The sequence below is a fragment of the Paractinoplanes globisporus DSM 43857 genome (genome assembly GCF_000379645.1).
Classification (GTDB): Bacteria; Actinomycetota; Actinomycetes; order Mycobacteriales; family Micromonosporaceae; genus Actinoplanes; species Actinoplanes globisporus.
This window is the reverse complement of record NZ_KB903305.1, coordinates 57,458-169,494: the sequence shown is the minus strand read 5'-3', so window position 1 is coordinate 169,494 and position 112,037 is coordinate 57,458. Positions and strand designations below refer to the sequence as shown.

The following is a 112,037-nucleotide window of genomic DNA, read 5'->3' as shown; positions in this document are numbered from 1 at the left end:
CGTGGCCGCGACGCTCGACCATCTCGGCGGCCATCGTCAGGTAGCGCCGCTCGCCGGTCACCCGGCCCAGCTCCACCAGCGCCATCTCGATGCCCGGATGCCCGTCGACGAGCGCGGACGGCAGGTGGTCGGCGGCGCGGACCGCGATGGTGAGCAGCCGGTCGTCATCCAGCGCCCGATGCCAGGCCACCGCCGCCTGGATCAGGTGGTGGAGGCAGTACAGCTCGTGTCCCCAGGACAGGTCGCGGTACGGCACTCCCCCGCCGACAACCTGGACGTAGCTGTTCAGGTAGCCGTCGGGCCGCTGCGCCGCGCCGACCAGGCCGATCACGTCGTCCGCGGCCGACGCCAGACCCGGGTCGCGCGCCCGGGCCAGCTCCCACCCGACCGCCTCGAGCCACTTGTAGACGTCGGAGTCGAGGAACGGGAAGACGGCGCCCACCGAGTCGGCGAAGCCGTGATAGTCGCCCCCCGCCCCCGCCGCGAGCCGCAGATTGTTCAGGTTTCCGGCCTTCCGGAGCTGGTCGAGGCCGTGCGGAATGGTCCGCTCCCGGTTGATCTGGATCCGGTCGCCCCAGAACCCGCCGTCGAGGGAGACCTGCCGGGCATCGAACGGAAAGAAGCGGGTCCGGGAGGGCTGGACGACTACGACGCTCATTTCACGGCTCCGCTCATCAGGCCGGCCATGTAGTACCGCTGAAGCAACAGGTAGACGAGCACGCACGGAATGACCGAGATGGTGACGCCGGCCTGGAGCATGCCCCAGTCCGTGCCGCCGAGGCTGGTCTCGGTGCGCGCGGTCGCCAGGATCACGGGCAGGGTGAACTTCTCGCTCGAGCTCATCATCACCAGCGCGCCGAGGAACTCGTTCCAGGACGTGATGAAGGCGAACAGGGTGACGGTGACTATGGCCGGCACCGTGGGCGGGATGAAGACCCGCACCAGGGTCTGCAGCGATCCGGCGCCGTCCACGACCGCCGCCTCCTCGAGCTCGCGCGGCACGGCGGCGAAGCTGTTGCGCAGGATGTAGAGGCTGAACGGCAGCTGGATCGCGGTGTGCAGGACGGCCAGGCCGATCAGCGAGTTGGTCAGGTGGATCGTCGCGAACATCAGGAACATCGGGGTCAGCAGCGCCTGGTACGGGACGATCAGCGAGAGCAGGAGCACCACGAAGATCAGCTCCTTGCCCGGGATCGGGAAGCGCGCGAGCGCGTACCCGGCCGGCACCGTGAGCAGCAGCGTGAAGACGATCGTCAGGAGCGCCGTGCCGAAGCTGTTGCCGAGGTAGGTGAGCAGACCCTCCTGGTAGTCCCAGAGCCGCCGGTAGCTGTCCAGGCTGAAGCCGTGCGGAAAGTAGGTCGGCGGGGTGGCGGCCGCCTCGGCCGTCGGCTTGACCGAGGCCAGCACGGAGTAGAGCAGCGGCAGCAGCGTGACCGTGCAGATCGCGATGCAGCCGGCCGCCACCAGGTATCGCATCCGTCCGGTGTGGACCGGCCTCGGGACGGCCCGGATCGTCGTCCGCTCCAGCGTCGCGGTCACGACTCGCTCCGGCGGGTCAGCACGAGCTGCACGATCGTGAACGCCAGGATCGTCACCGCGAGGACCAGCGACAGGGCGGCCCCGTACCCCAGCTTCAGGTACGGGAACGAGTTCAGGTAGACGAAGAAGACCGAGGTCGCGGTCTCGTTCTGCGGCTGGCCGGCGGTCATGATGTAGAACTGGTCGAACGCGAGCAGCGAGCCGATGACGCTGACCAGGGTGACCAGCAGGACGGTGCGCATCGTGAGCGGCAGGATCACGCGGCCGATCCGCTGCCAGTAACCGGCGCCGTCGACCAGGCTCGCCTCGGTGATCTCGGTGGGGACGGCCTGGATCGCGCCGACGAACAGGATCATCCCGAAGCCGATGACCTTCCACACGACCGACGTGCTGATCGCGAAGTTCGACGTGTCGGCGTCCACCCCGAGCCACAGCACCGGATGGTCGATGACGTGGAGGTCGAGCAGGATCCGGTTGATGACCCCGAAGTTGGTGCTGAACAGCCAGTACCAGAGGAGGCTCGAAACCCCCAAACCAATAACAACAGGAACAAATATTATCGTACGGGTTATAGCGCGCGTTCTTGACGCCGGGGCGGTCAGCAGCGCCAGCAGGTAGCCCCCGACGATGAGCACCGGGGTGATGAGGACCGTGTACTTGAGAGTGAACAGGAACGACACCCAGAACTGGCGGTCGCCGAACGCCTGCTTGTAGTTGTCGAGCCCGATGAAACGCGGCGGAGTGATCAGCGACCAGTCGTGCAGCGACATCCAGATCATCCGGCCGAGCGGGTACACGGTGAACGCCAGCACGAACACGAGCGCCGGTGTCACGTAGGCCAGCCCGATGTACCGATTTCGCCGGGTGCGCTGCACGACTGTCCCCCTCACTCAGGATTTCGCCGCGATCTCCTTCATGGACTTCTTCGCGTCGGCGATGACCGTGTCGAGGTCGTCGCCGGTGTAGTAGGCGCGCTGCAGCATCTTGAGCCACGGCCCCTGCGGCGAGTTGATCTGCTCGAAGAAGGTCAGCGTGTACGGCGTGCGGCCGACGGTCAGCGCCTTGGCGACGTCCTGGACCAGCGGCTCGGCCTTGAAGTACTTGTTGTCGGCCATGTCGCTGCGCGTGGTCAGGTTGAGCGCCTTCGCGTACACCTCGACCTGCACCTCGTCGGAGAGCAGGAACTTCATGAAGTTGACCGAGTCGCTGACGCGCTTGCTGCCCTTCGGCACCACGACGAGGTCGCCGCCGATGAACGACGCGTTCGTATTCGGCGTCATGCCCGGCAGGAGGGCGATGCCGAACTTCATCGACGGGTTCTGCTGGCGGGCCAGCGTGATGTTGAAGTTGCCGGTGCCCATCATGCCGACCTTGCCCGAGCCGAACTGGAGGTGGAACGTCTCGCCGTTCTCCGTGCGGTCGCCGTCGTGGACGTTGCCGGCCTTGACCATGTCCCGCTCGAACTGCAGCACCTGCTTGACGCCGTCGCCGACCAGCGGCTCGTCGCCGGGACCGGCCGCCTCGATCTTGGCGCCCGAGGCCCACATCAGCGGGCCGACCGTGAAGATGTTGCAGCCCGCGCAGTTGCCGGGCAGGTAGTAGCCCTTGATGTCGCCGCCCAGCGCCGTGATCTTGTCGGCGTCGGCCCGCAACTCGGGCAGGCTGGTCGGCGGCTTGTCCGGGTCGAGCCCGGCCTTCTTGAAGAGATCCTTGTTGTAGAACAGCGCGGAGACGTCGGCGTAGAGCGGAACGCCGTACAGGTGATCCTCGTAGGTCGCGACCGTCATGTGCCCCTTGCTGGCGGTCGCCAGCTCGGGCCAGCTCTTGATGCGGTCGGTCAGATCGACGAGCTGATTCGCCTTCTCGAACTGCGGTGCGTAGATCAGGTCCATCCCCATCAGATCGGGGACCTGGCCGGACGCGATGCCCTGGGCAATCTTGCCGACCATCTCGGTGTGCGGAATGTAGGTCAGCTTGACCTTGCAGTCCGGATTCTTCGCGTTCCACGCCGCGACGAGCATGTCCACCATCTCCTTGTTGCCGCCGGAGCGCTCCCACATGGTGAGCTCGCCCTTGCTGGCGCAACTGGTCGTGGCGACCACGTTCTGACCGGCGGTGGAATCCGGTGACTCAGCACCCTGGGAGCAGCCCGCGACCCCGATCATGGCCGCGACCGTCAGGAGGGACATCCGCTTGTGAGCCTTCAGTCCGGTCAAGGGTGGCGGTGGGGCGGTCGGAAGGGGGGTCCTCATCCCACGTGCCTCCTGTCGAGTGAGCCCGACCCGAATGCCGGGGTAAGTCGGGACCGTACTCGTACCGCATACGTTTGCGTACATACGTTTGCAGCACTCGCCACGCTTCGATACTCCCGACAATGCCGAAAAACCGGGGGGTTTTACCCCAAGCGCCGGACGGCGCTCATCAGCAGGCGCCAGAAGGCGTCCACGTCCAGCCCGACCGCGACGTCGGCGTCCGGGGCCCGCCCGGTGCGGTGATGGAGATCCACGACGGTCGCGCCGCGGGTGTGCGTGCCGGCCAGCTCGACGGCGACCGGGGCGGCGACGGTGCGGACGATCGACGGCTCGAGGACGGCGGCCACGGCGATCGGGTCGTGCACCGGCGGGTGCTCGAAGCCGAACACCTGGCGGTAGGTACTCGCGAAGAACGTCATCAGCTCCGCGCAGATGACGCCCAGGCGGGTGCCCATCCCCCGGAACTCGGCGATGATCTCGTCGGTCGCCAGCGCCTGGTGAGTGACGTTCAGTCCGATCATCGTGGTCGGCAGGCCCGACCGCAGCACGATGTCGGCCGCCTCGGGATCGGTGACGATGTTGAACTCGCCGTACGGCGTCGTGTTGCCCCGATCGGTCGAGCCGCCCATGAAGACGACGCGGCGCAGGCGCGGAACGACCTCGGGGTGACCGCGCAGGAGCAGCGCCACGTTGGTCAGCGGCCCGGTGGCGACCAGCGTGACCGGCTCGGCCGAGCCCACGATCAGCCGCCGCATCAGCTCGACCGCGTGCACCCCCGCGAGCTCGACGACCGGCCCGTCGAGGTCGGGCCCGTCGAGCCCGGAGGAGCCGTGGATGTCTTCGGCGACGGTGAGGTCAGCGACCAGCGGCCGGGCGCTGCCGGCCGCGACCGGGACGTCGGTGACGCCGGCGAGAGCGAGGATCCGCAGCGCGTTCCGTGTCGTCTTCTCGACTGTCTGGTTGCCGGCCACCGTGGTGACGCCGAGCAGGCGCAGCCGGGAATCGCCCGCTGCCAGCAACAACGCCAGCGCGTCGTCGTGCCCCGGGTCGCAGTCGATGAGCACGGGATAACTCACTGGACAACGATAGGCCCGGATGGCATATGTATAGTCTGCATATACAGAGCCGAATGGGGGAAGATCGATGTTCGACAGATGGGGGAGGTTCGTCGTCCGGCGGGCCTGGTGGGTCATCGGCGGCTGGCTCGTGGGGGCGTTCGCGATCATCGGGCTTCTGCCCAGCCTCTCCGACATCACCAGCGGCGACCAGGGCAGCTTCCTGCCCAGCAAGTACGAATCGGTACAGGCGATCGATCTCGCCACGAAAGCCTTCCCGGAGCAGGCCACCTCCACCGCCATCGTGGTGGTGAAACGCACCGACGGCGGCCCGCTGACCGAGGCCGACCAGACCCGCGTCGGCCAGCTGGCGACCGCGATCGGCGACGCGCACGTCCCCGGGACCGGCCAGCCGGTGACCGGTCCACAGGCCGTCGCGCCGAACAAGCTCGTCCAGCTGATCAGCGTGCCGGTCACCGCGGCCGTCACCGACAATCAGGGCCAGATGGACGCGGTGACCAAGACCCGCGACGCCATCAAGGCCAACGACCTGGCCGCCGCCGGGCTGAGCGCCGGTGTCACCGGGCAGGTGGCCCAGTTCGTCGACAACAACGACACGTTCAACACCGCGTTCGCCGTGGTGGGCGCCGCTACTTTCGTACTCATCATTGTCTTGATCTTGATTATTTTCCGCAGCCCGATCGCGGCGTTGCTGCCGATCCTCGTGATCGGCGTGGTCCTGCAGGTCTCGTCGAACCTGATCGCGGCGGCCGGCGAGGCGTTCGGCTTCAACGTGGACCAGAGCCTGCAGACGTTGCTGCTGATCGTGCTCTACGGCATCGGCACGGACTACATACTCTTCCTGCTCTTCCGCTATCGGGAACGGTTGCGGGCCGGGGCCGACAAGAAGGCCGCGATGGTGTACGCCGTGGCCCGCGTCGGCGAGGTCATCACGTCGGCCGCCGCCGCGGTCATCGTCGCCTTCCTGGTGCTGCTGCTGGCCAGCTTCGGCGGGTTCGGCTCGCTCGGGCCGGCGCTCGCCATCGCCGTCTTCGTCATGCTGATCACCGGGTTGACCCTGATCCCGGCGCTGGTCAGCCTGATCGGGCCGGCGACGTTCTGGCCCTCGAAATCGTGGACGCGCGAGCCGAAGGGCACCGCGTTCGTCCGGATCGGCGCGGCGCTCGGCCGGCGCCCGGCGGTGGCGGCGATCTCCTCCGGGCTGGTGCTGATCGCGCTGGCCAGCGGGGTGCTGATGTTCAAGGCCGACTACGACTTCGCGGCCGGCTTCCCGACCACGACCGAGTCCGCCAAGGCGGCGGCCGACCTCGAGCGCGGCTTCCCGCAGGGCGCGCTCGACCCCACCGAGGCGTACCTGACCACCACCGACGGCGGTCAGCTGACGGCGACCCAGCTCGACCAGTTCGCCGCGGCCGCCGCGAAGGTGAACGGGGTCGGCGGCGTCCAGCCTCCGGTCAAGTCGGCCGACGGCACGGTCGCCCGATTCGCCATCCTGCTCAACGTCAACCCGGCGTCCAACGAGGCGATCACGCTGGTCCACGACCATCTGCGAGCCGACCTGCACGCCGTCGTCCCACCGGGCACGAGGGTGCTGGTCGGCGGCACGACCGCCATCTACGCGGACATCAACTCGGCCAACAACCGCGACCTGTCGGTGATCCTGCCCGTCGCCGCGCTCCTCATCGCGATCATCCTCGGCCTGTTGCTGCGCAGCATCGTCGCGCCGATCTACCTGGTCGCGGCGGTACTGCTCAACTTCGCCGCCACCCTCGGCGCCGCGATCTACCTGTTCCAGGGCGTGGCCGGCCAGCCCGGGGTGACCTTCCAACTGCCGATCGTGCTGTACCTGTTCGTCCTGGCGATCGGCACCGACTACAACATCCTGATGATCGCCCGCCTCCGCGAGGAGGCGAGGGAGGGCAACGAGCCCCGCCAGGCGGCCGCGCTCGCCGTGCAGCACGGCGGCCCGTCCGTCGCCGCGGCCGGTCTGATCCTCGCCGGCACGTTCGCCGTGCTGGCCCTGGCTCCCGTCTCGTTCCTGCGCCAGATCGGCTTCTCGGTCGCCACCGGCATCCTGCTCTCGGCCTTCGTGATGTCGATGTTCCTGGTCCCGTCCCTGACCGCGCTCATCGGCCACGCCGCCTGGTGGCCGGGCCACGGCGACGTCGACCGCCACCGCTCCGACCCCGAGCCGCTCCCCTCCCCCGTTCCCGCCGAGTCCAGCTGATCCACCGGCGCCCGCCCTGGTTGCCAGCCGGGCGGGCGCCGTTTGGCCCATTTTGCGGTCGTCAGTCCGTGGGATGCGCCGATGTGGATCAGCCTGGCAGGGTGGTTCCATGTCGGACGACGCCGGATACCTGTCGGGATTGAATCCGGGCCAGGCGCAAGAACTCGCCCGAGTGAACCGCCCCGGACTGGAGGCGCTGCGGGGGTACCTCGCCGACCGCAGCGCGGTGGCGTTCCTGGGCGCGGGAGCGTCGGCCCCGTTGTATCCACTGTGGGCCGGACTGATCGGCGACCTGGTGGATGCCGCGTCCCATCGGCTGAGCGAGGCGCAGGCGGCCACGTGCCGGCGTCTGGCCGGCCAGACGCCGGAAGAGGTCGTCGAGATCCTGCGCCGCCAGCTGGGCCCGCCCGAGTTCCGCGAGGCGCTGCGGGAGGCGTTCCGGGTCCGCCGCGACCCGGAGTCCGGCCGGACGTGGACGCCGGTGCACGAGCTGGTGTGCCGGTGCGCGTTCAAAGCGGTCGTCACCACCAACTACGACCCCGGGATCGTCGACGCCCGCGGGCGCGTACGCCCCGACGCGGTGGGAACGGGCTTCGCCTCGTGGACGGATGAGGACGCCCTCGACCGCTGGCGCACAGGCGACGTCTTCGCCGACGGCGAGCTGCCCGTGCTCTTCGCCCACGGGCGGCACACCCAGCCGGAGGCGATGGTCCTGGCCAGCACCGAGTACCGCCGCGCGTACTCGGGCAAGCTGTCACGGGTGCTCGGCACGATGATCGACGGCGGGCATCTCGTCTGGATCGGGTTCAGCTTCGCCGATCAGCGGATCGCGGCCATCCTGCGCGAGGTCGCCCAGGCCTCCGGCACGCGAGTCGACCCGGGCGCGGCGCCCCGGCACGTGGCGATCCTGCCGTGGGATCCGGACGAGGTGGACAACGATCCGAGCGTGCTGGCACAGCAGGCGGAGATCGGTTATGGCGCCCACGCGCTGTTCTACCCGGCGGCCGGCAAGGACCACTCCGCCTTGGCCGCGTTGCTGGCCGAGCTGGCCGACCCGCGCTTTCCGCCGGTCGGAGCGCCGCCGCGTGATGCGGCCGCGCGGGTGTCGGTCAGCAGCGGCGTTCCCGAGTCTTGGACACCATCCGCCGAACCCGTGCCGCATTTCACCGGTCGCGCCGAGGAACTGGCCCGGCTCTCCCGATGGGCCGGCGATCCGGCGGTCCGGCTGATCGGTGTCACCGCCTGGGGCGGAGCGGGCAAGACGGCGCTGGTTACCGAGTGGCTCCACCGGGGCGGGGCGGCGACCCGGCCCGATGTGGGCGGAGTGTTCGCGTGGAGCTTCTACGCCGACGCCTCCGCCGAGCACTGGGCCGAGGCCCTGCTCAGCTGGGCGGCCCGAGTGCTCGGCGTGCGGATGGTCGGCCGAGGGCGGCTCGGGCTTCTGGTCCTGACCCTGCTGAAGGCGGTACCGGTGATCCTGGTGCTGGACGGACTGGAGGTCGCCCAGGAAGGTCCACAAGGCGGCGAGTTCGGCCGGCTGCTCGACGGCACGTTGCGGGAGGTGCTCACAGGCACCTGCCGAATCCGGCATCGCGGGCTGGTGGTACTCACGTCCCGCTTCCCGTTCGCCGACGTGGAGGGCTTCGACGGCGGAGCCGCCCGCATGCTGGACGTTCCACCCTTCACTCCGGGCGACGGTGCCGCACTGCTCGCCGCGACCGGCAGCGACTGGCTGCCCGAGAGGGAAAGACGGGAGCTGGTGGCCGAGGTGGACGGACACGCGCTGGCCGTTGTTGCCCTCGGCGCGGTCCTCGCCGACCGGCCAACCACCGCCGATCTGGCCGGCCTGCGTGCGACGCTGGCCGCCGCGGCGAGCACCAACGTCCGCGTCGCGAAGGTGTTGACCTTCTATGCCACCCGGCTGACCGACGCCGACCGTTACCTGGTCGCCGCGATAGCTTTGTTCGCGCGCCCGGTAACCCCGGCCGCGGTCCTGAGCCTTGCGGAGCACGAGGTGTTCGGTGGCCGGCTCGACGGCTGGACCGAACGCGAGGTGGAGGCCGCGGCCCGCGACCGGCTGGCCGGGTTGCTCTCCTGGCACCCCGCCGGCACCCTCTCCGCGCACCCGCTGGTCCGCGGCACGTTCCGCCCACTGGCACTGGGCGCGGCCGAGGTCGCCGCGGACACCACCCTCACCGGCGTGCCCGAAGGAAAGATCACCAACCGCGAGGACGGCCTCCGCCTGGTCGAAGCTGTCGAACTGCTGATCGCCGCTGATGAATGGGTGGCCGCCGATAACCTCATCCGCGACCGCACCGACGGTGGGCACGCGTGGTCGTCCCTGCCCGATGCCCGGCTCGGGTTGCGGGCCGAGTCGGCGTTCGTGGCCACCCCGCAGCGCCGCGACGCCTGCGCCGGCCGACTGAGCCGGAAGAAGCTCGGCTGGCACCTGAACACGGCCGGCATGATGGCAATGAGCATCGGGGATCTGGTGACCGCCCGGGAATGTCTGGATGCCACGATCGCGATCGATCGAGCCGCCGGCGACCAGCAGGGACTCGAGATCTCGCTTCGGAATCTGGCCGATTGTCTGCGCGTGCTCGGCGACATCGACGGCGCGATGCGGGCGGCCGAGGAAGCGACGGCCGCGAACGCCCAGGCGGGGAGCGGAAGAGGCGCGAGGAACGCGGCGGTGTTCAGAGGGCAGACACTGATGCTGTTCGGCGAGACCGTGGCCGCGGACGAACGATTCCTGGCCGCCGACCGCATCGAGATCACCAATGGCCCCGAAAGCAATCATCTGCACTCGCGTCGCGGGGTGTGGTGGGCCGAATTCCTGGCTCGGACCGGCCGAGCCGGCCCCGCCCGCACTCTTACTGACCGCAATCGAGCCATCTGTGTACAACACGGTTGGAACGCGAGCGTGGCGCGGTGCGACCGACTGCTCGGTTCGCTGGACCTGAACGGCGGAGATCACGCCGCCGCGCTCGAGCGTACCGCCGCCGCGGTGAACACCTTCCGGGACGGGGACTACCTGACCGAACTGGCCGAGGCCCTGTCATTACTCGCCGACTGCGTTCGTGCCGCCGGAGACCTCGATGCCGCCGATGAGCACGTCGGCGAGGCACTCATCATCGCCGCGCCGCGTGGGCTCGTCCCGGCGCAGGCGGCGGCGCTGACCGTGCGCGCTCGCATCCACGCCGATCGTGCCGCGGCCGGTGCGGGCGACTCCCTCGAAGCCGGCCGGGATGCCGCCGACACCGCGCACCGGCTCGCGGTGCGGCATCGGCTGGCGTGGTGTGAGCTCGACGCACTCGAGGCACACGCACGGCTCGACGGCGTCGCGGGCGGTAAAGGCGACTGGGCCGCCCAGGCCGCCGCAATGCGGGCACGGCTCGTTCCGGATGGGCTTGACCCCGACCCTCTGGGCACTGTCGAGCGTCAGGCCGCGGCCGAGAATGCCGAGTCGGACGACGACGAGTGGTGACGACTGGTAATCCGTGGGATGCGGTGGGTGCGGCGGGCTGGGAGGGTGGGTCCATGTCAGACGACGCCGGGGCCGCGTATCTGTCGGGGCTGGAGCCGGAGCGGGGCAGGGAGCTCGCCCGGATCAACCGGCCGGGGCTGGAGGCGTTGCGGGGATACCTGGCCGACGGGGAGGCGGTGGCGTTTCTCGGCGCGGGGGCGTCGGCCCCGCTGTATCCGTTGTGGGCCGGGTTGATCGGCGATCTGGTGGACGCGGCGGCCGGTGCGCTGACGCCGGCCGAGGCCGAGACCTGCCGGGACCTGGCCGGGCAGGCGCCCGGGGAAGTGGTCGAGATCCTCCGCCGGAAGCTGGGGCCCGGGGACTACCGGGAGGCGTTGCGGTCGGCGTTCCGGGTTCGCCGGGACCCGGACACCGGGCGGACCTGGACGCCGGTGCAGGAGCTGGTCTGCCGGTGCGACTTCAAGGCGATCGTCACCACCAACTACGACCCGGGGATCGTCGACGCGCGGAACCGGGTGCGGCCGACCGCGGTCGGCACCGGGTTCGCGTCCTGGACCGACGAGGATGCGCTCGATCGGTGGCGTACGGAGGACATCTTCGGCGACGGCGAGCTGCCGGTGTTGTTCGCGCATGGGCGGCACACCCAGCCGGAGGCGATGGTGCTGGCCACGACCGAGTATCGGCGGGCCTACACGGCCAAGCTCGCCCGGGTGCTCGCCCGCATGATCGATTCGGGTCACCTGGTGTGGATCGGGTTCAGCTTCGCGGACCAGCGCATCGCCGCCATTCTGCGCGAGGTGTCCCAGACATCCGGTACGACGGTCGACCCAGGCGCGGCGACCCGGCACGTGGCGGTCCTGCCGTGGGATCCGGAGGCCCCGGGGCGCGACCCCGGGGTGCTCGCCCAGCGGGCGGAGATCGGGTATGGCGCCAAGGTGGTGCTCTACCCGGCCCCAGGCGGGGATCACTCGGCTCTGGCGGTGTTGCTCGGCGACCTGGCCGACCCACGTTTCCCGCCCATCGCGGCGTTACCGAATCCGCCCGCGCCGCCCACGGACCTGCCGGTGGCCGAGCCGGGGATGCCCGCGTCGTGGACGCCGCCGGCCGAGCCGGTGCCGCACTTCACCGGCCGGGCCGAGGAGTTGGCGCGACTGTCGCGATGGGCCGCCGATCCGGTCGTGCGGCTGATCGGGGTCACCGCCTGGGGCGGGGCCGGCAAGACCGCGCTGGTCACCGAGTGGCTCGACCGGCGGGACGGAGCGTCCGCGCGACCGGGGGTGCAGGGCGTGTTCGGGTGGAGTTTCTACGCCGACGCCTCCGCCGAGCACTGGGCCGCGGCGCTGCTCGACTGGGCCGGCCGCGAGTTCGGGATGCGGGTGGTCGGGCGCGGGCGGCTGGGTGCGGCGGTGCTGACCTTGCTGGAGGCCGTGCCGCTGGTGCTGGTGCTGGACGGCCTCGAGGTGGTCCAGGAGGGGCCGGAGCAGGGCGAGTTCGGTCGGCTGCTGGACGGCACGCTGCGCGAGGTGCTGACCGGCGGCTGCCAGATGAGGCACGGTGGCCTGGTCGTGCTGACCTCGCGGTTCCCGTTCGCGGACGTCGAGGGCTTCGACGGCAGTGCCGCCCGGATGCTGGACGTGCCGCCGTTCACCCCGGCCGAGGGCGCCGACCTGCTCGCCGCGTCGGGTGGCGGGCGGCTGACCGAGATGGAGCGGCAGGACCTGGTGGCCCGGGTCGACGGGCACGCCCTGGCCGTGGCCGCCCTCGGCGCGGTCCTGGCCGACGAGCCGCCCACCGCCGACCTGACCCGCCTGCGCGCCGAGCTGACCGCGGCGGCCGGAACCAACGCCCGGGTCGCCAAGGTGCTCAACTTCTACGCCACCCGGCTGTCGGACGCCGACCGGTACCTGGTCGCGGCGGTGGCGCTGTTCGCCCGCCCGGTCACCCCGGGCGCGGTGCTGACCGTGGCCGGCCACGAGGCGTTCCGCCGCAAGCTCGACGGGTGGACCGAGCGCCGGGTCGCGGCCGCGGCCCGCGACCGGCTGGCCGGGCTGTTGTCCTGGCATCCCGACGGCACTCTCTCCGCGCATCCGCTGGTTCGCGACACGTTCCGGCCGCTCGCGCTGGGCGCCGCCGAGGTCGCGGCCGACGCCACCCTCACCGGCCTGCCGACCGGCACGATCGCCAGCCGGGACGACGGGCTGAAGGTGGTCGAGGCGATCGAGCTGCTGATCGCCGCCGGCCAGTGGCAGGCGGCCGACGACCTCTACGGCAACCGCACCGACAACGGGCAGATGTGGCGGTCGCTGCCGGCCGCGCGGCTCGGCCGGCGGGCCGCGACCGCGTTCGTGGCCACCCCGGCCCGCCGCGACGCCTGCGCCGGCAGCCTCGTGCGCGGGCGGCTGGGCTGGTACCTGAACTCCGCGGGCCTGTACGCGTCCTACGGCGGGGAGCTGGACACCGCCAAGGATTTCCTGAACGCGGCCGCGACCCACGTACGGAAGGATCGGGAACCGGCGGGCCTGGCCGGGGTGCTGCGGAATCTGACCGAGTGCCTGTGTCATCTCGGTGACGTCGACGCCGCCGTGCAGGCGGCCGAGCAAGCCGCGGCCGCGGCGGCCCGGGCGAGCAACCGGGTGGAGATCAAGCAGACCGGCGCGTACCGGGCGTGGGTGCTGACGCTGGCCGGGGACACACCGGCCGCCGAGGCGCAGTTCCTGGCGAGCGACCGCATCGAGTACGCGGACGAGCGCCAGCACCTGTACTCGATCCGGGGCGTGTGGCGGGCCGAGATGCTGGCCCGCACCGGCCGGCCCGGGCCGGCCCGGACGGTCACCCAGCTCAACCGGGCCATCAGCGTGCGCAACGGCTGGAACGCCGACGTGGCCCGGTGCGACCGGGTGCTCGGCGCGCTCGATCTGGCCGCGGGCGACGCGGTCGCCGCTTCCGAGCAGGTCACGGCCGCGGTCGCCGTCTTCCGCGACGGGGACTACCTGGTCGACCTGGCCGAGACCCTGCCGACGCTGGCCGACTGCGTGCGCGCCACCGGCGACCTCGACGCCGCCGACCGGCACCTCACCGAGGCGCTGAACCTCGCCGCGCCCCGCGGGCTCGCGGTGGCGCAGGCCGCGGCGCTGACCGTCCGCGCCCGGGTCCACGCCGACCGGATCGCCGACGGCGACCGCACCCACCTCGAGCGAGGCCGGGACGACGCCGGCACCGCCCTGCGGATCGCCGTCCGGCACCGGCTGGCCTGGCACGAGCTCGACGCCCTCGACGCGCACGCCTGGCTGGACGAGGTCGAGGACGTCGATCAAGGCTGGGCCGGCCAGGCCGCCGACCTTCGCGGCCGGCTCGTCCCCGCCACCCTCGATCCGGACCCGCTGGCCACGGTCGAACGGGCGAAAACGGGCTCCTGATCTCGGGTGCCGGTTCAGCAGTGCGTGGGATGCGGCGGACGGATCCGGCTGGCAGGGTGGGTCCATGTCGGACGACTCCGCGGCGTACCTGTCGCACCTGGAACCCGAGCAGGCGCGCGAGCTGGCCCGGATCAACCGCCCCGGGCTGAGCAGACTGCGCGACTACCTCGCCGCCGGTGAGGCCGTCGCGTTCCTGGGTGCGGGGGCGTCGGCGCCGCTCTATCCACTGTGGTCGGGGCTGATCGCCGAGCTGGTCGACGCCGCGGCGCACCGGCTGAGCGAGGCCCAGGCCAACACCTGCCGGACGCTGGCCGAGCAGGCGCCGGAGGAGGTCGTCGAGATCCTGCGCCGGCAGCTCGGCGCGCCCGAGTTCCGCGAGGCATTGCGCGAGGCCTTCCGGGTTCGCCGAGACCCACAATCCGGCCGTACGTGGACCGAGGTGCAGGAACTGGTGTGCCGGTGCGACTTCAAGGCGGTCGTCACCACCAACTACGACCCGGGAATCGTCGACGCCCGCAACCGGGTCCGCAAGAACGCGACCGGCACCGGGTTCATGTCGTGGACCGACGAGGACTCCCTGGACCGATGGCGTACGGGGGATGTCTTCGGCGACGGCGAGCTGCCGGTGCTGTTCGCGCACGGCCGGCACACCCAGCCGGAGGCGATGGTCCTGGCCAGCACCGAGTACCGCCGAGCTTACTCGGGAAAGCTGTCGCGGGTGCTGGCGACGATGGTGGACACGGGCCATCTGGTGTGGATCGGCTTCAGCTTCGCCGACCAGCGCATCGCCGCCATCCTGCGCGAGGTCGCCCAGGCCTCCGGCACTCGAGTCGACCCCGGCGCCGCGTCCCGGCACGTGGCGATCCTCCCGTGGGACCCGGACGCGGCCGACAACGACCTGAGCGTCCTCGCCCAGCGGGCCGAGATCGGGTACGGCGCTCAGGTCGTGTTCTATCCCGCTCCCGGCAACGACCACTCGGCGTTGGCCGCGCTGCTGGCCGATCTGGTCGACGACCGCTTTCCGCCCGTTCCGGTCCAGCCCGACCCGGCGCCGCCCTCGGCCCCGTCGACGACCGGCGCCGCCGACCCCACCGGCCTGCCCACGCTGTGGATGCCGCCGGCCGAGCCCGTGCCGCATTTCACCGGCCGGGTCGAGGAGCTCTCCCTGCTCTCCCGGTGGGCGGCCGATCCGGTCGTCCGCCTGATCGGGGTCACCGCCTGGGGCGGCGCGGGAAAGACGGCCCTGGTCACCGAGTGGCTCGCGCGGCGGAACGGCGCCGCGGCCCGGCCGGGGGTGCGCGGCGTGTTCGGGTGGAGCTTCTACGCCGACGCCTCGGCCGAGCACTGGGCGAAGGCCCTGATCGACTGGGCGGCCCAGGAGGCGGGCGTTCGCGTGGTCGGGCGCGGCCGGCTCGGCGCCGCCGTGCTGACCCTGCTCAAGGCCGTACCGCTGATCCTGGTCCTGGATGGTTTGGAAGTTGCCCAGGAGGGACCCGAGGGCGGCGAGTTCGGGCGGCTGCTGGACGGCACCCTGCGCGAGGTGCTCACCGGCGTCTGCCAGATCGAGCATGCCGGCCTGGTCGTGCTGACCTCGCGGTTCCCGTTCGCCGACGTCGAGGGCTTCGACGGCAGCGCGGCCCGGATGCTGGACGTGCCGCCGTTCACCCCGGCCGAGGGCGCCGAGCTGCTGGCCGAGGCCGGCGGCGACTGGCTGCCCGAGAACGAGCGACGCGAGCTGGTCGCCGGGGTGGACGGACACGCCCTGGCCGTGGCGGCCCTGGGCGCCGTGCTCGCCGACCGTCCGCTCACCGCCGACCTGGCCGGGCTCCACTCGCAGCTGACCGCCGCGGCCGGCACGAACGCGCGGGTGGCGAAGGTGCTGAACTTCTACGCGACCCGGCTGGCCGACGACGACCGGTACCTGGTCGCCGCGGTCGCTCTGTTCGCCCGCCCGGTCGCGCCGGCGGCGGTGCTGAGCCTGGCCGGGCACGAGGCGTTCGGCGGGCGGCTGAACGGCTGGACCGACAGCCGGGTTGAGGCGGCGGCCCGCGATCGCCTGGCCGGGCTGCTCTCGTGGCACCCGGACGGCACTCTCGCCGCGCATCCGCTGGTGCGCGAGGCGTTCCGGCCCATCGCCCTGGGCGCCGCCGAGGTCGCCGCCGAGGCCACGCTCACCGGCATGCCCGCCGGCGACATCACCACCCGCGAGGACGGCCTGCGCGTGGTCGAGGCCATCGAGCTGCTCATCGCGGCCGGGCAGTGGCAGGCCGCCGACGACCTGCACCACAACCGCACCAACAACGGCAACGTGTGGAAGTACCTGCCGGCGGCCCGGCTCGGGCAGCGCGCGGCGTCGGCGTTCGTGGCCACCCAGCAGCGCCGCCACGAGTGCGAGCGCCATCTCGGCCGCGACCGGCTCGGCTGGCACCTGAACGCGGTCGGGCTGTTCGCCTCGTACGGCGGCGACCTGGTGACCGCGCGGGAGTACCTCAACGCCGCCGTCGGCTACTACCGGGAGGCCGGCGACCAGGCCTATCTCGCGATCGAGCTGCGGAATCTGTCCGAGTGCCTGGGCCGGCTCGGCGACATCGACGCGGCGCTGCAGGCGGCGGCGCAGGCGGCCCAGGCGGCCGACCGCGCCGACAACAGCGAGGAGGTCATGCAGGCGGCCTCCTATCGCGGCCGGATGCTCATGCTCTCCGGCGACATCCCGGGCACCGAGGAACAGTTCCTGATCGCCGACCGCATCGAGTACGCCGGCGACACCGACGGCGACCACCTGTACTCGATCCGCGGCGTCTGGTGGGCGGAGTTCCTGGCCCGCACCGGCCGGACCGCACCGGCCCGGCGACTGACCGACCGGAACCGGACCGTCGCCGACCGGTACGGATGGAAGGCGGACGTGGCCCGCTGCGACCGGATGCTCGGCCACCTCGACCTGCTCGCCGGGGACCCGGCCGCCGCGCTGCAGCGGGTGGGCGCCGCGGCCGCGACCTTCCGCGACGGCGACTACCTGGTCGACCTGGCCGAGACGCTGCCCATGTTCGCCGACTGCGCCCGCGCCGCCGGCGATCTCGACACCGCCGATCAGCACGTCACCGAGGCGCTGACCCTGGCCGCGCCGCGCGGGCTCGCCCCGGCCCAGTCGGCGGCGCTGACCGCCCGCGCCCGCATCCACGCCGAGCAGGCGGACGGCGGGGACCGGACCCACCTCGAGAAGGGCCGGGACGCCGCCTCCACCGCGCAGCGTCTCGCCGTACGGCATCGGCTGGCCTGGCACGAGCTCGACGCCCTCGACGCGCATGCCCGGCTCGACGCCGCCGTCGGCCGCAAGGGCGACTGGGCGGCACTGGCCGACGCGATGCGGGCCCGATTGACACCGGCCGGTCTCGACCCCGATCCCCTGGCCACCGTCGAGCAGCTGACCGTCGCCAAGCGGGCGGAGAAGACGGACGGCCCCGATTAGGGGGATGCCCTTGCGTGGGATGCGGCGCGACCGCCCGGCCTGGCAGGGTGGGTCCATGTCGGACGACGCCGAGGCGGCATATCTGTCAGGGTTGCGGGCGGACCAGGCCGAGACGCTGACCCGCGTCAACCGCCCCGGTCTCCAGGCGCTCCGGGAGTACCTCTCCGACGGCGACGCGGTGGCCTTCCTCGGCGCGGGGGCGTCGGCGCCGCTCTATCCGCTGTGGTCCGGGCTCATCGGCGAGCTGGTGGACGCCGCCGCGCATCGGTTGACCCCCACCCAGGCGGCGACGTGCCGCACCCTCGCCGACCAGGCGCCGGAGGAGGTCGTCGAGATCCTGCGCCGGCAGCTGGGTCCGCCGGAGTTCCGGGAGGCGTTGCGCGAGGCCTTTCGCGTGCGCCGAGACCCACAATCCGGCCGTACGTGGACCGAGGTGCAGGAGCTGGTGTGCCGGTGCGACTTCAAGGCGGTCGTCACCACCAACTACGACCCGGGAATCGTCGACGCCCGCAGCCGGGTGCGGCCGCAGGCGCTCGGCACCGGGTTCATGTCGTGGACCGACGAGGACTCCCTGGACCGATGGCGCAGCGGCGACGTCTACGGCGACGGGGAATTGCCGGTGCTGTTCGCGCACGGCCGGCACACCCAGCCGGAGGCGATGGTGCTGGCCAGCACCGAGTACCGCCGGGCGTACTCGGGAAAGCTGTCACGGGTCCTGGCCGCCATGGTGGACACGGGCCATCTGGTGTGGATCGGGTTCAGCTTCGCCGACCAGCGGATCGCGGCGATTCTGCGCGAGGTCGCCCAGGCCTCCGGTACGCGGGTGGACCCGGGCTCGGCGCCGCGGCACGTGGCGATCCTGCCGTGGGACCCATCGGCGCCCGACAACGACGCCAGTTTCCTGGCCCAGCGCGCGGAGATCGGGTACGGCGCCCACGTGGTGTTCTATCCCGCTCCCGGCAACGACCACTCGGCGCTGGCGGCGTTGCTGGCCGATGTGGTCGACCCCCGCTTTCCCGCCCCGGCGGTGACGGAGCCGCCCCGGACCGAGCCGGCCGACGCCGACCTGCCCGCGGCGTGGACACCGCCGGCCGAGCCGGTGCCGCATTTCACCGGCCGCGCCGAGGAATTGGCCCGGCTGGCCCGGTGGGCCTCCGATCCGGCCGTACGCCTGATCGGGGTGACCGCCTGGGGCGGGGCCGGCAAGACCGCGCTGGTCACCGAGTGGCTCGACCGGCGGAAGGGCGCGGCCGACCGGCCCGGCGTCGGCGGGGTGTTCGGGTGGAGCTTCTACACCGACGCCTCCGCCGAGCACTGGGCGACGGCCCTGCTCGACTGGGCGGCCGCCGAGTTCGACGCGCGGGTGGTCGGGCGCGGCCGGTTGGGCGCGGCGGTGCTGACGCTGCTGGAGGCCGTGCCGCTGGTGCTCGTGCTGGACGGTCTCGAGGTGATCCAGGAGGGGCCGGAACAGGGCGAGTTCGGCCGGCTGCTGGACGGCACGCTGCGCGAGGTGCTCACCGGCGTCTGCCAGATGAAGCACGGCGGCCTGGTCGTGCTGACCTCGCGCTTCCCCTTCGCCGATGTGGAGAGTTTCGACGGCGGCGCGGCGCGGATGCTCGACGTGCCGCCGTTCACCCCGGCCGAGGGCGCCGAGCTGCTCGCCGCCTCGGGCGGTGGCTGGCTGCCCGAGCAGGAGCGGCACGACCTGGTGGCCCGGGTCGACGGGCACGCGCTCGCGGTCGCCGTCCTCGGCGCGATCCTCGCCGACCGGCCGCCCACCGCCGACCTGGCCGACCTGCGGGCGGGTCTGACCGCGGCGGCCGGCACCAACGTCCGCGTCGCCAAGGTGCTCAACTTCTACGCCACCCGGCTCACCGACGCCGACCGATATCTCGTCGCGGCGGTCGCGTTGTTCGCTCGCCCGGTCACCCCGGCCGCCGTGCTGAGTCTCGCCGGTCACGAGGCGTTCGGCGGCCGCCTGGACGGCTGGACCGACCGCAAGGTGGAGCTGGCCGCCCGCGACCGGCTCGCCGGGCTGCTGTCCTGGCACCCGGACGGCACGCTGGCCGCGCATCCGCTGGTCCGCGAGGCGTTCCGGCCGCTGGCGCTGGGCGCGGCCGAGGTGGCCGCCGACGCCACGCTCACCGGCATGCCCGCCGGGCGGATAGTCAACCGGGAGGACGGTCTCCGGGTCGTGGAGGCGATCGAGCTGCTGATCACCGCCGGCCAGTGGCACGCGGCCGACGACCTGCACCGCAACCGCACCGAGGGCGGGTACGTGTGGATGTACCTGCCGGCGGCCCGGCTCGGCCAGCGGGCGGCGTCGGCGTTCGTGGCCACCCGGGAACGCCGGGCGATCTGCGCCGAGCGCCTGGACAAGGCGAGCGTCGCGCGGTACCTGAACGAGGCCGGCCTGTACGCCTCGTACGTCGGGGATCTGGTGACGGCCAACGAGTACCTGAGCGCTGCCATCACCTTCGACCGCAGCTCGGACGTACCGTCGAATCTCTCGGTCGATCTGCGCAACCTGGCCGAGTGCCTGGGCCATCTCGGCGACATCGAGGCGGCGCTGCAGGCGGCCGAGCAGGCCGGCGCGGCGGCCGTACGCGCCGGCGACCGCAACGGGCTGATGAAGACGGCCGTCTACCGCGGCTGGCTGCTGCGGGTGGCCGGGGACACGGTGGCCGCCGAGGAGCAGTTCCTGATCGGCGACCGGATCGAGCACGCCGACGACTCGAACGGCGATCACCTCTACTCGGTGCGCGGGGTCTGGTGGGCGGAGTTGTTGGCCCGCACCGGCCGGACCGGGCCGGCCCGGGCACTGACCGAGAGCAACCGCCTCATCTGCGTCGAGTACGGCTGGACCGACGACGTGGTGCGGTGCGAGCGGTTCCTCGGCGCCCTCGACCTGGCCGAGGGTGACTCGGCGGCGGCGCTGGAGAAGGTGGCGGCGGTGGCGCTCACCTTCCGGGAGGGCGACTACCTGGTGGAGCTGGCCGAGACGTTGCCGCTGCTGGCCGACTGCGCCCGCGCCGACGGGGACCTCGACGCCGCCGAGCGGTACGTGGCGGAGGCGCTCACGCTGGCCGGGCCGCGGCGGCTCATTCCGGCGCAGACGGCGGCGCTGATCGCGAGCGCGCTGATCCACGCGGATCGGGCGGCCGGCGATCCGGTCCACGTCGAGAAGGGCCGGGACGCCGCCAACACGGCGCATCGGCTGGCCGTGCGGCATCGGCTGGCCTGGCACGAGCTCGACGCGCTCGAGGCACACGCCCGGCTGGACGCCGTCGCGGGGATCCGCAGCGTCCGGGCCGAGCAGGCGAACGCGCTGCGGGCCCGGCTCATCCCGGCCGGGCTCGACCCCGATCCGCTGAGCGCCGTCGAACGGCAGGTCGCGGCCGAGCGGGCTCGGGAATCCGGCACTAGGAATGGCTGAGCGGTGTTCCGGGCGTACGGGCGAAATGGCTTTTAATTGTCGGCGGCCTTGAGTATCTCGGGGATCGCGTCCCGGTTGACCGCGTCGTAGAGGGCCTTGTCCTTGGTCTTGTCGGCGAAGACCACGCTCTCCGAGCCGACGGTTCCGGTGCCATTCGACGGGTTTGTCAGGAAGGTGAGGTTGCCGCCGCGCAGGTGCCGCAGCTGGGTCGCCATGTCGACGATCGACATGGTGTTGTCGACGGAGACGGCGTTCGCGGTGGAGCGCAGGAAGTCGTTGAGGTCGCCCGGGTTGGTCAGCAGGCCGCCGGTGGACGCCTTGTCGAGGATCGCCCTGATCACCTGCTGTTGATGCCGGATGCGCGCGAAGTCACCGTCGGCGAACTGCTTGCGTTGCCGCGAGTAGTCGAGCGCCGTCGCGCCGTCCATGTGCTGCCGCCCCTCGGCGAAGTGGCGGTAGGGCGGGTGGATCGAGGTGAAGCTCTCCTCGACGGTGATGTCGACGCCGCCGACCGCGTCGACGATCTGCTGAAAGCCGGCGAAGTCGATGATCGCGACGTGGTCGACGCGCACTCCGGTGAAGCTCTCCACGGTCTGCACGACCAGCGGAATCCCACCCCAGGCGTAGGCCGCGTTGATCTTCGCGTCCCGGTTGCCCTGCCCGCCCTTGGCCGCCGGCACGTGCACCCAGGTGTCCCGCGGTATCGAGATCAGCTGCGCGCTCGACCGGTCCTTGGCCAGGTGCGCCAGGATGATCGTGTCGCTGCGCGAACCCTGCGTGTTGTCCGGGTCGCGGGAGTCACTACCCAGTAACAGAATGTTCTGCGCGTCGGCTACCGCCTTGACGGGCCGCGACTGCTCGGGCACCTCCTGAAAAGCGTCGACCCGCACGATGCTCTTCTCGATCGAGTGCAGGTAAAGGCCACCGGCCAGCGCACCGGCCCCGCCCAGCACGACGAGCACCACCAGCACGATGAGCGAGATCCGCAGATAACGGCGACGCTTACGCACCGGCGCGGGCGGTTCCTCCGTGGGCATCTGCTCGTTCGGCGCAAGGTCCGGCTGGCTCGACATGGCGGGCATCCTACGGGAGCGGAAGAAATCGAAACATTTCCATAAATGCGTTACGTGACGGGCCGATGCGCAGGTCACGGGCCATTTATGGTCCACAGCCAAACCGGAGACTCGCGAGAAACCCTCTGTTCGGCGGGCCCGCGCAACGTCTTCGGCGAAGGCACATGACCTACAAGTACGATTCCGCCGCCTTCCGCCCTGCACTAATTCGGCCACGCATTCATAGACATCGCTTGTTAGCTTCGCAGGGTATGACGGGACGGCCTCGCAGACCCGACAGCGGCGGGACCGGTGACGACGGTCCGCCGCCGGGACAAAGCGTGTCACGCGACGCCGGGATCCCGCCGCGGCCGCACGTCCCGAGGAGTGTCGCCAGGGCCGAAGAGACACTCTCCGGCCAATTCCGGTCGGGGCGTCCGGGCTCGGGTGCGTCACGGACCGGCCAAGCCGACGGCGGACCGCCACCGACGACCGCGACCCATCCCGATGACGTGGCGCTGGCCGAGATCATGGATCGGCACGCGAAGCTCGGTGACCAACCACCGGCGTTCAACATCGCGGACAATGACGACACCTACCAAGCCCATCGGGCCCACACGACCAATCGGCACGGTCCGGACATCGCTTTGCCGCGGGATCTGAGCCGGAAGACCATCGAAGGCCGCATCCACGGCGACGCCGGCTGGGAGAAGTCCGCGAGCGCCTCGCACCGCTGGATCAACTACACGACGATGAACCGCGAAGTCAATCGGTACGTCCGGGAGAACTGGCCGAAGATCCGCGACGATCTCGCGATCGACGGATTCCACGAGAACCTGTTCGACGCCGGGCATCGCGTCGGGGAGGGGTACTACAACAAGGGTATGTACGGAGCGGGCCCTCGTGAGGCGGTGTACAGCGAAACCAGCCTCGTGCGGATCCGCATCAAGATCGCCCCTGGTACGGATCCGCCGGAACCATTCATCGTGTCCGCTTTCCCCGCGGCGCTAGGGTAAGGCGATGGACACGTCCGGCCTTCCCGAATCGGTTCGGGCTCGGATCGCGGAGCGCACGGCGCTTCCGGCGATCGACAAGGTTCGCTCGTTCCTGCACGGATACGTCGCGGACGCGGAGACGCTGGACGAGGTCCAGCTGGAAATCCAGGACACGGCGAACGTCAACACGCTCTTTCTCCGTCAGTACCTGGAGGCGCTGGAGACGATCCTGTCGGAGCCAACGCCGCCGGGAACGTTGCTGCGGCTGGTCGAAGGCGACGCCAACTGGGGAATCGACCACGACCAGACCGACGCCGGGGCCGCCGCGTTTCTTGCCGGCCTTGCGCGGATGCTTCGCTCGGTGATTGAGGCGGCGGGTTAGCGGGGACGCAGAGACCGGGAGGAGGCCGCCCTGGCGGGGGCGGCCTCCTCAATGCAGATAGCCGTTGTTGTCGCAGGTACGGCGCTGGGCAATGCAGTCCTTGGTTCGCTTGTTCATGGCGTCCGAGTCCCACATCAGGAACGCGTCCCCGTGCATGGAGGAGGCGCTCCGGCCGGTCGTGTCCGAGGACAGGTAGTAGCCCTGCGTCGTGCCCTTGACGCCGTACTGGATGTCGAAGGTCAGGGCCGGGATCCGGACCGGGTGGTCGGCCGGGCAACCCTTGTCACTCCCGTACGCGACATGGTCTTTGTGGTTGGGGCTGTCGAGGTGCTTGCCGTCCCAGCAGTCCGGGAACTGCAGCATGAAATGCAGGGTGGCGTCGCCGCCGCAGATCGGCCAGTTGCCGTTGGTGCTGCGGGCTATGCCGTCGAGGTCGCCGGGGCCGTAGAAGGCGCAGTAGAACTGGCCCTGGGCGCCGCGCGGGGTCGGCACCTTCTTCTTGGCGTCGCCGGCGATCATGCGCAGGCCGGTGGGGATCGGCATGATGCCGGTCGAGTTGTTGCGGACCGAGCGGTAGTAGACCCGGAAGCCGGTGGTCTCGACCGGCTTGCCGCTCGCGGCGTCGTAGAGCGTCGGTACCCAGTACGCGGAGTGGTCCACAACCGGCTTGCAGGTGGTGGCCGTGAACTTCGTCAGGTCGCCGGCCTTGGTGTGCGCGTCGACCGCTTTGTTGCCGACGAACGAGTGCATGTGCGAGGCGCCCGGCATGTCGGGAAAGACGATCGGGTCGTCCGCGAGGCGGTGGCTGTACTGGCAGTCGGCCCGGAATTCCGGAAGGTTCCCCACGCCGGCCGGGACCGGGTCGATCTTCCGCGCCTTGAACGCGGCGACCTGCGCCTGCCACGCCGCCTGGTCGACCGGGATCCAGCCCGCCTTGGGCGGCTCCTGAGGCGGGGCGGCCGCCGTTTTCGTGACGGCGGCGGACGGCGACGTGGCCGACGGCTTGGCGGCGGGCGACGAGGACGGCCCGACCGCGACGGTCTGCGGCGCGCCCGGGGCCGCGTTGGAGGCCGCGTACGACGACGGTTCGACGGCACCGGACGGTGCTCCGGCCAGATGCACGATGATCACGGCCGCCGATACGGCGACAAAAGCCGCGCTGGCCCAGACGACGGCCATGGCCCGCTTCGGGCGCGCGTGCTGCGGGGGTACGGGGGACGACACGGCAGCAGCCTAGGCACCCGGCGGCGTCGGTCCCTAAGCCCTTAAGACGGCTCTAAAGACAAATGTCCGTTCGGCTCGACCTGGCATTTTCTCGTAATCCAGACCTCCGACTCACGTCCACGATCCCATCCCGATTGACACATCTCGATGAGCACGATGGGGTGATAGCGACACCCTTCGATGACGCAGGAGGTTCGATGTCACCTCGGGCTCGCGGGATGGCCGCCCTGGCCGCCGTCCTTCTCACCGTCGCGCTCGTACCACCCCAGGCGAGCGCCGCCGTCGCAGACCCGATCGGGCTCGGCAACTCCGAGCACGCTCTCATCCGTTTCCGCCTTCCCGACGAGGCCGCGCTCCAGCGGCTGGTCGCGGAGGGCGCCGACATCGCCGCCCGGCCGAAGACCTCGGCGGACGGCGCGATCCTCGCCGATCTGGTGGTCGACGGGGCGCAGCTGACCGCGCTCACCGACTCCGGCGCCGTGGCCACCCAGGTCATCGAGCGCGAGTCGGACGGCGCCCGCCGGATGACGCAGAGCAAGATGGCCGCCGCCGGTGCGGACACTCTGCAGTTCCTCCAGGCGTACTGGTGGACCACCAACGGGCACACCTTCCTGCAGACGCAGGTCGCCACGACCGCCACCGACGACCCGGACGTGGAGATCACGGTCACCTGGCGTACGGCGGACGGCGCGACCGGCTCGTACCAGCTGATCCGGTTCGAGGATTCGGGCGAGTACCAGTACCACTACGCGCTGCCGCAGTCGCTGCCCGGCAAGCCGACGCAGGTCACGGCGGCGTCGAGCCTCGGCGGGCAGACCCGGGCGATCACCCCGGCCGTCTGGCCGAACGCCACTCCCCCGGCCACGCCGAGCGGCTACCAGAAGGATTTCGTCGCCGCCTATATGACGCCGACCGATATCAGCGCCCGTATCAAGCGCCTCAAGCGGCAGTACCCGGCATTGGTCGACGTCATCAACCTGCCGAACAAGACCCAGGGCTATCGGCGGACGGCGGTGGCCTATCTCGGCGACCCGGCCACGGCCGCGGTCGTCGTCGATTCGGTCAAGTTCGGCGACCAGGGGATGAACGGCGTCCAGGTGAAGACCGTCGATCCCGGGAAGGCCAATCGACCGTTGTCCGCCTCGTACCGCGACCGGGTCTTGACCTTGAATTTGGCCACCGGCGCAACCGGCCAGGTGATCAGCACGACCGACGACGTCGCGGCGTTCATCTCGGCCAAATATCCGCAGACGTTCCGCGCGTTCGTCGAGGACGGTTCGGCCGGTCTCGTGATGCCGGTGACCGGGCCGGTGCGGCTCGACGACGGGCTGATGGGCACCGAGGTGTCGAAGAAGCCGTGGACCGTGCAGGCGCTGCGGATCGGCAAGGTGCGCGACGGCTCGAAGATCGGCGTCCTCGCGTACAGCCAGGAACACGCCCGTGAATGGGCGACCCCGCTGGTGACGCTCGAATTCGCCGAGCGGATGCTCGCCAACTACAACACCGACCCGGCGACGAAGGCGCTGATGGACTCGGTCGACATCTTCGTGATTCCGACGGTGAACCCGGACGGCGCCAACTACACGTTCAACGACTACAACTTCCAGAGAAAAAACCTGGTCAATCACTGTACGGGGGCCAGCCGCGATCCCAAGTACCGCAATTCCTGGGGCGTGGACGTCAACCGTAACTACACGGTCGGGTCCTATTTCGACGGTTACGTGGGCGGCAGCGCGAACTGCCTTTCCGGCACCTACTCCGGCACCGCCGAGCTGTCCGAGGCCGAGAGCAGCAACGTGATCGCCCTGGCCGAGGCGCACCCGAACATCAAGTTCGCGATGAACGTGCACAGCTACGGCGGGTACTTCATGTGGCCGCCGGGCGCGTACAAGGCGGACGGGCGGGTCACGCTGCCCCGGCCGTCGATCGACGAGTCGAAGTTCTTCCTGGACAGCGCCCGCCGGATCGTGGGCGCCATCGCGGCCTCGCGCGGCACGGTGACATGGCCGTCGTACACCGGCCCGGTCGCGGACGTGCTGTACTCGGCGGCCGGCAACTCGGCCGACGAGTTGTACTACGAGTTGGGCATCGACGCCTGGGACTTCGAGATCGGCAACGACATCTGGAACGACCAGACGCAGGAGTGGGACGGCGTCGGCTTCCAGCCGCCGTTCGACGAGGCCCACGCCGAGTCGCAGGAGTACGCCGGCGGGCTGGTCGAGCTCGTCCGGGTCGCCGGCGAGCAGCCGGCGCCGTAAGCAAGAACGGCTGGCGGCGGCCGGAGCCGCCGCCAGCCGCACCTCAGGACGACGAGGAGAACGCCGCGTCGAACGCCGCCGTCGGCGCGTCGAACGCCAGCCGCCGCACGAACTGCAGCGCCTCGGGCGCCCCGACCAGGCGGTCCATGCCCGCGTCCTCCCACTCGATCGAGATCGGGCCGGTGTAGCCGATCGCGTTGAGGGCCCGGAAGCAGTCCTCCCACGGCACGTCGCCGTGGCCGGTCGAGACGAAGTCCCAGCCCCGGCGGAGGTCGGCCCAGGGCAGGTGCGAGCTGAGCCGCCCGCGCCGCCCGTCGCCGGTGCGGACCTTCGCGTCCTTGCAGTCGACGTGGTAGATGAGGTCCTTGAACTCGAGGATGAAGTTGACCGGGTCGAGGTCCTGCCACACGAAGTGCGACGGGTCCCAGTTCAGGCCGAAGGCGGGCCGGTTGCCGATCGCCTCCAGCGTCCGCCGGGTGGTCCAGTAGTCGTACGCGATCTCCGAAGGATGCACCTCGTGCGCGAAGCGCACACCCACCTCGTCGTAGACGTCGAGGATCGGGTTCCACCGGTCGGCGAAGTCCTGGTACCCGCGGTCGATCATGGCTTGCGAGGCGGGCGGGAACATCGCGACCGTGTGCCAGATCGACGAGCCGGTGAAACCGACCACGGTCTTCACCCCGAGGCGTGCCGCGGCCCGCGCGGTGTCCTTCATGCGCTCGGCGGCACGCTGCCGAACACCCTCCGGCGAACCGTCGCCCCAGATCGCGGCGGGCAGGATGTCCTGGTGCCGCTCGTCGATCGGGTGGTCGCAGACGGCCTGGCCGACGAGGTGGTTGGAGATCGCGAACACCTTCAGGCCGTGCTTGTCCAGCACCTCGCGCTTGCGGTCGATGTAGTCGGGCTCGGCGAGCGCCCGGTCGACCTCGAAGTGGTCGCCCCAGCAGGCGATCTCGAGGCCGTCGTAGCCCCATTCGGAGGCAAGCCGGCACACCTCGTCGAAGGGCAGGTCGGCCCACTGGCCGGTGAAGAGCGTGATGGGTCGGGCCATGTCGTACTCCCTGATCGCAGCCGGAATCGGCGGACGGCGAGGGAAACCGGCCGGACAACAACGGGCCGCCGCGGCGAGGGCGAGACGACGGCCGGCCGGGTTGCGCCTCCCGGGCCGGCCCGCCCGTCAGGGCAGCACCAGAACGACCCTATCGAAAATTCAGCGCGCGGGGCAGGGTTCGTTCTCCGGCGCGAGGCCGAGGGCCGCGAGCTCGGCCAGGAGGTACGCGACATCGCCGGCCACCTGCTCGGGAGCCGGATCGGGCACCCGGGTCAGCAGGGTCAGGTACTCCGTGAGAGGTCCGCCGGCCCCGAACACCTGCCGCAGCGCGGACCGCCACGCCTCGGTCGTCCCGCCCGGCACCGCGGCGAGGCGTACCTCGATGATGGACAGCCCGGCGTCGGTGAGCGACTCGATGCCGGCGGCCGGTTCGGGCCACGCGCGCGCCACGTGACCGAGGTCGAGGCAGACGCCGAGCCGCTCCTTGTCGATGCGGCTGAGCGCGGCGACGGTCTGCTCGGCGCTGTCGAGCACCATGCCGGGCGTGGGCTGGAAGCCGACCCGGATCGCCCGCCCGTTCTGCCAGGCGAGGTCGGCCAGGCCGGCCGAGAGGCGGCGCAGGATGCCGGCGCTCGCCTTGTCGGCGGCCTCGGCCCAGCCGGCCCGCGGCCCGAGCCCGGTGCTGCTGACCGCGCCGCGCACGGCGTCGGCGTCGAGCAGGTCGAGCAGGATGCGGGCGAGGTCGAGCGTGTACTCCCGGCGGGCCGGCTCGGTCCACGCGGGGGGCCGCTCGCCGCCACCCTCGCCGAAGGGCGCGCCGCTCAACGTAACGACCTCGAGACGGCGGGCGTCGAGTTCGGCACGAAGCCGGGTGCGGGCGCGGCTCTCTACGGCCAGGGTGGCGGCGAGCGCGGGGGGAAGCCAGATGTTGACGCCGAGCCGGTCGACGCCGAGGCGGGCACGAACGGCCCCGTAGGTGTCGAGAAGGCCGACGACGCCGGGTAGATTGCTCTCGGGTCGCGGGGCGATCTCACAACTGAGGTGCACGATCCGGCCGGAAGGATGTCTCAGCCGCATCAGAGTCCTCCCCGGGCGAGGGTGCCGGTGCATCTGCACGTGCATCGGCGCGTGCTAGGGCGTCCAGTATGGACCATGCCGCGCGCGAAGAGCGACGCACGCGGAGCGGTCCTCGGTGTTGCCATGACGCCTCCATCCGTGGGGTCGACCCGACCTCGGATACGAGCGTCATGCGCCCACAGGATCAGCGGCGTACGCGACGTGCGACGCGATGACCGGCGCGAACATGATCGAAGGTCCGCTCAATCATCGGACAGCATCAATGTCCACGGCTAGGGTGACCTGCCGGTAGGACCGCGTCCGGGCGGCTGTACCTGCCCTCGGAGAGCGCTGTCTATGTGCACCATGTGCACGTTCGGACATGCACGAGGCGATCACCCGTGCGGGTGCGCACGGGCCGTGCAGAAACGAAAGATCTTCCGTCGCGAGCCGGCCGGCGCGGGGCGCAACCGCGCCGTCCCTCGCCGGCTCGCGACGGACGCCTCTAAACCTCGACCTTGGTCCACTGGGACGACTGGGCCGACTGAGAAACGGCGTCCAGCACCAGCTGCACCTGCAGCGCGTCCGAGAAGGACGGCGCCGGGTCGGTCTTGTCCCCGATGGACGCGATGAGATCGCGGACCTCGTGGGTGAAGGTGTGCTCGTAGCCGATCGGGTGCCCGGTCGGCCACCAGGCCGCCATGTACGGGTGCTCCGGCTCGGTCACCAGGATCGGCGTGAAGCCCTGCTCGCCCGCGGGCAAGGTGGCGTCGTAGAAGGAGAGCTCGTTCATCCGCTCGAAGTCGAAGACCAGCGACCCGAGCGAGCCGTTCAGCTCGACCCGCAGCCCGTTCTTGCGCCCGGTCGCGAACCGCGTCGCCTCGTACGTGGCGATCGCTCCCCCGCTGAGCCGGGCCAGGAAGAGCGCGGCGTCGTCGACCGTGACCTCGCCGCGGTCCGAGGAGTCCCCGGTGGCGGAGAGCCCGGACGAGGCGGACGGGAGCGGCCTCGAGCGTACGAACGTCTCGGTCAGTGCCGACACCGAGGCGATCGACTGCCCGGTCACGAACTGCGTCATGTCGATGATGTGCGCGCCGATGTCACCGAGCGCCCCGGACCCCGCGACCTCCTTGCGGAGCCTCCACACCAGCGGAAAGTCGGGGTCGACGATCCAGTCCTGCAGATAGACGGCGCGCACGTGGCGGATCTGGCCGATCCGGCCGGCGGCCACCATCCGGCGCATCAGCTCCACGGCCGGCACCCGCCGATAGTTGAAGCCGCACATGCTGCGTACGCCCTGTGCCTGCGCGGCCGACGCGGCCGCGGCCATCTGCCGGGCCTCGGCCACCGTGTTGGCCAGGGGTTTCTCACAGAGCACGTGCTTGCCGGCGGCGAGCGCGGCCAGCGCGATCTCGGCGTGCGTGTCACCGGGCGTGCAGATGTCGATCAGATCGATGTCGTCGCGCTCGATGAGCGAGCGCCAATCGGTGGTCGACGACTCCCAGCCGAGCTTGTCGCGTGCGGCCGCCACCCCCGAAGGGTCGCGGCCGCACACCACCGACATCCGTGCCGACAGCGGCAGGTCGAAGAAGTGGTTCACGGTGCGCCACGCCTGGGAGTGCGCGGCGCCCATGAACGCGTAACCGACCATGCCGACCCGCAGCTGTTCCGACATGAATAATCCCCTCAGAAGCCGAGCTTGGCGTACTTGGCAGCGTTGTCCTTGGTGATCGTCTCGGAGGCGAGCGTGATCTCCTTGGGCACCTGCAGTTCCACCAGGTCACTCATACCTTTACCCTGCCCGATCAGCCGGGCGAGGGAGATCGCCGAGGACGCCATCGACGGGCTGTAGGTCACGGTCGCCTTGAGCACCGAGTCGTCCTTGGAGATCGCGTCGATCGCCGACTTCGAGCCCGCGCCGCCGACCATGAAGAACTCGCTGCGGTTCGCCTGCTTGATCGCGGCGAGCACCCCGATGCCCTGGTCGTCGTCGTGGTTCCACAGCGCGTCCATCTTCGGCAGCGCCTGCAGCAGCGCGGTCGCCGCGGCCTGGCCCGAGTCGGCCGTGAACTCCGCGGGCCGGCGGTTGGCGACCTTGAAGCCGTAGACGGCGAGGGCGGCGTTGAATCCCTGCGTGCGCTCCTGGGTGAGCTCGAGCGAGTCGATGCCGGGGATCTCCCCGATGATCGGGTTGCTGACGCCCTTGGCCTTGAGCTGCTCGCCGATGTACTGCCCGGCGGCCAGCCCCATTCCGTAGTTGTCGCCCTTGATCTGCAGCCGGTAGGCGGCCGCCGACGGGAACGCCCGGTCGAGGTTGACCACCGGGATGCCGGCCTTCATCGCCTCCAGACCGGCCGAGTTCAGCTCCTTGCCGTCCCACGGGAGCATCACGATCACGGTGGGCTTCTGCGCGATCAGCGTCGAGATGGCGGCGCGCTGGGCGGCGGCGTCGGCGCCGGCCTCGACACTCTTGAGCTCCACATCGGAGTACTGGGCGGCCTGCGCCTTGGCGTTGTTGGTGATCGCCGCGATCCAGCCGTGGTCGGCGGCCGGTGCGGTGAATCCGATGACGACCTTCTGCCCGGCCGCGGCGTTGGCGTCGCCGCTCGCGTTGGTCTTCACCTGGGCGTCGGTGCCGGGGTCGTTGCTGGTGCAGGCGGTGAGGAGCGCGCCGGCGCCGACGGCCGCGCCGCCGAACAGAACGCGCCTACGGGACAAAGCGGACATGATTCCTCCAAGGGGGACCCACAAACGGGCCAGGAGTGGTCAACGCTTGAGGAGTTGAGTGAGTGATCGGTAGCGGAACTGCTGGATCAGCACGGCGGCGACGATGATGCCGCCCTTGACCATGTTCTGAACCTCGGTGGAGAGGTTGTTGATAGCGAAGAGGTTGGTGATCGTGGAGAAGACCAGCACCCCGAACAGGGCGCCGATGATGGTGCCGCGACCGCCGCTGAGCAGCGTGCCGCCGATGATCGCCGCGGCGATCGCGTCGAGTTCGTAGAGGTTCGCCATGGCGGCCTGGGCACTGGTCGCCTGGGACGTCAGCATGATCGCGGCGATGCCGCAGCACAGGCCGGAAAGCGCGTACAGCAGCACGGTGTGGCGCTTGACATTGATGCCGGCCAGGCGGGCCGCCTCCGGGTTGCCGCCGACTGCCACCGTGCGCCGGCCGAAGGTCGTGCGGTTCAGCAAGACCCAGCCGGCGGCGACGACCACCGCCAGAATCCACACCAGCAGCGGTACGCCGAGCAGCTTCGTCGTCGCGATGCTGTTGATGGTGTCGTTCGCCGAGACCTGCGTCTGCTTCCCGGAGATCTGCGCCGCGAGACCGCGGGCCGAGACCAGCATGGCGAGCGTCGCGATGAAGGGCACCAGCCGCCCGTAGGAGATGAGCACTCCGTTGACCAGCCCGACCGCGATGCCCACGACCAGCGCCGTGAAGATCATGCCGATCGCGCCATGGCTCTGCGTCGCCAGCGTCGTCGCCCACACCCCGGCGAGCGCGATGATCGCGCCCACCGACAGGTCGATGCCGCCGCCGATGATCACGAACGTCATCCCGACCGTGACCACGCCGATCGCCGACGCCTGCTGCAGGATCGTGAGGACGTTGTTGCGGACCCAGGTCGGGTCGGAGTACAGCTCCGGCTTGGTGACGATCCCGATGATCACCAGGACGACCAGCACTCCGACCAGACCCAGGTTGCGTACCGCGTTGTCGTCCAGCCGCCATTTCTTCTGGGAGGCGGGCGCCGTTTCCGCGATCATGCGGGCTCTCCTTCCAGCAACGACCCCGCCATCACGAGGTCGAGAACGGTGTCTTCGTCGAGTTCCTCGGCCGGGGCCTCATGGATGAGCCGACCCTCCCGCATCACCAGCACCCGGTCGGCGAGGCCCAGCACCTCGGGCACCTCGCTGGAGACCAGCAACACCCCCACGCCGTCCGCGGCCAGACCCCGGATGACCTGGTAGAGCTCGGCGCGGGCGCCCACGTCCACCCCTCGGGTCGGCTCGTCGAGCAACAGGAGCCGGGTCTTGCCGAGCAGCCAGCGGCCGACCACGACCTTCTGCTGGTTGCCGCCGGAGAGGGTGCGCGCCGGGCGGTCGACGTCCCGGGGGCGCAGCTCCAGCAGGTCGGCGGTGGTGAGGGCGGCGGCGCGCTCGTCGCGGGTGTCGGTGAAACCGGCGTGCGCGAAGCCGGCGAACGAGGCGAGCGTCATGTTCTTGTAGACCGGCTCGTCGAGCAGAAGCGCCTGGCTCTTGCGTTCCTCGGGCGCCATCCCCATGCCCCGGCCGACGGCCGCGCCGACGCCGGTGATGCGATGGCCGTCCAGGGTGACCGTTCCGGCGTCGGCCCGGCGCGCCCCGAAGATCGTCTCGAGGAGCTCGGAGCGGCCGGAGCCGACCAGGCCGGCGATTCCCACGATCTCGCCGGGCGCGACCGTGAGGCTCGCGTCGGCGAACTCGCCGTGCCTGGTCAGACCGGCGACCGTCAGGATCGGCGGGCTTTCCGAGCGGTCCGGTCGCGGGGGAAATATGTACTCGATGCTCCGGCCGGTCATCTTGCCGACCAGCTCCCGGGTCGGCGTGTCGCGGGCCGGGAGGTTGGCGGCGGTGGTGCGGCCGTCCTTGAGGACGGTGACCCGGTCGCCGATCTCGCGGATCTCGGCGAGCCGATGCGAGATGTAGATGACCGCGATCCCCTGCGCGGTCAGCTCCCGGATGATCCGGAACAGGTTGGCAACCTCGTCGTGGGCGAGCACGGCGCTGGGCTCGTCCATGACGATCAGCTTGGCGTCGTGCGACAGGGCCCGCGCCATGCTGACGATCTGCTTGCCGGCCGCCGGCAGCCGGCGGACGGCCCGGCGCGGCGAGATCTCGGGGTGGCCGAGCCGGGCCAGGATCGCCTTCGTCTTCTCCGCCGCGCTTCGCCGCCGGGTGAACCCGAACCGCGCCTCCTCGTGGCCGAGGAACGCGTTCTCCGCCACCGACAGGTCGTCGACCAGGTCGAGCTCCTGGTAGATGGTGGCGATCCCGGCCCGCATCGCGGCCTGCGGCGTGGCCGGCGCGAACGGCTCCCCGAGCCAGCTGATCTCCCCGCCGTCCGCGTGGTGCACCCCGGCCAGGACCTTGATCAGCGTGGACTTTCCGGCGCCGTTCTGCCCGAGCAGGCAGTGCACCTCCCCCGCGCGCACCTCCAGCTGCACCCCGTCCAGGGCGCGTACGCCCGGGAAGGTCTTCACCACGTCGGTGAGCTGGAGAACGACGTCGCCGCCCGCGGTCATGACGCCTGCTCGAAGGCCATGTCACTGGCCAGCACCGCCGCGCCCGTGACGCCGGCGCGTCCCTCCAGTTCGGAGAGCACGACCGGCAGGTTGCCGGTGGCGAGAGGCAGCGACCTTCGGTAGACCACGCTCCTGATCTCGGCTAGTAGCACATGCCCGAGCTGGGCCAACCCACCCCCGATCACGATCATCGACGGATTGGCGAACGAGACCAGCGTGGCCAGCACGCCGCCGACCCGCCTGCCTCCCTCCCGGATCAGCCGGATACAGGTCACGTCTCCCTCGGCGGCCCCGTCGGCGACGTCCTTCGCGCTCAGCCCGTCGGACGCCGCGAGCCGCTCGGCCAGTGCCGGAGAATCGCCGGCCCGGGCCGCGGCGAGGGCGTCACGAGCCAGAGCCGCGCCGCTGAACAGCGCCTCGAGACATCCCGTGTTCCCGCACGAGCAGACCGGGCCGCTCGCGTCGACCTGGATGTGCCCGATGTCGCCGGCACACCCGTCGACCCCGCGGTAGACCGTGCCGGCCAGGTGGATCCCGCACCCGATGCCGGTTCCGATCTTCACGAAGAGGAAGTCGTCGACGCTGTGCGCCACCCCGCCGTGCCGCTCGCCGATAGCCATGATGTTGACGTCGTTGTCGACCACGGCCGGGCAGCCGTGCTCGCGGGCGAGCAGCTCGCGCACCGGATACCGGTCCCAGCCCGGCATGATCGGCGGCGACACCGGCACCCCGTCGCGGAAGCTGACCGGCCCCGGCACGCCGATCCCGACGGCGTCGAGCCGCTCGTAGGCGCCGTCGGTGCGGGCCTTGGACAGCAACTCGTTGACCCGCTGCAGGATCACCTTGGGTCCGGTGCGGATGTCGGCGGGCTCGCGATAGGCCGCCAGCGGCTCGAGCCGTCCGTTGGTGACCTCGATGTCGATCGAGCTGGCGCCGAGGTCGACCGCCGCGAACCGCAGTCGCGGCGAGATCTCCACCAGGGTCGAGCGGCGGCCGCCACGGGAGGCCGCCATGCCGGCTTCGGCGATGAGCCCGGCGGCGACCAGCCGCTCGACCTCGGCGAGAAGGCGGGGCCGGGTCAACTCGAGCCGGTCCCCCAACTCGGCCCGGGACACCGGCCCCTCGTCCCGGAGAAGCCGCAAAATCCGCAAATGCGGAGCGTCGGCGAACAACACGTGCACCTCCGGACGCCTTTCACACTCCGATGTTGTGCCCGTCACAGTAGGCAGTTCCGACGCCGCAGTCCATACCTTCTTGAAGATCACTCCAAACTTTTGTCGTTGGAAGCAAAAGCCACCCCCTTCTCCCGTACGAGGTACAGCCCGCACCCGACCGCAATGACACCGTCCCCGCCCTCGTGGAGCGGCGTTTGCAACACCGGGCCGTACCCCGCGGCCGGGCCGGTGGGTGGTTAGAAACGCCTGGTCGGGGCATTGAGGTAGAAAGGGTTCGCTTTCAGGGGAGAGCCGCGATGAAGCTCGGCCGCAACGCTGACGACGACAAATCCGGGACCACGACCGCGACACCGGAGGCATCGCCCGAGGCGGTGGACGCCCGCGCCCGCGGCGCCTCCGATTTCGAGCGCGAAGCGGGCGGCGGCGGCGTCCCGCCGTCGGCCGGCCCCGACTCGCCCACCGGCCTGCGCGCGAAGGGCATCTTCGCGGCCGTGAAGCGCACCTTCTCCCAGTTCTCCGAGGACAACATCTCGGACTGGGCGGCCGCGCTCACCTACTACGGCGTGCTCTCGATCTTCCCCGGTGTGCTCGTCCTGGTGTCGATCATCGGCTTCCTCAACTCGCACGGCCGCCAGACCGTCAAGGACACGATCGACGACCTGACCAGCAACCAGCAGATCCGCGACCTGGTGGGAACGGTCATCAACCAGTTCACCGGCTCGGGCGCGGCGAGCTTCACGGCGATCCTCGGCATCGTGATCGCCTTCTGGTCGGCCTCGGGCTACATCGCCGCCTTCATGCGCGCCTCGAACGCCGTCTACGACGTCCCCGAGGGCCGCCCGATCTGGAAAACCCTCCCGATCCGCGTCGGCGTCACGGCCGTCGTCGGCATCATGCTGATCGTCTCGGCCGTCATCGTCGTCTTCACCGGCAACCTGGCCCACGTGGTGGGCGAGCGCCTGGGCTTCGGCGGCGTGGCCGTGACCGTCTGGAGCATCGCCAAGTGGCCAGTGCTGATCGTCCTGGTCAGCCTGATGTTCGCCATCCTGTACTGGGCCTCCCCCAACGCGAAGACCGGCGGCTTCCGCTGGGTGAGCCCCGGCGGCGTCTTCGCCGTGGTGCTGTGGCTGGCCGCCTCGGCCGCCTTCGCGCTCTACCTGGCCAACTTCGCCAACTACGACAAGACCTACGGCACCCTCGGCGGCGTCATCGCCTTCCTGGTCTGGCTCTGGATCTCCAATATCGCCATCCTGCTGGGCCTGGAACTAGACGCCGAACTCGAACGAGGCCGGGCCATGGCGGCCGGCCACGACCCGGACAAGGAGCCGTTCCTCCAGCTCCGCGACTCCCGAAAGCTCAAAAAGGGCAGCGACAAGGGCCTGTCCGCCGGCTGACCCACCCACTCACCCCCTGCCGACCCATCCCACCGCCGGCCCAGGCCCGCCGCCGGCCCGCCCCCACCGCGGGAGACCCAGCCGCGGGCCGACCAGGGCCGACCACCGCCGACCAGTGCAGCCGCCGCCGAGCCGGCCGTGGCTATTTGCAGAGCATGCGGCCCATGCGGCGGCCGGCCACGGTCAGGCCGATCGCGAGGACGGTCAGCAGGTAGAGGACGTCGACTAGTTGGAGCGCGCCGACCGGGCCGAGGCTCAGCGCCCGGGTCAGGTCGACCGCGCGGTAGAGCGGGGTCACCTCGATCAGCCAGCGGACCACGGTGGGATAGGCCGTCGGCGGGACGAAGGTGCCGGAGAACAGGAACAGGGCGAACTGGGCCGAGGCGATCAGGTCGAAGTCCTGCCAGCTGCGGATGATCGTGGAGGTGGCCATGCCGAGCGCGCCGAAGGCGAAGCCGACCAGGATCGTCGCGGGGAGCATGACCGCCGCGCGCATCGGGGAGGTCAGGTCGAGCGCCACCATGATGACCAGGAACGCGGCCGAGTAGAGCACGCCGCGCACCATCGCCCACGCCAACTCCCCCAGGGCGATCTCGATCGGCCGGATCGGCGTGGCGAGCATGCCCTCGTAGAGGCGCATGAACTTCATCTTGCCGAAGAAGTTGAACGTGGTCTCGGACAGCGCCCCGGTCATCGCCGCCGCCGCGAGCATGGCCGGCGCCACGAATTCCGCGTAGCCCACCAGCCGCCCGTCGGGCAGCCGCAGGTCGCCGATCAGGCCGCCCACGCCGATCCCGATCGAGAACAGATAGAGCACCGGCTCGAGGAACCCGGAGAGCATCACCACCCAGTACGTCGAGCGCAGGCAGCTGATGTTCCGCTCGGTGACCGATGCCGCGCGCCGGCCCGTGCCCTCGAACGAGACGAGCCGCGGCAGAACCAAAGTCAGCACTCAGATCACCAACCGTCGACGGAAGCGGGAGTGGGCCAGCCACCAGCCGAGCGCACACCAGGCCAGCAGGTAGAGCACGTGCCACAGACCGAGCCACCCGGGCGCCAGCCCGAGCATCGCGTCGCGGCTCAGGTCGACCCCGTGCCACAGCGGCAGCGCCCACGCCACCCAGCGCAGCACCAGCGGCAACGACTCGATCGGGAAGAACACCCCGGAGAACAGCGACATCGGCAGGATCGCGAAGCGCATCAGGATGGCCAGGTAGCTGTCGCTGCTGATCGACGCGCTGTAGGCGACCGTGGGCGCGGACACCGCGAACCCGACCAGCAGCGCCACGATCAGCGTGAGCGGCGCCCACCACGAGTGCACCGCGCCGAACAGCACCGCCACGCCGAGGAACGCGGTGGCGCTCAGCAGAATGCGGAACAGCATGAAGGCGAGATGGCCGCCGAGGATGTCGGCCACCCGCAACGGCGCCGCAGCCTGCGCGAAGTACACCTTCAGCCACTCGAAGTAGCTCAGCACCGGCCAGGTCGCCTCGCCGATCGCGGCCTGCACCGCCGTCGAGGCGATCAGGCCCGGCACGATCCAGTCCAGATAGGGCACCCCGTCGACGCCGCCCGACACGTACGCCCCGACGCCCACCCCGAACCCGAGCATCGTCAGCAGCGGCATGACCAGCGTGGACAGAGCGCTCGCCCGCCACGTCCGCCGGTAGTTGACCAGGTGGTACTCCAGCACGTAGGCGCCCGGGGTCATCGCGGCCCGCCGATCGCGAGCGTTGGACCGCTGACCAGCGCTGAGTTACCGTTAAGGTCGGACATCAAGGCGGCATACCTTCCGAGTCGGCGGTTTGGGTGTCCGAACCCGAGGGGGTCGCACACGGCCCTGTCCTCCTCCCGCCCCGGGCTCGTCCCGGGGCGGGAGTGTCTTGAGCGGGCCCATCAGTCCACCAGCGTCCGGCCGGTGAGGTGGAGAAACACGTCCTCAAGGCTGCTGCGGCGCACCAGCACACTGGCCGGCGCTAGCGACCGGCCCTGCACCTCGGCCGCCGCCTCGTCGCCGTCGTCGACGTAGAGCAGGATGCGGTCGGGCAGCACCTCGAGCCGGTCACCGAGGCCGGCGAGCTTCTCCGCGTACGCCTCCTGGGACTCGGCGGCGAACCGCAGCTCGACCACCTCCCGAGTCGAGTACTGCTCGATCAGGGCGCGCGGTGAGCCCTCGGCGACGATCCGGCCGCCGTCCATCACCACGAGCCGGTCGCACAGCTGCTCGGCCTCGTCCATGTAGTGCGTGGTCAGCACCAGCGTCACGCCCTGCTGCTTGAGCCGGAACAGCCGTTCCCACACCAGGTGCCGCGCCTGCGGGTCGAGACCCGTGGTCGGCTCGTCGAGCAGGACCATCTCGGGCTCGTTCACCAGGGCCCGGGCGATCGTCAGCCGCCGTTTCATGCCGCCGGAGAGCGGCTCGACCTTGCTGTCGGCCCGCTCGCTCAGCTGCACGAAATCGAGCAGCTCGTCGGCCCGGCGCCGGGCCACCTTGCGCGGGATGCCGAAGAAGCGGGCGTACGTCGTGAGGTTCTCCCGGACGTTCAGCTCGATGTCCAAATTGTCCAGCTGGGGGCACACCCCCAGCCGCGACCGGATGCGCGGGCCGTCCCGCCGCGGATCGAGCCCGAGAATCCGCAGCTCCCCGCCCGAGGGCGGCGACACACACCCGATCATGCGCATGGTCGAGCTCTTGCCCGCGCCGTTGGGCCCGAGGAACCCGAACGCCTCGCCCCGGCGCACATCGACGTCGATGCCGTCGACCGCCGTGAACTCGCCGAACCGCTTGACCAAGCCGCGCGCGTGAATCAGGGACTCCATGCCGCGACCCTAGGCTCGGGGTACGACAGAAATCTCTCAGTCGGGCGGGGTCGTCGCCCCCTGGGCCGCCGACACCAGTTCCTCGGTCAGCTCCACCACCGCCGCCAGTTTCACCGGCGTGCCCGAGTCATAGCGCACCGACCAGTTCAACCCGTTACGGCCCGGCACCCGGCGGCCCACCACCCGCACCCCGCCCGCGTTCAGCGGATGATGCGACGTGTACGCCACCGACCGCGTCACCCGGGTACGCACCTGATCGGGCAGCTCACCGGGTTCCAGCAGCAGGAAACCCACCACCGGCCCGTCGACCAGCACCGTGTACTCGTCGCGTTCCTCGGCCACCTCGGCCGGCGTGACCCGCAGCTCCCGCCCCGACCACGCCGCCTTGTGGATCTCGTGCCAGCCCAGCCGTTTGCCGTCCGGCAGCCACAGCCCGTGATTGGTGGCGACCAGCGCGCCCGCGCCCTCCGGGGACACCTCCGCCCACGCCAGCACCCGCTCCTCGGGACCGAGCGCGGGCCGCAACGAAGCCGGCAGTTTCGGCCGCCGTCGTAAGAAACTCACAGTCCACCTGCCGCTTGATCGCGCAACGCGCGCGCCTGCTGTTCCAGCGAGAAGAGCTCGCCCGCCAGGGCGAGGTACTCATCCTTGTGCAGGACCGGGTTCACCCGCTGCACCTTCGACTTCAGATCACGAATCCGGGTGGTCACCGAGCCCACCTGCAGCCGGGCCAGCGTGACCTGCACGTACCGCGGGTCGACCACGCCGTCCACGCGCAGCGGCTCCACCGCGAGCTCCGAGATGATCCCCTTGCCGGCCAGGTCGTCGCAGGAGTCGCGCACCTTCTCGATCCACACGATCCCGCCGGCCGAGACCGACACCACGCCGCCCGCCTCCTGGATCGCCACGCGGATCGCCTGGTAGACGCCGTCGCCGTAGTTCTCCGGGCCCACCGTGTCGAACATCGGCCCGGCCAGCACCGGCTCCTGCAACGCCAGCTTCAGCGATTCCCGTTCCACCAGGCGCTGGGGCGACTCGGCGTTCCGCGCGGCCGGGGCCGCCTCCGCGGGTGCCGTGCCTCGCATCGCCGCGTTCACCGCCCGCTGCACCGGCTCGAGGTCCATGCCGAGGTCGCCGGCCAGCTTCCGGGCGTACTCCGGACGCTTTTCCCTGTCCTTGATCTTGGCCACCAGCGGCGCGGCGCGGCGCATCGCCTCGACCCGCCCCTCCACGGTGTCGAGATCGAAGCGCGCGATCGTGTGCCGCAGCGCGAAGTCCACCAGCGGTTCCCGCCCGGCGATCATGTCGCGTACCGCAAGATCGCCCTTGGCCAGCCGCAGCTCGCACGGATCCATATTGTCCGGACTCACCGCGATGAACGTCCGCCCGACGAACCGCTGGTCCTCCTCGAAGGCCCGCAGCGCCGCCTTCTGCCCCGCCGCGTCGCCGTCGAAGGTGTAGATGATCTCGCCGGTGAAGCTGTCGCTGTCCATCAGCAGGCGCCGCAACACCCCGATGTGGTCGACGCCGAACGCCGTGCCGCAGGTCGCGACCGCCGTCGGCTCGCCCGCCTCGTGACAGGCCATCACGTCGGTGTACCCCTCGACGATCACCGCCCGGCCACGCTTGGCGATCTCCCGCTTGGCCTGGTCGATCCCGTACAGGACATGCGACTTCTTGTAGAGCGGCGACTCGGGCGTGTTCAGATATTTCGGCCCGTCATCGTCGTCGAACAGCTTCCGCGCGCCGAACCCGATCACGTCGCCGGTCAGGTCCTTGATCGGCCACAGCAGCCGCCGCCGGAACCGGTCGATCAGCGACCCCGACCGGGCCGGCTTGGTGAGCCCGGCCGAGTTCAGCTCCTCGGCCGTGAAGCCCTTCTGCCGCAGGTGCTTGGCGAGCGCGTCCCACGAGTCGGGCGCGAACCCACAGCCGTACCGCTCGGCCGCCTCCCGGCCGAAACCACGCTGGGCGAGAAACTCACGCGCCTTGCGCGCACCCGGCGTGCTGAGCTGATCGCGATAGAACTCGGCCGCCGCCACATGCGCCGCCAGCAGCCGCTGCCGATGCCCCGCCTGCGGCCGAGGCGCGCTCGGCGAGTTGTCCGTCTCGTACCGCAGCTGAATCCCGGCCCGCGAAGCCAGCCGCTCCACCGACTCGATGAACGACAGATGCTCCGCGTCCATCAAGAACTTGATCGCGTCCCCACCCTGCCCGCAGCCGTGGCAGTAGTACACGTTCCGGGCCGGGGCGACCGTGAAGGACGGGGTCTTTTCGTCGTGGAAGGGGCACAGGCCCTTCAGGTTGCCGCCGCCCGCCGGGCGTAGCGTTACCGACTCGCTGATGATGTCGGCGATCGACGTCCGGTCGCGGACCAGCGCGATGTCCTCGTCCTTGACCCTGCCCGCCACGGCATACATCCTGCCTCGCGTCAGGCGCGCGCCGCCACCAGGGTCCGGTGCCAGGTCACGGCGGCGTGGTCGGTGAGCGAAGCGACCTGGTCGACCACCACGCGCAGTGCCGCGGCGTCACTCTCGGCAGTCTCATAGAGAGGCCGGAAAACCACATCCAAGCCCGATGGCGTACGCGTCAAAGCGTCCACCAGCTCGACAAGGATCGTCCGCTGCTGCTCGTACCAGTCCTCCGCGGCCCGAGTGCGCATCACGTAGCGCAACGCCATCCCCTTGAGCAGCGCGCACTGGTTACGCACGGTTCGCGGGACGATGAGGTCGGCGTCGTACCGGCGTACGGGATCGGTGCCGTATTTGCTCTGGGTGGCACCCACCGCGGAGGCGACGAAGCGGCCGGTGAGGACGCTGGTCATCCGTTTGAGGGTGACCTGGGCGCCGAACGTGCCGTCGTAGTCTGCGACCGGCGCGACGGCCGGGTCGGCCAGCAGCTGGTCGAGGGCGGCGGCGAGCGCATCGGCCGGCTCGTCGGAGTAGGTGGCGGCGACGTCGGCGCAGAGCTCCGCCCGCTCGGCCGGGTCGTCGAGCAGCGGCCGCAGCGTGAGATATCCGCCGTGCACCCCGTCCTCGACGTCGTGCACGGAGTAGGCGACGTCGTCGGCCCAGTCCATGACCTGGGCCTCGAGGCAGCGCCGCTCGCCGAGCTCGTCGGGGCGCATCCAGTCGAAGACGGGCCGGTCGTCGGCATACACGCCGAATTTGCGCCGGCCGGGCTTGCGGGGCCACGGGTATTTGCTGCACGCGTCGAGGGAGGCCCGGGTGAGGTTGAGGCCGCCGCCGGGGACCTTGGCCTCGAGCCGGGTGAGCACCCGCAGGGTCTGCGCGTTGCCCTCGAAGCCGCCGCAGGGCTGGGCGACCTGGTCGAGGGCCGTTTCGCCGTTGTGGCCGAACGGCGGGTGGCCGAGGTCGTGGGCGAGTCCGGCGACGTCGACGACGTCCGGGTCGCAGCCGAGGCGGGCGCCCATCTCGCGGGAGATCTGAGCCACTTCGAGGGAGTGTGTCAACCGCGTACGCAGAAAATCGTCGGACCCGGCGGTGTGCACCTGGGTCTTGGACGCCAGCCGGCGGAAGCCGGCCGAGTGCAGGACCCGGGCCCGATCCCGCTGGTAGGGGGTTCGTCCGTAGCCGCTGTCCTTGGTCGGTTCCGGTATCCACCGCTGGGCGTCGAACGACGTCATGATCTCAGCCTAAGCGGCCCGTCCCCGTTGCCGATGTAGTAGCCGTGGAGTCCGAATCGCCATCGCGCGGCATCACTGTCGTCGCCCGCCTGCTAGCCATGATCGCGGCCGGTCTGCTCTCCGTGGGACTGGTCGTCGGCTTCGCTTTCTACAGCTCGTCGTCGCAGGCCGATGCCAGCCGGGAGATCGCCCGGGTGAGTGACGGCATGAGCAGCCAGTGGAACGCGGACATGATGCACGATGCATTGCGCGCGGACGTGATGTCGGCGATGTATGCGACCACGGATGCACAGCGTCAGAAGTACGGCGTGGAAGAGGTTGCCGACCACGCCAAGACGATCATCGAGATGTACGACGCGGCCGCGGCCCAGGCGCCGGCGAGCCTGCAGGCGGAGTACGCCGCCGTGCGCCCGCGCCTGCAGGTGTACGCGGATACGGCGTCCGCGCTGGTCGCGACGGCCGCCACCGATCATGCCAAGGCGGAGTCGGAGCTCGGGGACTATCTGACGATCTACTCGGAGCTCGAGGAGAAGCTCGGCGCGCTGGACGACGACATGCTCAAGGCCGTGCAGGCGGCCAGCGACAACGGTGTCTCCAAGGCCAACGAGAGCAACGTGATCATCTTGCTCGCCGGCCTGGCGGGCGCGCTGATCACGGTGCTGGTCGGGCTGCGGACGCTGCGGGTGATCCGCCGGCCGCTGCACCAGATGGTGGCCGGCCTGCGGGCCGCGGCCGACTGCGATCTGACCGTACGGGTGCCGGTGCTGCGCCGGGACGAGCTGGGCGAGATGGCGGGCGCGCTGAACGGGGCGATGGGCGCGCTGCAGGACACGATCGCGGCGACCGCGGCGAGCGTCGGCACCCTGTCGGCGGCCAGCGCGGACCTGCGGGCCCTCGCCGGCGACCTGGACTCGTCGGCCGAGCAGACGTCGGCGCAGGCGCGCAGCGCGGACGTCGCGGCGACCAACGTGTCGACGGCGGTGAACGACATGTCCAGCGCTACCGAGCAGATGGCCTCGTCGATCCGGGAGATCTCGCGGCAGACGGCGACCGCCTCGGCCACCACGAACGAGGCGAACCAGAACGCGGCGAGCACGGCGCAGGCGGTGGCGCGGCTCAGCGACGCGAGCCGGGAGGTCGGCGACATCGTCCGGCTGATCACGAACATCGCCGAGCAGACGAACCTGCTGGCGCTGAACGCGACGATCGAGGCAGCCCGGGCCGGGGAGGCGGGCAAGGGCTTCGCGGTGGTGGCGACCGAGGTGAAGGATCTCGCGCAGGAGACGGCGCAGGCGACCGCGGACATCACCGCGAAGATCTCGGCGATCCAGGAGATGACCTCGGGCACGGCCGACGCGATCGCGGCGATCACCACGGTGATCGAACAGATCGACGACGGTCAGCGCATGATCGCGGCGGCGGTCGAGGAGCAATCGGCGACCACCGATCTGATGTCCCGCAACGTGACCGAGGTGTCGACGGCGGCCGCCGAGATCAGCGGGACGGTGTCGAACATCACCCGGTCGACGGAGGCGACGGCCGAGGGCGCGAACACGACCCGCGGCTCGGCCGAGCTGGTGAGCTCGGCGGCCGGCGAGATCGAGACCCTGATGAGCCGCTTCCGGTACTAGGCCTTACTGGGCCTTCTTGGCGCTGAGCACGCAGAACTCGTTGCCCTCCGGGTCGGCGAGCACGACCCAGGGCACGTCGCGCTGGCCGATGTCGACCGGCCGGGCGCCCATGTCGACGAGACGCTCGACCTCGGCCTCCTGATCCTCCGGGCGCAGGTCGAGGTGCAGCCGGTTCTTGACCGTCTTGGGGTCAGGATCCCGGCCGAAGAGCAGGCCGGGCAGCTCGTCGGGGGCACGGCGGATCTCCACCTCGTCCGGCGCCTCGTGCACGATCACGTACCCGAGCGCTTCGGCCCACCAGCGGGCCAGCCGGTGTGGATCGTCAGCGTCCACGACGACCTGTTCCCAGCTGATCGGCATATGGCCGCCTCCTTATCGAAAAGTGACGATCATGTTACGCGCACTGGGCCGCGGGAGGCGGGCGACCATGACGCACAGCGGGTGCGACCGGTCGTCGCAGGGTCGCCGCAGGATGGCCCACGGTGACGGGCGACCGTCACCGCGAGGGTTTGACAAGCGCTGCGAGGCATAGGGCAGGGGGAAAGGTGCCCGGCGTCGATCACTGTTTACAGGAGGCCATGGCGATTCCTGGCGCTGTCGGAGCCAGCATCGTCGACTACACCACCGGCTTCCCGGTCGCCACGACGGGAGCCGCACCGAACTCCGACCACGAGGCCGCCGCGGCCGGCACGGCGGACGTGGTGCAGGCCGCGAACAGTCGCTCGCTGTTCGTCTCGGCCCTGCCGCACGACCTGCTCGAAGACCTGATCATCACGACCGCCGGGGGCTACCACCTGCTCCGCCTCGTGCAGACCGACTTCGACAGCCGGCTGGTCCTCTACGTCTGGCTCGACCGGATGCTGGGCAACCTCGCGGTGGCCCGCCACCGCATGCAGAAGCTGGCCGACGACCTGGTCGCCGGCTGAACCCCGATTTGGAGAACGTGTGACCTCCTCGAAGACCGCCGCCCCCGGGCGCCTGCTCGCGCAGGTGGCCGGTGAGCGGCAGACCGGTGCCCTGGTGGTCGGTGGCCACCCGGGCGGCGCGGTCTACGTCCTCGAGGGCCGGGTCATCTACGCCGAGTCGCCGGCCGCGCCGGGCGTGGGCGAGCTGCTCACCGCGTCCGGCCGGCTGGCCGGCCGGACCTGGCAGAACGCGCTCGACCGGGGTACCTCCGGCGCACAGGTGGGCCGGCTGCTGGTCGAGCAGGGCCACCTCACCCAGGGCGAGCTGGAGCTGTGCGTGCTCGGGGCGATCTACGACGCGGCGTACTTCGCACTGTCGCCGGCCGACGCGCCGGTCGAGTTCCTCGGCGGCGCCACGCACTGGCTCGGCCCGGTCGTGCACGTGGATCCGGCCGCGGTCGCCCGGGAGGTGCGCCGGCGCGCCCGGCTGCTCGACGACATCTTTCCCGACGCGCGGGTGGACACGGCGATCGTCTCGCCGATCGCCCGGCCGCCGCGCGAGCGGATCTCGGTGACCGCACCGCAGTGGGAGCTTCTGGTGCACGCCGACGGCCAGCGGACCCCGGCGGATCTCGCCTTTCTGCTGGGAAAGGCGGGCTACGCGACCATCCAGGAGCTGCGCCGGCTCGCGGCCGCGGGTCTGCTCGAGCTTCCGGAGGTACGCGGAGAGGCGCCCGAGTTCGTGCGGCTGCCCCGGGCTCGCGGGACGGCGGTGGACGTGCGCCGCCCGCAGGTCCGCCCGGATGACTCCCCGACCGTCCCCGTCATCACGGGAGTGCGCCCCGCCGCCCCCGATCCCCCCGCTCCGACCCCGGCGCCCTCGCCGGCTCTCACCGAGGAGACCAGTGCCAACGGGACGGTGTATCGCCCGCCCCGGCTGGCCCGCCGTAAACCCGGCGCGAAACTGCCGAAAGAGGTGGCCGGCGAGACGCCTCCGGCCCACCCCGGCACCGACGAAGTCCTGCTGAAACGCATCCGAACCGCATTGAGGGCCTTGCGGTGACGCGCGCGCCTCCGACCTTCCGACGAGAAAGAGAGACCGAGGATGACGGTCGATCCGGCGGTGCTCGAGGAGCTCAACCGCCTGCGTGCCAGGGTGCCGGAGCTCTCCGGCAGCGTGCTCGCCACCACCGACGGGCTGGTGGTCGCGCACGACGCGCACGGCATCGAGCCGGACGGCCTCGCCGCGCTGGCCGCCGCGCACCTCGCGCTGGCCCGGCGGTTCGCCCACGCGGTGAACCACGGCGAGCTGCGGGAGTCGGTGGTCGAGTGCGATCGGGGCTACATCACCACGTACACCGCGGGCCCGACCGCCCTGCTCACCTTGGTCACCTCCGGCGACGCGAACCTCGCCATGGTCCACCTCGAGGCGCGGCGATGCGTACGCCGTCTGGTCCGGATCCTCGCGATCGAGGCCAAACCTCAGCCGCAGACCCGCGCGGAGATACCCACGCAGGCCGGCCCGTCGGCGCCGCTGGCGCGGCGCACACCGATGGCCACCCTGCCCAACAACGCCCGGCGCCGGCAGGCGACGGGTTGACCCAAACCCGCGGCATCCGCCGCGACCTCACCGGTACCGCCACTCAACGGCGGACCGCCATCCCACCGCAAACGGAGGACCTTCCATGGGCGACATGGACACCGCACTCAAGGAAATCATGGAGATCGACGGCGCGGTCGGCGTCGCCCTCGTGGACCACACGAGCGGCATGGCGCTGGGCACCGTCGGCGGCGGCAAGGAGCTCGACCTGACGGTCGCCGCGGCCGGCAACACGGACGTGGTCCGGGCCAAGCTGCGGGCGATGGAGATGCTCAACATCTCCGAGAAGATCGAGGACATCCTCATCACGCTGGACAGCCAGTACCACATGATCCGCCCGCTGACGAGCCGGGCGGGCAAGGGCCTGTTCCTCTACCTGGCCCTGCGCCGCGACCGCGCCAACCTGGCGATGGCCCGCCACCAGCTCAGGCGCATCGAGAACGACCTCGACGTCTGACCCGGTCCCGCCATGCCCGCTCCCGGCGGGGAGGGCCAGGATCGCCCTCCCCGCCTTTCGGGCGGAGTGGTAAAGCTACGGATCAGTACGGCTGGGGGTTCTTGTGGCCGCCGCCGAAGGTCTCCAGAAGGATCTCCCGCTCGCCGTCGGTGAGGTTGGTGTCGATCAGCTTGCTGTGCTCACCGAAGCCGTGGAAGCGCTCGCCGAGCCGGTCCAGGTTGCCCTCGTCGGTGACCAGGAACAGCGCCGACGTGCCCTCGGTGATCTGGGTACGGATCGTCTCCAGCTGTTCCTTCGAGATGCCGGCGCCCTCGGTCGCCTTGCTGAGTGCTCCGATCGCGGCGCCGACCGCGCCACCGATCACCGGCACCAGAAAGAGCGTGCCGGCCAGCAGGCCCCAGAGTGCTCCCCAGCCGGCGCCGTGCCACACGGTGTCGCGGCCGTGATGCATCTCCGGCTTCGAAGCGCCTTGCGGCCAGGTGACCACCGCGTGGTCGAGCACCTTGACCAGCTGCTCAGCCTGCGCGTCCTTGAGCTGCTCGGACGCGTGCTGCGCGCCGTCGGGGTTGTCGAACTTCCACACCGTAAACGTCGTCATGTCGCGCTCCTGAAGAAAGACTCGGGGCTGAGACTCATGCTCGGTGGCATCGATGCCCCGCCCCTCATCCCGGGCGGACGAAATCTCACCTCCGGCCCGCGGCCAGCACCGCCGTCAACACCAGCGGGATGCCAGCGACCGCGAACAGCAGCGGCAGCGGCACGGGCAGGCCGAACCCGGCGTAGAGGACCACCGCGAACACCTCGGCGCCGAAACCGCTCACCGACAGGACCGTGGTCCGGGCCGGACCGGTGATCTCGTCCTGGAGGCTCGTCTCGGCGCGGATCATGGCGAACTGCAGCAGGCCGAACGCCGCGGACACGAGGGCCATGCCGGCGAGATGCGGGATGAGGGCTCCGACGGCGATCAGCGCCGCCGCCGCGGCGACAACCGGGGAAAGAGACGCGGCGTAGCGTCCGGCGAGCGCGCTTCCCGCGGCCATCGCCAGTGCAGTGAGGGCATACAGCAGCGGTACGCCTGCCGTCGGCGCGCCCTTGTCGCGGGCGAGGAGCGGGAGGTACTCGTCGAGGGCGGTGAATCCGGGCAGCAGCGCGGCGATCGCGACGGCCAGGATCGTGCGCCGGTTCTTCACCGACTCGCGCAGCCCCGAGCGCAACAGGTGCAGATATCCGCCGGCTTCGTCCTCGTCGACCTCTCCCGACGTACGGGAATCGGGAAGTTTGAGGGCGAGGAGACCGCCCAGAGTGACCACCGCGACGCTCAGGATGCCCACGAGGTGGTAGCCGCCCACGGCGAACACCGGCGTCGCCAGCAGCGTGGCGGCGAGCATGGCCAGGATGCCCACCGTGCCCGCGCGGCCCATGATCTTGGCGTAGTCGTCGCCGGCCAGGTCATAGACGAGCGCTTCGAGCGTGCCGGAGCAGAGGGCACCGCCCAGTCCCCACAGCACGAAGCCGAGCGCGAACCCGGGGAAGGCCGGCCAGATCAGCCACAGCGCGTAACCGGCGGCGGTGAGGACCTCACCGATCGCGTAGAGGCCGCGACGGGACCAGGCGTCGGCCAGCGCGCCGGAGGGCACCTCGAAGGCGAACGAGACCACCGACCAGATCGCGAACAGCGTGGAGATCTCACCGGTGGACAGGCCCGCGTCGGCGAACAGCAGCGCGTAGACCGGGTAGAGCAGGACTCCGTCCGAGCAGGCACGGACGGCGTAAAGGAGCCGATGTCACTTTCAGATGGGGTGCATGCGTCCATGCTCCCGCGCCGGTCAAGCCAATTCGGCCTCGTCGGCAGCCGCGCGGCCGGACTCCCATCCCTCCAGGCTGTCGACGCGGCTTCCGCGAGTTTTGACCGTACGGGGGAAAGCGCGCGCCGCCGCCTCACGAACTTGCAGGTCACGCCCGCGCAGCACGGGCAACAGGTCGGTGTGCTGGGCGATCTCGTGCCGAGTCGCCCGGGTCAGCCGCTCGCCGATGCGCACCGCGTACGCGACCAGGAAACTGCGCCGGAACGTCTTGATCCGCGCCTTGCCCTTGACCGGCTCGTCGCGCGCCATCGCCCGGTTGGCCTGCACGAGGAGTGACGTGTACAGCAACTCGACCGCGTCGATGTCCGCGTCGAACCCGAACACCGTGCTGAAGGCGAGCTCCGGCGACCACACGGTGTGACAGTGGTTGGCCCGCGCGACCGCGTCGAGCAGGCTCGCCTTCTCGCTCTCGTAGGGGTGATCGACCCCCACCCGCCGGGCGAGCGGCATCTCGCCGGGCGCCGCGGCCTGTACCTCCTCGATGCTGTGCCGCGCGATCAGCTCCTGCGCCTTGGCCGAGAACGCCTCCGCCTCGGCCGGGAAGTCGGTGGACTCGGCCTTCGCGAGGAGCGCCCGCACCCGCTCGAGCACCCGGTTGTCGGCCCCGCGCAGCCTCGTCGCGGGCGCGTCCCCCGGCGCCGGGATCAGCTTCTCGATGGCCGGCAGCCGGCGCAGCTCGAGCACCAGCCCCAGCCCCGCGTCGAGCCGCTTGACCCGGTCGGTCCGGCCCCTTGGCGTCGGCAGCTCTTCGGCCTGAGCCCGCCACCGCGGATCGATGTCCAGAAATTTCGGTATATAGGCGTGGATGGCGTCGACGACCAACTCGGCCCGCAGCGGATTTCCCAGCCGGGCGATCACTCGATAGAGCTCTGCCGGCTGCCAGCCGCCCTTTATCAGCCGATCGACTCCTGCGGCCACGGCGGCCTGAAGCTCGGCGTCGGTTTCCCTCGCCGGCGCCACCGTCAGCGCGTCCAGGCCGTCCTCGTAGCTGAGAGTCCCCCGCAGCACGTCCTGGATCGTCGTCATCCGCCGGACTCGTCGGTTTCGGCGCCCTCGGGGACCGTGTCGTCGTCGCGGGTGTCGAGCCAGCCGTACGGGAGGCTGACCTTGCCGGGAGCATTGACGCGGCCGCGGGGCTGGCCGAGGGCCTCGGCCGGGAACGGCAGCGAGGGGTCGAGCTTTTCGAGCAGGTCGTCGAGCTCGGCCAGGGACGAGATCATGGCGAGGCTGCGGCGGAGGTCGCCGCCGACCGGGAAGCCCTTCAGGTACCACGCGACGTGCTTGCGGAAGTCGGCACAGCCGTGCCGCTCGTCGCCGAGGGCGTCGACCAGCAGCTCGGCGTGGCGGGACATGATCTTCGCGACCTCGCCGAGGGCCGGCAGCACCGGGCGGTAGCTCGCACCCTGCGTGAACGCGGCCTCCAGATCGGCGAACAGCCACGGCCGGCCCAGGCAGCCCCGGCCCACGACCACGCCGTCGACGCCGGTCTGCTCGACCATGCGCAGCGCGTCCGAGCCCTCCCAGATGTCGCCGTTGCCGAGCACCGGCACGTCGAGGGCCTGCTTGAGGGTCGCGATCGCGTCCCAGTCGGCGCTGCCGGAGTACCGCTGCTCGGCCGTGCGCGCGTGCAACGCCACGGCGGCCACGCCGGCCTCCTGCGCGATCAGGCCCGCTTCCACGTACGTCAGATGGTCGTTGTCGATGCCCTTGCGCATCTTGATCGTCACCGGAATCCCGAACGGCCGCGCCGCCTCGACCGCCCGCGAAACGATCCGCCCGAAGAGCCGCCGCCGCCACGGCAGGGCCGACCCACCGCCCCGCCGCGTGACCTTGGGCACCGGACAGCCGAAGTTGAGGTCGATGTGATCGGCCAGCCCGTCCTCACCGACCATGCGCACGGCTCGCGCCGTCACCTCCGGGTCGACCCCGTAGAGCTGAAGGCTGCGAAACCCCTCATCCTCCGCGAACGCGATCATCTTGAGCGTCTTCGGAATCCGCTCGACCAGCGCCCGGGTAGTGATCATCTCGCACACGTAGACCCCGCCGCCCTGCTCCCGGCAGAGCCGCCGAAACGCCACGTTCGTGATCCCCGCCATCGGCGCCAGCACGACGGGCGGGTTCACAGCGTGGTTTCCGAGCATCAGGGGCAAAGTCACGCCCTCAAGCGTGCCATGCCCCCAGCACCCACCGAAAACCAACCGATGCCCACCTCCTCAGGGCCTGTCTCGCAACACCGCCGCTGTCCGGCATTGCCGCTCGATCCAGGCTCGGGTTACCGGGCAGATCCAATCGGTCACCTCCAGAGCGATGGCCTGGATGTCGGCGATAGGCCGATTGAACATGGGCTCATAGTGGGCGATGCGATTGCGTGCCAGATGCAGGACTTCGACCGCATCGTGTATGACCCGACGCCGACGCTGCCCGGGGAAGACCTGGTGAAGGGTCTGCCGCCAGAGCGTCGTGTCGTAATGGCTGGTCAGCAGAAACCGCCAGAAGCCGAAGGACAGTTCGGCGACGATGCGACCTGGCGTCTCGGTGCGCCGACCATGCTGACTCACGCGCAACTGTGCGACGCGAATGGCATCAGCATGGCGCGAGTGAAGCAGATGGCCCGCGTCTCGATACCACCGCGGCTCGCCGAATCGCCGGGTCGACCACGCCGTCAAGTTCTGGTGGATCGCGTTACGCAGAACCACCTCGACATGCCCGAGCGTTGTCGCGAGCGCCGCCGCCAGTTCGGCGTTCCAGACGTAGAGGTCGAGAGCCGCGGCCGCGCCGTCACCTCCGGCGATGACGTACGGAGTTAGCCTTTCCGGTGAAAGTCGATCCGTCATGACCGCTATTTCGGTTAAATCCGTATGCATCCCCTAGTCCCCTCCCCCGTCGTGCGTTAGGCTTGCCACAGGAACCCCGGACAGCCTCTGCCTCGGCATGCGGCCGGGGTCTTTTCTTGCCCGGAGCCCGCTCGCCACGGAAGCATTCTAGGCGCGCGACAAGCTGACGCGAAGCAAGCGCGCCGTCGATATGCGAGCGCGTCGCTCGTCTGGCAGAGTCGGCCGGGTGAGTGACGGGATGGGGCCTCGGCGGCTGGTTGTCGTGTTCGAGTCGCCGGTGGCGGAGGCAATGCTGCGGCTCGCCGTGGAGGTGGGCTTTCAGGCCGTGCTCGTGGAGCCGGACGAGACGCGCCTGCAAGGGACGCCGCGGCCGCACGGTGATCTGTTCGTGCATGACCTCGACGCCGCGCACCTCGATGACAGCACCGACGTCGTGCTGAGCGACCACCACCGGGCCGAGATCGGCGAGGTGCTCAAGGAAGCGCTCGCCAAGAACACCCGGTGGATCGGGATTCTCGGGAAGCCGACCATCGAGGGGCCGCACGTCCAGATGCTGCGCGACCTGGACGTGCCGGAGGATCAGATCGCGCGGGTGCACCGCCCGATCGGCCTCAACATCGGGGCGAAGACCCCGGCCGAGATCGCCATCGCGACCCTGGCCGGGCTCATCGCCGACCGGAACGACCGACCGGGCGGAACGACCTTCTAACAGCCGGGCAGGCGCCGCAGCAGGTAGTCCTCCACCTGCGACAACGCGACCCGCTCCTGCTTCATCGTGTCGCGGTCGCGGATCGTCACCGCGTCGTCGGTCAGGGTGTCGAAGTCGACGGTGACGCAGAACGGGGTACCGATCTCGTCCTGCCGGCGGTAGCGCCGGCCGATCGCCTGCGAGTCGTCGAACTCGACGATCCAGCGCTTGCGCAGGTCGGCGGCGAGGCCGCGGGCCTTGGGCGACAGCTCCGGGTTGCGTGACAGCGGCAGCACCGCCACCTTGATCGGCGCGAGCCGCGGGTCGAAGCGCATGACCGTGCGCTTGTCGACGCCGCCCTTGGTGTTGGGCGCCTCGTCCTCGTCGTACGCCTCGAGGAGGAAGGCCAGCACCGCGCGGGTGAGACCGGCCGCCGGCTCGATCACGAACGGCATCCAGCGTTCCTGCTTCTCCTGGTCGAAGTAGGAGAGGTCGACGCCGGAGTGCTTGGAGTGAGTGGACAGATCGAAGTCTGTCCGGTTCGCGATGCCCTCCAGCTCCGCGAACTCCGTGCCGCCGAACTGGAAGCGGTACTCGATGTCGACCGTCCGCTTCGAGTAGTGCGACAGCTTCTCGCGAGGGTGCTCGTAGAAGCGCAGGTTCGACTCCGACAGGCCGAGATCGCGATACCAGTTCCAGCGCTCCGAAAGCCAGTACTCGTGCCACTGCTCGTCGCTGCCGGGCTCGACGAAGAACTCCATCTCCATCTGCTCGAACTCACGCGTACGGAAAATGAAATTGCCCGGGGTGATCTCGTTGCGGAAGCTCTTGCCCACCTGGGCGATGCCGAACGGCGGCTTCTTGCGGGCCGCGGTCGCCACGTTGTTGTAGTTGACGAAGATGCCCTGCGCGGTCTCGGGCCGCAGGTAGTGCAGGCCCTCGGCGCTCTCGGTCGGGCCCAGGTACGTCTTCATCAGGCCGTTGAACATCTTCGGCTCGGTGAAGGTGCCCTTGTTGCCGCAGTTCGGGCAGTTGATCTCCTGCAGCGAGGACGGCAGCGAACCGTGCTTGGCCTCCCACGCCTCCTCGAGGTGGTCGGCCCGGAACCGCTTGTGGCAGGACTGGCACTCGGTGAGCGGGTCGACGAACGCTTCGAGGTGGCCGGACGCGGCCCACACGTCGCGGGCCAGGATGACGGCGGAGTCGAGGCCGACGATGTCGTCACGCTGCTGCACCATGGTGCGCCACCACTGGCGGCGGACGTTCTCCTTCAGCTCCACGCCCAGCGGACCGTAGTCCCAGGCCGAGCGGGTTCCTCCGTAGATCTCGCTGGAGGGGAAGACGAAGCCTCGGCGCTTGGCCAGGCTGACGACGGCATCGATACGGTCGGCAGGCATGTTCCTCCTACGCCGGCTGGGTGTCGGCGAAGAAATTCGAAAGGATCGGGACGAAGTGCGAGATTACTCCCCGATATCGCACACCTCGAAAGCGCCCGTCTCGCTGTCCACACCCAGGTACGCCTCGACCTCGGCGCTGCTGCCGTCGCCGTAGGTGGCGTCGACCGGCACGGTGCCGGTCAGCAGGTCCAGCTTGCCGATCCGGTACGCCTCGATGGTCGGCTCGATCGAGACCCGGGCCCGGAACTCGGCCGGGCTCTCGTCGGTCTGCGCGTCGTCGCAGAGCAGGTTGTACGCCTCGTCGTACTTCTTGTCGCGCAACGCGTTCAGGTACGAGCTGACGGCGGCCCGGGCGCGTTCCTGGTACGCCCCGTTGGCGGTGGCGCCGATGCCGATCACCGCGGTCGCGCCGATGCCGCAGAACAGCACGACAACGCCGATGGAGATGCCCACGGCCCAGCCGGTGCGCTTGCCACGGCCCTCGACCGGCGGGGCCGGGAACGGCGGTTGGACGCCGGGGCCCTGCGGTGGTGCGGGAACGTGAGGCGCCGTCGTCATACCGCCAGATTAGTCGTCAGCGCCATGGCTCGGCGGCCCGGTCGCTGGGGGTCACGACGACCTGCCCGCCCGGCTCGGCGCTCGCCAGGGTCTCGAACGCGGACGGCTCGTCGACCGACTCGGAGAGCAGCGGGGTCGCGTGCACCTTGACGTCGAAACCACCCAGGGCGCGTCGGTAGGCTCCGACCGACTCCCACTCGGTCACCAGGGTCCAGTGGGCGGGGTCGTCGAGGGCGCGGGTGAGCCGTCCGGAAAGATAGCCGGGGCGTTCGGCCAGCGCGGTGAGCGCGGCGTGCGCCCGCAGCACGAAGCCGTCCTGCGTGTCCGCCGGGACGACGAAGCGGTTGAGCACGAGCATGCGACGAGCGTACGCAGCGCGAGGAGGCGACACGGTGGCACCGTCCGAAAACCTGCTGCGCCGGCTGGCCCGGGTGAACCCGACGACGGCGTTCCTCGTGGCCCTCTTCCTGATGCTGGCCGGCCTGTTCCTGCCGGGAATCGTCGGCGCCGCCCTGCTGTTCGTCCTGGGCGCCGGCCTGGCCACGCTGACGTTCACGACCTGGCCGGTGCAGTCGCCGTCGACCCGCGCCCTGCGCGTGGTGATGCTCGTTCTCCTGCTGGCCGGGGTGGTCACCAAGGCGCTCTCGTAAAAACCCATGCGCTTTTGACAATCATTATCATTGTCGGAGACAGTGGGTGGTATGCCCCGCGCCCTGCTTGCCGTGCTCCTGACGCTCGCCGTCGCGGCCGGTTGCGCCGGGCGGGCGTCCGCGAGCGGCTTCTCCGGCGGGAAGCTCAGCGTGGTCACGGCGTTCTATCCGTTGCAGTTCCTCAGCGAGCGGATCGGGGGCGACACGGTGACCGTCACGAACCTCACCAAGCCGGGCGCCGAGCCGCACGACGTCGAGCTCAACCCGCGTCAGGTCGCCCAGGTCGCCGACGCGGGCCTCGCGGTCTATCTCAAGGGCTTCCAGCCGGCCGTCGACGAGGCCATCGGCCAGGAGGCGAAGGGCCGCTCGTTCGACGTGTCGAGCGTGGTCGAGCTTCAGCCGTTCAACGCGGACAGCGACGAGAGCGGGATGGATCCCCACGTGTGGCTCGATCCGGTGCGTTTCGCGACAATCGCCGAGAAGCTGGGCGAGAGGCTCGCGACCGCCGATCCCGCGCACGCCGCCGACTACCGCGTCCGGGCCCAAGAAGTTCAAGATCAACTTCAAGCCCTCCAGCAGACGTACGCGCGGAGCCTGGCGACCTGCGAGCGACGCGAGATCGTCACCAGCCACGAGGCGTTCAACTACCTGGCCACCCGTTACGGCCTGACCCAGGTCGGGATCACCGGCATCTCGCCCGAGGCCGAGCCCTCCCCGCGCCGCCTCGGCGAGGTGGCCCGCGAGGCCCGGGCGACCGGCACCACCACGATCTTCTTCGAGACCCTGGTCAGCCCCAAGGTCGCCGAGACCATCGCCCGCGAGGTCGGCGCCCGCACCGCCGTGCTCGATCCGCTCGAGGGCCTGACCGACCCGAGCGCCGACTACTTCACCGTCATGCGGGCCAACCTTTCCGCACTCACCGAGGCATTGGGGTGCAGCTCATGAGCGTCGTCGACGTACGCCGGCTGGCCGTGGGATACGACGGCCGGGAGATCCTGCACGACGTCTCGATGTCGGTGCGCGGCGGCGAGGTCGTCGCGATCCTGGGCGCCAACGGCTCCGGCAAGTCCACGCTGATCCGCACGATCCTCGGGCTGGTGCCGACCACGCGCGGCGAGATCGACCTGTTCGGCACCCCGCAGCGCAAGTTCCGCGACTGGGCCCGGGTCGGCTACGTCCCGCAGCGGCTCGGCGCCGGCTCCGGTGTGCCCGCCACGGTCGGCGAGGTCGTCGCCTCCGGCCGGCTGGCCCGCCGCGGCATCTTCCGCCCGTCCGGCTCGGCCGACAAGAAGGCGGTCCGGGAGGCGCTGACCGCCGTGGGCCTGCTCGACCGCATCGGCGACCCGGTCGCCACGCTCTCCGGCGGCCAGCAGCAGCGCACGCTGATCGCCCGCGCCCTGGCCGGCCACCCCGACCTGCTGGTCCTCGACGAGCCGACCGCCGGGGTCGACGCGGCCAGCCAGGAGGCGTTCGCCGCGGCGCTCGGCAAGTTCGCGGCCGGCGGCGGCACGATTCTGCTGGTGGCGCACGAGCTCGGCCCGCTGCGCCCGCTGATCGAACGGGCGATCGTCGTGCACGAGGGCCACATCGCCCACGAGGGCGTCCCGCCCGAGCCGGCCGGCCACCACGCCGACCCCGGTCACGACCACCTGCACCCGCACGCCGCCCCGGAGAAGGACAAGATCTGCGTGGCCCCCACCGACCGAATCACGGCCGTCTAGTGGACCTTTTCGTCTACGACTTCATGATCCGCGCGCTGGTCGGCGCGCTCGTGATCGGCCTGGCCGCCCCGGCGCTCGGCATCTACCTGGTGCAACGCCGGCTGTCGCTGATCGGCGACGGCATCGGTCACGTGGCGCTCACCGGCGTCGGCGTCGGCCTGCTGCTGCACCACTCCCCCGTGATCAGCGCGGTGATCGTCTCGGCGGCGGGCGCGGTCGGCATCGAGCTGATCCGCCAGCGCGGACGCACCTCCGGCGACCTGGCGCTGGCGCTGCTGTTCTACGGCGGCATCGCGGGCGGCGTGGTGCTGGTCGGTCTCTCCGACGACAGCAGCAACGCCAACCTCATGCAGTACCTGTTCGGTTCGCTGATCACAACCTCGCCGCAGGACCTCGTGGTGATCACCATCCTGGGCGTGGCCGTGCTGCTGGCGATGACCGCGTTCCGACCGGCCCTGTTCGCGGTCTGCAACGACGAGGAGTACGCCCGGGTCAGCGGCCTGCCGGTGCGCACGCTCAACCTGCTGATGGCGGTGACGACGGCGGTCACGGTGACGATTGCCATGCGTACGGTCGGATTGTTGTTGGTTTCCGCCTTGATGGTCGTCCCGGTGGCCGCGGCCCAGCAGGTGACCCGGGGTTTCCGCAGCACCATGGGCCTGGCCATGGTGATCGGCCTCGGCGCCGCCGGCGCCGGCGTGGCCGTTTCCGCCGAGATCGACACCGCGCCCGGCGCCACCACGGTGATCCTCGCGCTCGGCGCGTTCGTGCTGATCTCGCTGGGCGGCGGCCTGGTGCGGACCCTGCGCCGGCGCGCGCACCAGCCGCGAGAGGTGGAGCCACCGGATGTTGTGTTGCAGAGCTGAGCGGTGCCGCGCGATAAATTGGCGGGAACGATGACGACGACCGGGTATGAGGCCTACGAGTCGGCCGGGGAGCTGCTGCGTGCCCTCTCCGCGCCGATCCGCGTCGCGATCGTCGCCGAGCTGGGCGTCGGCGAGCGCTGCGTGCACGAGCTGGTGGAGAAACTGGGTGCACCGCAGCCCCTCGTCTCACAGCATCTGCGGGTGCTGCGCGGCGCCGGCGTGGTGCGAGGTGCGCGCCGGGGCCGCGAGATCGCATACTCGCTGGTGGACGATCATGTCGCGCACATCGTCGCCGACGCCGTCAGCCACGCGAGGGAGGTCCGATCGTGAACACCGAGTCGCCGGCGCAGCGCAACACCAGGCAGCGCAGCGCGGTCAGCTCCGTCCTCAACGAGGTCGAGGGCTTCAACAGCGCCCAGGATCTGCACGCCAGACTGCGCGAGCGCGGCGAGCGCGTCGGCCTCACCACGGTGTACCGCACGCTGCAGGGCCTGGCCGACGCCGGCGAGATCGACGTGATGCGGCCGCCCGGCGGCGAGCACCTCTACCGCCGCTGCAGCCAGGGCCATCACCACCACCTGGTGTGCCGGGCGTGCGCCCGGGCGGTCGAGGTGGAGGGCCCGGCCGTCGAGACGTGGGCGGAGAAGGTCGCCGCCCAGCACGGCTTCGCCGAGGTCTCGCACACGATGGAGATCTTCGGTACCTGCCCGGAGTGCGCGGCCAAGCGCTGACCTTCTCCACATGGGACGCTCTGTGCGTGAAGCTCTACGCCGAGCGGGTCCCCACCGCCACCCGTCAACTGCTCACCGACATCGCCGTCGTGGTCTGGGTCTACCTGTGGATCAGGGCAGGGCTCTGGGTGCACGACATCGTGCAGAAACTCGCCGTGCCGGGCCAGAAACTGGAGAGCGCGGGCGGCGGCATCGCCGACAACCTGGCCGACGCGGGCAGCAAGGTCAACCGGGTGCCGCTGGTCGGTGACCAGCTGGTCCGGCCGTTCAACGGGGCCGCCGACGCGGCGCGGGCCATCGCCGACGCCGGGCGCCAGCAGCAGGCGATCGTCGACCAGATGGCCCTGGTCCTGGCGATCCTCGCGGTCTCCGTACCCCTTGCTCTCGTGCTTTTTCTCTGGCTTCCGCTTCGGTTGCGGTGGATGCATCGGGCGGCCGTGGCCACGTCCGTACGCTCCGAGCCCGCCGGACGCGACCTGCTCGCTCTGCGCGCCCTGGCCGGCCAGCCGCTGGACAAACTCACGAGACTCGGCCCGGACATCGCGCAGAGCTGGCGCAACGGCGACGCCGAGGCGGTCGACGCGCTGGCCGCCCTCGAGCTCAGGCACCTGGGTCTGACCGTGTCGGGTCGTCGCCGATGAGCAGCTCCTCTTCCTCCTCGTCCTCCTCGTCGATCCAGCTGTGCCTGTAGAGCGGGATCCCGGCCCAGAAGGTGAGGAACCACAGCGCCGCGGCCGTACCCAGGATGATCGCGATCGGGCGGCTGAGCAGGTAGTCGACGATCAGGACGATGCTGCTCACCATCGAGATCAGCGTGAAGGCGAGGCCGCCGGTGACCATCCGGTGCGCGTACCGGACCAGCTCGGGCTTGCGGCCCTGGCGGAACAGCGCGCGGTGGAAGGCGACGGGCGAGATGAGCATCGCGGCGGCCGCCGCCGCCGCGAGCAGGGCGACCACGTACAGGTCCCGCTGGAAACTCGAGGCGTGCGGGAAGCCGGCGCTGAACGGCAGCGTGAGCAGGAACGCGAAGAGGATCTGCACGCCGGTCTGCGCCACCCGCAGCTCCTGGAGCAGGTCGGCGAAGTTGCGGTCCCAGCGGTGCTTCTCGTTCTCCTGACTGAGCCGGAGCCGCGCGGGCGGTTTCATGCCGGCCGGATCCGGGCCAGCGCGCAGTCGGCGACGGACTCCGCGGCCTGCTCGGGCGCCCAGTGGCTCACCCCGCGCAGCACCACCAGCTCGAAATCGGCCTCGACCCAGTCCCGGGTGCGCAGAGCCGCGGTGCGCGCGACGACCCCGTCGCGGTCCGGCCAGATGTACGTGGTCGGCACGGTGATCACCTGCACGGCGCCGAGATCGGGGCCATGCAGGCCGCGGTACCAGTTCAGGCCGCCGGTCAGCCGGCCCGGGTCGTGGCGCATCGCGTCGACGTACAGCTTCGCGCGGTCGCCGATCGGGCGCAGCATCGCCTTGAGCGCCGCACCGCCGCCGGCCAGCAGGAACCGCTCGGCGATCGGCGAGCGGAACAGCGCGAAGTAGGCGAACCGGGCGCGCTGGCTGGGACGGACCCGCATCGCGAGCTGCAGCGCCTTCGGGTGCGGCACGGAGATCGCGGTGAGCGAGCGGACCCGCTCGGGGTGCAGCGCGGCGAGCAACCAGGCGACCTGCGCTCCCCAGTCGTGGCCGATCACGTGCGCCGACTCGAGGCCGAGCGCGTCGAGCACGGCGACCGCGTCGGCGGCCGGTTCGGTGATGCCGTAGGCGGACACCTCCTCAGGGCGCGCGCCGGGCGAGTATCCGCGCTGGTCGAGGGCGTACGTGCGCAGGCCGGCCTCGTGCAGTCGGGGCAGGATGAGGTCGAACTCGCGGTGGTCCTGCGGGAAGCCGTGCAGCAGGAGCACCGGTTCGCCGTCCTCCGGCCCACCCTCGAAGACGTCAAAGGTGAGCCCCCGCGCTTTGATCTCCATGTCTGTGATCACTCCCTCGCTGTTCCCCGGCCGCCACCGGTGTTAGCGTCATCGAAACACATGCAGCGAAGCTTGTTCGCGACGGCGGAGATCAGGTGCATCGCCTACGCGATACGCGGGTCAAGGTTGGTCGCGAACAAGCTTCGATCCGACAGGGGAGCGCACAGCGCTGAGAGTGCGGGGAAACCCGCAGACCCTCGTACCTGATCTGGGTAATGCCAGCGCAGGAAGCTCGGTCTTTTCTCCAGCCGCGCCGCGAGAGCGGCGTGCGTCTCCTCCCGGTACCCGCTGGGAGGCAAACCATGGCAACCACCAATCGATGGCGAACTATAGATATCGTCATCGCCTCAATCGTCGGGGTCGCGTTCGGCGTCATCTTCTGGGCGTGGAACCTGCTCTGGAACGGGCCCGCCGACGCCATCCCCCTTCCCGGCCGCGCCGTGCTCTACGGCATGTGGCTGGTCCCGGCCGTGCTCGGCGCGCTGATCGTGCGCAAGCCCGGCGCCGCCTTCTACACGCTGACGCTCGCCTCGCTGGTCTCGGTGGCGATCGGCACGAGCTGGGGTTGGACCCTTGTGGTGCAGGGTCCGCTCGAGGCGCTCGGCGCCGAGGTGATCTTCGCGGCGTTCGCCTACAAGGTCTACAACCTGCCGGTGGCGATGCTCGCCGGCGCGAGCGCGGGCGTCGTGGCCTCGGTGTACGACGCGTTCGTCTGGTACCCCGGGTACTCCTGGGCCACCTTCCGGATCCCCTACATCCTGATCACCGCCGCGTCGTCCCTGGTGGTCGCCGGTCTCGGCAGCGTGCTGCTGGTACGCGCCCTGGCTCAGACGGGTGTGCTCGACCGGTTCCCGGCGGGCCGATCGCGCGCGCTGGTCTGATCGCTGGTTCCATGTGAATCATGAGTAGGGTCGAGCTCCGCGGCTTCGGGTGGCGGCACGCGGGCCGCCGCGCGTGGGCGATCCGCGACGTCGACCTGACCATCGAGCACGGCGAGCGGGTGCTGTTGCTCGGTCCTTCCGGGGCCGGCAAGAGCACCCTGCTCGCGGCGCTGGCCGGCCTGCTCCCCGACGACTCGGGCGAGTCGGCCGGCCGCGTCACCATCGACGGCCGCGAGCCGCGCGAGGCCCGCGACCGGACCGGCATCGTCTTCCAGGACCCGCAGACCCAGCTGGTGATGGCCCGCAGCGGCGACGACGTCGCGTTCGGACTGGAAAATCGCGGGGTCCCGCCCGCCGCGATCTGGCCACGGGTCAGCGACGCGCTCGACCGCGTCGGCTTCCCTTACCCGATCACCAGGTCGACCGGGGCGCTCTCCGGCGGCGAGGCACAGCGGCTCGCCCTGGCCGGCGTGCTGGCGCTGCGGCCCGGCCTGCTGCTGCTCGACGAGCCGACCGCGAACCTCGACCCGGCCGGGGCGGCGCTGGTGCGGGAGGGCATCGCCCGCGCGCAGGAGCGAAGCGACGACGACACCACGCTGATCGTGGTCGAGCACCGGGTGGCCGAGGCGCTGCCGCTGGTCGACCGGGTCGTCGTGCTCGAGCCGGGCGGCGGGATCCGGGCCGACGGCGATCCCGAGGTCGTGTTCGCGTCGTACGGGGACCGGCTCACCGCCGACGGCGTCTGGGTGCCCGGCTTCGACATCCCGCCGCTGAAGTCCCGCACGCCGGCCACCGAGGAACTGGCCCGCGCCGAGGACGTCACGGTCGGGCAGCGGCTGAGGGCCCCGGTCTCGATGTGCGTCGGCGCGGGCGAGGTGCTGGCGGTGACCGGGCCGAACGGCGCCGGCAAGTCGACGCTCGCGCTCGTCCTGGGCGGGCTGCTCGCCCCGACCGGCGGCAGCGTCACCGCGTTCGGCGACCCGCGTCCGCCGCACAAGTGGCGGGCCGCGACGCTCACCCAGCGGATCGGATCGGTCTTCCAGAACCCCGAGCATCAGTTCGTGACCGCCCGGGTCGCCGACGAGCTCGCCGTCGGCCCGCGCCGGGTCGGCTTGTCCGACGAGGAGACCGGGCGGATCGTCGACGCGCTGCTCGAGCGGCTCCGACTGACCAAGCTGGCGCAGGCCAACCCGTACACCCTCTCCGGCGGTGAGGCCCGCCGGCTGAGCGTGGCGACGGCCCTGGCCACCGCGCCGCGCCTGCTGGTGCTGGACGAGCCGACCTTCGGCCAGGACCGGCGCACCTGGATCGAGCTGGTCACGCTGCTCGCGACGCTGCGCGACGAGGGCCACGCCGTCGTCGCGGTCACCCACGACGACGACTTCGTGCAGACCCTGGCCGACCGCACCCTCCCGCTCGGGGCGCCGCGCGTGCACGACCCACTCCCCCGGCGGCGGCGCCCATGAGTTTTGCCATGCAGCCGGTCGCCGATCCGGCGGCGCCGCTGGCCCGGCGCAACCCGGTCGCCAAGCTCGCCGCCGCCCTGCTCTTCTCGCTCCCGCTGGTCACCACGCTGGACCCGCTCACCCCAGCCCTGGCGATCGCGGTCGAGCTCACCCTGCTACCGCTGTTCGGCCTGCGCTACGCGACGATCGCCCGGCGTTCCTGGCCGCTGCTGCTGGCGGGTCTCGGCGTGCTGCTTACGCTCGTGCTGTTCGCGGCCGACCGCTCCGGACGGCTGCTGGTCGACCTCGGGCCGTTCGACATCACCACCGGCGTACTCGTCACGGGTCTTGGTCTTGTCCTGCGACTGTTCGCGATCGCGCTGCCCGGCGTGATCGTCTTCGCCACCACCGACCCCACCGACCTGGCCGACGCGCTCGTGCAGAACGCGAAGGCGCCGGCCCGGTTCGCGATCGGCGCGCTCGCCGCGTTCCGGCTGCTCCCGCTGCTGGGCGCCGAATGGCAGACGCTGACGCTCGCGCGCCGGGCCCGCGGCGTGGACGCCGGGATCAGGACCTTCCCGGGGATCGCCTTCGCCCTGCTGGTGAGCGCCCTGCGCCGGGGCGGCCGGCTCGCGGTGGCGATGGACGCCCGCGGCTTCGACTCGTCGGTCCCGCGCACCTACGCGCGGCGCCAGACCTTCACGAGCGCCGATGTCCTGCTCGTCGCCGGCGCGGTCGTCCTGGCCGCGATCGTGATCACCACGACGATCCTGACCGGCCTGTTTCGACCGATCACGAACTAAGTTCGCCGCCCCGTCACGAGATGGACAGGTGCCGCCGCGAGGGTTTCGCGCAAAGCGCATGTGTCGATCTTTCATGGGGAGCACCGACATGGGTCACGGCCACGACCACTCGCACGACGATCTTGTGGAGACCGGCGGCGATCTTCCCGCCGCCCTCGACCTGAGCATCCCGGACAGCGAGCTGTCGCCGTCCGATGTCTCCCGCCGCGGCTTCCTGCGCGGCGCCGGACTGCTCGGCGCGGGCGCGGCCGCCTCCGTGCTGGCCACCCCGGCGGCGGTACAGGCTTCCGGGCTCCCGCACGCCCACGGCCCGGCCGGGGGCGGCGCCGAGAAGGGCGGCTTCCGGTGGCTGGCCGGCGACCACCACATCCACACGCAGTACAGCTCGGACGCGCAATACCGGGTGCTCGACCAGGCGCAGCACGGCCACGCGTACGGCCTCGACTGGCTGGTCATCACCGACCACGGCAGCAACGCGCATGCCAAGATCGGCGTGGAGAAGGTCAACCCGGACATCCAGAAGACCCGGTCCGAGCTGCGCGACCTGCTGACGTTCCAGGGTCTGGAGTGGAACATCCCGGGCGCCGAGCACGCCACCGTCTTCGTGACGCCGAGCCGGCACGAGGTCGACGTGCTCAAGCAGTTCGAGCAGACGTACGACGGCTCGCAGTTGCCGGCCACGAACACCGACGCGCAGAACGAGGCCGCCGCGGTCGCCGGCATCAAGTTCCTCGCCTCGCAGGTGAAGGCGCGCAAGGTGGACGGCGCGCTGTTCCTCGCCAACCACCCGGCCCGGCGCGGCCTCGACTCGCCGCACGAGATCCGCAACTGGCGCGACGCCGACCCGACCGTCGCGGTCGGCTTCGAGGGTGCGCCCGGCCACCAGGCCGCCGGTATCCCGGCCCCGGGCGGCGCCGGCAGCGCCCGCGGCTTCTACAACAACAATCCGACGGCCGCCTCGTGGGTCGGCTACCCGCTGGAGAGCTACCGCACCTGGGGCGGCTTCGACTGGATGACCGCCACGGTCGGCGGCCTCTGGGACAGCCTGCTCGCCGAGGGCAAGGCGTGGTGGATCACGGTGAACTCCGACTCGCACGTGGTCTACCTCGACCAGTCCGACCGCGGGCCGGGCAGCGACTTCGAGGCCAACGGCCGGTACAACGACCCGGTCTACACCGGCAAGACGCTGACCACGGCGGGCGACTTCTGGCCCGGCTTCTACGGGCGTACCAACGTCGGGACGTCCTCGTTCTCGTACAAGGCGGTCATGGACGGCCTGCGCGCCGGCCGCGTCTGGGTCGACCACGGCCGGCTGATCAAGGGTCTCGACGCCCGGGTCCGCGTCGCCGGCGACCGCCGCGGCGACTCCGGCACCCCGCTCGGCGGCGCCGTGCACGTCAAGCGCGGCACCTCGACCGAGATCACCCTCGAGATCGACCTGCAGGACCGGCCGAACTGGGCCAACTTCGTGCCGGTGCTCAAGCGGGTCGACGTGATCGTCGGCACCGTGACCGGTCCGGTCGCCGACAAGGACAGCTACACCGCGCCGGACACCAAGGTGGTCAAGTCGTTCGAGATCTCGGCGGGCGCCAAGAGCGTGTCGCTGAGCTACTCCCTCGGCCGCCTCGACAAGCCGTTCTACGTACGCGTGCGCGGCACCGACGGCAATCGCACCCAGCCCGGCCTGATGGGAACGTCCGTCGACCCGTACGGCCCGAAGCTGGATGTGATCGGTGACGCCGACCCGTGGGCCGACCTGTGGTTCTACACCAACCCGATCTGGGTTCTCCCGAAGTGACTCTGTACCGCTCGGTGTCGGTCGGCTCCCCGTCGAAGGGGGAGCCGGTCGGCGTCAGTCTCGGGCACCGGGAGCTGTCGGAGGCGGATCACTGGATTCTGTCTCTCTCCCCGGCGCCGGCTTTCGCCTGCACGCACCTCGTGCCGGTGCCGTATCGGCACGTCGCAATCAGCTTGTCCGGATTTAGCAAAAAATTTCGTCTCAATGACGAGCTGAGGCCGGCCGCTGAGGCCGCGTTGGCCGGCAAATTCGGCCGCGCGGTCGTCTTTCCGGGATCGGACAAACTGGTCGGCCCGCTCACCGTCGGCGAGTTGCTGGAGGTGAGCGCCATCGACAAGGTCGAGGTGCTGGGCTCGGGCGCCGCCTCCCCCGACGATCGGCTCGACACCCGCGACTTCGTCCGCCCGCAGTTCCGCTCCGGCGAGCTGATTCTCACCGCCACGCCGGCGGCCGGCGGCGTCCTCGTACCGTTCGAAACGCGGAACCCCACCCCCTGCTGCGCGAACCACTGAGGCGGCGTTTCTCTACGCTGTTGCGGTGTCACGACCCACGCTGCAGGCCATGCTGTCCGAGGGGCGTAGCGGGGTGTTGCTGTTCGGCATCACCCCGCCGCGCGAGAACACCAGCTCCGAGCGGGCCCGGGAGATCGCCTCGGTCACGCTCGAGCGGTTGTCCCGCTTAGATCTTGACGGCCTGATCCTGTACGACATCACGGACGAGTCCGACCGGAACGCGGCGGACCGCCCGTTCCCGTACCTGCCCACGCTCGACCCGGCCTCGTTCCACGACGAGCACCTCGGCGACTGGGACCGCCCGGTCGTCATCTACCGCTGCGTCGGCAAGTACGACGAGGACGAGCTGCGCAAGTGGCTGGCCGACACCGACCCGGGCCGGGTGCTGAGCGTCTTCGTCGGCGCCTCGACGGGCGACAAACCGGTCCGCACCGACCTGCGCCGCGCCCAGCAGCTGCGATCCGAGATCCGCCCCGACCTCCCGCTGGGCGCGGTCGTCATCAGCGAGCGCCACACCCGCTCCGGCGACGAGCACCTGCGCATGCTGGCCAAGCAGGAACGCGGCTGCAGCTTCTTCATCTCCCAGGTCATCTACGACGTCGGCGACACCAAGAACCTGATCTCCGACTACTTCTACGCGTGCGCCGAACGCTCCCTGCCGCCGCGCCCGGTCATCTTCACCCTGTCACTGTGCGGCTCGCCCAAGACCCTCGAGTTCCTCAAGTGGCTGGGCGTCGACGTCCCCCGCTGGCTCCAGAACACTCTGCGCCACTCGCCCGACCCACTAGCCGACTCGTACCGGGAATGCCTCTCCATGGCCCGCGACCTGCAAGACTTCTGCACCCGGCTGGGGATGCCCTACGGCTTCCACGTGGAAAGCGTCTCGATCCGCAAGGCCGAGATAGAGGGAGCCACCCGCCTGGCCGCCGAGCTCGGCACCCTCCTGCGCGGCTAGCCGAGGTCGTCCAGATCGTCCGCGCTGAGCCGCACCGCGCCGGCCGTGATGTTGGCGCGCATATGCTTTTCGCTGCCGGTGCCCGGAATGGCCAGCACGTGCGGCCCCTGATGCAGCGTCCAGGCCAGCCGCACCTGATGCGCCGTGACGCCGTGCCGCGCGGCCACCCGCGTGACCGCCGCGTTCTGCTCCGGGCCGGCGCCGCTTTCCCGCCCGGTCCCGGCGATCGCGAAGAACGGCACGAACGCGATCCCCCGCTCACCGCATATTTTCAGCAATTCGGCACTGCGCCGCTGATCGACCGAAAAACTGTTCTGCACACAGGCGACGGGCGCTATTCCCAAGGCCTCATCCAATTGCTCGACCCGAACCGCGGAAAGCCCCAGCTGCCCGATCAGCCCCTCGTCCCGCATGGCCGCCAGCGCCGCGAACCGTTCCCCGATCGAGTCTGCACCCCGAAACACCCGGAGATTCACCAGGTCGAGCCGCTCCACTCCGAGCCGCCGCAGATTCTCCAGAACCTGAAACCGCAGCTGAGCCGCCGTCCGGGCTTCACCCCACTCCCCATCCGGCAGAATCCCCGGCCCCACCTTCGTACCAATCAAAACCTTCCCCGCGTACGGGGACAGAGCGCGCCGCAGAATTTCCGTCGCATACCGTGCCGGGCCGTCCCCCACCTCAAGGATTCCCCCCGGCGAAAAATAGAACGCCGCCGTATCAATGTGGTCGACGCCCAACTCAACCGCCAGCCGCACCACCCGAACGGCCTTTTCGACATCCGGATCAACGGTGAGCCGCATGGACCCAAACCCCATCCGGTTGACGACCCGATCCCCCAACCACCACGTCCCCGCCGCCGCGGCAGTTGTCTTCAGGTCGCTCACACCAGCACAGTACTGCCCGACAACGATCAGTCGATCGACCCCGGATCGGCCAGCCACCGCACCCTCTGCCCGGTGACCTCGGCGACCTGCACGAAGTCACGGTCGTAATGAAGCAGCGTGAGACCGTGGGCCTCCGCGGTCGCGGCGACGAGGAGATCGACCGGCCCGGGCGATCGATGGGTTCCGCGCTCGGTCAGCCCTTCCTGCACATTCTGGGCGCGCTCGTAGATGCGATCAGGCATGAGCACCCAGCAGATCGGGATTGCTCGTCATCCGGACGAAGGCACTCGTGTCGACCAGAAACCCGACCCTCTTCATGCGCGGTAGTTCCGCTTGTCGAGGAGGTCGTCGAACACACCCTCCTCGGCCAACTTCGCGAGTTCGTCGAAGGCCTCCATCCGACGCCGACGCTGATCCAGCTCGCGAAGCGCCGCATTGACCGTTTCCTCTTTGCCCGTCGTGCCGAGCATCTTCGCGACACCGGCCAGCGCTTCGTCATCCAGGTTGATGAGGGCTTCGCTCATGGGCGCCTCCGCAGGTCCGACGGCATTTTCGAGTATAGCGTCTGTTGTCATGAGACTACCGTAGGCGCTAGACATCTAGCGGAGCAACAAGAGGGAGGACCAAAACCGAGGTGGGGATCCGAACCGGTTGCGGGCGGGACGAAGGGGCAACGTCGGTGGAAATCCGGGCCTCACCTGCGAGAAAGCGCGATCCCCGCTCCCGATCCCGGCGGCCCGGCAGGTGGCCCGCCAACACGTGAGAGCGCTCTCTCGTCGCGACACGGCAAGGAAACGAGGATCTGCCTGGGACTTGCTGCTTAACCGGATCGGGCTGGGACGATGGCTGCATGCTTGTTGCGTTTTCGGTAACGCCGTTGGGCGTGGGTGAGTCGGTGGGAGATCTCGTGGCCGAGGCCGTCCGGGTGGTGCGCGCCTCGGGGCTGCCCAACCGGACCGACGCCATGTTCACCACGATCGAGGGTGAGTGGGACGAATGCTTCGCCGTGGTCAAGCAGGCCGTGGAGGCCGTGGCCAAGGACGGGACGAGGGTGAGCCTGTCGCTGAAGGCCGATGTGCGGCCCGGAGTCACCGACGCCCTCACCGCCAAGGTCGCGCACATCGAGCGGGCACTGCAAGAGTGAGACGCCTGGTCATGTGGGACGTCGACTACACCCTGCTGCGCGGCGGCGGGGTGGCCGGTCGCGCCTGGCAAAGGGCGTTCACCGAGGTCACCGGCCTCGAGTGGCTGGCCAGCCCGGTCTTCGGGGGCCGCACCGACATGGACATCTGCGCCGAGGTCTTCGCCGTGCACGGGGTCACCGACTGCACGCCGGAGCGCTTCTTCCTGCGGTACGTCGAACAGGTCAGGAAGGTCCAGCACGAGTTCGGCGAGCAGGGCGCCCTGATGCCGGGGGTCCGGGCCGTCCTGGACCGGCTCGGCGACGAGCCCGGCGTGGTGCAGACGCTCGTGACCGGGAACGTGCCGGAGGTCGCGCGGGCCAAGGTGGCCGCCTTCGACCTCGCCGACGCCTTCGACGCCGAGGTCGGCGGTTACGGCACCGACGACAGCGTGCGGGCCACCCTGGTGCGGCGGAGCCTGGAGCGGGCCGAGGCGAAGTACGGCGAGCGGTTCGCCCCGGTCGTGATCGGCGACACCGTGCACGACGTCACCGCGGCACTGGCCAACGGCGCGCTCGCGGTCGGGGTGGCCACCGGGTCGACCAAGATGGCCGACCTGGTGCTCGCCGGCGCGCACGCCGTCCTGCCGGATCTCTCCGACGTGGACGCTACGGTGCGGATTCTGATGACTTAGGCGGAGCAACGGGATTAGGCACGGCGCCCCCGAACCGGCGGTCGCGGCTGGCGTACAGCTCGCACGCGTACCACAGGTGACGGCGGTCGAAGTCGGGCCAGAGCGTGTCGAGGAAGACCATTTCCGCGTACGCCGACTGCCAGAGCAGGAAGTTCGACGTGCGCTGCTCGCCGGACGGGCGCAGAAACAGGTCCACCTCGGGCACCTCGGGGTGGTAGAGGTATTTCGCGATCGTCTTTTCCGTCACCCGGTCGGGTTTGAGCCGGCCGGCCGCCACGTCGCGGGCGATCGCGGCGGTCGCGTCGGCGATCTCGGCCTGGCCGCCGTAGTTGACGCAGAACTGCAGGGTGAGCGTGCTGTTGTTCTTCGACATCTGCTCGGCGGTCTGCAGTTCCTGGATCACGCTTTTCCACAGCCGACCGGCCCGGCCCGACCAGACCACCCGCACGCCGAGGTCGACCAGCTGGTCGCGGCGCCGGCGGATGACGTCGCGGTTGAAGCCCATGAGGAAGCGGACCTCGTCGGGCGAGCGCTTCCAGTTCTCGGTGGAGAAGGCGTAGGCGGAAAGGTAAGGGATGCCGAGCTCGATCGCGCCCTCGATCGTGTCGAAGAGGGAGTGCTCCCCCTGCTCGTGGCCCTTGGTGCGGGACAGGCCACGCTCCTTGGCCCAGCGCCCGTTGCCGTCCATCACGATCGCGACGTGGCGCGGCAGCGAACCCTTGGGCAGCTCGGGCGGGCGAGCCCCGGACAGGTGCGGGGTGGGCGGACGCGGCATCAGGAAGTCTCCCGTCGATCGACCAGCGGCAGCGAGCGCAGCGCCCGCTCCATGTGCCATTGCAGGTGGGCGGCGACCAGGCCGCTGCACTCACGGCGCACCGGCGACTCGGACGCGTCGGCGACCGGCCAGTCGCCGGCGGTCAGCGCGCTCATCAGGGCCAGCGTGGCCGGCGCCGGATGGGCCGAGCCGGGCGGGCGGCAGTCGGGGCAGACCGCGCCGCCGGCCGGCACCGAGAACGCGGCGTGCCGGCCGGGGGTGCCGCAGACCGCGCACTCGGCGATCGCGGGCGCCCAGCCGGCCGTGGCCATGGCCCGCAACAGGTAGGCGTCGAGCACCAGGCCGCCGGCGTGCTCACCGGCGGCGAGCGCCTTGAGCGCGCCCAGGGTGAGCTGGAACAGGCGCAGCGACGGCTCCCGCTCGACGGGGGTGAGCCGCTCGGCGGTCTCGGCGATGGCGCTCGCGGCCGTGTAGCGCGGGTAGTCGGTGAGGAACTGCTTGCCGTAGAGGGCGACGGCCTCGACCTGGCTGACCGAGTGCAGCGAGCTGCCGACGCCCTCGGGCGAGCCGGCCAGCTGGAGGTCGACGTGGCCGAACGGCTCGAGCCGGGCGCCGAAGCGGGACATGGTGCGCCGCACGCCGCGGGCGACCGCGCGCAGCCGGCCGTGGTGGCGGGTCAGCAGCGTGATGATCCGGTCGCTCTCGCCCAGCTTTTGCACGCGCAGCACGACCGCGTCGTCGCGGTAGAGCTGTCGGCGGTAGCCGGAACCGGTGGGCACGGGTGCCATTCTGCCCCGGGCGTACGACAAACCCTGACTCGGTCTCAGGGTCATCTCCGGGGTGGCTCAGTGAGAGGACCGATGGTGTGGGCCGGGGCCGCGCGAATAGCGTCAAGGCCATGACCACGACCCCGTTCCGGCGCGCCGGAGTCCTCGCCCTCATCGCCGCGACGACGGCCGGCCTCAGCGGCTGCGCCGGTGTGATCGGGGCCAAGATGACCTACGACGACACCGAGAAGGGCAAGATCACCGACATCGTGCTGACCGGCGGCGCCGGCGACGTGTCGGTGACCTCCACCGCCGACGTCACCCAGACGACGATCCACCGGGTGATCCGCCGGGCGACCAACCCCGGCGAGTCCTACAAGCTGCAGGGCACGACGCTGACCATCGACACCTCGTGCGGGGTGAACTGCTCGGTCTCGTACGAGATCAAGACCCCGGCCGGCGTGAAGGTGCGCGGCAAGGAGCGCTCCGGCGATATGCGCCTCGACGGGGTCGCCGACACCGACCTCGAGGTCACGTCGGGCGACATGACGGTGACCGGCGCGACCGGCCCGGTGCAGATCAGGGCCACGTCGGGCGACATCCGGGTGATCGACGCCAAGAGCTCCGTGAAGATCCAGTCCACCTCGGGCGACATCCAGGCGCTCAACGCCGGCGGCCCGGTCGACGTCCGGGTCACCTCCGGCGACGTGCAGGTGTCCCTGGCCGCGGCCAATTCGGTGACCGCGCACACGACCAGCGGCGACATGCATGTCATGGTTCCCGCCGACGCGAAGTACAAGCTGGTGACGAGCACCGGCTCGGGCGACCTGACCGTCGACCGCAGCGTGCAGAACGACGCCACGGCGAAGAATGTGATCGACGTGCGGGCCGGCAGTGGGGACGTGACCGTAGCCTCGACTCCGTGAGCTACTACCAGCCGCTGGGTGACGACCGCTACGCACCGACCGAGTTCACCGAGAGCCCGTGGGACAGCGCCATGCAGCACGGCGGACCGCCGGCCGCCCTGCTCGGGCACCTGCTGCGCCTCGACGGCCTGAGACTGGCCCGCATCACCGTCGACTTCCTCGGACCGATACCGCGCCGCGAGTTCCGGGTCGAGGTGTCGCAGGTCAAGCCGGGCCGGCTGACCGCGCTCAACGAGGCGCGGATGGTGGTCGACGGCCGTCCGGCGGTGACCGCGCGGGCCTGGCACATCGCGCCCGGCCCGCAGCCGCCCGTGGTGACCGAGCCGCAGCCGGTTCCGCCGCGGCCCGAGCGGGAAGACCTGTTCGGCGGCAGCTGGGGCTACGGCCGCTCGATCGAGTGGCGGTGCACCCTCGGCAGCCTCGACGCGTTCGGCGAGACGCACGTGTGGACCCGGGTGCGGATGCCGCTGATCGACGGCGTGCCGATCACCGGGCAGGACCGGGTGCTGATCGTGGCCGATTCGGCCAACGGGCTCTCGGCCGAGCTGCCCTGGGACAAATGGCTGTCGATCCCGCCGACCATGACGACCACGCTGCTGCGCGAGCCCGCGGGCGAGTGGGTGCACATGGCCACCCGCACCATCCTCAGCGACGACGGCCTGGGCCTGGCCGAGGCGTCGCTGGCCGATGAGTCGGGAAAGATCGGTCAGGTGGCCCAGCCGCTGCTAGTCCGCGCGCGATAAGGCGTAGGCGGGTGCGGGCGAGACCGGCACCCGCCGCCGGGCGGCACCGGGGATCAGCGCGGGCCGCCGCCCGGCGGACACGTCCTCCACCCAGCCCACGGCGAGCACGATCACCGCGAGCAGCACCCCCACCACGGCCAGCCGCCAGCCGATGCCCACCCAGCCGAAGATCGGCAGCCCCGACCACTCGGCGAACCGCGCCACCGCGACGATCAGCGGCACGTGCCACAGGTAGATCGTCAGGGCCCGCGCGTTCAGCACGGTCAGCACCCGGCGTGGCCGCACCATCGGCGACACCCCGAGCGCGACCAGGATGAAGGCCGCCGACCAGAGCGCATTCCCGAGCGGGATGTCGTTGAGGTCGAACCCGCGCGGCCCCGGATGGGTGATCGTCCAGGCGGCCCCGGCCACGGCCAGCACCGCCACCAGCCACCAGCGCCGGCGGGTGAGCTTCAGCAGGCCGTCGTGGTGCGCGAAGCCGAGCAGCCACGCCCCACCGTAGAGCGCCAGGTCGCGCAGGACGGGCGGTGGCGTCAGCCCGGAGAACGTGATGACGGCCAGGGCCACGTACGGGAAAAGGATTGTCATCAAGGGCGCACGCCGGAACAGCGGCAGAAGCAACGGCGAGAGCAGGATCAGCCAGAGGAAGTCCCGCAGGTACCACATGGCCGCCAGCCCCTCGAGCCAGAACCCGGTCGCCGGCGGGTCCTGCAGCGGGAACGCCCACATCAGCAGCCGCCAGTCCCAGACCAGCCCGATCGAGAGCATCGCCGGCACCGCGATCGCGACCAGCAGCCACAGCGACGGCAGCAGCCGGTGGAGCCGCTTCTCCACCGCCCACGGGCCGTAGCGGTCGAGCGAGGCCGCCATCAGCGAGCCACCGAGCGCGAACATCACCGACATCGCCGGAAAGACGACGCTCAGCGCGGCCCAGCCGGTGGAGTGATAGACGACCACGCGAACGGTCGCGACGGCACGCAGAAGGTCCAGGTACTGGTTACGCGTACGCATAGGACCACTGGCTTACCCAAGCAACGCACCCCGGAGCAAACCAGCGTGAATTATCCCATAGTACGCAAAATCAGAAACCCAGCTTGCGTAATTGACGAGGATCACGCTGCCATTCCTTGGCTACGCGCACGTGAAGATCGAGGTAAACCTTGCCACCGAGAAGCTGCTCGATCTCCCGCCGGGCCTGGCTGCCGACCTCCTTGAGCCGCGCGCCCCGCGCCCCGATCACGATCGACTTCTGGCTGTCGCGCTCCACGTACAGATCCGCGTAGATCTTCGTGAGCGCGCCCTCGACCATCATCTCCTCGACCAGCACCGCGATCGAGTGCGGCAGCTCGTCCCGCACCCCCTCCAGCGCCGCCTCCCGGATCAGCTCGGCGATCAGCATCTGCTCCGGCTCGTCGGTCAGCACGTCGTCCGGGTACAGCTGCGGCGACTCCGGCAGGTACTTGATCATCACGTCGACCAGATGGCTCACCTGATGCCCCGACACCGCGCTGACCGGCACGATCTCCGCGAAGGCGTACAACTTGCTCACCGCGAGCAGATGCTCGGCCAGCCGCTGCGGGCTCACCAGGTCGACCTTGGTCACCACCGCGAGGACCGTCGCCTTGAGCTCGGCCATCTCCGCCGAGATGAACCGGTCGCCGCGCCCCACCGGCTCGTCCGCCGGGAAGCACACGCCGATCACGTCGACCTCGCTCCACACCTCCCGTACGAGATCGTTGAGCCGCTCCCCCAGCAGCGTCCGCGGCCGATGCAGCCCCGGCGTGTCCACCAGCACGAGCTGCGCGTCCTCCCGGTGCAGGATTCCGCGGATCACATGCCGCGTCGTCTGCGGCTTGCTCGAGGTGATCGCGATCTTCTGCCCGATGATCGCGTTCGTCAGCGTGCTCTTGCCGGCGTTCGGCCGCCCGACAAAACAGGCGAAGCCGGCCCGATAGGTGCCGTTCGTCGCGTCGCTCCGCGCCGCCTCCGCATGCCGGTGGACCTTCTGGCCGACGTCCTGCTTTGCCCGTTGCTCACGGTTGGTGGTCACGTCTCGCGATTCAGAGGTACGCCCCGGGGACGTCCCGCCGGAAGAGGCCCGTCCCGCCGCCGAGGCATCAGCGGCGTCCCGGCGCCCCTGACTCGGCCGACGCGAACCACCGTCCCCCGCGCCTTTCCCGCCCGCCGCTCCAGTATTGGCATCCCGCCTGGCCCCGGCCGCCCCCGCACCGCGCTTCTGCCCAGCCGCTCCCGCCGCCGATCCGCGCTTCTGCCCCGCCGTCCCGGCACCCGCACCGCGCTTCTGACCGGCCGTCCCGGCACCCGCACCGCGCTTCTGACCGTCGCCGGCGCCCTCGACCCGGCGGGCCGCACGACGCTCCTGGCGCCGCAGCTCATTGCGCTCGCCCGGCGTGAGCCTGCGCTCGGGCTCGCTCATGCGGTGACCGTGCCGAGCAGCACCCCGGTCGGCGCGGCCACATGGATCGGCGCATCGGCCGACAGGTCACGCACCGCCGCGTGACCGGCGCCGTCCAGCTCCGACGCCTCGGTCACGACCGCGGCCGCCTCCAGCCGCGCCGCGCCCGACGCCACCGCCGACGCCACCGCCAGCTGCAGAGCCGTCACGGCCAGGCTCGGCATCGACACCGTCGCCGCCGCATAGGTCCGGCCGTCCTGATCGCGTACGGCCGCACCCTCGACCGCACCCACCCGCGCGCGTGCGCTACGCGCCAGAGTGACCAGCTTGTTGTCCTCGGCGCTCAGCGCCGAGCCGTCGGTCGTCGCCGGCACGGCGGCGCCGGCAAAGGTCTGGTCAGGCATCGGCGGTCAGTCTTTCCTCGGTCTCGGTCTCGGAATCCGGCTCGGCGGGACGCTTCGGCGGTTGATTGCTGCGCACCAGCACCGAATCGATCCGGTTGCGGCGCCCGGTCGTGCCCTCGGCCACCAGATGCAGGCCACCCACATCGACCTTCGCACCCGGTATCGGCACCCGGCCCAGCGTCTGCGCCAGCAGCCCTCCGACGGTCTCCACCTCGTCGGCCGGCAGCTCCACCCCGAAGATCTCCCCGAGGTCCTCGATCGGCAGCCGCGCGGTCACCCGCACCGCACCGTCCTCGAGATGCTCGACCGGCGGGCGCTCGACGTCGTACTCGTCGGTGATCTCGCCCACGATCTCCTCGAGGATGTCCTCGATCGTGACCAGGCCCGCCGTGCCGCCGTACTCGTCCACCACGATCACCAGGTGCGTGCGGGCCGCCTGCATCTCCGACAACAGGTCGTCGACCGGCTTCGACTCCGGCACGAACGTCGCCGGCCGCATCACTTCGGCCACCGCCTGCGCCGTCGCTGCCGCGTCGCCCGACTGGGTGCTGCGGATCACGTCCTTCAGGTAGAGCACGCCGAGCACGTCGTCGACGCTCTCCCCGATCACCGGGATCCGCGAGAAGCCGGAGCGCAGGAACAGGTACAGCGCCTGCTGCAGCGTCTTCGACGTCTCGATCCACACCATCTCGGTACGCGGCACCATCACCTCGCGGGCGATCGTGTCACCCAGCGCGAACACCGAATGGATCATGTCGCGCTCGCCGTGCTCGACCACACCACGCTGCTCGGCGAGGTCCACCAGCTCCCGCAGCTCGACCTGGCTGCCGAACGGGCCCTCCGGGAAACCCTTGCCGGGCGTCACCGCGTTACCGATCAGAATCAGCAGCGAGGCCAGCGGGTTGAGCACCTTCCCCAGCCAGCGCACCAGCGGCGCCGCCGCGCGGCCCACCGCGTACGCGTGCTGCCGACCCACCGTCCGGGGCGCGACCCCGACCACGACGAAGCTGACCACCGTCATCGCACCGGCCGTCACCAGCGCCGCCTGCCAGCCGATCCCCCAGCTGTCGACCGCGACCAGCGCGATCATCGTCGTCGCCGTCAGCTCGCAGAGCAGCCGCAGCAACAGCAGGAGGTTGAGGTGACGGACCACGTCCTTGGCCACCGCGGCCAGCGCCGCCGCGCCGCGCTGTCCCTCGCGAGCCATCTCGGCGGCGCGGGCGGGCGAGACCGTGGCGATCGCCGCGTCGGCCATCGAGGCCAGCCCGGCCAGAAGAACCAGGATCACCGCGAAGGTGATCAGCTGCACGTCCGGCAGGCCCGCCGAGGCCTGGCCTGCCGCGAGTAGAGGTGCGGGGTCCACCGGGATCAGCCGGCCTGCCTGGTCGCCCGCCAGGCCTGCAGCAGGCGGTTCTGCAACGAGAACATCTCGCGCTCTTCCTCCGGCTCGGCATGGTCGTATCCGAGCAGGTGAAGAGCGCCGTGCACGGTCAGCAGGTGCAGCTCGTCGGCGGCCGAGTGACCGGCCGCCGCGGCCTGCTTCGACGCGACCTCGGGGGCCAGCACGATGTCGCCGAGCAGCGCCGGCTCACCCGTGCCGGCCTCGCCGGGCCCGTGGTCGACGCTACCCTCGTCCATCGGGAACGCGAGGACGTCGGTGGGGCCGTCACCACCCATCCAGCGGTGGTTCAGCTCGGCCATGTAGTCGGTGTCGACGAGCAGGATCGACAGCTCGGCGAGCGGGTTGACCCCCATCTCGTCGAGCGCGTACCGGGCCACCGCGAGGATCGCGTCGGTGTCGACCTCGACTCCCGACTCGTTGGCGATCTCGATGGACATAGTGGTGGTCTTTACCCCTTGAACCTAGCGCCTACGCCCGGAACGGCCGCCAGTGGCGGCGCGCCCCGGCACGGCGTGAACGGATGCGGCGTGTTGCTCCTGCGCGGCGTCATATCGCGCATACGCGTCGACGATCTCCGCCACCAAGCGGTGCCGGACTACGTCGGCACTGGACAGTTCGGCGAAGTGCACGTCCTCGACATTCTGCAGGATCTCGCGGACAACCTTGAGCCCACTGCTCGTGCCACCCGGCAGGTCCACCTGCGTGACGTCGCCGGTGACCACGATTTTCGACCCGAACCCCAGACGAGTCAGGAACATCTTCATCTGCTCGGGAGTCGTGTTCTGCGCCTCGTCCAAGATGATGAACGCGTCGTTGAGCGACCGGCCACGCATGTAGGCCAGCGGCGCGACCTCGATCGTGCCCGCGGCCATGAGACGCGGGATCGACTCGGGGTCGAGCATGTCGTGCAGGGCGTCGTAGAGGGGACGCAGGTACGGGTCGATCTTCTCGGTGAGCGTGCCGGGCAGGAAGCCCAGCCGCTCGCCGGCCTCGACCGCGGGACGGGTCAGGATGATGCGGCTGATCTGTTTCGCGGTCAGCGCCTGCACGGCCTTGGCCATCGCCAGATACGTCTTACCGGTGCCGGCGGGGCCGATGCCGAAGACGATCGTGTTCTCGTCGATGGCGTCGACGTAGCGTTTCTGGCCGAGGGTCTTGGGGCGGATGGTGCGCCCGCGCCGGGAGAGGATGTTGAGCGTCAGCACCTCGGCCGGCCGCTCGGACGTGTTCTCCTCGAGCATGTTCGCGGTACGGCGGACCGAGTCGACAGTGAGCGTCTCGCCCTTCTCGATGAGCTCGATCAGCTCGGAGAAGAGTCGTTCGGCCGTGGCGTTCTCGGCGGGGTCGCCGGTGATGGTTATCTCATTGCCGCGGACGTGGACGTCGCTGGCGAGGGTTCGCTCGATGAGCCGCAGGATTTCGTCCTTGGCACCCAGCAGGTTAACCATGATCTTCGGGTCGGAGACCGAGATCTTGGTTTGTACCCGCGCCGCGCCGCTGGAGCCCGCGCTGGAAGGGTTCGGCGTACCGGTCATAGGGCGGCCCAGAGGGCCTCCGCCACCTGCTCTCGTGTCCTGCGTCGCTGACACTGCGACGCGTTTCGAAGGATCGTGCCATCGTATCCGCTGGGCCGCTCGGCCGCCGATGCCATTATCGCCCGGAACCGTCCTCGGGGCCGTCCCACGCCGGGCCGCCGTCGAACGCCTCCTGCACGCGCGTGAACCGGTACGTGGCCCAGTGCATGCGCACGATCGCCCCGGTGTCGTCGCGGGTGAGGCGCAGCAGCTCGCCCGCCTCGCGCCCGGAGACGGTGCGCAGCACGTCGGGCCGGCCGGGCAGGGCCCGGAAGACGGCCGGCGGCCGGTCGGCGGGCGCCTCGGGGAGCCGGGCCTGGAGGGCGCCGTCGTGCCAGGAGAAGACGAACGGGCTGCCCTCGCTCCACCACACGCCGAGCGCCGAGCGGTACTCACGGGGTGCGGGCGCCGCCGGTTTCCAGGGCTTGATGTCGGCCGGGTCGGCCTCGACGGTGAGCCGCAGCAGCTCGTGGACGAGCTCGTTGATCTGGCCGGCGGTGCCCGAGGAGCCGAGGACGGCGCAGCCGAGCCCGTCGGGGGCGCCGTCGCCGCGGCGGCCGTAGACGCCGGCGAGGAACCCGGGCATGGCGCCGTCGTGCCCGACGTGCACGGCCCGGCGGGCCTGCGGGGCGAGCAGGAGGCCGAGGCCGAAGCCGCTGGCCCAGACGGTTTCCTCGCGAGTGGTGAGCGGCCAGCGCATCTCGTCGACGGTGGCGGCGGCCAGGACCTTGCCGCCGGGGTCGGCCAGCTCGGGTGAGACGAGGAAGGCGGCCCAGCGGGCCATGTCGGTGGCGGTGCTCCAGAGCTGGGCCGCGGGGGCGACGCCGCCGAACGGCATCTGTGGTTCGGGCCGGGCGGCGTCGGAGTACTCGTCGACGAGGTAGCCGACCGCGGCCTGGGCCGGCGCGTCGGCGGTGGTGGCGTCGAGGCCGAGCGGGTGGAGGATCCGGTCGGCGAGCAGCTGTTCCCAGGTGGTGCCGTGGAGCCGGGCCACGAGCTGGCCGAGGACGGCGAGGCCGAGGTTGGAGTAGTGGAACTGCCGGGCGTTGGGCAGCACGCGCTCGGCCCGGTCGAGCTGGGCGAGCAGGCCGTCGGCGTCGGGCGGCACGAGGGTGTCCCAGACGTCGCCGTCGGGTTCGCGCTGGAAGCCGGCGGTGTGCGAGAGGAGCCGGCGGATGGTGGCGTCGCCGTGCGCGGGCACGTCAAGGTAGGCGGAGATGGGCCGGTCGAGGTCGAGGAGCCCCTCGTCGCGGGCCTGCATGACCAGGACGGAGGTGAAGGTCTTGGTGACCGAGCCGATCCGGAAGCGGCTGTCGGGGCTCAGCGGGTGTTCGGGTCGGCCGGAGTCGCCGATGGTGAACACCCACGGCTCGCGGTCGGCCCGGTGCAGGGCGACGGACAGGGCCGGGATGCGGCCGTCGGCCTGGGCCTTGCGGGCGGCGCGCTCGTAGCGCCCGAGGGCGGCGCTCATCGGGGTGCCAGCATGGGACCGAGGGGCTCGCCGCCGAGGACGTGGGCGTGCACGTGGAAAACTTCCTGCCCGGCGTACGCCCCGGTGTTGAAGAGCAGCCGGAATCCCTCCATGAGCAGGCCCTCGGTCTCGGCGACGACGGCGCAGGCGGCGAGGAGGTCGGCGGAGCCGGCCGGATCGTTCTGGGCGAGGGTGACCACGTCGGCGTGGTGTTCCTTGGGGATCACCAGGACGTGCACGGGCGCCTTGGGGTCGATGTCGCGGAAGGCGAGCGTGGTGTCGGTCTCATGCACGACCGTGGCCGGGATCTCACCCGCGACGATGCGGCAGAACAGGCAGTTGTTGTCCACCCCCGAGATCTTAGGGTGAGTGAATGATCGAGATAGAGGACGTCATCAAGCGGCTGGACCTTGAGGAGAAGGTGTCGCTGCTGGCCGGGCAGGACTTCTGGTCGCTGCCGGCGATCGAGCGGATCGGACTGCGCTCGCTGGTGATGTCGGACGGGCCGATCGGGGTACGCGGGACGGGGTGGGCGCCGGACGATCCGTCGATCGCGCTGCCGAGCCCGACCGCGCTCGCGGCGGCCTGGGACCCGGAGCTGGCCGAGACGGCGGGCCGGCTGCTGGGACAGGAGGCACGGCGCAAGGGTGTGCACGTCCTGCTGGGCCCGACGGTGAACCTGCAGCGCACGCCGCTGGGTGGCCGGCATTTCGAGTGCTACTCGGAGGATCCGCTGCTCAGCGGCGAGGTCGCGGTGGGTTTCGTGCGCGGCGTGCAGGCGTACGGGGTCGGCACGACGGTGAAGCATCTGGTCGGCAACGACTTCGAGACCGACCGGATGGAGGTGGAAGTCCGGATCGACGAGCGGACGCTGCGGGAGATCTATCTGGCGCCGTTCGAGCGGGTGGTCGAGGCCGGTGGGTGGGGGCTGATGAGCGCCTACAACGGCGTGAACGGCTCGCCGATGGCCTCGAACGGCCGGCTGCAGGACGAGATCCTCAAGGGCGAGTGGGGCTTCGACGGGGTCGTCGTGTCGGACTGGCGGGCGGCGCGCTCGACGGTGGGCGCGGCGCTGGGCGGCCTGGACATCGCCATGCCGAAGCTGGAGAACCCGTGGGGTGCGGCGCTGGTGTCGGCGGTCCGGTCGGGCGAGGTGCCCGAGGACGTCATCGACGACAAGGTTCGCCGGGTGCTGCGGCTCGCCGTACGCGTGGGGGCCTTTGATGATTTGCCGGAGATCTCCGAAACGCTGGACGGCGACCGGATCGCACACGAGGTGGCCACCCGCTCGTTCGTGCTGGCCCGCAACGAGAACTTCACGCTGCCCCTGGAGGCGACCGGCCTGACCCGGGTCGCGGTGATCGGCGCGCTCGCGATGGACGCCCGGGTCCTCGGCGGCGGCAGCGCGCAGGTGTCCCCGCCGCACACGGTCTCGCCGCTGGAGGGCCTGGTCCGAGCCCTGCCGGGGGTGGATGTCGAGTACGCGGTCGGCGCCGACCCGCGCCCGTTCCTGCCGGCGCTGCACAGCCCGACCCGGGTGCTGGTCGGCGGCCACTCCTTTGGCGTCGATCCGGCGGCCGTCCGCTGGATCGGCTCGCTGCCGGGCGGCTTGGACCCCGCTCAGGTCGACGGCCTGCGCCTGGAGACGACCTACGTCCCGGACCGGAGCGGCGTGCACACGTTCGCGGTCTCCGGTTTCGGCACCTTCAAACTTTCGATCAACGGCGAGTCACGGTACGAGGGTTCGCTGCACCCGGCCGACGCCGGCCGGGCCGAGCTGCTGCTGTTGCCGCGCGAGCAGCGCGTCTCGGTCGAGTTGACGGCCGGCGTGCCGGTTCCGGTCGTGCTCGAGCAGACGATCGCCCGGGGCACGGCCCACACGGTCGCCACGACGCTGGGTCATCGCCCGCCGTCGCCGGACGAGGACGGGCTGATCGAGGAGGCGGTGCGGTTGGCCGCCGGGTCGGACGTGGCGGTGGTCGTGGTCGGCACGACGGAGCAGGTCGAGTCGGAGGGCTTCGACCGCACGTCGCTGGCGCTGCCGGGCCGGCAGGACGAGTTGGTGTCCCGGGTCGCCGCCGCGAACCCGCGCACGGTCGTGGTGGTGAACGCCGGCTCGCCGGTGCTGATGCCGTGGACGGACGAGGTGGCGGCGGTGCTGCTGACCTGGTTCCCCGGGCAGGAGGGTGGCGCCGCGCTGGCCGACGTGCTGCTCGGGGTCGCCGAGCCCGGCGGCCGGCTGCCGACGACCTGGCCGCGGGCGGAGGCGGACTGCCCGGTGCTGGCGATCGAGCCGCGGGACGGCGTGGTCGCCTACGACGAGGGAGTCTTCGTCGGCTACCGGGGCTGGCTGCGCTCCGGGAAGGACCCGCTCTACGCGTTCGGGCACGGCCTCGGCTACACGACCTGGCGCTACGACGAGATCGCGGTGAACGCGAGCGAGGCGGTGGTCACCCTCACCAACGCGGGCGCGCGCTCCGGCCGCGAGGTCGTGCAGGTGTACGTCGCACCGGCCGTCCCCGACGAGACGCGGCCGTTGCGCTGGCTCGCGGGGTTCGAGAACGTCGACGCCCACCCCGGCGAGACGGTCACCGTCCGCATCCCGCTGCCCCCGCGCACGTTCCAGGTCTGGGACGACGGCTGGCGCACCGTCCCCGGTGGATACACGGTGACGGCCGCGCACGCGGTGGACGATCCGCGCGTCTCGGCGGAGCTGACCGTCTCGTGAGTCACGACCGGGACTGCCACGCCTCCCACAGCTCGGCGTAGCGGCCCCGGTTGGCGGCCAGTTCCTCGTGGGTGCCCTCCTCGAGCACGACGCCGTGCTCGAGGACCACGATGCGGTCGGCCGTGGCGGCCTGGGTGAGACGGTGCGCGACCAGCAGCGTGGTGCGGCCGCGGGTGGCCGCCAGCGCCGACTCCTCCAGGGCGCGGGCGCCCGCGCTGCCGGCCTCGGCCGTGGCCTCGTCGAGGATCGCCACGGCCGGGTCGAGCAGCACGAGGCGGGCGAGGGCCAGCTGCTGCCCCTGGGCTGCGGTCAGCGGGTAGCCGCCCTCGCCGATCAGCGTGTGCAGGCCGTCGGGCAGTGCGGCGGCCCAGCGCAGGGCGCCGACGGTCGCGAGGGCGGCGCGCACCTCCTCGTCGGCCGCCCACGGGCGGGCCAGGCGTACGTCCTCGACGAGCGGGCCGGCGAACACGTGCGTCTCCTGGCTGATCACCGCGATGACGCCCGGTGCCAGCTCCCCGACGGGTACGCCGCCGGCGTACGCCGTACCGGATTGGGGGCGAAGGATGCCCGCGGCGATGGACGCCACCGTGGTTTTCCCGGCGCCGGTGGAGCCGACCAGCGCGACCCGCTCGCCCGGCGCGACCCGGAGGTTGATGTCGCGCAGCACCGGCACCCGCTCGTCGTAGGCGAAGCAGACGTGGTCGAGGGCGAGGTCGGCCTTGTCCAGCTTGATCGTGCCGGCCGGGGCGACCGGCAGCGTGCCCACGCCGACGAGCCGGGCCAGGCCCGCGCCGGCCTCCTGGATCTCGTCGAAGGTGAACAGGATCATCCCGATCGGGTTGAACAGGCGATGGAACAGCACGGCCGCGGCGGCGGTCTCACCGACCGTGACCCAGCCGGCCCGCACGAACCAGAAGCCGGCCACCAGGATCGTGGCCAGCCCGACCAGCTCGGCCCGGTTGATCCGGCCGACGAAGCGGGTGAACAGCGTGAACACGCCGATCGACAGGTCGCGGGCGCGGGCCGAGGCGCCGTCGATGGCGGTGAGATGCCGGTCCTCGATCCGGTACGCGTGCACGGTCCGCACGCCCTGCAGGCTCTCCATGAGCAGTTGCGAGCGGGCGCCGATCGCGGCGCGTTCCCGGGCGTAGATCGGCGCCGAACGCGGCAGGTACCAGCGCAGCGCGGCCAGGTACAGCGGCATGGCGGCGAGGCCGGCCAGCCCGAGCCGCCAGTCGAGACCGAACATGGCGGTGACGCTGAGCGCGGCCAGCAGGACGGCCGAGATGACCGTGGGCAGCACCTCGGCGGCGGCCGTGCCGATGGCGGCGACGTCGGCGCCGACGCGGGAGAGCAGGTCGCCGCGGCCGGCGCGGTCGAGCACGGTGGCGGGCAGCCGCAGCGCGATGCCGACCGTCTCCTCGCGCAGGGTGGCGAGGATCCGCTCGCCGAGGCGGCTGACCAGGGCCGTGGTGGCGCCGGACGCGACACCGCCGATCAGGGCGGCGGTCACCACCACGATCGCGATGGGGTAGAGCGCGGCCGGGCGGGCGCCGTTGCGTACGAGATCGACGAGCCGGCCCAGCGCGGTCACCGGCACCACCGACGCGGTCGCCGCGATCAGGCCGGCGGCGAGCGTGATCGCGAGTTCGAGGCGGCGGCTGCGCAGCTGGGCGAGCAGCCAGCCGCCGGTTTGGGCGGGTGTGGCCACCGGGAGCGAGGCCGGGCCGGTCACCGCAGCACCGTCGCACGGTATCCGGGGTCGGCCGCCGCGAGCGAGGCATGCGTGCCGGTGGCGACCACCTCGCCGTCGCGCATCACCACTACCCGGTCGGTGACCGCGAGCAGCGCGGGGCTGGTGGTGACGATCAGCGTGCCGAGCTGGGAGCCGGGACGGTGCCGCAGGTCGCGGATGCCGCGGGCGATCGCGTGCTCGGTGACCGCGTCGACCGCCGTGGTCGGGTCGTGCAGCACGAGCAGCCGGGGCCGGGCGAGCAACGCCCGGGCCAGGGCGAGGCGTTGCCGCTGGCCGCCGGAGAGGGCGGAGCCGCGTTCGGCGATGGCGTGGTCGAGCCCGTCCGGGTGGGCCGCCACGACGTCCTCGGCCGCCGACGCGCTCAGCACCCCGTCCAGACCGTTCTGTCCGGAGATCTCGGTCAAGATGATGTTCTCGCGGATCGTGCCGGAGAAGAGCTCGGGGTGGTGGGGCGCCACCAGGACGTCCGGCGAGCCGTCGTCGTAGAGCTGAAGCAGCGCGCTCGGGTCGGTCTCGACCACCACGCCGAGACATTCCCCGTCGGTCGGCAGCACCGGCGGATCGGCGGCTTCCTCGGTTCCCGGCCAGGCGCGCAGCACCTCGGCTATCCGGTCGGCCGAGGCCCGCGCGGTCGCGATCCAGCTCGGCGCCGCCGCCAGCGTGCCGAACGGCTCGCCCAGGAACGCGGCCAGCCCGATCACCGTGATCAGCTCGCCGGCGCTGATCCGCCCGGTCAGCGCGAACCACCCGGCCAGGATCGCGATCCCGCAGGCCAGCAGCGTGCTCACGGTGGTCGAGGCGGCCTGGAAGCCGCCCTGGGTGCGGGCCGCGAGCAGGGTGGCCCGCAACGATTCCCGGCTCACCTCGTGGTAGCGCGCGTCGGCGGCCTCCTGCGCGCCGATGCCGCGCAACGGGCGCAGGCCGGTGACCAGGTCGGTGGCGAGCGACGAGGCGCGCCCGGCGACCTCCTGCCGGACGGCGACCCGCCGGGTGATCAGTGGTGCCGCCCGCTGCAGCGCGACCAGCACGACCGGGGTTCCGATCAGGACCACAAGCCCCAGTGGTACGGAGATCACGCAGAGCCCGACCGCACTGACGGCCGTCGCCATCAGCGCGCCGAAGATCCGCGGCACGTAGTCGATCAGGTAGGACGCGTGGTCGGCGTCGGTCGTCGAGATGGTGAGCACGTCGCCGGTGCGCGCCTCGGCCCGCGGGTCGAGCACCTTGGCCGCGACCTCGAGGCGCAGCGCGTGCGACTCGTCGGCCAGCGCCCGCATCAGCTGCCGGGCGCCGTTCCGGTATGCCGTGGTGAGCAGCAGGAACAGCAGGCCGAGCAGTCCGACCCAGGTGACCAGCCGCAGCAGCGAGCCGGTCGACACGGCCAGGTCGACGGTCTCGCCGATGAGAATCGGCACGGTCGCCTCGCACGCCTGGTGCAGCCCGATCAGGACGCACCCGGCCAGCAGCCGCCATCGGTTGCGGGTCACCGCCCGCCACAGGACGCTCACCGCCGCTGCCGGACGAGATCCTCGGTGCTGCCCCGCCCGTGGTAATACCCGACCGTGATGTTCCGCGCGGCCAGAATCACCGCTTCCTCCCTCGCACGTGCAGCAGCCGGGTACCGACCTTGGCCCGGCGAATCGGCCAGATCAAGACCGGAGCACGGTCACGGTCCGCGCCAGGACCATGACGGAAGGCTAGCCTAACGGACCGCTTCGTCCATGATCAGAATGTGCGCTAACTCTCTGTAATGTCGACCGTGTTGACCCTGCGTAGTTTTTGGCTATAGTCGGATGAGTCCGATTCACCCCGTATGCCAGGCAGGATGGGTTCGCATGTCGCTCCCGATCACCACGCTCCGTAACAACGACGTCGACTACCGTGACTTGGCGCCGATGATTCACCGTCAGCGACTGGTGGTCGAGGGTTACCCGACATTTGTGATCACCGATGAGCACATCAAGGACTATCTGTCGAAGCTCTCGGTGGTGACCGACATGATCACGCTGATCGAGCCGGTGACCCACTGCAGCGATCTGTACGGCTGGGCCGGCTGGATCCATTGGGAGACGTCGGGCGCGCACTTCTACTCCTGGGAGCGCCCGGTCTCCTTCTTCAGCGTCGACATCTACACCTGCAAGGCCTTCGACCCGGCCGACGTCGTCGCGTTCACCGAGCAGTACTTCCGGACCACCGAGATCGTCGCGAAGGGCTTCTGACCATGAACTACGACCTCGACGAGACCGCGATGCGCCGGCTGACGGCGGCGGCCCTCACCACGTACCGCGACCGGCCCGGCCGCTTCCTGGCGCTGGCCGTCGCCGCGACCTCCCCGCTCGCCGACGTCGCCCGCACAGTTGAGCGGCTGGTCTTCGAGGAGTCGTTCGAGATGGACGTGCCCACGATGATCGCCGAGTACCGCCGGTACGAGGACGACAGCCTGTTCTTCCTGGTCCTCGACCGCCGGACGGGCCTGCCCGCCGGCGCGGCCCGGGTGATCGACGGCGGCGGCAAGACCCTCGACGACGCCCCGGCCCGCATCGACGTCGACCTGTCCACGATCGTCGCCCTGCACGGCCTGCACAGCGGCCGGATCTGGGACTTCGCCACGCTCGCGGTGCTGCCGGCGTACCGGGGCGGCCGCTCGGGCCTGGCCGTCAGCTCGCTGCTGTACCGGACGTTCCTCAACGCGGGACGGCTGGCCGGCGTCCGCCACCTCGTGGCCATGCTCGACTACCGGGCACACCGCAACCTCAAGCTGATCGGCGTCGAGTTCATGCCGATGGCCGGCTCGGAGCCCTTCGACTACCTCGGCTCGCCCTCGACCGAGGCCCTGCACACGCCGTTCCCCGAGCTCGTCCCCGCGATCGCCCGGCAGGCCGGCCGACTGCGCCGGCTCGGCGAGCCGTTCCACGGCAGCATCCGCGGGCGGGGCCTGCGCCGGCTGCTCACCCGGCGGATCGCGGCCCGTGTCGCCCACCAGATCTCCTCGGGCGACCGCCTCGACGAAAGCATCGTGCTGCCCGGCCTCGACCGCCGCCAGCTGGTGCGCGCGCTCTAGGGGGTTACCAGCGGCTGATTCGGGCGGAGAGCACCGACAGGGCGGCGACTCCGGCCGTCGAGGTCCGCAACACCTCGGGCCCCAGCCGCACCGCGACCGCGCCCGCCTGCTCGAACGCGACCCGCTCGGCGTCGGCGATGCCGCCCTCGGGCCCCACCACCAGCACGATCTCCCCGCTCGGCGGCAACTCGGCCGCGGCGAGCCGCACGGTCGCCTCCTCGTGCAGCACGAACGCGGCCCGCGCGTCGCCCAGCCGGGCCGCGACCTGCTTCGTCGAGCAGTCCGGGTCGCCGCCCACCACCGGCAGCCAGGCTCGGCGGGCCTGCTTGGCCGCCTCCCGCGCGGTGGACACCCACTTCTCCCGCGACTTGGCGCCGCGCTCGCCTCGCCACTGCGCCACCGACCGGGACGCCGCCCAGGGCAGGATCTCGTCCACCCCGATCTCGGTCATCGCCTGCACGGCGAGCTCGCCCCGGTCGCCCTTGGCGATCCCCTGCGCCACGACCAGCCTCGGGTCGGGCGCGGCGAGCGTCGAGCGGCCGGTCACCCGTACCTCGACGCTGCCCTTGCCGACGGCCGTGACCTCGGCGGTCGCGCTGCCGCCGCGCCCGTCGGCGAGGATCAGCGCCTCGCCGGCGCGCAGCCGCTGCACGGTCGCGGCGTGGTGGCCCTCGGGACCGGTCAGCGTATAGGACGGGCCGGCGGGCAGGTCGTCGACCAGGAAAAGGGGCGCGGACACCGGAGGATTATGCGCCGCCGGGCCGGTGCGACAGCACGGTGACCACCGCGAGCAGCGCCGTCACCAGGGCGGTGAGGACCGCGAACTCGACCCGCGACCGGCTCGGCGCCGCCGGCCACGGATGGGTCGCGGCCTTCTCGGCCGGCCGGCGCAGGATCGCGCTCAGCGCGGAACCGGCCTCGACCGCGGTGAGCCGGTCGTCCGGGTCGTGCCGCAGGAGGCCCGCGAGCACGCCGGTGAGCGGGCCGGCCTGCGACGGCGGGTCGGGCCGCTCCCCCGCGATCGCCAGCAGCGTGTCGTCGATCGTCGCGCGCGCGAACGGCGGCCGGCCCTCGACGGCGTAGTAGAGCGTGGCGCCCAGCGACCACAGGTCGGACTCGGGCGTCCCCTCGCCGTCGATCAGCCGCTCGGGCGCGAGGTACTTCGGCGAGCCGAGCACGATGCCGGCGGCGGCGAGCGCCCGCAGCCCCTCGACCGTGACGCCCGGGCCGAAATCGGTCAGCATCGCCCGGCCGTCGTCGGTGATCAGCACGTTGCTCGGCTTGATGTCCAGGTGCAGCAGCCCGGCCCGGCGCACGGCGAGCAGGCCGTCGAGCATGGCCAGGCCGATCTCGGCGACCCGGGTGGGCGGCAGCGGGCCGGACTCGTCGATCACGTCCTGCAGCGACCGGGACGGCACGTACTCCATGACGATCCACGGCGCCTCGTCGTCGGCGAGCACGTCGAGGGTGCGCACCACGTTCGGATGGCCGAGCCGGGACAGGAAGCGCGCCTCGCGGACCGTCCAGCCGAAGAAGAGGTCCGCGGCGTCGGGGGCAAGACCCTCCGGCAGGGCGCATTTCTTGATCGCCACGAGCCGGCCGTCGGCGCGGTCGCGGGCCAGCCACACGCGGCCCAGACCCCCGGCACCCAGCGGTTCTACGAGGCGGTAACGGTCGGCGACAAGCTGACCCGTCCTCGCCGGTGCTTCACTGGTCATTTACGGATGGTGCTAGCGATGTCACTCGGCGTACTCGATCCGGTGGTGCGGTGCGGACACCCACGCACCGTACGTCATTCGTCTGAAAGCGGCCTGAAGGTGACCACGATTTGATCCAAAATCGTGAGATCGCGGGCCCACTGGTCGCGCGGCGCCCGCCAGTCGAGGATGAAGACGCGGTCGCCGGACGGCTCGGGGATGACCAACTGCATGGCGCGCATCGCGCCGCTCGACTGGAGGTAGGTGAACTCCCACACCGCCTCGCCGGCGAAGACGGCCTCGTTCGGAGACATCTGCTCGATCCGGATCCGGCGGTACCCGGGCAGGCCGACCTTCGCCTCCTGGGCGGTCAGCGCGGCGACGGCATTGGCCGGAGCGGGCTCGGCCCGGACGGTCAGCAGCGGGCGACCCTGCGGTCCGAAGGCCGAGTCGACGCCCTTCGCCACGCTCCACTTCTGCGGCAGGGCGATCCGGTAGAGGCGGGGCGCGGTGTGCCAGGCGAAGCCGGGCGGCGGCAGGTCGGACACGTCGACCTGGACCCGGGGCTTGGCGGCGGACTCGCCGCCCGGCCGGGTCACCGCGAAGACGGTGATCAGCGCGACCAGCACGGCGAGGGCTCCGGCGAGCGCGGCGACCCGCCGGCGGGAGCGGCCCGGGCGGCGTGGCTGGCCCGGGCGGCGTGGGTGGCCCGGGCGGCGTGGGTGGCCCAGGCGGCGTGGGTGGCGCGGCGCGACCCTCGGGGAGGGCGCCGTCGGCTGCGGCGCCGTCGGCTGCGGCGCCCTCGTCTGCGGCACGCTCGGCTGCGGCACCCTCGTCTGCGGCACCCTCGCCTTCGGGGCGGGCAGCGCCGGCCGCTCGACCGGCTGCCGGATGACGGCCCGCAGCCCGTCCTCCACCGCGGGCGGGGCGAGCCGGTCGGCCGGGTCGATCCGCAGCAGGCCCGCGATCACCGGCTCGAGCGCACCGGCCCGGGTCGGCGGCTCGGGCGGCCCCTCGGTGATCGCCAGCAGCGTCGCGGCCGTGCTGTCGCGCACAAACGGCGGGTGCCCCTCGACCGCGTGGTAGAGGGTGGCGCCCAGCGACCACAGGTCGGACTCGGGCAGCGCCACCCCGTCGAAGAGCCGCTCGGGCGCCAGGTATTTCGGTGAGCCCAGGATGATGCCGGCCCTGGCCAGCGCCCGGACCCCCTCGGTGGTGACCGCCGGGCCGAAGTCGGTGAGCACCACCCGGCCGTCGTCGGCGATCAGCACGTTGCCCGGTTTGACGTCCAGATGCAGCAGGCCGACGCGGCGCACGGCGAGCAGCGCCTCGAGCACCGCCAGGCCGACACCGGCCACCCGGGCCGGCGGCAGCGGGCCGGACTCGTCGATCACCTGCTGCAGCGAGCGGGACGCCACGTACTCCATCACGATCCACGGGGTGTCCTCGCCGGGCAGGACGTCCAGCGTGCGCACCACGTTCGGGTGGCCGACCACGGCGAACGCGCGCGCCTCGCGAACCGTCCACACGCGGAAAAGATCCTGCTCGTCGGGGGTGAGGCCGTCGGGGATGGCGCATTTCTTGAGGGCGACCAGATCGTCGTCGGCCTCGTCGTGGGCGAGCCACACCCCGCCCATGCCCCCGGCGGCGAGCGGGCGCAGGAGGCGATAGCGCCCGGCCACGCGCTGCCCCACCGTCACCAATGCCGGTCACCCCGAAGATCAACGTGTGTCAGTAAGCAAACCCGACCGTACTGCATCGACGGTGGGTGTGGGGTCGGTCGCTCAGCGGACTCGCGCGCCTGGCGGCGTGGCGTTATGGTCGGCAGCGACTTCCTCCGTGGCGAAGCTGGGCGATGAGGCACATGCGGATTCCTGGATATGGTCGGCTCTGGCGGACGCTGCCTCTTCTCGGCGCCGGCCTGCTGTTTTGCACGCTCGCGACGGAGCCGGCGAGAGCGACCGTGCCCGCGACCGCCCCCGCGGCCGTGTTTCCGGCGCGATTTCAGGCGGCGCCGTCCGCGGCCGACCTGGCGATCCAGTTCGAGGCGCTGCTCGGGCAGCACTCGGTGCTCGCGGCCGACCTGATGCGCAGCCGCATCCGCGGCGACGACGACTTCGTCCAGGCGGCGAACGCCGCCCTCGGCAAGAACACTGCGGCCATGACCACGCTGGTCGGGCAGATGTTCGGCAAGGCCACGGCCGACAAGTTCAGTCCGATGTGGTCGGAACACGTGGTCGCGCTGTTCGCGTACGCGGGAGCGCTCGCGGCCCAGGACCAGGCGGCCAAGCAGGATGCACACGAGGAGCTCGTCGAGTACGAGCAGGAGCTGGGCGACTTCTTCGCGGGCGCCTCACACGGGCGGCTCTCCCAGGCAGCGGCCCGCGCGGCGATCGTCGAGCATGTCGGACATCTGACAGGCCAGGCCGACGCGTACGCGGCGAAGGACTACGCCACCGCCGACGCGATGTACCGGATGGGCTACCAGCACACGTACGACCTCGGGCTGGCCCTGGCGAACGCGCTGCTGCCGCCGGCCGACAGGGCGACCCTGCAGCAACCGCTCTGGCGGCTGCGCTCCCAGCTGGGCAAGCTGCTCGCCGAGCACGCCGCTCTGGTGGAAGACCTGACCCGGGCCGCGGTGACCCGCTCGCCCGATTTCGCCGCCTCCGGCGACATGCTCAACGGCAACACGAAGGATCTCGCCGCCGCCATCGACACGCTGTTCGGCGCGGCCGCGGCCAAGCAGTTCCAGCAGATGTGGGCCGACCACGTCGAGCAGCTGGTGGCGTACGCGAGCGCCACCGCCGCCGGCGACAAGGCCAAGCAGGACCAGGCCAAGGCCGCGATGGCCGGCATCGAGCAGCGGATGGGCACGTTCCTGGCCGGCGCGACCAGCAAGCGGATCAGCACCGGCGCGCTCACCACGGCCCTGCAGCACCACGACATGATGCTGATGAAGCACGCCGACGCGTACGCGGCCAAGGACTACGCCACCGCGCACGATGTCGCCTACGACACCTACCAGCAGATGTTCGACCTGGCCCGGACGATGGCCGACGCGTTCGGGGCCACGGTGGCGGCCCGGCTGCCGCGCGGCGGGGCGCAGACCGGGTTCGGCGGTATGGCCGCGGTCGTGGAAACTCGCTGATGCCCCCGTACGCCCGCCTTTCGGCGCTCGCCGCGCTCGGCCTGGCGGTGCTGGCCGTGGTCGCCGGGGCCTCGCCGCCACCGGCCGCGGTCGCGCGCTCGGCGCCCGCCGCCGGGCAGCAGCCGGCGGCGACGGACCCGTCCGCCGAGGCCTTCCACTCGGTCCGCACGTACGACACGGTGGGCGAGCCGGTGCGGCTGCGCATCCCCGCGCTCAAGGTGGACAGCAAGGTGGAACGCCTCGGCCTGCAGACCGACGGCACGATCGCGGTCCCGGCCCGTACCGACATCGCCGGCTGGTACGAGTACGGCCCGCGCCCCGGCCAGCCCGGCCCGGCCGTGATCCTCGGCCACGTCGACTCGCACACCGGTCCCGGCATCTTCATCGACCTCTACCGGGCCAAACCCGGCACGACCGTGCGGGTCGACCGCGCCGACGGCACCTCCGCGACCTTCAAGATCACCAAGATCGAGCGGGTTCCCAAGGTCCAGTTCCCCACCGACCTCGTCTACGCGCCCACCCTCGACCCCACGCTCCGGCTCGTGACCTGCGGCGGCAGCTTCGACCGGTCTCGCGGAAGCTATCGGGACAATGTCATCGCGTTCGCCGAGCCGGCCTGAGCGGCGCCGCCTCGGGGCGGCGCTCACGGCACTGCTCACGGCGCTGCTCGCGGCGCCGCTCGTCGGCGCACGCCCGGCGGCCGCGGCGGTCCCGCTGCCGCTGCCGGTCGCGGGGGTGCTCAGCGGGGGCGGCGAGACGGCCGTGGTGATCGACCTGAGCGCCAGCAACGGCGCCGGCAAGCGCAGCGTCGCGGTCACGGTGAACGGTCAGAGCCAGCGCGCCGACCTGGTACCGGTGATGTCCGACGGCCTGGCCGTCACGATCGTGGTGGACGCCTCGACGAAAGGCGCCGCGACGCTGCCGGCCTGGCTGAGCGCCGCCGCCCGGTTCATCCTCGAGGCGCCGACGAGCACCCAGGCCGTGGTGATCCCCGACCGCAAGCCGGCCGCCGCGGCCACCGCGCCGCTGCGCGGGCCGTCCGGCGTGGTCGGCGCGCTCACCGCGATCCGGGCCGACGGCGACCGGGACACGGAAACGGCCCTGACGCTGGCCCGCGGCCAGTTCCCGCGGGCCGAGACCGGCCGCCGGGTGGTCGTCATGTACACGTCGGCGGCCGACGCCGGCGGGGTGCGCGCCGCCGATCTGGCCGACGACTTCCGGGCGGCCGGCACCATCCTCGTGGTGGTCGGCACGGCCGCGGCCAGCGGTTTCTGGTCGGGCGCGGCCGCGGCGACCGGCGGTTTCTTCGCCCCGGCCGGCGAGCCCGTGGTGGTGCCCGCCCTCGACCAGGTCGAGTCCACCCTGCGCGACCGCTACCTGGTGTGTTTCGCGACGCCGCCCAAACTGCCGGCCACGGTCTCCCTGCGGGTCGACACCGGCGACCTGACGCTGACCGGGGAGGCGGTGGTACCGGCCCTGGGCGGCAACGACGACAGCACGCCGGTCACCCGGACGATCGTCGGGACCATGCTGATCGCGGTCGGGCTCGCCACCCTGGTGGCGATCGTCATCCTTCTCATCGCGCTCGGCCGCCGGCCGCGCCCGGTGGCCGGTCCGCCGGCGCTGACCAGCGTCTTCATCGGGCGGGCCGGGGTGCCCCAGGCCGCGCGGGGGCGCGCCGTCGTGCCGCGGGAGCACGGAACGCCCTGGTCGTGAGCGACCGTCAGGAATCGGCCTCGCGGTGCTTGCGGGACTGCTCACGCACCCGGGTCAGCGCGTTGTCCCACTCGTCGGGCGGGGCGTCGACGTCGCGCCGGCCGCTGAAGTAGTCGGAGTGGGTGATCACCGCCCAGCCGAGCGCCACCAGCGCGGCCAGCGACACGAGCACCTGCAGGCCCTGCACGATGTCCTCGGCCCAGGAGTACCACCCCGGGTAGAGCAGGGCCCGCACCAGCGGCTCACGGTCGCTGATCTGGGAGCCGTGCAGGTCGGCGAAGTACGCCGCGAGCGTGCGCGGCTCGGTCGAGTCGGCGCCCACCCCGATCACCCCGGCCAGGGTGGCCACCGCGCCGGTCACCAGCGCCGCGGTGCGGGCCCAGATGCTCCCGCGCAGGAGCCAGATGCCCAGGCACCCGTACGCGATGCAGACCAGCCCGAGAATCACGTCCAGTATCGCGCCGAGCCGCCCGCGCAGCAGGGCGGGCGGCTCGATTCCGTAGTCGGCTTGGATCTTGTCGAGCAGCGCCATCAGCTGATGTGCCTCCGACGTGCCCCACCAGTGCAGTTCCAGCAGCCCGTCGACCAGCAGCAGCAAGCCGACCGGCGCGACCGCCATGGTCAGCACCGCCGCCAGCCGCACGGTGCGCGGTGCGTCAGTCCCCGTCATGCCGCGCATGGTAGTCCCGCACGCGGCATCGACTCATCCCCAATTCTGCGGAGCGGGCTGCCGGGTCGTGACATTGATGCGGTTGAAGAAGTTGGTCGTCGCGATCCACAGCACGATCGCCGCCAGCTGCTTCTCGTCGAAATGCTTCGCGGCCTCGTCCCAGATCTCGTCGGGCACCGCGTCGGCCTTGTCGGCGAGCCGGGTGGCGTACTCGGCGAGCGCCAGCGCGGCCCGCTCGGCGTCGGTGAAGTACGGGGTCTCCCGCCACACCGGCACCGCGAACAGCCGGTCGTCCGTCTCGCCGGCCTTGCGCATCTCGCGGGCGCCCGAGTCGACGCACGGGCCGCACCCGTTGATCTGGCTGGCCCGCAGGTGCACGAGCCCCAGAATGGCGGGGTCGACCCCGGCCGAGTTGGCCGACTTGTAGAGGATGTTGACCGCCTTGACGGTTTCCGGAAGCAGACCGGCGGGGTTCTCGAGACGAGCAGTCATGATCCTTCTCCTTGCGTTTCGCGAGCCGCCGTCACATCGGCGCGCTCTGTTTCGTCGGTCTGTAGACGAAGCGCGTACAAGGAATGTGACCGATGTGGCATAGGCCACAAAGGGGGCAGAACAGATGGACGACACGGCGTTGGCCGAGCGGTTCGAAGAGAACCGGCCGCGACTGCGAGCGGTCGCGATGCGGATGCTCGGCTCGGTCGCCGAGGCCGACGACGCGGTCCAGGAGGCGTGGCTGCGACTCAGCCGCACCGGCGACGCCGAGGTGGACAACCTCGCCGCCTGGCTCACCACGGTGATCGGGCGGATCTGCCTCGACATGCTGCGGCAGCGCACGGCCCGCCGCGAGGACGATTACGACACCGAGCCGCCCACCGCCGAGGTCACTCCCGAGGACGAGGCGATGCTCGCCGACTCGGTCGGCCTGGCGCTGCTGGTCGTGCTGGACACGCTCACCCCGGCCGAGCGGCTCGCATTCGTGCTGCACGACCTGTTCGCGGTCTCGTTCGAGGAGATCGCCCCGGTCGTCGGCCGCTCGCCGGACGCGACCCGTCAGCTCGCCAGCCGGGCCCGCCGCCGGGTGCGCGCCACCCCGTCGGCCGGCTCGCCCGCCGACCGCCGGCTGGTCGACGCGTTCATCGACGCCTCCCGCGGCGGCGACCTGGGCACGCTGCTCACGCTGCTCGACCCGGACGTCGAGATGCGGATCGGCCCGGTCAGCCAGCGGCGCGGCGCCGACGTGGTCGCCCGCTTCTTCTCCGGACGCGCGCAGGCCGCCCGCCCGGCCCTGCTCGACGGCGCGCTCGGCATCGCGATCGTGGTCGGCGACGGCCTCAAGGCCGCGCTCCGCGTCACCACCGACGGCAGCCGCATCACCGTCCTCGAGGCCATCACCGACCCGACCCAGCTCGCCGCCCTCGACGTCGAGCTGCTAAAGGACTAGGACGATCCGGCCGTCGGTGTCGTCGGTGGCCTGGCGCTCCCAGGCCTCGGCGACATCGGCGAACGGCACCAGCTCGTGCGCCACCGTCAGGCGGCCGTCGGCGGCGAACGCGGCGACCTCGGCGAGCGACTCGGCCCGTTGGGCCACCGAGAGCGCGTTGTTGGTGTAGCCGAGCACCCGCAGCGAGCCGCTGCGCAGCGTGGCCGAGTCGATCGGCGCGGTCGGCGACGCCGAGCTGCCCAGGTTGACCAGCCGGCCGCCCGGGCGCAGTACCCGCAGCGCGGCGGCGGCCGGCACCCCGAAGACCGGGTCGAGCACCAGGTCGGCCGGGCCGGACGCATCGCGCAGCCGGTCGGCCAGCGACATCGGGTCGTCGTCGGGCAGCAGCTGCACGGCCTCCTCGGCGCCGAGCCGGACCGCCCGTTCGAGCGCCTCCGGCCGGCGGGACACGGCGATCACCCGGCCCGCGCCGGAGAGCAGGGCCAGCTGGATCGCGGCCTGGCCGACCACGCCGCCGGCCCCGAGCACCACGACCGTCTCCCCCGGCGTCAGCCCGCCGGTACGCGTCAGCGCCGAGTGCGCCGCCACCGCGGAGAGCCCGAGCGCCGCGATCAGCGGCAGCGGCACGCCCCGGGGCAGCGGCACCACGTCCACGTACGGCACCGAGACGGCCGCGGCCATGCTGCCGTCGCCCGGCCGCATCCCGGCCGAGGTGGCGAACCACACCGGCGTGCCGTCGTCCCGGTAGCCGACCCCCTGCACACCCGGCACGTACGGGGTGGCCGGCAGGCCGAAGTAGCTGGTGCCGGTGGCGCACAGCAGGTCGAGCGGGGTGATCGGCGCGGCCGCCACGGTGATCGGCACCTCGCCCGCGCCCGGCACCGGCGCCGGCCGTTTCTCCAGCGCCGGCGGCCGGCCGCAGATGCGCAGCACGGCCGCGGGGATCATGTCGCGATGTCCGGGTAGGGCAGCGAGAAGTGGGCCATCCGCGCGCCGAACGCCTTCTGGTACTCCAGCGGCTCGGTGTTGTCCCGCTCGAACATCGCGATGAACAGCGTCAGCGTGAGGAACGGGTGCGCGCCCAGCTCGAACAGCTTGCAGTGGTCGTGCTCGATCAGCGCCGACCGCTCCTCGTCGGTGAGGCGCTGCCAGGTGCTCGCCTCCGGCGTGGGGCAGTTGAGCAGCGCGTTCGAGAGGGACTCCTCCCACCACGTGACGAGCTCGCGCGGATCAGCACGGTAGCGCTCGACGAGTGAGGGGTCGCGGTCCACCGTGTACAGGAACTTGTTCAGCAAATACTTGCTCATGCCGGAACTCCGTTCGGGTACCAGGTGAAGTAAGCCTCCATCGTGTGGAACAGGTCAAGGTTGTCGACGTAGTCGGCCTTCGCCCCGGGCCCGGCCACGCCCATCATCAGCATGAAGTCCATGAAGCCGTGGGTGGCGTTGCCCGGCGCGTGCAGGCTCTCCAGCGACACCTCGCGCAGGCAGCTGTCCAGGTCGCCGGAGGCGATCCACTCGACCGCCTTACGGTCGAACTCGGGGTCGGGCCCGTGCGGCCCGAACTGCCGCGGCCCGCCGAGCTCGAGCGACAGGTGCCCGGTACCGATGATCGCGACTCGCAGGTGCGACGGCCACTCCTCGACGATCTTGCGGATCGCCGAACCGAGCGCCACGAACCGGGACGGCTGCGGCAGCGGCGGCGCGAAGATGTTCGTGTAGATCGGCACGATCGGCAGGTCGGCCTCGGGCCGCAGCGTGATGATCGGGCAGGTGACGCTGTGGTCGATCCGCAGCTCGTTGCTGAACGCGAGATCGAAGCCCGCGTCCAGCCCGGCCCGCAGGATGTGCGCCGAGAGGTCTTCCTGGCCTTTGAGCAGCATCCGCGGCAGGCCGAACTCGCGCTCCTCGTTGTACCAGTTCGCGTCGTAGAACGGCGCCTTGCCGACCAGGAACTGCGGCATGTTGTCCAGCCACAGCTGGTGGAAGTGGTCGGAGCCGACCATCACCAGCACGTCCGGGTTGGCCCGGGTCAGCGTCTCCCGGAACGCGGTGATCTTCCGGACCCACTCGTCGGCGAACGGCGGCCGGTCCTCGCCGGTGGACGTGCTGGCGCGGTAGTAGAACGGATGGTGCGTCGAGGCGATGACCGCGACGATGCTGGCCATAGTCAGTCCTCTCGTGTTCCGGGAAGGGGTTCGTAGACGGCGTTCCGGTCGACGGCGAGATAGATCTGGTTCGCGATCGGCCGCCGGCGCTCCTCGGCGAGCTGGCCGAGCAGCCCGGCGCAGCGGGCCAGCAGGGCGAAACCGCGCAGCAGATCGGTGGGCAGGCCCAGGTCGGCCAGCGCGGCGCCGCAGACGCCGGCGCCGTTGAGCGGCAGCCGGCGCCCGAGGACCGAAGGGTGCACCCGGCCGATCGCCTCGAAGAGCCGCAGGTGCGGGCCGCGCAGCCCCTCCTCCTCGGCGATCGCGATCAGCACGGGCGTACGCGGGTCCTGCTCCTTGTGCACCGGGTGGCCGAGGCCGGGGATGAACCGCTTCTCGTCGCGGGCCTTGCGGACGGCATCGAGCGCGATCACGTCGTAGTCCTTCTCGGTCCCCGCGGCGACCAGCGTGTCGGCGAGGAACCGGCCGCAGTCCTCGGTCACGCCGAGGAAGCGCGACCCACCGCCGAGCAGTCCGGCGGCGAGGGCGCCCTGGAGCGAGTCCGGCGCCGAAAGGTACGTGAGCCGGGCCGCGATCGCCGTCGGCGTGAAGCCGTGGTCGGCCAGCGCGACCAGCACCGCCTCGAACAGCCGCACCTCCCCCGCGCTCGGCCGCCGCCCCGCGACCAGCCAGAACGCGAGCTCGCCGAACCCGACCTTGCCCATCAGGTCGGCCGCGAGATCCTGCCCCAGCAGCGAGATGGTGTCGGAGGTCGACGTGCCCAGCCCGGTCGGAAAGCTCAGTTCTGACGAAGCCACGCGCGGATCTCCTCACCGTGCTCGTCGAGCCCGGGCGGCGGCAGCTCGTACGCCGCCGGGGTCTCGGAGAATGTGATCGGGTTGCGGACGGCGGGCACGCCACCGGCGTCGATGACCGGGTTCAGGCCGAGCTCCGAGGCGAGGGCCACGCCGCCGTCGATCGTGTTGATCGGCGCGCACGGCACGCCGGCCGCCAGCAGGTCGCGGAACCACTCGTCCTTGCCTCGCTTGCCGAGCCGCTCGACGAGAATCGGCCGCAGCTCCTCCCGGTTCGCCGTACGGTCCTGGTTGCGGCGGAAGCGCGGGTCGTCCGGCAGGTCGGGCAGGTCCAGCACCTGGCACAGCTTGCGGAACTGTCCGTCGTTGCCGGCGATCACGATGAGCTCGCCGTCGGCGGTGGGCAGCGGCTCGTACGGGAAGAGGCTGGGGTGTGCGTTTCCCATCCGGAACGGGATCGTCCCGCCGGCCACGTACCCGCTGGAGTGGTTGACCAGGCCGGACAGCGCCGACGAGAGCAGGTTGACCTCGACGTGCTGGCCACGGCCGCTCGTGCCGCGGTGGTGCAGGGCGGCCAGGATGCCGATCGTGGCGTGCATGCCGGCCATCACGTCGAAGACCGAGATCCCGGCGCGGAAGGGCGGCCCGTCCGCATCACCCGTAAGACTCATAAGTCCAGAAATAGCCTGTACCATCAGGTCGTATCCCGGCATTTCGGCACCCGCACCCGACCCGAACCCGCTGATGCTGGCGTAAATGATCTTCTCATTGACCGCGGCCACCGATGCGTAATCAAGACCGAACCGCCCCAAACCACCCGGCTTGAAGTTCTCGATCATCACATCGGCCCGCCGGGCGAGCTCCTGCGCCGCCGCCCGGTCCGCAGGGTCCTTCAAATTGAGCGCAATAGACCTTTTGTTCCGGTTTATGCCGAGGTAGTACGTCGACACCCCGTCGCGCACCGGTGGCATCCAGGTGCGGGTGTCGTCCCCGCCCGGTCCTTCCACCTTGATCACCTGCGCGCCGAGATCGGCGAGCAGCATCGTCGCGTACGGCCCGGCCAGGATCCGGGAGAAGTCGGCCACCAGCAGACCGTGCAAAGGACCCTGCGCCATCATCACCGCCCGTTCTGCGGACACTCGTCCGCCGAGTCAGCTTGCGCTGTGGGAGCACGCCTGTCAACGGGCGCTTCATCTCCCCGAAACAAAGTCTTGACCAGGAAGGTGACCGGGAGCACACTGGCGCCATTCGCCCTGCCCGCTGTGCGGACAGTGGTCCGAAACCCGTGAAAGGATGGGCGATGAGCGACAGCGACCGGCCGGTGATCTTCAAGAACGGCCTGGTTCTCACCATGGACGACGCGCACACGGTCCTGCAGAACGCCGACGTGCTGATCATTGACGGACGCATCGCCGAGGTCGGGCCGAGCCTGGCCGCGCCCGAGGGCGCCGTCGAGATCGACGCGACGGGCGGCATCGTGATGCCCGGCATGGTCGACACGCACCGGCACATGTGGCAGACCGCCATGCGCGGGTACGGCGCCGACTGGACCCTCACCCAGTACTTCGTCTGGTACTACCTCGAGTCCGGCAAGCTGTTCCGCCCCGAGGACATCCACGCGGGCAACCTGCTCGGCGCGATCGAGGCCATCGACTCCGGCGTCACCACCACCGTCGACTGGTCGCACGGCCTGCAGACCACCGACCACGCGGATGCGGCCGTCGACGCGCTCGAGGCGGTGCCCGGCCGGTTCGTCCTCGCCTACGGCAACATCCAGCAGGGCCCGTGGGAGTGGTCGACCTCCGACGCGTTCCGCGACTTCTACCGCCGCCGGATCGACGGCGGCAAGCTGGCCGGCTTCCAGCTGGCGTTCGACATCCCCGGCGACCCGGCGTTCCCGGAGAAGGCGGCCTTCGAAGTGGCCCGCGAGCTCGGCGCCGCGGTCACCACGCACGCCGGTGTGTGGGGCGTCACCACCGACGACGGCATCCGGCTCATGTTCGAGAACGGGTTCATGTCGCCCGGCAACGTCTACGTGCACGCCGCCTCGCTGAGCAGCGACTCGTACCAGCGGATCGCCGCCACCGGCGGCTCGGTGTCGGTCTCCACCGAGAGCGAGCAGAGCGCCGGCCAGGGCTACCCGCCCACCTGGGTGCTGCGGCAGCACGATGTCCCGGTGTCGCTGTCGATGGACACCAGCGTGTGGTGGAGCGGCGACCTGTTCTCGGCGATGCGCACCACGCTCAGCGCCGACCGGGCCCGTGAGCACCTCGAGGCGCACGGCAAGAAGGAGACCGTCACCCACCACCACCTGCGGGCCGAGCAGGTCGTCGACTGGGCCACCCGCGGCGGCGCCAAGGCGCTCGGGATGGACTCGTCGATCGGCGCGCTCACCCCCGGCCGCCAGGGCGACGTGGTGCTCATCAAGAACGACGCCTCGCCCGCCATGTTCCCGGTGCTCAACCCGTACGGTCATGTGGTCTTCCAGGCCCAGCGCGGCGACGTCGACACGGTCGTCGTGGGCGGCCGGATCGTCAAGCGCGACGGCAAGCTCGTCGACGCCGACGTGGCCGCGGCCCGCGCCAAGGTCGGCGCCACCGTCGACTACCTGCGCGAGACGATGGGCGAGGAGGCCTGGCTGCGCGGCATGAACCCCGACATCCCCGAGGCCCGGATCCTGCACAACCCTTATCAGTACACCAAGTAGGGTCCCGTCATGACCGACAGCGGAAGGGGCGCCGGACCCGACTTCATCGAGGCCCTTGCCCGTGGCCTCGGCGTCCTGCGCTCCTTCCGCTCCGGCACGCCCACCCAGACCCTCAGCGAGATCGCCGCCCGGACCGGCCTGGCCCGCCCCACGGTCCGCCGCATCCTCATCACGCTGGAGGCTCTCGGCTACGTGCGCGGCGCCGACCGTGGCTACGCCCTGACCCCGCGCGTGCTCGACCTCGGCATGGCGTACGTGAACGCCCTGAGCATGTGGGACGTCGCCCGCCCGCACATGGAGAAGCTGGTGGCGCAGACCAACGAGTCCACCTCGATGGCCCAGCTCGACGGCGGCGACATCGTCTACGTGGCCCGCGTGGCCGTCCCGAAGATCGTCACTCTCGCCGTCACCATCGGCACCCGCTTCCCCGCCCCCGCCACCTCGATGGGCAAGGTGCTGCTGGCCGCTCTCCCCGCCGCCGACCTGCCCGCCGTCCTGGCCGAGCCCTCCCGCTCCGGCATCACCCCGCGCTGGCAGCCCACGGCCGCCGAGCTCGACGCGTCCCTGCGCGAGGTGCGCGCCAAGGGCTGGGCCCTGGCCGACCAGGACCTCGCCCCCGGCATCCGCTCGGTCGCCACGGGGGTCCGCGACGGCGACGGCAACGTGGTGGCCGCCATCAACGTCACCGTCCACGCCGCCGAGACCTCGGTCGAGACGCTGCTGGAAGGGCACCTCCCCAAGCTCCTGCGCACCGCCGCCGACATCAGCCACGACTGGTCCCTGACCGCCGCGGTCCCCGCCGTCACCGTCTAACGTGATTCGTCCACATGGCTCTCCGGCGTGCGCTCGCTCACCCGTCGTGCCAGGGTTGATTTCGTGAAGCAGGTGGACGACCTCTTCGACCCCCCGCCCGACCGCTGGGGCCTGCGCGGCGACCCCTGGGTGTGGCAGGCGATGCGCGACCACCTCACCGGCACGTATCTGCCGCCCTCACTCGGCGAGGTCGAGGCCATGCTCTACGCCGCGTTCAACCGCCTGGTCGGCGTGGATCTGGCCACCGAGATCGAGCCCATGGTCTTCCGCGAGGAGTTCGCCCACGGCGGCATGTCCTCCGGCCAGGTCCACCTCGACACCTGGCGCGCCGAGCTTCTCCCCCTGCTGGTCGACCGGGCCAGGACCAAGATCTAAACCCTTCGCCGGTACGCGTCCAGAAAAGTCCCAGCTTCACAGCGCGACCATCTGCCGCCCAGGGCCGCAGCGCGACTCTCGCGTGTAGCGGTGGTCCGGCTTCCCAAACGCGCACTTCTCAAGTGGGCTCAGGAAGCGCGCCGGAGCAGCCGAAAGTCGCGACGACGCATCAGCCGCAGCACGAACGCCGCCGGATGGCCGAAGGCCCGCATCCCCACCTCGGGCGGACACACCTCGATCCGGTCGATCGCATACGTGACCCCGCCGACCACGACCTCGCACCGCCCGGCCGCCATCACGTTCCGATACCACGACACGTCCGGCCCGTACGTCAGCTCGGCCACGAAGTCGTCCCCGAGCCGAGCCAGCAACAACGGCGTCTCGTAGGCCCGGCCGGTCTTCCGCCCCACGTGCCGCACCAGCGCGAACGGCCCACGCCCCGCCCGCGCCAACCGGACCGTACCCCGGTTGAGCGTGTTCTTGATCAGCCAAAGCCAGGCGTCGCGCAGCCCCCTCACCGCAGCCGGGCCCTCAACCGGCCTCGGCCCCCGCGGCAGCGCCGGCATGCGCATCCGCGGCGTCCTCGGCACTCACACAGGCTTCGTCGAGCGCGGCCGTACAAGGCGACTCCGCGACAGCCTCGACGATGGCCCGGTCAATCGCAGCGGAGCACGCCCCCACCTCATGCGCCACGCCGAGCCCCGCACTGGCCTCCGCCGCCGCCTCGACGATCGCCTGGTCGAGAGCGGCCGCCATCTCGGGAGTTGCCGCCTCCAGCAACTGCCGGGTGATCTGCCGCAGCTGCCCCACCTGCTCGGGCGTGATCGCGTCGAAGACCAGGCGCCGCGCCTCGCGGACGTGGCCGGGCGCCGCGGCCTCCAGCGCCGCCATCCCCTTCTCGGTGAGCATCGCCTCGGTGCAGCGGACCTCGCCGTTGCGCACCTCGCGCCGCACCCACCCCTGCCGCTCGAGCCGGCTGACCGCGTGCGACAGGCGCGAGGCCGAGCCGCCCGCGAACAGGGCCAACGTGTTCATCCGCACGGCCCGGCCCGGCCGGCGGGAGAGCGAGGAAAGGATCGAGTACTCGAAGAAGTTGAGCCCCGAATCCCGCTTGAGCTGGGCATCGATCGCGGTCGGCAGGCTCATGAGCAGGGCGATCAGGGTCATCCAGGCGCCACGCTCGTCGTCGGCGAGCCAAGGAGCCGCGGTGTCCTGCGGCGGCGTCGTGGTGTTTGTCACCACTGAAGGGTACCCGTCTTGAACATTCAACACCGGCCGTGGCAAGCTTCATCGTGTTGAACATTCAACACTCGTTTCGAACCGTTCCAAGGGAGCGTTTTGCCGTGACCGTTCTTCGCATCGACGCCAGCATCCAGGGCCCCCGCTCGGCCAGCAGCGAGCTCGCCGACATCGCCGAGGCCGAGTGGCTGGCCGTCCGGCCGGAGACCACGTTCGTGCGCCGCCACCTCGGCGCCGACCCGCTGCCCTCGGAGGCATGGGCGACCGCCATCCACGCCCAGTTCACGCCCGAGGAGCAGCGCACCGAGGCGCAGCGCGAGGCCCAGCGCCTGGCGGCGACGCTCGCCGCCGAGGTGCAGGCGGCCGACGCCGTGATCCTCGCGCTGCCGCTCTACAACTACGGCGTCTCGCAGCACGTCAAGACCTGGATCGACCTGACCATCGCCGGCTCGACGCCCGGCACGCAGCTGCTGCAGGGCAGGCCCGCCCTGGTGCTGACCACCCGCGGCGGCGGCTACGGCCCGGGCACGCCGCGCGAGGGCTGGGACCACAACACGGCGTACCTGCGCCGCATCGTCGGCGATGTCTGGGGAGCCGATCTCACCCTGGTCGAGCGCGAGCTGACCCTGGCCGGCGTCAACCCGGCCATGGACCCCTTCATCGAGGCCGCCGAGCTGCTCAAGAAGGCCGCCCACGAGGCCGCCACGCAGGCCGGCCGCGAGCTGGCCACCCGCTGAGACGAAGCACGCGCCGGCGCCCAGGCCGGTAAGAGACGGTGGGACGCAACCGACGGTTGCGTCCCACCGAGCGTCTAGTGACCGTTGAAGGCGTCTCGCATGCGGCTGAAGAAGCCGCCCTGCTTGCTCAGCTCGGCGACGTCCTCCCCGCGGGTCTTGGCGAACTCGCGGAGCATCCGCTCCTGCTCGGCGGTCAGTTTCGTCGGGGTCTTCACGTCCAGGTGGACGAAGAGGTCGCCGCGGCCCTGACCGCGCAGGTGCGGGACGCCCTTGCCGCGGATGCGCAGCGTGCTGGCCGGCTGGGTGCCCGACTTGACCTCGATGGCCTCCTCGGAGTCCAGCGTCTTGATGGTCAGCCGGGTGCCGAGCGCGGCCGCCGTCATCGGGAGCGTGACCCGGCAGTGCAGGTCGTCGCCCTTGCGCGAGTACACGTCGTGCGGGCGCTCGTGGATCTCGACGTACAGGTCGCCGGCCGTGCCGCCGCCGGGGCCGACCTCGCCCTGCTGGGCCAGGCGGATGCGCATGCCGTCCTCGACGCCGGCCGGGATCTTCACGGTGAGCGAGCGGCGGGTGCGGACCCGGCCGTCGCCGGCGCAGGTCGGGCAGGGGTGCGGGATGACCGTGCCGTGGCCCTGGCAGGTGGAGCAGGGGCGGGACGACACGACCTGGCCCAGGAACGTGCGCTGCACGCTCTGCACCTCGCCGCGGCCGCCGCACGTCTCGCAGGTGGCCAGGTGGGTGCCGGGCGCGGTGCCGGCGCCGGAGCACTGGGTGCACAGGACCGCCGTGTCGACGGTGATCGGGGCCTCGACACCGAACGCCGTCTCGACCAGGTCGAGCTCGAGCCGCAGGATCGCGTCGGCGCCGGGACGGGTGCGCGGGCGCGGGCCGCGGGTGCCGCCGCCGGCCGCCGTGCCGAAGAAGGCGTCCATGATGTCCTGGAAGCCCACGAACGGGCCGCCCGGACCGCCGGGACCGCCCGGGCCCATGCCGCCGCCCGGTGCGAGAGGGTCGCCGCCGAGGTCGACGATCTGCCGCTTCTGATCGTCGGAGAGAACCTCGTACGCCGCGTTGATGTCCTTGAACTTCTCGGCCGCTTCCGGGTCGGGGTTGACGTCGGGGTGGTACTGCCGAGCCAGCTTCCGGTAGGCGCGCTTGATCTCGTCGTCTGTCGCTTCCCGGCTCACGCCGAGAATGCCGTAGTAATCCTTGGCCACGGGGTTTGGAGTCCTCAATGTCAGCGCGATTCCGTCAGTTCTGTGCCAGCAGGTCGCCCACGTAGCGTGCCACCGCGCGCACCGTGGCGATCGTGCCGGGGTAGTCCATCCGGGTGGGCCCGAGCACACCGAGCCCACCAACGATAGTCGTCCCTGGCCCGTAACCCGTGCTGACCACCGAGGCCGACCGCAGGTTGTCTATCTCGTTCTCGTCGCCGATGCGCACCCTGGTCTTGCTGGGCTCCAGGTCGCCGATGAGCTTGAGCAGGATGACCTCCTCCTCGAGGGCCTCGAGCACGGGGCGGAGCGTGCCCTGGAAGTCCAGCACACCTCCCCGCGTCAAGTTCGCCGTTCCGGCGAGCATCAGACGCTCCTCGTTCCGCTCGACCAGAGTCTCGAGCAGCACGCTGGCCAGGCAGGCCATCGTGTTGCGACTGTCGGGCGTGCAGTCGTCGACCAGGCTCTGCACCAGCGGCGGGGTGTCGGACAGGCGCTGGCCGCCGAGTTTCTCGTTGACCTTGCGGCGCAGGGTGGTCACGTCGTCGGCGTGGACCGGCCCGGGCAGCTCGACCAGGCGCTGCTCGACCCGCCCGGTGTCGGCGATCATCACGAGCATCAGCCGGGTCGTGGAGATCGGCACGAGCTCGAGATGGCGCACGGACGAGCGGGCGAGCGACGGGTACTGCACGACGGCGACCTGGCGGGTCAGCTGGGCGAGCAGGCGCACCGTGCGGTGCACCACGTCGTCGAGGTCGACGGCGCCGACCAGGAAGCGCTCGATCGCCCGGCGCTCGGCCGGGCTGAGCGGCTTGACCTTGGAGAGGCGGTCGACGAACAGGCGGTAGCCGGCGTCGGTGGGGACCCGGCCGGCGCTGGTGTGCGGCTGGCGGATGTACCCCTCCTCCTCCAGCACGGCCATGTCGTTACGCACGGTAGCCGGGGAGACACCGAGCTGGTGGCGCTCGACCAGCGCCTTGCTGCCGACCGGCTCCTGCGTCTCGACGTAGTCCTCGACGATGGCCCGCAGAACCTCGAGCTTGCGGTCATCGAGACTCATATGACCCCTCCCTCGCGGTCGCATTGGCACTCCGAGTGACAGAGTGCCAGTCTACGTCGCCGTTCGCGGCAGCGCGATGATCGAGTCGACTGTCTATTCATCGACTCGATCAGCATGTCGCCCTCGACCGGGTTGAGCAGCGGCCCTACGGTGTCAGCCATGACTGAACCGCCTCGCCCGCCCGGTGAAGGTAGCTCCAACGACCCCACCGCGCCTTACAACCCATATGCGGCAAACGACCCGACTCCCGGTTCGACACCGCCGCCGTCATCCCCACCGCCGCCCCCGCCGCCCGGAGGCTACGCGCCTCCCCCGCCCGGTGGCTACACCCCGCCACCCGGTGGGTACAACCCGCCCCCGCAGCAGTACGGCGGCTACAACCCCCCGCCCGCCGGGAGCGGCCTCGACGACAAGAACTGGATCCTGATCAACCACTTCGGGGGCGCGGCCGGCGCCTTCATCGGTGGTGCGGTGACCGGTTGGATCGTTCCGCTGATCGTGCTGCTGGCCCGCGGCAACCAGTCGCCGCACGTCCGCAGCGAGGCGATCAAGGCGCTGAACTTCCAGATCCTCTGGTCGATCGTCGGCGTGATTGGCTGGGCGACCGCCTGCATCGGCATCGGCGTGGTCATCACGGCCGCCGCCTGGCTCGTGGCGATCATCTTCGGCGTCATCGCCGGCGTGAAGGCCAGCAACAACGAGCCGTACAACTACCCCATGTCGGTGCAGTTCATCAAGTAGTCGTGGTGCGGTAGGAGGCGCCGGGTCGGGGGCCCGGCGCTCAGACGACATCCCTGATCACTGCGTCGGCCAGCAGCCGGCCGCGCAAATTCAAAATCAACTGCCCTTTGCCGTACGCCCCGGGCACGAGCAGCCCGTCCTCGAGCGCCTGTTCGGCCCCGCGCTGGTCGACGCGCGCCAGCGGAATCCCGTCGCTGAGCCGCACCCGCAGCATGATGTCCTCGACCCGGCGGTCGTCGTCCGTGAGCATCTCCCGGGCCTGACCGGGCGAGGCCCCGTCGGCCAGCCTCTTCGCGTACGTGGCCGGGTGCTTCACGTTCCACCACCGCACGCCGCCGACGTGGCTGTGCGCGCCCGGCCCGAGCCCCCACCAGTCGGCGCCGGTCCAGTAGAGCAGGTTGTGCCGGCAGCGCCCCGCCTCGGACGTCGCCCAGTTGGACACCTCGTACCAGGAGAAGCCGGCCTCGCTGAGCGCCGCCTCGGCGGCCAGGTAGCGATCGGCGGCCACGTCGTCCTCGGGGTAGGGAAGCTCACCCCGCCGCATCCGGGCGGCCATCCGCGTCCCGTCCTCGACGATCAGCGCGTAGGCGCTGACGTGGTCGACCCCCGCGTCGATCACGGTCCGCAGCGAGGCCGCGAAGTCGTCCGCGGTCTCCCCCGGCGTGCCGTAGATCAGGTCGAGGTTGACGTGCTCGAACCCGGCCTCCCGCGCCTCGAGCGCGGCCCGCGGCGCCCGCCCCGCCGTGTGCTGCCGGTCAAGGATCCTGAGGACGGCCGGGCTGGCGCTCTGCATGCCGAGGCTGATCCGCGTGAACCCGTTGCGCCGCAGCCGGCGCAGGTAGTCGAGGTCGACGGACTCCGGGTTGGCCTCGGTGGTCACCTCGGCGCCGTCGGCCAGTCCCCACGCCTGGTCGATCCCCTCGAGGATCCGCCCCAGATCGTCCGCGCCGAGCAGCGTGGGCGTCCCGCCGCCCACGAACACCGTATCCACCTTTTCCGGGTTTATCGTGTTCTGGGCGAGCTTCAGCTCGCTCAGCACGGTGTCGGCGTAGCCCTCCCGGCTCGCGCCCCCGCCCAGCTCGCTGGCCGTGTACGTGTTGAAGTCGCAGTACCCGCAACGGCTGGCGCAGAACGGCACGTGCACGTACACACCGAACCCGTTCCGGCCCGCTCCCGCCACCGCCTCGATCGGAAGCGACCCGTCCACGGGCACGGGTTCACCATCAGGAAGAGCGCCGGCCATGCGTCAAGTGTGCACGGTTACTGTTCCGCCATGGATCTGGTCCGTACCGCCACCGCCGCCGGGGTGACCACCGTGACCCTGGACAGCCCGGCCAACCGCAACGCCCTCTCCACCCCGCTGATGACCGAGCTCCTCGACGCGCTCGCCACGGCGGTGACCGACCCGGACGTTCGCGTGGTGGTCCTCTCCCACACCGGCCCGGTCTTCTGCTCGGGCGCCGACCTCAAGGAGACCGCCGCGGCCCGCGAGTCCGGCCGGGTCCCGGCCGAGCTGCTCGCCGACGTGCTGGCCGCCCTGTGGGAGTTCCCGAAGCCGGTCGTCTGCCGGGTGGGCGGTCCCGCCCGCGCCGGCGGCCTCGGCCTGATCGCCGCCGCCGACCTCGCGGTCTGCACCCGCGAGGCCACCTTCGCCTTCTCCGAGGTCCGCCTCGGCGTCATCCCCGCCGTGATCAGCGCCACCGTCCTCCCCCGCCTGACCCCTCGCGCCGCCGCCGAGCTCTACCTGACCGGCGACGTCTTCGACGGCGCCCGGGCCGCCGAGATCGGCCTGGTGACCGCCGCCGTCCCCGCCGAGGGCCTGGACGCCACCGTGGCGGCCTACTGCGACGCCCTGGTCAAGGGCGGTCCGCTGGCCCTGGCCGGCGCCAAAGAGCTCCTCCGCCGCGCCCCGGGCCCCTCCATCCGAGCCGACCTGGCCGACCTCTCGGAGCGCTCGGGCACCTACTTCCGCTCGGCCGAGGGCGTGGAGGGCGTGACCGCCTTCCGCGAGAAGCGCCCCCCTTCGTGGATCCCGCCGGGTCGGGCGCTGTGACGTTATTCCGGTGCGGTCGTTGTTTACCCTTGTTGCCTGACGCCGGAAAAGGATCCTCAGAGACGCCGGGAGGTGTGGGTGCGCAAGGTGCCGGTTGTGGCCCTCGCTCTGCTGGCGGTCGTCACTCTGGGTGTGGTGATCGTGGTACGCGGGATGTCCGGTGACATCAAGCTGCCGAAGATCGGGCCCGAGTGCACCGTGCGGGCCGACGGCGAGGTCACGCTCGACTCCGTGCAGATGGCCAACGCCGCCACGATCACCGCGGTGGGCGTACGGCGGGGGATGCCGGAGCGGGCCGTGGTGATCGCGCTGGCCACTGCGCTGCAGGAGTCCAAGTTGGAAAACCTGGACGACGGTGACCGGGACTCGATCGGGCTCTTCCAGCAGCGGCCCAGCCAGGGGTGGGGCGACGCCGACAAGATCAGGGACCCGCGGTACGCCTCGGACAAGTTCTACTCCGCGCTCAGGAAGATCAAGGGCTGGGAGAAGATGCGGGTCACCGACGCGGCGCAGCGGGTGCAGCGGTCGGCGTACCCGAACGCCTACGAGAAATGGGCGGACGAGTCGGCCGTACTGGCGCGGGCTTTGACCGGCCGGGCGACCGGAGCCGTGGCCTGCACGGTGACGGGCGCGCCGGTGCTGCGTGGCGCGGCGGCCGCGGCCGCACTGATGAGCGGGCTCAAACTCGACTGGGGCAAGGGTCTCGCCCCGGCGGCCGCGGCCTCCCAGGCGGGGGGCCTGACCGTGGCGGTCTCCAACGCCAGCACCGGGTGGCGGTACGCACACTGGCTGGTCTCGCACGCGTCGGACACCGGTCTCGAAAGGGTACGTTTTGCCGATCTCGAGTGGCACGCGCCCGACGGCAAATGGCAGCCCGTAACCGCGGACGGCGGCGCGGACGAACGCAAGGTCATCGCCCAAGTGTTCAGCTGACGTCGCGAAAGTCCCTCATGGACGACCGGGCACGCTCCCACGACGGTAGCTCTGCGTGACATCCATCGATTCACCGGACAAACAGCGCAGCGTATACGCGCACATGGACAGACAGCTACGCCCCTGGTACTAAGAAACACGTGTCGAGGGCGATCGAATGGATCCTGCTTGGTTTCGGGAGTTGTCTGGCGATCATCATCGGCGTTCGGTGGCACCGCCCCTCCCGGGTCGGCCCCTGGCTGCTGCTGGCGGGATCGGTCGCCGCTCTCGCGATCGGTGACGTCTTCTACGCGGTCGGGGCCATGC

General features: G+C 71.0%; 108 protein-coding genes and 1 riboswitch (2 of these 109 running past the window's edge). Of the genes, 47 read left to right on the top strand and 61 right to left on the bottom strand.

Going from position 1 to position 112,037, the window contains the following annotated elements; genetic code table 11:
- The 5 genes from A3CQ_RS0120055 to A3CQ_RS0120035 all read right to left on the bottom strand — a co-directional run.
- Nucleotides 1-658, bottom strand: the 5' portion of a protein-coding gene (locus tag A3CQ_RS0120055; RefSeq protein WP_020512737.1) for a glycoside hydrolase family 127 protein. Its footprint begins 1,145 nt before the window's first position; only the first 658 of its 1,803 coding nucleotides appear in the window; its start codon is at nucleotides 656-658; the stop codon falls past the left edge of the window.
- A complete protein-coding gene (locus A3CQ_RS0120050) occupies nucleotides 655-1,539 on the bottom strand; it encodes a carbohydrate ABC transporter permease (protein ID WP_020512736.1) in 885 nt (294 codons plus the stop codon). Before A3CQ_RS0120050 ends, A3CQ_RS0120055 begins: the two co-directional genes overlap by 4 nt.
- Nucleotides 1,536-2,414, bottom strand: coding sequence for a carbohydrate ABC transporter permease (locus A3CQ_RS0120045; protein ID WP_020512735.1), 879 nt, complete (start codon nucleotides 2,412-2,414; stop codon nucleotides 1,536-1,538). Before A3CQ_RS0120045 ends, A3CQ_RS0120050 begins: the two co-directional genes overlap by 4 nt.
- Nucleotides 2,415-2,429: 15 nt before the next feature.
- Entirely contained in the window at nucleotides 2,430-3,728 is a 1,299-nt protein-coding gene (locus A3CQ_RS0120040) for an ABC transporter substrate-binding protein (RefSeq protein ID WP_020512734.1), read from the bottom strand.
- 206 nt (nucleotides 3,729-3,934) lie between these two features.
- Nucleotides 3,935-4,867 carry a nucleoside hydrolase gene (locus tag A3CQ_RS0120035; protein WP_026205921.1) on the bottom strand — a complete coding sequence of 311 codons (933 nt, stop codon included), beginning with the start codon at nucleotides 4,865-4,867 and terminating at the stop codon, nucleotides 3,935-3,937.
- Between the two features lie 67 nt (nucleotides 4,868-4,934).
- Between A3CQ_RS0120035 and A3CQ_RS0120030 the strand changes: the two genes are divergently transcribed.
- The 5 genes from A3CQ_RS0120030 (at nucleotide 4,935) to A3CQ_RS53460 (ending at nucleotide 20,899) form a co-directional block, all read left to right on the top strand.
- Complete coding sequence (locus A3CQ_RS0120030) at nucleotides 4,935-7,094, top strand: MMPL family transporter (RefSeq protein WP_020512732.1); 2,160 nt, start codon at nucleotides 4,935-4,937, stop codon at nucleotides 7,092-7,094.
- Between the two features lie 109 nt (nucleotides 7,095-7,203).
- Complete coding sequence (locus A3CQ_RS0120025; RefSeq protein WP_026205920.1) at nucleotides 7,204-10,581, top strand: SIR2 family NAD-dependent protein deacylase; 3,378 nt, start codon at nucleotides 7,204-7,206, stop codon at nucleotides 10,579-10,581.
- Between the two features lie 53 nt (nucleotides 10,582-10,634).
- Entirely contained in the window at nucleotides 10,635-13,997 is a 3,363-nt protein-coding gene (locus A3CQ_RS0120020; protein ID WP_020512730.1) for an SIR2 family protein, read from the top strand.
- 64 nt (nucleotides 13,998-14,061) lie between these two features.
- Nucleotides 14,062-17,463, top strand: coding sequence for an SIR2 family protein (locus A3CQ_RS0120015; protein WP_026205919.1), 3,402 nt, complete (start codon nucleotides 14,062-14,064; stop codon nucleotides 17,461-17,463).
- A gap of 55 nt (nucleotides 17,464-17,518) precedes the next feature.
- Complete coding sequence (locus tag A3CQ_RS53460) at nucleotides 17,519-20,899, top strand: SIR2 family protein (RefSeq protein ID WP_084699151.1); 3,381 nt, start codon at nucleotides 17,519-17,521, stop codon at nucleotides 20,897-20,899.
- Nucleotides 20,900-20,931: 32 nt separating this feature from the next.
- Here A3CQ_RS53460 and A3CQ_RS0120005 read toward each other — a convergent pair whose 3' ends face one another.
- Nucleotides 20,932-21,972, bottom strand: a complete 1,041-nt coding sequence (locus tag A3CQ_RS0120005) for an LCP family protein (protein WP_245577278.1) — start codon at nucleotides 21,970-21,972, stop codon at nucleotides 20,932-20,934.
- 491 nt (nucleotides 21,973-22,463) lie between these two features.
- Between A3CQ_RS0120005 and A3CQ_RS0120000 the strand changes: the two genes are divergently transcribed.
- Together A3CQ_RS0120000 and A3CQ_RS0119995 are read left to right on the top strand one after the other, a co-directional pair.
- Nucleotides 22,464-22,967: a hypothetical protein gene (locus tag A3CQ_RS0120000; protein WP_020512728.1), complete on the top strand. Its 504-nt coding sequence runs from the start codon at nucleotides 22,464-22,466 to the stop codon at nucleotides 22,965-22,967.
- 4 nt (nucleotides 22,968-22,971) lie between these two features.
- A complete protein-coding gene (locus A3CQ_RS0119995) occupies nucleotides 22,972-23,328 on the top strand; it encodes a hypothetical protein (RefSeq protein WP_020512727.1) in 357 nt (118 codons plus the stop codon).
- 48 nt (nucleotides 23,329-23,376) lie between these two features.
- On the opposite strand, the gene A3CQ_RS57580 is transcribed toward A3CQ_RS0119995, so the two are convergent.
- Nucleotides 23,377-24,552, bottom strand: a complete 1,176-nt coding sequence (locus tag A3CQ_RS57580) for a DUF1996 domain-containing protein (protein ID WP_051115288.1) — start codon at nucleotides 24,550-24,552, stop codon at nucleotides 23,377-23,379.
- Nucleotides 24,553-24,749: 197 nt separating this feature from the next.
- Between A3CQ_RS57580 and A3CQ_RS0119985 the strand changes: the two genes are divergently transcribed.
- Nucleotides 24,750-26,810, top strand: coding sequence for a M14 family zinc carboxypeptidase (locus A3CQ_RS0119985; RefSeq protein ID WP_040432625.1), 2,061 nt, complete (start codon nucleotides 24,750-24,752; stop codon nucleotides 26,808-26,810).
- 43 nt (nucleotides 26,811-26,853) lie between these two features.
- On the opposite strand, the gene A3CQ_RS0119980 is transcribed toward A3CQ_RS0119985, so the two are convergent.
- The 7 genes from A3CQ_RS0119980 to A3CQ_RS0119950 form a co-directional block, all read right to left on the bottom strand.
- A complete protein-coding gene (locus tag A3CQ_RS0119980; RefSeq protein WP_020512725.1) occupies nucleotides 26,854-27,861 on the bottom strand; it encodes a sugar phosphate isomerase/epimerase family protein in 1,008 nt (335 codons plus the stop codon).
- A gap of 159 nt (nucleotides 27,862-28,020) precedes the next feature.
- Nucleotides 28,021-28,938: a sugar phosphate isomerase/epimerase family protein gene (locus tag A3CQ_RS0119975; RefSeq protein WP_020512724.1), complete on the bottom strand. Its 918-nt coding sequence runs from the start codon at nucleotides 28,936-28,938 to the stop codon at nucleotides 28,021-28,023.
- A 484-nt stretch (nucleotides 28,939-29,422) separates the two neighbouring features.
- Nucleotides 29,423-30,592 (bottom strand): Gfo/Idh/MocA family protein, encoded by a 1,170-nt coding sequence (locus tag A3CQ_RS0119970; protein WP_020512723.1) that lies wholly within the window; start codon nucleotides 30,590-30,592, stop codon nucleotides 29,423-29,425.
- Nucleotides 30,593-30,603: 11 nt separating this feature from the next.
- Nucleotides 30,604-31,644 carry a substrate-binding domain-containing protein gene (locus A3CQ_RS0119965; RefSeq protein ID WP_026205916.1) on the bottom strand — a complete coding sequence of 347 codons (1,041 nt, stop codon included), beginning with the start codon at nucleotides 31,642-31,644 and terminating at the stop codon, nucleotides 30,604-30,606.
- 39 nt (nucleotides 31,645-31,683) lie between these two features.
- A complete protein-coding gene (locus A3CQ_RS0119960) occupies nucleotides 31,684-32,688 on the bottom strand; it encodes an ABC transporter permease (RefSeq protein ID WP_020512721.1) in 1,005 nt (334 codons plus the stop codon).
- Complete coding sequence (locus tag A3CQ_RS0119955; protein ID WP_020512720.1) at nucleotides 32,685-34,205, bottom strand: sugar ABC transporter ATP-binding protein; 1,521 nt, start codon at nucleotides 34,203-34,205, stop codon at nucleotides 32,685-32,687. Before A3CQ_RS0119955 ends, A3CQ_RS0119960 begins: the two co-directional genes overlap by 4 nt.
- The gene (locus A3CQ_RS0119950) at nucleotides 34,202-35,386 is read right to left on the bottom strand and encodes an ROK family transcriptional regulator (RefSeq protein WP_020512719.1); all 1,185 of its coding nucleotides are present in this window, start codon (nucleotides 35,384-35,386) and stop codon (nucleotides 34,202-34,204) included. Before A3CQ_RS0119950 ends, A3CQ_RS0119955 begins: the two co-directional genes overlap by 4 nt.
- A gap of 290 nt (nucleotides 35,387-35,676) precedes the next feature.
- Between A3CQ_RS0119950 and A3CQ_RS0119945 the strand changes: the two genes are divergently transcribed.
- Nucleotides 35,677-36,774 (top strand): YihY/virulence factor BrkB family protein, encoded by a 1,098-nt coding sequence (locus A3CQ_RS0119945; protein WP_020512718.1) that lies wholly within the window; start codon nucleotides 35,677-35,679, stop codon nucleotides 36,772-36,774.
- A gap of 142 nt (nucleotides 36,775-36,916) precedes the next feature.
- Here the strand turns inward: A3CQ_RS0119945 and A3CQ_RS0119940 are convergent, their stop codons facing one another.
- From A3CQ_RS0119940 to A3CQ_RS0119915, 6 genes are all read right to left on the bottom strand, one after another.
- A complete protein-coding gene (locus A3CQ_RS0119940; RefSeq protein WP_020512717.1) occupies nucleotides 36,917-37,726 on the bottom strand; it encodes an ABC transporter permease in 810 nt (269 codons plus the stop codon).
- On the bottom strand, nucleotides 37,727-38,485 hold the full coding sequence (locus A3CQ_RS0119935) for an ABC transporter permease (RefSeq protein WP_020512716.1): 759 nt from the start codon (nucleotides 38,483-38,485) through the stop codon (nucleotides 37,727-37,729).
- Between the two features lie 185 nt (nucleotides 38,486-38,670).
- A complete protein-coding gene (locus tag A3CQ_RS0119930) occupies nucleotides 38,671-39,594 on the bottom strand; it encodes an ABC transporter ATP-binding protein (protein WP_020512715.1) in 924 nt (307 codons plus the stop codon).
- Between the two features lie 36 nt (nucleotides 39,595-39,630).
- Complete coding sequence (locus A3CQ_RS0119925) at nucleotides 39,631-40,158, bottom strand: hypothetical protein (protein ID WP_026205915.1); 528 nt, start codon at nucleotides 40,156-40,158, stop codon at nucleotides 39,631-39,633.
- Entirely contained in the window at nucleotides 40,155-42,014 is a 1,860-nt protein-coding gene (gene dnaG, locus A3CQ_RS0119920) for a DNA primase (protein ID WP_020512713.1), read from the bottom strand. The genes A3CQ_RS0119925 and dnaG overlap by 4 nt, the downstream gene beginning before the upstream one ends.
- An 11-nt stretch (nucleotides 42,015-42,025) precedes the next feature.
- Entirely contained in the window at nucleotides 42,026-43,240 is a 1,215-nt protein-coding gene (locus A3CQ_RS0119915) for a deoxyguanosinetriphosphate triphosphohydrolase (protein WP_020512712.1), read from the bottom strand.
- 44 nt (nucleotides 43,241-43,284) lie between these two features.
- Between A3CQ_RS0119915 and A3CQ_RS0119910 the strand changes: the two genes are divergently transcribed.
- Nucleotides 43,285-44,871: a methyl-accepting chemotaxis protein gene (locus A3CQ_RS0119910; RefSeq protein WP_040432624.1), complete on the top strand. Its 1,587-nt coding sequence runs from the start codon at nucleotides 43,285-43,287 to the stop codon at nucleotides 44,869-44,871.
- Between the two features lie 3 nt (nucleotides 44,872-44,874).
- Here A3CQ_RS0119910 and A3CQ_RS0119905 read toward each other — a convergent pair whose 3' ends face one another.
- Entirely contained in the window at nucleotides 44,875-45,231 is a 357-nt protein-coding gene (locus tag A3CQ_RS0119905; protein WP_020512710.1) for a VOC family protein, read from the bottom strand.
- A 218-nt stretch (nucleotides 45,232-45,449) separates the two neighbouring features.
- On the opposite strand from A3CQ_RS0119905, the gene A3CQ_RS0119900 reads away from it, so the two are divergent.
- The 4 genes from A3CQ_RS0119900 to A3CQ_RS0119885 all read left to right on the top strand — a co-directional run bounded on the left by A3CQ_RS0119900 (nucleotide 45,450) and on the right by A3CQ_RS0119885 (nucleotide 47,833).
- Nucleotides 45,450-45,797 carry a roadblock/LC7 domain-containing protein gene (locus A3CQ_RS0119900; protein WP_020512709.1) on the top strand — a complete coding sequence of 116 codons (348 nt, stop codon included), beginning with the start codon at nucleotides 45,450-45,452 and terminating at the stop codon, nucleotides 45,795-45,797.
- 19 nt (nucleotides 45,798-45,816) lie between these two features.
- Nucleotides 45,817-46,839: a DUF4388 domain-containing protein gene (locus A3CQ_RS0119895; RefSeq protein WP_020512708.1), complete on the top strand. Its 1,023-nt coding sequence runs from the start codon at nucleotides 45,817-45,819 to the stop codon at nucleotides 46,837-46,839.
- A gap of 42 nt (nucleotides 46,840-46,881) precedes the next feature.
- Nucleotides 46,882-47,376 (top strand): roadblock/LC7 domain-containing protein, encoded by a 495-nt coding sequence (locus tag A3CQ_RS0119890; RefSeq protein ID WP_020512707.1) that lies wholly within the window; start codon nucleotides 46,882-46,884, stop codon nucleotides 47,374-47,376.
- Nucleotides 47,377-47,461: 85 nt separating this feature from the next.
- Nucleotides 47,462-47,833 carry a hypothetical protein gene (locus A3CQ_RS0119885; protein ID WP_020512706.1) on the top strand — a complete coding sequence of 124 codons (372 nt, stop codon included), beginning with the start codon at nucleotides 47,462-47,464 and terminating at the stop codon, nucleotides 47,831-47,833.
- 82 nt (nucleotides 47,834-47,915) lie between these two features.
- Here the strand turns inward: A3CQ_RS0119885 and A3CQ_RS0119880 are convergent, their stop codons facing one another.
- From A3CQ_RS0119880 to A3CQ_RS53450, 5 genes are all read right to left on the bottom strand, one after another.
- A complete protein-coding gene (locus A3CQ_RS0119880; protein ID WP_020512705.1) occupies nucleotides 47,916-48,431 on the bottom strand; it encodes a DUF1269 domain-containing protein in 516 nt (171 codons plus the stop codon).
- 85 nt (nucleotides 48,432-48,516) lie between these two features.
- Entirely contained in the window at nucleotides 48,517-49,575 is a 1,059-nt protein-coding gene (locus tag A3CQ_RS0119875) for an MFS transporter (protein ID WP_026205913.1), read from the bottom strand.
- Between the two features lie 84 nt (nucleotides 49,576-49,659).
- Nucleotides 49,660-50,724: a DUF2786 domain-containing protein gene (locus tag A3CQ_RS0119870; RefSeq protein ID WP_020512703.1), complete on the bottom strand. Its 1,065-nt coding sequence runs from the start codon at nucleotides 50,722-50,724 to the stop codon at nucleotides 49,660-49,662.
- On the bottom strand, nucleotides 50,721-51,839 hold the full coding sequence (gene dusB / locus A3CQ_RS0119865; RefSeq protein WP_020512702.1) for a tRNA dihydrouridine synthase DusB: 1,119 nt from the start codon (nucleotides 51,837-51,839) through the stop codon (nucleotides 50,721-50,723). The genes A3CQ_RS0119870 and dusB overlap by 4 nt, the downstream gene beginning before the upstream one ends.
- A gap of 72 nt (nucleotides 51,840-51,911) precedes the next feature.
- Nucleotides 51,912-52,532 (bottom strand): Abi family protein, encoded by a 621-nt coding sequence (locus A3CQ_RS53450; protein ID WP_157296090.1) that lies wholly within the window; start codon nucleotides 52,530-52,532, stop codon nucleotides 51,912-51,914.
- A 226-nt stretch (nucleotides 52,533-52,758) separates the two neighbouring features.
- Between A3CQ_RS53450 and A3CQ_RS0119855 the strand changes: the two genes are divergently transcribed.
- Complete coding sequence (locus A3CQ_RS0119855; RefSeq protein ID WP_026205911.1) at nucleotides 52,759-53,241, top strand: XdhC family protein; 483 nt, start codon at nucleotides 52,759-52,761, stop codon at nucleotides 53,239-53,241.
- On the opposite strand, the gene A3CQ_RS0119850 is transcribed toward A3CQ_RS0119855, so the two are convergent.
- From A3CQ_RS0119850 to A3CQ_RS0119840, 3 genes are all read right to left on the bottom strand, one after another.
- Nucleotides 53,238-54,617 carry a glycine--tRNA ligase gene (locus tag A3CQ_RS0119850; RefSeq protein WP_020512699.1) on the bottom strand — a complete coding sequence of 460 codons (1,380 nt, stop codon included), beginning with the start codon at nucleotides 54,615-54,617 and terminating at the stop codon, nucleotides 53,238-53,240. The genes A3CQ_RS0119855 and A3CQ_RS0119850 overlap by 4 nt on opposite strands.
- A 63-nt stretch (nucleotides 54,618-54,680) precedes the next feature.
- The gene (locus A3CQ_RS0119845) at nucleotides 54,681-55,175 is read right to left on the bottom strand and encodes an Rv0361 family membrane protein (protein WP_020512698.1); all 495 of its coding nucleotides are present in this window, start codon (nucleotides 55,173-55,175) and stop codon (nucleotides 54,681-54,683) included.
- Between the two features lie 16 nt (nucleotides 55,176-55,191).
- Entirely contained in the window at nucleotides 55,192-55,533 is a 342-nt protein-coding gene (locus A3CQ_RS0119840; protein ID WP_020512697.1) for an antibiotic biosynthesis monooxygenase family protein, read from the bottom strand.
- A gap of 34 nt (nucleotides 55,534-55,567) precedes the next feature.
- On the opposite strand from A3CQ_RS0119840, the gene A3CQ_RS0119835 reads away from it, so the two are divergent.
- The 7 genes from A3CQ_RS0119835 to A3CQ_RS0119805 are packed head-to-tail and all read left to right on the top strand — an operon-like array spanning nucleotide 55,568 to nucleotide 59,784.
- Entirely contained in the window at nucleotides 55,568-55,825 is a 258-nt protein-coding gene (locus tag A3CQ_RS0119835) for a DUF6703 family protein (protein WP_020512696.1), read from the top strand.
- Nucleotides 55,826-55,876: 51 nt separating this feature from the next.
- Nucleotides 55,877-56,770 (top strand): metal ABC transporter substrate-binding protein, encoded by an 894-nt coding sequence (locus tag A3CQ_RS0119830; protein WP_020512695.1) that lies wholly within the window; start codon nucleotides 55,877-55,879, stop codon nucleotides 56,768-56,770.
- On the top strand, nucleotides 56,767-57,546 hold the full coding sequence (locus A3CQ_RS0119825; RefSeq protein ID WP_040432640.1) for a metal ABC transporter ATP-binding protein: 780 nt from the start codon (nucleotides 56,767-56,769) through the stop codon (nucleotides 57,544-57,546). Before A3CQ_RS0119830 ends, A3CQ_RS0119825 begins: the two co-directional genes overlap by 4 nt.
- Nucleotides 57,546-58,412, top strand: a complete 867-nt coding sequence (locus A3CQ_RS0119820; RefSeq protein ID WP_020512693.1) for a metal ABC transporter permease — start codon at nucleotides 57,546-57,548, stop codon at nucleotides 58,410-58,412. Before A3CQ_RS0119825 ends, A3CQ_RS0119820 begins: the two co-directional genes overlap by 1 nt.
- 30 nt (nucleotides 58,413-58,442) lie before the next feature.
- Entirely contained in the window at nucleotides 58,443-58,742 is a 300-nt protein-coding gene (locus A3CQ_RS0119815) for an ArsR/SmtB family transcription factor (protein WP_020512692.1), read from the top strand.
- Entirely contained in the window at nucleotides 58,739-59,143 is a 405-nt protein-coding gene (locus tag A3CQ_RS0119810) for a Fur family transcriptional regulator (RefSeq protein WP_020512691.1), read from the top strand. Before A3CQ_RS0119815 ends, A3CQ_RS0119810 begins: the two co-directional genes overlap by 4 nt.
- Nucleotides 59,144-59,169: 26 nt before the next feature.
- On the top strand, nucleotides 59,170-59,784 hold the full coding sequence (locus A3CQ_RS0119805; RefSeq protein WP_026205910.1) for a hypothetical protein: 615 nt from the start codon (nucleotides 59,170-59,172) through the stop codon (nucleotides 59,782-59,784).
- Here the strand turns inward: A3CQ_RS0119805 and A3CQ_RS0119800 are convergent.
- Together A3CQ_RS0119800 and A3CQ_RS0119795 are read right to left on the bottom strand one after the other, a co-directional pair.
- Nucleotides 59,744-60,289, bottom strand: coding sequence for a DUF6328 family protein (locus tag A3CQ_RS0119800; RefSeq protein ID WP_020512689.1), 546 nt, complete (start codon nucleotides 60,287-60,289; stop codon nucleotides 59,744-59,746). The two genes, A3CQ_RS0119805 and A3CQ_RS0119800, sit on opposite strands and share 41 nt — an antisense overlap.
- Nucleotides 60,286-61,107, bottom strand: coding sequence for an alpha/beta fold hydrolase (locus A3CQ_RS0119795; RefSeq protein ID WP_020512688.1), 822 nt, complete (start codon nucleotides 61,105-61,107; stop codon nucleotides 60,286-60,288). The genes A3CQ_RS0119800 and A3CQ_RS0119795 overlap by 4 nt, the downstream gene beginning before the upstream one ends.
- 143 nt (nucleotides 61,108-61,250) lie before the next feature.
- Nucleotides 61,251-61,355, top strand: a riboswitch (TPP riboswitch).
- A gap of 54 nt (nucleotides 61,356-61,409) precedes the next feature.
- Here A3CQ_RS0119795 and A3CQ_RS0119790 point away from each other — a divergent pair.
- The 6 genes from A3CQ_RS0119790 to A3CQ_RS0119765 all read left to right on the top strand — a co-directional run bounded on the left by A3CQ_RS0119790 (nucleotide 61,410) and on the right by A3CQ_RS0119765 (nucleotide 67,501).
- Nucleotides 61,410-61,988, top strand: a complete 579-nt coding sequence (locus tag A3CQ_RS0119790) for an ECF transporter S component (RefSeq protein WP_020512687.1) — start codon at nucleotides 61,410-61,412, stop codon at nucleotides 61,986-61,988.
- 20 nt (nucleotides 61,989-62,008) lie between these two features.
- Nucleotides 62,009-63,454, top strand: coding sequence for an ABC transporter ATP-binding protein (locus A3CQ_RS0119785; protein ID WP_020512686.1), 1,446 nt, complete (start codon nucleotides 62,009-62,011; stop codon nucleotides 63,452-63,454).
- Nucleotides 63,451-64,236 (top strand): energy-coupling factor transporter transmembrane component T family protein, encoded by a 786-nt coding sequence (locus A3CQ_RS0119780; protein WP_026205909.1) that lies wholly within the window; start codon nucleotides 63,451-63,453, stop codon nucleotides 64,234-64,236. The genes A3CQ_RS0119785 and A3CQ_RS0119780 overlap by 4 nt, the downstream gene beginning before the upstream one ends.
- A gap of 73 nt (nucleotides 64,237-64,309) precedes the next feature.
- The gene (locus A3CQ_RS0119775; protein ID WP_020512684.1) at nucleotides 64,310-66,034 is read left to right on the top strand and encodes a CehA/McbA family metallohydrolase domain-containing protein; all 1,725 of its coding nucleotides are present in this window, start codon (nucleotides 64,310-64,312) and stop codon (nucleotides 66,032-66,034) included.
- Nucleotides 66,035-66,048: 14 nt separating this feature from the next.
- On the top strand, nucleotides 66,049-66,546 hold the full coding sequence (locus A3CQ_RS0119770) for a hypothetical protein (protein WP_026205907.1): 498 nt from the start codon (nucleotides 66,049-66,051) through the stop codon (nucleotides 66,544-66,546).
- Between the two features lie 25 nt (nucleotides 66,547-66,571).
- The gene (locus A3CQ_RS0119765; RefSeq protein WP_245577277.1) at nucleotides 66,572-67,501 is read left to right on the top strand and encodes a methylenetetrahydrofolate reductase; all 930 of its coding nucleotides are present in this window, start codon (nucleotides 66,572-66,574) and stop codon (nucleotides 67,499-67,501) included.
- Here the strand turns inward: A3CQ_RS0119765 and A3CQ_RS0119760 are convergent.
- The 3 genes from A3CQ_RS0119760 to A3CQ_RS0119750 form a co-directional block, all read right to left on the bottom strand.
- Nucleotides 67,498-68,385: an aldo/keto reductase gene (locus tag A3CQ_RS0119760; protein WP_020512681.1), complete on the bottom strand. Its 888-nt coding sequence runs from the start codon at nucleotides 68,383-68,385 to the stop codon at nucleotides 67,498-67,500. The genes A3CQ_RS0119765 and A3CQ_RS0119760 overlap by 4 nt on opposite strands.
- Before the next feature lie 26 nt (nucleotides 68,386-68,411).
- Entirely contained in the window at nucleotides 68,412-68,627 is a 216-nt protein-coding gene (locus A3CQ_RS53445) for a PIN domain-containing protein (RefSeq protein WP_020512680.1), read from the bottom strand.
- 72 nt (nucleotides 68,628-68,699) lie between these two features.
- The gene (locus A3CQ_RS0119750; protein WP_020512679.1) at nucleotides 68,700-68,909 is read right to left on the bottom strand and encodes a type II toxin-antitoxin system VapB family antitoxin; all 210 of its coding nucleotides are present in this window, start codon (nucleotides 68,907-68,909) and stop codon (nucleotides 68,700-68,702) included.
- Nucleotides 68,910-69,235: 326 nt separating this feature from the next.
- On the opposite strand from A3CQ_RS0119750, the gene A3CQ_RS0119745 reads away from it, so the two are divergent.
- The gene (locus A3CQ_RS0119745; protein ID WP_026205906.1) at nucleotides 69,236-69,529 is read left to right on the top strand and encodes an MTH1187 family thiamine-binding protein; all 294 of its coding nucleotides are present in this window, start codon (nucleotides 69,236-69,238) and stop codon (nucleotides 69,527-69,529) included.
- Nucleotides 69,526-70,200 (top strand): HAD family hydrolase, encoded by a 675-nt coding sequence (locus tag A3CQ_RS0119740; protein WP_245577276.1) that lies wholly within the window; start codon nucleotides 69,526-69,528, stop codon nucleotides 70,198-70,200. The genes A3CQ_RS0119745 and A3CQ_RS0119740 overlap by 4 nt, the downstream gene beginning before the upstream one ends.
- Here A3CQ_RS0119740 and A3CQ_RS0119735 read toward each other — a convergent pair.
- Together A3CQ_RS0119735 and recO are read right to left on the bottom strand one after the other, a co-directional pair.
- A complete protein-coding gene (locus A3CQ_RS0119735; protein ID WP_020512676.1) occupies nucleotides 70,175-70,975 on the bottom strand; it encodes an isoprenyl transferase in 801 nt (266 codons plus the stop codon). The two genes, A3CQ_RS0119740 and A3CQ_RS0119735, sit on opposite strands and share 26 nt — an antisense overlap.
- Entirely contained in the window at nucleotides 70,975-71,763 is a 789-nt protein-coding gene (recO, locus tag A3CQ_RS0119730; RefSeq protein WP_020512675.1) for a DNA repair protein RecO, read from the bottom strand. Before recO ends, A3CQ_RS0119735 begins: the two co-directional genes overlap by 1 nt.
- A 110-nt stretch (nucleotides 71,764-71,873) precedes the next feature.
- Here recO and A3CQ_RS0119725 point away from each other — a divergent pair, with 110 nt between their 5' ends.
- Nucleotides 71,874-72,668 carry a DUF4097 family beta strand repeat-containing protein gene (locus tag A3CQ_RS0119725; protein WP_020512674.1) on the top strand — a complete coding sequence of 265 codons (795 nt, stop codon included), beginning with the start codon at nucleotides 71,874-71,876 and terminating at the stop codon, nucleotides 72,666-72,668.
- Nucleotides 72,665-73,411, top strand: a complete 747-nt coding sequence (locus tag A3CQ_RS0119720; RefSeq protein ID WP_020512673.1) for a thioesterase family protein — start codon at nucleotides 72,665-72,667, stop codon at nucleotides 73,409-73,411. Before A3CQ_RS0119725 ends, A3CQ_RS0119720 begins: the two co-directional genes overlap by 4 nt.
- Here the strand turns inward: A3CQ_RS0119720 and A3CQ_RS0119715 are convergent.
- The 8 genes from A3CQ_RS0119715 to A3CQ_RS0119680 form a co-directional block, all read right to left on the bottom strand.
- The gene (locus A3CQ_RS0119715) at nucleotides 73,394-74,422 is read right to left on the bottom strand and encodes an acyltransferase family protein (RefSeq protein ID WP_020512672.1); all 1,029 of its coding nucleotides are present in this window, start codon (nucleotides 74,420-74,422) and stop codon (nucleotides 73,394-73,396) included. The two genes, A3CQ_RS0119720 and A3CQ_RS0119715, sit on opposite strands and share 18 nt — an antisense overlap.
- 70 nt (nucleotides 74,423-74,492) lie before the next feature.
- Nucleotides 74,493-75,461, bottom strand: coding sequence for a GTPase Era (gene era / locus A3CQ_RS0119710; RefSeq protein WP_020512671.1), 969 nt, complete (start codon nucleotides 75,459-75,461; stop codon nucleotides 74,493-74,495).
- A 383-nt stretch (nucleotides 75,462-75,844) separates the two neighbouring features.
- Nucleotides 75,845-76,231: a cytidine deaminase-like protein gene (locus tag A3CQ_RS0119705; protein WP_020512670.1), complete on the bottom strand. Its 387-nt coding sequence runs from the start codon at nucleotides 76,229-76,231 to the stop codon at nucleotides 75,845-75,847.
- On the bottom strand, nucleotides 76,224-77,594 hold the full coding sequence (locus A3CQ_RS0119700) for a hemolysin family protein (RefSeq protein WP_026205905.1): 1,371 nt from the start codon (nucleotides 77,592-77,594) through the stop codon (nucleotides 76,224-76,226). Before A3CQ_RS0119700 ends, A3CQ_RS0119705 begins: the two co-directional genes overlap by 8 nt.
- Nucleotides 77,595-77,599: 5 nt before the next feature.
- Nucleotides 77,600-78,070: an rRNA maturation RNase YbeY gene (gene ybeY, locus A3CQ_RS0119695; RefSeq protein WP_020512668.1), complete on the bottom strand. Its 471-nt coding sequence runs from the start codon at nucleotides 78,068-78,070 to the stop codon at nucleotides 77,600-77,602.
- Nucleotides 78,071-78,094: 24 nt separating this feature from the next.
- On the bottom strand, nucleotides 78,095-79,168 hold the full coding sequence (locus tag A3CQ_RS0119690; RefSeq protein ID WP_020512667.1) for a PhoH family protein: 1,074 nt from the start codon (nucleotides 79,166-79,168) through the stop codon (nucleotides 78,095-78,097).
- Nucleotides 79,169-79,283: 115 nt separating this feature from the next.
- Entirely contained in the window at nucleotides 79,284-80,678 is a 1,395-nt protein-coding gene (locus A3CQ_RS0119685) for a serine hydrolase domain-containing protein (protein ID WP_020512666.1), read from the bottom strand.
- On the bottom strand, nucleotides 80,675-81,028 hold the full coding sequence (locus tag A3CQ_RS0119680; RefSeq protein ID WP_020512665.1) for a histidine triad nucleotide-binding protein: 354 nt from the start codon (nucleotides 81,026-81,028) through the stop codon (nucleotides 80,675-80,677). Before A3CQ_RS0119680 ends, A3CQ_RS0119685 begins: the two co-directional genes overlap by 4 nt.
- A gap of 23 nt (nucleotides 81,029-81,051) precedes the next feature.
- Here A3CQ_RS0119680 and A3CQ_RS0119675 point away from each other — a divergent pair, with 23 nt between their 5' ends.
- Nucleotides 81,052-83,406, top strand: coding sequence for a beta-glucosidase (locus A3CQ_RS0119675; protein ID WP_020512664.1), 2,355 nt, complete (start codon nucleotides 81,052-81,054; stop codon nucleotides 83,404-83,406).
- A 1-nt stretch (nucleotide 83,407) separates the two neighbouring features.
- Here the strand turns inward: A3CQ_RS0119675 and A3CQ_RS0119670 are convergent, their stop codons facing one another.
- Both A3CQ_RS0119670 and A3CQ_RS0119665 read right to left on the bottom strand, forming a co-directional pair.
- Nucleotides 83,408-85,141, bottom strand: coding sequence for an ABC transporter ATP-binding protein (locus tag A3CQ_RS0119670; RefSeq protein WP_020512663.1), 1,734 nt, complete (start codon nucleotides 85,139-85,141; stop codon nucleotides 83,408-83,410).
- On the bottom strand, nucleotides 85,138-86,670 hold the full coding sequence (locus A3CQ_RS0119665) for an ABC transporter transmembrane domain-containing protein (RefSeq protein WP_020512662.1): 1,533 nt from the start codon (nucleotides 86,668-86,670) through the stop codon (nucleotides 85,138-85,140). The genes A3CQ_RS0119670 and A3CQ_RS0119665 overlap by 4 nt, the downstream gene beginning before the upstream one ends.
- A 327-nt stretch (nucleotides 86,671-86,997) precedes the next feature.
- Here A3CQ_RS0119665 and A3CQ_RS0119655 point away from each other — a divergent pair, with 327 nt between their 5' ends.
- Together A3CQ_RS0119655 and A3CQ_RS0119650 are read left to right on the top strand one after the other, a co-directional pair.
- A complete protein-coding gene (locus A3CQ_RS0119655) occupies nucleotides 86,998-87,381 on the top strand; it encodes an S-adenosylmethionine decarboxylase (RefSeq protein WP_020512661.1) in 384 nt (127 codons plus the stop codon).
- Between the two features lie 2 nt (nucleotides 87,382-87,383).
- A complete protein-coding gene (locus A3CQ_RS0119650) occupies nucleotides 87,384-88,223 on the top strand; it encodes a hypothetical protein (RefSeq protein ID WP_020512660.1) in 840 nt (279 codons plus the stop codon).
- Nucleotides 88,224-88,227: 4 nt separating this feature from the next.
- On the opposite strand, the gene A3CQ_RS0119645 is transcribed toward A3CQ_RS0119650, so the two are convergent.
- From A3CQ_RS0119645 to A3CQ_RS53435, 3 genes are all read right to left on the bottom strand, one after another.
- On the bottom strand, nucleotides 88,228-88,962 hold the full coding sequence (locus A3CQ_RS0119645) for a 16S rRNA (uracil(1498)-N(3))-methyltransferase (RefSeq protein ID WP_020512659.1): 735 nt from the start codon (nucleotides 88,960-88,962) through the stop codon (nucleotides 88,228-88,230).
- A gap of 7 nt (nucleotides 88,963-88,969) precedes the next feature.
- On the bottom strand, nucleotides 88,970-89,941 hold the full coding sequence (locus A3CQ_RS53440; protein WP_084699145.1) for a serine/threonine-protein kinase: 972 nt from the start codon (nucleotides 89,939-89,941) through the stop codon (nucleotides 88,970-88,972).
- Between the two features lie 74 nt (nucleotides 89,942-90,015).
- Nucleotides 90,016-91,620 carry a serine/threonine-protein kinase gene (locus tag A3CQ_RS53435; RefSeq protein WP_157296089.1) on the bottom strand — a complete coding sequence of 535 codons (1,605 nt, stop codon included), beginning with the start codon at nucleotides 91,618-91,620 and terminating at the stop codon, nucleotides 90,016-90,018.
- A 263-nt stretch (nucleotides 91,621-91,883) separates the two neighbouring features.
- Here A3CQ_RS53435 and A3CQ_RS0119630 point away from each other — a divergent pair, with 263 nt between their 5' ends.
- From A3CQ_RS0119630 to A3CQ_RS0119620, 3 genes are read left to right on the top strand one after another with little or no spacing between them, the layout of a single operon-like run.
- On the top strand, nucleotides 91,884-93,071 hold the full coding sequence (locus tag A3CQ_RS0119630) for a hypothetical protein (RefSeq protein ID WP_020512657.1): 1,188 nt from the start codon (nucleotides 91,884-91,886) through the stop codon (nucleotides 93,069-93,071).
- Complete coding sequence (locus A3CQ_RS0119625; protein ID WP_020512656.1) at nucleotides 93,071-93,691, top strand: class F sortase; 621 nt, start codon at nucleotides 93,071-93,073, stop codon at nucleotides 93,689-93,691. Before A3CQ_RS0119630 ends, A3CQ_RS0119625 begins: the two co-directional genes overlap by 1 nt.
- Nucleotides 93,663-94,787, top strand: a complete 1,125-nt coding sequence (locus A3CQ_RS0119620) for a hypothetical protein (protein ID WP_020512655.1) — start codon at nucleotides 93,663-93,665, stop codon at nucleotides 94,785-94,787. The genes A3CQ_RS0119625 and A3CQ_RS0119620 overlap by 29 nt, the downstream gene beginning before the upstream one ends.
- A gap of 7 nt (nucleotides 94,788-94,794) precedes the next feature.
- On the opposite strand, the gene A3CQ_RS0119615 is transcribed toward A3CQ_RS0119620, so the two are convergent.
- Nucleotides 94,795-95,457 carry a hypothetical protein gene (locus A3CQ_RS0119615; protein ID WP_026205902.1) on the bottom strand — a complete coding sequence of 221 codons (663 nt, stop codon included), beginning with the start codon at nucleotides 95,455-95,457 and terminating at the stop codon, nucleotides 94,795-94,797.
- Between the two features lie 33 nt (nucleotides 95,458-95,490).
- Complete coding sequence (locus A3CQ_RS0119610; protein ID WP_020512653.1) at nucleotides 95,491-95,949, bottom strand: carboxymuconolactone decarboxylase family protein; 459 nt, start codon at nucleotides 95,947-95,949, stop codon at nucleotides 95,491-95,493.
- Between the two features lie 124 nt (nucleotides 95,950-96,073).
- Here A3CQ_RS0119610 and A3CQ_RS0119605 point away from each other — a divergent pair, with 124 nt between their 5' ends.
- Entirely contained in the window at nucleotides 96,074-96,898 is an 825-nt protein-coding gene (locus A3CQ_RS0119605) for a sigma-70 family RNA polymerase sigma factor (protein ID WP_020512652.1), read from the top strand.
- Here A3CQ_RS0119605 and A3CQ_RS0119600 read toward each other — a convergent pair.
- The 5 genes from A3CQ_RS0119600 to A3CQ_RS0119580 are packed head-to-tail and all read right to left on the bottom strand — an operon-like array spanning nucleotide 96,887 to nucleotide 100,998.
- Nucleotides 96,887-97,846 (bottom strand): quinone oxidoreductase family protein, encoded by a 960-nt coding sequence (locus tag A3CQ_RS0119600; RefSeq protein WP_020512651.1) that lies wholly within the window; start codon nucleotides 97,844-97,846, stop codon nucleotides 96,887-96,889. The genes A3CQ_RS0119605 and A3CQ_RS0119600 overlap by 12 nt on opposite strands.
- Entirely contained in the window at nucleotides 97,843-98,205 is a 363-nt protein-coding gene (locus A3CQ_RS0119595; RefSeq protein ID WP_020512650.1) for a hypothetical protein, read from the bottom strand. The genes A3CQ_RS0119600 and A3CQ_RS0119595 overlap by 4 nt, the downstream gene beginning before the upstream one ends.
- Nucleotides 98,202-99,065, bottom strand: a complete 864-nt coding sequence (locus tag A3CQ_RS0119590) for a DODA-type extradiol aromatic ring-opening family dioxygenase (RefSeq protein WP_020512649.1) — start codon at nucleotides 99,063-99,065, stop codon at nucleotides 98,202-98,204. The genes A3CQ_RS0119595 and A3CQ_RS0119590 overlap by 4 nt, the downstream gene beginning before the upstream one ends.
- Before the next feature lie 2 nt (nucleotides 99,066-99,067).
- A complete protein-coding gene (locus A3CQ_RS0119585) occupies nucleotides 99,068-99,862 on the bottom strand; it encodes a citryl-CoA lyase (protein ID WP_020512648.1) in 795 nt (264 codons plus the stop codon).
- On the bottom strand, nucleotides 99,844-100,998 hold the full coding sequence (locus tag A3CQ_RS0119580) for a CaiB/BaiF CoA transferase family protein (protein ID WP_245577275.1): 1,155 nt from the start codon (nucleotides 100,996-100,998) through the stop codon (nucleotides 99,844-99,846). Before A3CQ_RS0119580 ends, A3CQ_RS0119585 begins: the two co-directional genes overlap by 19 nt.
- 161 nt (nucleotides 100,999-101,159) lie before the next feature.
- On the opposite strand from A3CQ_RS0119580, the gene A3CQ_RS0119575 reads away from it, so the two are divergent.
- The 3 genes from A3CQ_RS0119575 (at nucleotide 101,160) to A3CQ_RS0119565 (ending at nucleotide 103,754) form a co-directional block, all read left to right on the top strand.
- A complete protein-coding gene (locus A3CQ_RS0119575) occupies nucleotides 101,160-102,566 on the top strand; it encodes an amidohydrolase family protein (protein WP_020512646.1) in 1,407 nt (468 codons plus the stop codon).
- A 9-nt stretch (nucleotides 102,567-102,575) separates the two neighbouring features.
- The gene (locus A3CQ_RS0119570; RefSeq protein WP_020512645.1) at nucleotides 102,576-103,379 is read left to right on the top strand and encodes an IclR family transcriptional regulator domain-containing protein; all 804 of its coding nucleotides are present in this window, start codon (nucleotides 102,576-102,578) and stop codon (nucleotides 103,377-103,379) included.
- Nucleotides 103,380-103,442: 63 nt separating this feature from the next.
- The gene (locus tag A3CQ_RS0119565; RefSeq protein ID WP_026205899.1) at nucleotides 103,443-103,754 is read left to right on the top strand and encodes a hypothetical protein; all 312 of its coding nucleotides are present in this window, start codon (nucleotides 103,443-103,445) and stop codon (nucleotides 103,752-103,754) included.
- A 128-nt stretch (nucleotides 103,755-103,882) separates the two neighbouring features.
- Here the strand turns inward: A3CQ_RS0119565 and A3CQ_RS0119560 are convergent, their stop codons facing one another.
- On the bottom strand, nucleotides 103,883-104,272 hold the full coding sequence (locus tag A3CQ_RS0119560; protein WP_211216649.1) for a nitroreductase family deazaflavin-dependent oxidoreductase: 390 nt from the start codon (nucleotides 104,270-104,272) through the stop codon (nucleotides 103,883-103,885).
- A gap of 13 nt (nucleotides 104,273-104,285) precedes the next feature.
- Nucleotides 104,286-104,993: a MarR family winged helix-turn-helix transcriptional regulator gene (locus A3CQ_RS62885; RefSeq protein WP_020512642.1), complete on the bottom strand. Its 708-nt coding sequence runs from the start codon at nucleotides 104,991-104,993 to the stop codon at nucleotides 104,286-104,288.
- Between the two features lie 104 nt (nucleotides 104,994-105,097).
- Here A3CQ_RS62885 and A3CQ_RS0119550 point away from each other — a divergent pair, with 104 nt between their 5' ends.
- Entirely contained in the window at nucleotides 105,098-105,730 is a 633-nt protein-coding gene (locus A3CQ_RS0119550; protein WP_020512641.1) for an FMN-dependent NADH-azoreductase, read from the top strand.
- Nucleotides 105,731-105,804: 74 nt separating this feature from the next.
- On the opposite strand, the gene dnaJ is transcribed toward A3CQ_RS0119550, so the two are convergent.
- Together dnaJ and hrcA are read right to left on the bottom strand one after the other, a co-directional pair.
- Nucleotides 105,805-106,947 (bottom strand): molecular chaperone DnaJ, encoded by a 1,143-nt coding sequence (gene dnaJ / locus A3CQ_RS0119545; protein ID WP_020512640.1) that lies wholly within the window; start codon nucleotides 106,945-106,947, stop codon nucleotides 105,805-105,807.
- A gap of 34 nt (nucleotides 106,948-106,981) precedes the next feature.
- Nucleotides 106,982-108,004: a heat-inducible transcriptional repressor HrcA gene (hrcA, locus tag A3CQ_RS0119540; RefSeq protein ID WP_020512639.1), complete on the bottom strand. Its 1,023-nt coding sequence runs from the start codon at nucleotides 108,002-108,004 to the stop codon at nucleotides 106,982-106,984.
- 159 nt (nucleotides 108,005-108,163) lie between these two features.
- Between hrcA and A3CQ_RS59205 the strand changes: the two genes are divergently transcribed.
- Nucleotides 108,164-108,745 carry a DUF4870 domain-containing protein gene (locus A3CQ_RS59205; protein ID WP_026205898.1) on the top strand — a complete coding sequence of 194 codons (582 nt, stop codon included), beginning with the start codon at nucleotides 108,164-108,166 and terminating at the stop codon, nucleotides 108,743-108,745.
- Nucleotides 108,746-108,785: 40 nt separating this feature from the next.
- Here the strand turns inward: A3CQ_RS59205 and hemW are convergent, their stop codons facing one another.
- The gene (gene hemW, locus A3CQ_RS0119530; RefSeq protein ID WP_040432619.1) at nucleotides 108,786-109,988 is read right to left on the bottom strand and encodes a radical SAM family heme chaperone HemW; all 1,203 of its coding nucleotides are present in this window, start codon (nucleotides 109,986-109,988) and stop codon (nucleotides 108,786-108,788) included.
- Nucleotides 109,989-110,018: 30 nt separating this feature from the next.
- Here hemW and A3CQ_RS0119525 point away from each other — a divergent pair, with 30 nt between their 5' ends.
- The 3 genes from A3CQ_RS0119525 to A3CQ_RS0119515 form a co-directional block, all read left to right on the top strand.
- A complete protein-coding gene (locus A3CQ_RS0119525) occupies nucleotides 110,019-110,798 on the top strand; it encodes an enoyl-CoA hydratase-related protein (protein ID WP_020512636.1) in 780 nt (259 codons plus the stop codon).
- A 72-nt stretch (nucleotides 110,799-110,870) separates the two neighbouring features.
- Nucleotides 110,871-111,731 (top strand): hypothetical protein, encoded by an 861-nt coding sequence (locus tag A3CQ_RS0119520; protein WP_020512635.1) that lies wholly within the window; start codon nucleotides 110,871-110,873, stop codon nucleotides 111,729-111,731.
- Nucleotides 111,732-111,871: 140 nt separating this feature from the next.
- Nucleotides 111,872-112,037, top strand: partial view of a PAS domain-containing protein gene (locus A3CQ_RS0119515; RefSeq protein WP_020512634.1) — the beginning only. 1,457 nt of this gene lie beyond the right edge of the window; the window shows 166 of its 1,623 coding nt (coding positions 1-166); its start codon is at nucleotides 111,872-111,874; its stop codon lies off the right edge, out of view.

Excerpts from the sequence above, each read along its gene's own strand:
- A3CQ_RS0119870 (WP_020512703.1), bottom strand. The coding sequence starts at position 50,724 with ATGACGACGATCCAGGACGTGCTGCGGGGGACTCTCAGCTACGAGGAC.
- A3CQ_RS0119735 (WP_020512676.1), bottom strand. The coding sequence starts at position 70,975 with ATGCCGCGTCCGCCCACCCCGCACCTGTCCGGGGCTCGCCCGCCCGAG.
- A3CQ_RS0120005 (WP_245577278.1), bottom strand. The coding sequence starts at position 21,972 with ATGTCGAGCCAGCCGGACCTTGCGCCGAACGAGCAGATGCCCACGGAG.
- A3CQ_RS0120020 (WP_020512730.1), top strand. The coding sequence starts at position 10,635 with ATGTCAGACGACGCCGGGGCCGCGTATCTGTCGGGGCTGGAGCCGGAG.
- A3CQ_RS0119845 (WP_020512698.1), bottom strand. The coding sequence starts at position 55,175 with ATGACGACGGCGCCTCACGTTCCCGCACCACCGCAGGGCCCCGGCGTC.
- A3CQ_RS0119780 (WP_026205909.1), top strand. The coding sequence starts at position 63,451 with ATGAGTTTTGCCATGCAGCCGGTCGCCGATCCGGCGGCGCCGCTGGCC.
- A3CQ_RS0119905 (WP_020512710.1), bottom strand. The coding sequence starts at position 45,231 with ATGCCGATCAGCTGGGAACAGGTCGTCGTGGACGCTGACGATCCACAC.
- A3CQ_RS0119880 (WP_020512705.1), bottom strand. The coding sequence starts at position 48,431 with ATGACGACGTTTACGGTGTGGAAGTTCGACAACCCCGACGGCGCGCAG.
- A3CQ_RS0119685 (WP_020512666.1), bottom strand. The coding sequence starts at position 80,678 with ATGAGCGCCGCCCTCGGGCGCTACGAGCGCGCCGCCCGCAAGGCCCAG.
- A3CQ_RS0119815 (WP_020512692.1), top strand. The coding sequence starts at position 58,443 with ATGACGACGACCGGGTATGAGGCCTACGAGTCGGCCGGGGAGCTGCTG.
- A3CQ_RS0120030 (WP_020512732.1), top strand. The coding sequence starts at position 4,935 with ATGTTCGACAGATGGGGGAGGTTCGTCGTCCGGCGGGCCTGGTGGGTC.
- A3CQ_RS0119885 (WP_020512706.1), top strand. The coding sequence starts at position 47,462 with ATGGGCGACATGGACACCGCACTCAAGGAAATCATGGAGATCGACGGC.
- A3CQ_RS0119795 (WP_020512688.1), bottom strand. The coding sequence starts at position 61,107 with ATGGAGATCAAAGCGCGGGGGCTCACCTTTGACGTCTTCGAGGGTGGG.
- A3CQ_RS0119980 (WP_020512725.1), bottom strand. The coding sequence starts at position 27,861 with ATGGCCCGACCCATCACGCTCTTCACCGGCCAGTGGGCCGACCTGCCC.
- A3CQ_RS53445 (WP_020512680.1), bottom strand. The coding sequence starts at position 68,627 with ATGCCTGATCGCATCTACGAGCGCGCCCAGAATGTGCAGGAAGGGCTG.
- A3CQ_RS0119930 (WP_020512715.1), bottom strand. The coding sequence starts at position 39,594 with ATGGAGTCCCTGATTCACGCGCGCGGCTTGGTCAAGCGGTTCGGCGAG.
- A3CQ_RS0119575 (WP_020512646.1), top strand. The coding sequence starts at position 101,160 with ATGAGCGACAGCGACCGGCCGGTGATCTTCAAGAACGGCCTGGTTCTC.
- A3CQ_RS0119975 (WP_020512724.1), bottom strand. The coding sequence starts at position 28,938 with ATGCGGCTGAGACATCCTTCCGGCCGGATCGTGCACCTCAGTTGTGAG.
- A3CQ_RS0119655 (WP_020512661.1), top strand. The coding sequence starts at position 86,998 with ATGTCGCTCCCGATCACCACGCTCCGTAACAACGACGTCGACTACCGT.
- A3CQ_RS0119945 (WP_020512718.1), top strand. The coding sequence starts at position 35,677 with ATGAAGCTCGGCCGCAACGCTGACGACGACAAATCCGGGACCACGACC.
- A3CQ_RS0119725 (WP_020512674.1), top strand. The coding sequence starts at position 71,874 with ATGACCACGACCCCGTTCCGGCGCGCCGGAGTCCTCGCCCTCATCGCC.
- A3CQ_RS0119705 (WP_020512670.1), bottom strand. The coding sequence starts at position 76,231 with ATGCCTGACCAGACCTTTGCCGGCGCCGCCGTGCCGGCGACGACCGAC.
- A3CQ_RS0119775 (WP_020512684.1), top strand. The coding sequence starts at position 64,310 with ATGGGGAGCACCGACATGGGTCACGGCCACGACCACTCGCACGACGAT.
- A3CQ_RS0119745 (WP_026205906.1), top strand. The coding sequence starts at position 69,236 with ATGCTTGTTGCGTTTTCGGTAACGCCGTTGGGCGTGGGTGAGTCGGTG.
- A3CQ_RS0119610 (WP_020512653.1), bottom strand. The coding sequence starts at position 95,949 with ATGACTGCTCGTCTCGAGAACCCCGCCGGTCTGCTTCCGGAAACCGTC.
- A3CQ_RS0120025 (WP_026205920.1), top strand. The coding sequence starts at position 7,204 with ATGTCGGACGACGCCGGATACCTGTCGGGATTGAATCCGGGCCAGGCG.
- A3CQ_RS53460 (WP_084699151.1), top strand. The coding sequence starts at position 17,519 with ATGTCGGACGACGCCGAGGCGGCATATCTGTCAGGGTTGCGGGCGGAC.
- A3CQ_RS0119900 (WP_020512709.1), top strand. The coding sequence starts at position 45,450 with ATGGCGATTCCTGGCGCTGTCGGAGCCAGCATCGTCGACTACACCACC.
- dusB (WP_020512702.1), bottom strand. The coding sequence starts at position 51,839 with ATGCTCGGAAACCACGCTGTGAACCCGCCCGTCGTGCTGGCGCCGATG.
- A3CQ_RS0119650 (WP_020512660.1), top strand. The coding sequence starts at position 87,384 with ATGAACTACGACCTCGACGAGACCGCGATGCGCCGGCTGACGGCGGCG.
- A3CQ_RS0119965 (WP_026205916.1), bottom strand. The coding sequence starts at position 31,644 with ATGTCCGCTTTGTCCCGTAGGCGCGTTCTGTTCGGCGGCGCGGCCGTC.
- A3CQ_RS0119690 (WP_020512667.1), bottom strand. The coding sequence starts at position 79,168 with ATGACCGGTACGCCGAACCCTTCCAGCGCGGGCTCCAGCGGCGCGGCG.
- A3CQ_RS0119970 (WP_020512723.1), bottom strand. The coding sequence starts at position 30,592 with ATGTCGGAACAGCTGCGGGTCGGCATGGTCGGTTACGCGTTCATGGGC.
- A3CQ_RS0119525 (WP_020512636.1), top strand. The coding sequence starts at position 110,019 with ATGGATCTGGTCCGTACCGCCACCGCCGCCGGGGTGACCACCGTGACC.
- ybeY (WP_020512668.1), bottom strand. The coding sequence starts at position 78,070 with ATGTCCATCGAGATCGCCAACGAGTCGGGAGTCGAGGTCGACACCGAC.
- A3CQ_RS0119890 (WP_020512707.1), top strand. The coding sequence starts at position 46,882 with ATGACGGTCGATCCGGCGGTGCTCGAGGAGCTCAACCGCCTGCGTGCC.
- A3CQ_RS0119985 (WP_040432625.1), top strand. The coding sequence starts at position 24,750 with ATGTCACCTCGGGCTCGCGGGATGGCCGCCCTGGCCGCCGTCCTTCTC.
- dnaG (WP_020512713.1), bottom strand. The coding sequence starts at position 42,014 with ATGTATGCCGTGGCGGGCAGGGTCAAGGACGAGGACATCGCGCTGGTC.
- A3CQ_RS0119960 (WP_020512721.1), bottom strand. The coding sequence starts at position 32,688 with ATGATCGCGGAAACGGCGCCCGCCTCCCAGAAGAAATGGCGGCTGGAC.
- A3CQ_RS0119850 (WP_020512699.1), bottom strand. The coding sequence starts at position 54,617 with ATGCCTGCCGACCGTATCGATGCCGTCGTCAGCCTGGCCAAGCGCCGA.
- A3CQ_RS0119935 (WP_020512716.1), bottom strand. The coding sequence starts at position 38,485 with ATGACCCCGGGCGCCTACGTGCTGGAGTACCACCTGGTCAACTACCGG.
- A3CQ_RS59205 (WP_026205898.1), top strand. The coding sequence starts at position 108,164 with ATGACTGAACCGCCTCGCCCGCCCGGTGAAGGTAGCTCCAACGACCCC.
- A3CQ_RS0119840 (WP_020512697.1), bottom strand. The coding sequence starts at position 55,533 with ATGCTCGTGCTCAACCGCTTCGTCGTCCCGGCGGACACGCAGGACGGC.
- A3CQ_RS53450 (WP_157296090.1), bottom strand. The coding sequence starts at position 52,532 with ATGACGGATCGACTTTCACCGGAAAGGCTAACTCCGTACGTCATCGCC.
- A3CQ_RS0119750 (WP_020512679.1), bottom strand. The coding sequence starts at position 68,909 with ATGAGCGAAGCCCTCATCAACCTGGATGACGAAGCGCTGGCCGGTGTC.
- A3CQ_RS0119715 (WP_020512672.1), bottom strand. The coding sequence starts at position 74,422 with ATGCGTACGCGTAACCAGTACCTGGACCTTCTGCGTGCCGTCGCGACC.
- A3CQ_RS0119595 (WP_020512650.1), bottom strand. The coding sequence starts at position 98,205 with ATGAGCAAGTATTTGCTGAACAAGTTCCTGTACACGGTGGACCGCGAC.
- A3CQ_RS0120040 (WP_020512734.1), bottom strand. The coding sequence starts at position 3,728 with ATGTCCCTCCTGACGGTCGCGGCCATGATCGGGGTCGCGGGCTGCTCC.
- A3CQ_RS0120015 (WP_026205919.1), top strand. The coding sequence starts at position 14,062 with ATGTCGGACGACTCCGCGGCGTACCTGTCGCACCTGGAACCCGAGCAG.
- A3CQ_RS0119785 (WP_020512686.1), top strand. The coding sequence starts at position 62,009 with ATGAGTAGGGTCGAGCTCCGCGGCTTCGGGTGGCGGCACGCGGGCCGC.
- A3CQ_RS0119790 (WP_020512687.1), top strand. The coding sequence starts at position 61,410 with ATGGCAACCACCAATCGATGGCGAACTATAGATATCGTCATCGCCTCA.
- hrcA (WP_020512639.1), bottom strand. The coding sequence starts at position 108,004 with ATGAGTCTCGATGACCGCAAGCTCGAGGTTCTGCGGGCCATCGTCGAG.
- hemW (WP_040432619.1), bottom strand. The coding sequence starts at position 109,988 with ATGGCCGGCGCTCTTCCTGATGGTGAACCCGTGCCCGTGGACGGGTCG.
- A3CQ_RS0119800 (WP_020512689.1), bottom strand. The coding sequence starts at position 60,289 with ATGAAACCGCCCGCGCGGCTCCGGCTCAGTCAGGAGAACGAGAAGCAC.
- A3CQ_RS0119995 (WP_020512727.1), top strand. The coding sequence starts at position 22,972 with ATGGACACGTCCGGCCTTCCCGAATCGGTTCGGGCTCGGATCGCGGAG.
- A3CQ_RS0119625 (WP_020512656.1), top strand. The coding sequence starts at position 93,071 with ATGCCCCCGTACGCCCGCCTTTCGGCGCTCGCCGCGCTCGGCCTGGCG.
- A3CQ_RS0119955 (WP_020512720.1), bottom strand. The coding sequence starts at position 34,205 with ATGACCGCGGGCGGCGACGTCGTTCTCCAGCTCACCGACGTGGTGAAG.
- A3CQ_RS0119600 (WP_020512651.1), bottom strand. The coding sequence starts at position 97,846 with ATGATCCCCGCGGCCGTGCTGCGCATCTGCGGCCGGCCGCCGGCGCTG.
- A3CQ_RS0119570 (WP_020512645.1), top strand. The coding sequence starts at position 102,576 with ATGACCGACAGCGGAAGGGGCGCCGGACCCGACTTCATCGAGGCCCTT.
- A3CQ_RS0119590 (WP_020512649.1), bottom strand. The coding sequence starts at position 99,065 with ATGGCCAGCATCGTCGCGGTCATCGCCTCGACGCACCATCCGTTCTAC.
- A3CQ_RS0119605 (WP_020512652.1), top strand. The coding sequence starts at position 96,074 with ATGGACGACACGGCGTTGGCCGAGCGGTTCGAAGAGAACCGGCCGCGA.
- A3CQ_RS0119615 (WP_026205902.1), bottom strand. The coding sequence starts at position 95,457 with ATGACGGGGACTGACGCACCGCGCACCGTGCGGCTGGCGGCGGTGCTG.
- A3CQ_RS0119675 (WP_020512664.1), top strand. The coding sequence starts at position 81,052 with ATGATCGAGATAGAGGACGTCATCAAGCGGCTGGACCTTGAGGAGAAG.
- A3CQ_RS0119915 (WP_020512712.1), bottom strand. The coding sequence starts at position 43,240 with ATGACGTCGTTCGACGCCCAGCGGTGGATACCGGAACCGACCAAGGAC.
- A3CQ_RS0119825 (WP_040432640.1), top strand. The coding sequence starts at position 56,767 with ATGAGCGTCGTCGACGTACGCCGGCTGGCCGTGGGATACGACGGCCGG.
- A3CQ_RS53440 (WP_084699145.1), bottom strand. The coding sequence starts at position 89,941 with ATGACCAGTGAAGCACCGGCGAGGACGGGTCAGCTTGTCGCCGACCGT.
- A3CQ_RS0119830 (WP_020512695.1), top strand. The coding sequence starts at position 55,877 with ATGCCCCGCGCCCTGCTTGCCGTGCTCCTGACGCTCGCCGTCGCGGCC.
- recO (WP_020512675.1), bottom strand. The coding sequence starts at position 71,763 with ATGGCACCCGTGCCCACCGGTTCCGGCTACCGCCGACAGCTCTACCGC.
- A3CQ_RS0119620 (WP_020512655.1), top strand. The coding sequence starts at position 93,663 with ATGTCATCGCGTTCGCCGAGCCGGCCTGAGCGGCGCCGCCTCGGGGCG.